The sequence below is a fragment of the Kitasatospora sp. NPDC058170 genome (genome assembly GCF_042883905.1).
Taxonomy (GTDB): domain Bacteria; phylum Actinomycetota; class Actinomycetes; order Streptomycetales; family Streptomycetaceae; genus Kitasatospora.
In genome coordinates this window covers 77,145-159,165 of sequence record NZ_JBHVUV010000010.1, presented here as the reverse complement: position 1 = coordinate 159,165, position 82,021 = coordinate 77,145, and the positions used below count along the sequence as shown (strand labels likewise).

Here is an 82,021-nt window from a genome sequence, read left to right as displayed (position 1 = left end):
CGCGAAACCACCCCACCCACCGGCTACGACCTCCCCACCAACCCCGTCTTCGGCCCCCTCACCCTCACCCCCCAAAACGCCACCACCGGCATCCAGGTCACGGCCCGTGACTGCCCCTCGCCGAAGCCCCCGGCCGGCGGTTCGATCCACCTGACCAAGAAGGACGCCAAGACCGGCAAGCCGCTGGCCGGCGCGACGTTCCAGCTCTGGCGGGAGACCAACGGTGTCCCCGGCCTGCAGACCTCCGGCCCGAACCCCGACACCCACACGGGCGCGGACTGCACCACCAAGGCCGAGGGCGGGTGCGCCTTCACCCACCTGCAGGGCGGCGAGTACTACCTGCGGGAGACCGTCGCACCCGCGGGCTACCAGCTCCCGCACGACCCGGTGACCGGCCCCTACACGCTGGACGCCGATGACTGCCTCACCGTGACCCTGACCAACAAGCCGGACCGCGACGACTGCTGGTAGACCGTCGCCGGATGAACAGCGGAGCTGCCGTGGATGAGGCCCGTCCCTCCCGGACGTCCTAGTGCCGCGCCACGGGAGCTCCGCTGTCGGCACACCCGGCCGGGCGGGAACCCCCGGACCCGGCCCGCGGAGGGCCGCCGGGTCAGGGGCGGACGACGGCGTCGAGCCAGTCGAAGACCCGGCCGAAGGCGAGCCGCTGCGCCCCGGCGTGGCAGTGCGCGCCGGAGCCCTCGGCCACGGTGAAGCGCAGCAGGGTCCGGGGACAGGTGAGGTGCTCGTAGAGCCGGAGGGCCTGCCCGGCGAAGAACAGGTCCTCCTCGGCGTCGCAGACCAGGGTCGGGGCGGTGATGCGTTCGGCGATGCCGCCGGCCAGCGAGTAGTCGAGGTACGCGGCGACGAACTGGCGGGGCGTCTGCACCCCCATCACGTAGGAGCCGTGGGTGACCGCCCAGCGGACGGTCGGATTGACCTTCATCAGGGCCTCGATGGCGGCGTCCACCTCCGGAGCCTCCTCGGCGCGCAGCCTCGCCTCGGCCTGATCCGGCGTCAGCGAGGGCAGCAGCGCCCGGCTGACCTCGCCCAGGTCGTAGACGCCGTCCACGGCGATGACGGCGGCCAGCCGGTGCTCGAAGGCGGCCGCCCGGGGCGCGAGCAGGCCGCCCATGCTGAGGCCGAGCAGGGCGACGCGCCCGGGGTCGACCTCGGGGTGTCCGGCGATCAGCCAGTCGAACACCGGCGTCACGACCTTCTCCCAGTCCGGGCGGAACGGCAGGCCGTCCCGGAAACGCGCCCACGGCTGCCCCGGTCCGTCGAAGGTGAGGACGTGGTAGCCGCGTTCGAGGGCGGCGGCGGCGCCGAAGAAGTGCATCTCCTCGGCCGAGCCGTCGAAGCCGTTGTGCATGATGACCGCCGGTGCCGGTGCGTCGCCGGGCGCGCGGTAGTAGTAGCCGTGCAGCAGGTGGCCCTCGAAGGGGATCGCCACCTGCTGGACGCGCGGTTCGAACAGCTCGGCCGCCGTCTGGAAGGCGCCCACCGCCTGCTCGTACGCCGTGGCGATGCGCGGGTCGCCGGGGTCGCCGTGCAGGAAGAACTCGGCGACTCGGAAGTAGTTGTTGGCGCGCAGGTAGGCGTCCCGCGCGGTGACCGGGTGACCGGCGGCCAGGGCGGTCGCGGCGGTCTCGGCGGTGTGGGCGGCGGTGGCGGACCACTCGTCGTACCAGCTGTCGTAGTCGCCCGCGGTGATGCGCTCGGCGGTGGCGAGCACCTCGCCGGCCTCGGCACCGCCGTAGGCGGCGTGGCCCAGGGCCCGCAGCGTCTCGAACCAGAACTGCGGGTCGTCCGCGAAGAACAGCGGCTTCATGGGGGTCTCCTCGGTGCGGGATCGTTCGCACGGGCAGGCCGGCGGGAGGAGGTCCGGGCACGCTCGGGGCGCGACCGGGGTCGTCGAACTCGCCGGAATCGTCGGGTGGGTGGCCCCGGGCGCGGCGCAGCGGCCGGTGCGCCCGGCGGTGCGTTCGAGGGCATCGAGCCAGGCCCGGGCCGAGCCTTCGAGAACGGCCCGCGTGGCCCTCCGGGTCGGCCTCGACCGGCAGGCCCGCCCGGGACTCCTCGGTGGTCACCTCGGTGCCGGTCGCGGTCGGCGTGCGTGTCCAGGCGTGCATGCCAAGGATTCCCTCCAAGTGCCCGCCCCACACCGCACGGTGCACGCCCGTCGGCGGACCGCGCGGCGCCGTCGGGCGGGGAGCTCCTACTCGGGCCCTAAGTCCATCGGCCGATGACCGGATGTGCCCGGAGGAGGTGGAATGGGCGGTGTGGATCACTCATCTCCGTCGGCCCCGGGGCCGGCCAGCAGCCTGAACGAGCGCCAGGTCGACGCCTATCTGGCCAGGATCGGCGCCGCGCGGCCCGGGCGGGCCGACCTCGCGGCACTCGCGGAGCTGCAGCGCGCGCACCTGCACACGGTGCCCTTCGAGAATCTGAGCATCCACCTGGGCGAGCCCGTGGTGCTGGAGCCGGGGGCGCTCTTCGAGAAGGTCGTCACCCGTCGCCGTGGCGGCTTCTGCTACGAACTCAACGGCTCGCTCGCCGAGTTGCTCCGCGCGCTGGGCTTCCGGGTGTCGCTGCTCGCCGCCCGGGTGTTCGACGGGGAGCGGGCCGGTCCGCCGTTCGACCACCTGGCGCTGCGGGTCGACCTGGACGAGCCGTGGCTGGTCGACGTCGGCTTCGGGCGGTTCAGCATCCGGCCGCTGCGCCTGGACACGCAGGAGAAGCAGTCCGACGGCGCCGGGGTGTTCACCCTCACCCCGCACGGCGACGAGCTCGACGTCGCCATGGACGGCCGGCCGGAGTACCGGCTCGGGCTGCGGCCGTACCCGCTGGCCGACTTCGTGCCGACCTGCTGGTGGCAGACCACCTCGCCGGACTCGCACTTCACCCGGTCGACGACCTGCTCACTGCCGACCGCCGACGGCGGGCGGGTCACGCTCAGCGGGACGAGGCTGATCCGGACGGCGGCCGACGGCGGGCGGGAGGAGCGCGTGCTGGGCGAGGCCGGTGCGCTGGAGGCCTACCGGTCGCTGTTCGGCATCGTGTTGGACCGGCTGCCGGTGGCGGCGGGCTGACGGCACGGCATCGGGTGGCCCGGGCCCGGGCGTACGTGCCCCGGCCCGGTCAGCCTGTGGTGCCGGCACCGGCACCGGCGCCGCCCTGTGCGGCGAGCCGGGCGGCGACGGCCTCCAGGAGCAGGTCGAGCGCGAACGGGTAGCCGCTGCTGCGCATGTCCACGATGAGCAGGCCGGCGGTGGCGGCGATGTTGGGGTGGGTGTCGGCCCCCAGCCGGCCGTAGCGGACCCGCCAGACCCCGGCGTCGGCGGCCAGGGCGGGGGCCGGCAGGGCGAGCGCGGCCGCGTCCTGGGCCGCGAAGGCCAGCGACTGGTCGACGAAGGCGTGGTAGATCCGTACCGCCTCCTCGTCCTGGAAGCCCGCGCCGCGCAGCACCCCGAGGATGGTCTCCACCGCCCGCACCTCGTTGTCCCGCCCGGTCGTCCGGAAGGCGGCGAGCATCGCGGCCTGGGGGTGCGCCTGGTAGGCGGCGTGGATGCGCATCCCGATGTCGCGCAGGTCGGCGCGCCAGTCCCCGGTGGAGCGCCAGCCCTGCTGGGCGCGGCCGACCAGCTCGTCGGCGATGGCCAGCAGCAGGTCGTCGGTGTTACGGAAGTACCGGTAGAGGGCGCTCGGGTCGGCGCCCAGGGCGGCGCCCAGGCGGCGGACCGTGAGCGCCGCCGCGCCGTGCTGGCCCATCAGCCGCAGCGCGGTCTCGACGATCACCTGCTCGGACAGGACCATGCCCTGCTTGGTCGGTTTCCTGCGCCGCCGCTGCGGTTCGGGGACCACGCGTTCCGTCATGACCCCGGAGCTTATGACAACACCATTGACGTGTGAAGGGGTCGACGATTTCATGGCCGCCACGGCCTCCACGGCCGCCACCCCTCATCCCCCCCACGATCAAGGCGGTGATCCGTTGGCATCGACGGTCAAGGACCCCGGCGACACCCCGAGAACAGACGCGTCCGGCTCCTCCGGCGCGATGCGCAGGTCACTCGGGGTCGGCGGCGGCATCGCCCTCGCCGCCTCCAGCACGGCGGCCACCAGCAGTATCGGCATCGGACTCGGCCTGATGGCGGGCGTCGTCGGCCTGCACCTGCCGGCGATCATGCTGCTGGCCTTCCTCCCGGTACTCGGCATCGCCGGCGCCTACGGGCGCCTCAACGCCGTCGAACCCGACGCCGGCAGCAGCTACACCTGGGTCGGCCGGGTGCTCAGCCCCTGGCTGGGCTTCCTCACCGGCTGGGTCAACACCGTCGGCACCGTGGTGTTCATGGCCTACACCACCACCGTCACCGGCTCGGCACTGATCCAGCTGGCCGACCAGGCCGGTCTGCGCACCCTGGCGGGCCTGCGGCTCGACGCGGACTCCACCCTCCAGTCCACCCTGCTCGGCCTGGGCGTCCTGGTCGCCGCCGCCCTGGTCGCCGTCCGCGGCCTCGACCTCGCGGCCCGGCTGCAGAAGTACCTGCTGGTCTTCGAGTACGCCGTCCTGCTCGGCTTCTGCGGCTACGGCCTGTTCGTCGGCCGGCAGCCGTTCTCGCTGGACTGGTTCAACCCGCTTGCCATCCCCTCGTTCGCGGCGCTGGCCCAGGGCATGGTGCTGGCGGTCTTCTGCTACTGGGGCTTCGAGTCGGTCTTCAGCGTCGGCGAGGAGGTCCGCAACCCGCGCGACGCCTCCCGTGGCGGGTTCATCGCCCTGACCGCGATGCTAATGCTGTTCCTGCTCGCCGGCACGGCCTTCCAACGGGTGCTCCCAATCGACGAGTTGGCGGACAACGGAGCACACGGGCTGACCTACTTCGGCGAGCGGATCGCCCACCAGCCGCTGGCCGCCCTGCCGCTGGTCGCGCTCACCTTCTCGGCCGCGGCCTCGCTGCAGGCCTCCGTCATCCCCACCGCCCGCGGGATGTACGCGATGGGCCGCGACGGCACGCTCGGCGCGGTCTGGACCAGGATCCACCCGCGGCACGCCACCCCCGCCATCGGGACCATGCTGATCACCGGCGCCGCCGTCGTGCTCGCCGTGCTCTCCCTGGTCATCCCGACCGTCAACGACCTGATCTCCGCCACCGTCAACGCCATCGGCATCGTGGTGGCGCTCTACTACGCGCTCGTCGCCGTCGCGGCCGCCGTGCGCTTCCGGCACCTGCTGCGCACCGCGCCGCTGGAGGGGCTGCGCGCGGTGGTCGGGCCGCTGCTCGGCGCCGCCGTCCTGCTGACCGTCGGCGGCTACCTCGCCTGGACCTGCTACGACTCCGCGGACCACTTCGAGCTCTCCGCCGACAACGGCTGGTTCCAGCTGGCCGTGCCCGCCCTGATGATCGGCACCGGGCTGGTCGCCGCCGCCTGGGCCCGCTGGTACCGCCGGTCCCCGTACTTCCTCCGCACCCCCGCCGCGGCCGAGGCCGCGACCGCCGTCGGAACCGGGTCGGCGGTCGGCGCCGGGACCGCCGTCGAGGCGGGGACCTTCGTCGAAGCCCGGATCGGCCCCGAACCCGGCGCCTCCGGCCCCCGCGGCGCCGCCTAGTGCCGCGTCAGGCAACCTTCGCCCCGTCGCGACGCCCGGCACGCACTCTCGCCGCACCGGCCGAAAGCCCAAGTACGTCCAGTACGAGGACTTCCGGCCGGCACGCCGATAGCGCGCACCGGACGCCGCTCCTTGACGGGCAAAAGTTGCCTGACGCGGCACTAGGCCGGCGGACCGCACCGCACCGCCACACTGATCACCGCCCCGGCCACCACCCCGGCCTCGAACCGGCCCCCGGTCTCGCACCGGCCCCCACCCGGCCCCGAACCGGCCACCGACACCCCAGGAGCACCACCGATGCCCAAGGCCGACCTGGTCTTCACCAACGGTCCCGTCCACACCGGAGACCCGGCCCGCACCCGCGCCACCAGCCTCGCCGTCACCGGCGAGCGGATCACCGCCGTCGGACACGACGAGGTCCGCGAGCTGATCGGCCCCGGCACCGAGGTCGTCGACCTGGCCGGCCGGCTGCTGATCCCCGGTTTCCAGGACGCGCACGTCCACGCGGTCTACGGCGGGACGGAGCTCGCCGAGTGCGACCTCAGCGAGACGGTCGGGGTGAGCGACTACCTTCGGCGCGTCGCCGAGTTCGCCGCCGCCCACCCCGACCGGTCCTGGATCACCGGCAGCGGCTGGTCGCTGGAGAGCTTCGACGGCGGGCTGCCGACCCGGCAGCTGCTCGACTCGGTGGTCGCCGACCGCCCGGTGTACCTGCTCAACCGCGACCACCACGGCGCCTGGGCGAACACCCGCGCCCTGGAGCTCGCCGGACTCACCGGGGAGACCCCCGACCCCGCGGACGGCCGGATCGAGCGCGAGCCGGACGGCACCCCGAGCGGGATGCTGCAGGAGGGCGCCACCGCACTGGTCTCCCGGCACGTCCCGCCGACCAGCGCCGCCGACCGGCTGGCCGGGCTGCTCCGGGCGCAGCGCCTCCTGCACTCGCTCGGCATCACCGGCTGGCAGGACGCCCTGCTCGGCGAGTTCAACGGCCAGCCGGACCCGTCCGACGCCTACCTCGCGGCCGCCCGGGCCGGCACGCTGACCGCCCGGGTCATCGGGGCACTCTGGTGGGACCGCGCCCGGGGGGCCGAGCAGATCCCCGAACTCATCGCCCGCAGGGAGGAGTTGAACGCGGGCAGGTTCCGGGCCGGCGCGGTGAAGATCATGCAGGACGGGATCGCCGAGAACTTCACGGCCGCGCTCTCCAGCCCCTACCTGGACGGCTGCGGCTGCGCCACCGCCAACAGCGGTCTCAGCTTCGTGGACCCGGACGCGCTGCGCGGCTTCGTCACCGAGCTGGACGCGCTCGACTTCCAGGTGCACTTCCACGCGCTCGGCGACCGCGCGGTGCGCGAGGCGCTGGACGCCGTCGAGGCCGCGCGCGCCGCGAACGGCCACCGCGGCACCCGGCACCACCTGGCCCACCTCCAGGTCGTCCACCCGGGCGATCTGCCGCGCTTCGCCCGGCTCGGCGCGATCGCCAACATCCAGCCGCTCTGGGCCGCCCACGAGCCGCAGATGGACGAGCTCACCATCCCCTTCCTCGGTCCGGAACGGGCCGCCTGGCAGTACCCGTTCGGCGACCTGCTGCGCGCCGGGGCCACCCTCGCGGCGGGCAGCGACTGGCCGGTCAGCAGCCCCGACCCGCTCGCCGGCATCCACGTGGCCGTCAACCGCATGGAGCCCGAGGCGACCGACGGCCGGGTGTTCCTGCCCGAGCAGCGGCTGGACCTGGCCACCGCCATCGCCGCCTACACGGCCGGCTCGGCCCATGTGAACGGCTTCGACGACGCGGGCAGCCTGCGGGCCGGCCACCTCGCCGACCTGGTGGTGCTCGACCGCGACGTCTTCGCCGCCCCGGCGGCGGAGATCGCGTCGGCCGGGGTCGAGCAGACCTACGTGGGCGGACGGCTGGTGTACTCCGCCGTCTGATGCCGGGGCACGGTGATCCGTACCGCTGCCTCCCCGGGCCACCAGGGCCCCGCCGCCGGTCACTCCGGCGGCGGGGCCCTGGCCCGTCCCGCGATCCGGCCCGTCCCGCGATTCGGTCGGCCCGCGATCCGGTCGGGCCCACGATTCGGTCGGCCCACGATCCGGTCGGGGCCTGCGGCCAAACGGTGGTCCTCCCGGCCGCCGGGTGTCCGGGCGGGCACGGGGTGGAATGCGTGGGCGCATGAACGCCACCGACACCGTGCCGACCAGCAGCGATATCGCGCTGACGGTCAACGACCGGCCGCACACCCTGACCGTGGACCACCGGGCCACCCTGTTGGACGTCCTGCGTGAACAGCTCGGCCTGACCGGGGCCAAGAAGGGCTGCGACCACGGTCAGTGCGGCGCCTGCACCGTGCTGGTGGAGGGGCGGCGGGTCAACAGCTGCCTGCTGCCGGCCGTCGCCCAGGACGGCGCCGCCGTCACCACCGTGGAGGGGCTGGCCGGGCCGGACGGGCCGCACCCGCTGCAGCGCGCGTTCGTCGAGCAGGACGCCTTCCAGTGCGGCTTCTGCACACCGGGCCAGCTCTGCTCGGCGGTCGGCCTGCTGGCGGAGCTCGCCGCCGCGGGCACCGGCACCGGCGCCCCAGGCGGTGCCCCGGGCCTCGACCCGACCGGTGAGGCAGCCCACGAGGCGACCGGCAGGACGGCCGACGAGGCGGCGATCCGCGAACTGCTCAGCGGCAACATCTGCCGCTGCGGGGCGTACGGCGGAATCGTCCGGGCCGTCCGCCAGGTGCAGGGCGGCCGGGCGGGGGCCGCCGGATGAGGCCGCTCGGCTACACCAGGGCCACCGACGTGGCGTCCGCCGTCGCACTCCTGGCCACCGCGCCGGACGCCCGGGCACTGGCCGGCGGGACCAACCTGGTCGACCTGATGAAGCTGGGCGTCGAGCGGCCGGCCCTGCTGGTGGACATCGCCCGCCTGCCGCTCGACCGGATCGAGGTCACACCCGCGGGCGGCCTGCGGATCGGCGCGACCGTCCGCAACAGCGACCTCGCCGCCCACCCGCTGGTCCGCGACCGCTATCCGGTGCTCTCCCAGGCGGTGCTCGCCGGAGCCAGCGGCCAGCTCCGCAACGTCGCCACCACCGGCGGCAACCTGCTCCAGCGCACCCGCTGCCTGTACTTCCAGGACGTCACCAAGCCGTGCAACAAGCGGCAGCCGGGCTCCGGCTGCCCCGCCCGCACCGGCGTCCACCGGGACCTGGCCGTACTGGGCACCTCCGAGCACTGCGTCGCCACGCACCCGTCCGACCTCGCGGTGGCACTCGTGGCACTGGACGCCGTCCTGCACCTGACCGGTCCGGACGGGGACCGCACGCTGCCGCTCACCTCCTTCCACCGGCTGCCCGGCGACACCCCCGACCTCGACACCGAGCTGGCTCCCGCCGAACTGATCACCGCCGTCGAGCTGCCCCCGCCGCCGACCGCCGTCCGGTCGGTCTACCGCAAGGTCCGCGAACGCGCCTCCTTCGCCTTCGCCACCGCCTCGCTCGCCGCCCTGCTGGAGGTGCGGGACGGCCGGGTCGAGACGGTCCGGCTCGCCTTCGGGGCGCTGGCCCCCAAACCGTGGCGGGCCCTGACCGCCGAGGCCGCGCTGCGCGGCGGACCGGCCGACGAGGAGGCGTTCGGCCTCGCGCTGGACGCCGAACTGGCCGCCGCCCGGCCACTGCGCGACAACGCGTTCAAGCTGCCGCTGGCCCGCCGGCTGGCGGTGCGCGAGCTGGTCCGGCTCACCGACGCCCAGGAGTCCCGATGAGCACCGACCCCGTGACCGCTACCGGTACCGCTGCCGGCACCGGCCCTGGCACCGGGCCGAGCAGTGATCGCACCACCGACCTCGCCGCCGGCCTCGCTGCCGACCTCGCCGCCGCCCCGGTGCGGCTGGAGGCCTGGGAGAAGGTCACCGGCGCCGCCCGCTACGCCGGTGACCACCTCCCCGAGGGGCTGGCCCACGCCTGGCCCGTGCCGGCCACCATCGCCCGCGGCGACATCACCGCCGTCCGCGTCGAGGCCGCCCTGGCGGTCCCCGGCGTCCTCGCGGTGCTCACCCACCGCAACGCCCCCGCACTCCGCGTCCCCGAAGGCGGCGACCCGACGCTGGCCGTACTGCAGTCCCCCCGGATCGCGCACCGCGGCCAGGTCGCCGCCCTGGTGGTGGCCCGGACACCGCAGGACGCCCGGGCCGGTGCCGAAGCGGTCGAGATCGCCTACGCCGCCGAGCCGCACGACGTCGTCCTGACCGACGACCACCCCGGCCTGTACACGCCCGAGCTGGCCAACGGCGGCCACCCGGCCGTCCGCGAGCGCGGCGACTTCGACACCGCGTACCGCCGGGCCGTCGTCCGGATCGACCGGACCTACCGGGTCGGCCCGCTGCACAACCACCCGATGGAACCGCACACCGCGACCGCGCAGTGGGCGGACGGGCGGCTGACCGTGCACGACTCCAGCCAGGGCACCACCACCGTCCAGGAGACCCTGGCCGCGCTCTTCGGCCTCGCCGTCGCCGACGTCCTGGTGGTCAGCGAGCACGTCGGCGGCGGCTTCGGCAGCAAGGGCACCGCCCGCCCGCACGTCGTCCTGGCCGCGATGGCCGCCCGCGAGACCGGCCTGCCCGTACGGCTCGCGCTCCCCCGGTCGCAGCTGCCGGCCCTCACCGGACACCGGGCGCCGACCGTGCACCGGGTCCGGCTCGGAGCCGCCGCCGGCGGCGAACTCGTCGCCCTGGCCCACGAGGTGACCACCCGTTCCTCGACCCTCCGGGAGTTCGTCGAGCAGGCCGCGGTGCCCGCCCGCGTCATGTACGCCTCGCCGCACAGCCGCACCACCCACCGGGTGGTGCGCCAGGACGTGCCGACCCCGTCCTGGATGCGGGCCCCCGGCGAGGCCCCGGGCATGTTCGCGCTGGAGTGCGCGATGGACGAACTCGCCGAGGCCTGCGGCATCGACCCGGTCGAGCTGCGGGTCCGCAACGAGCCGCCCGCCGAACCGGACAGCGGCCGCCCGTTCAGCAGCCGCCACCTGGTGGAGTGCCTGCGCGAGGGCGCCCGCCGCTTCGACTGGCGGCGCCACCGCGCCCGGGGCGCGGGCCGGGAGGGCCGCTGGCTGCTCGGCAGCGGGGTCGCCGCCTCGACCTACCCCGCCCTCGTCGGCCCGTCCACCGCCGAGGTGCTCGCCCGCCCCGACGGCACGTTCCTGCTACGCACCAACGCCACCGACATCGGCACCGGCGCCCGGACCGTGCTGGCGCAGGTCGCCGCCGAGGCGCTGGCCGTGCCGATCGAGCGGGTCGCCGTCGAGATCGGGCGCAGCGACCTGCCGCGGGCTCCCCTGGCGGGTGGCTCGGCCGGGACGGCCTCCTGGGGCTGGGCGGTGCACGAGGCCTGCACCGGGCTGCGGGCCGAGCTGGCCGCCCGGGGCGGCGCTGCGCTCCCTCCCGAGGGGCTGCGCCACCGGGCGGACACCGCCGAGGCCGTCCGGTCCGGGCGGGAGTTCGCCCGGCACGCGTTCGGCGCCCAGTTCGCCGAGGTGGCGGTGGACGCGGACACCGGGGAGGTGCGGGTCCGCCGGCTGCTCGGGGTGTTCGCGGCCGGCCGGATCCTCAACGCCCGCACCGCACGGTCGCAGCTCACCGGCGGGATGATCATGGGCCTCTCCATGGCACTGCTCGAACACAGCACCCTGGACCCGGAGTTCGGGGATCACGCGGAACGCGACCTCGCCTCCTATCACGTGGCCGTCCATGCGGACGTGCCCTCCGTGGAGGCGTACTGGATCGAGGAGCACGACACCCGGCTGAACCCCATGGGTGCCAAGGGGATCGGCGAGATCGGCATCGTCGGCACCGCCGCCGCCGTCGCCAACGCCGTCCACCACGCCACCGGCGTACGGGTGCGCGAGCTTCCGGTGCGCCCGGAGTCCCTGCTGGCGCAACTGCCCGTCCCGGGTGGACTTTGTCGCACCATCAACTCTTGACTGCCATGTACTTTGCGATGCAAAGTTAACCCGGGCGCCGGGGAGCGCCCGTCTTCTCGGCGCCGCTCCGGGCGCCGTTCGGGGCGGTGTCGGGGGCTCCGCCCCGGACACCGCTCCGGACGGCACCCCGGGCGCGGCAGGCAAGGGGTGGGTCATGGGAACGTCCGACACCAGCATCACGACAGGGCCCGGCGGCCAGGCCGGGCCGGCCCAACTGCTGGCCGCCGCGGAGGGGTTCCGCACGCGGGCCCGCACCCGGCTCGGAGGTTCGGGGGTGCCCCTGCTGGCCTTCGGCCTACTGGGGCTGGCGGCCGTGCCCTTCGCCCACCAGGCGTTCAACTTCGGGGCCAACGGACGCAGCATCGCGTCGTACCCGGCCTTCGCCTATGCCGAACTGACCGGCCTCTGCGTCCCGCACGCACCGAACGCCCCCTGCCTGGAGGGCGAGTTCGACGGGGCGACGCTGCGCTTCGTCGCCTGGGGGATCTGGTTCGCGGTGCTTCCGCTGGCCTGGCTCGTCCTCGCCCGCTGGTACCGGCTGCGCGGTGAGGAGCGGGGTATCGTGCCCCGCCGCACCGCCTGGATCGGTGCCGCCTTCGGCGCCGCCGCCGTGATCGTCGTGGCGCTGCTCGCCCTGCTCTACCTGCGGGACCAGCCGTTCGAGGTCACCCTGCTGGAGAACTCCTACGCCTCCCCGTGGTACGCGGTGGGCATCGGGCTGCTCGCGCTCGGCCTGGTCGAGCGCAGCCCGATCGTCATGGGCGCGGCGCTCGCCCACACCGCACTGCTCTCGGCCTACCTCGGGGCCTCCTGGGACAGCGGCTGGATTCCGTGGCTCCGGTCGGACGACACCGGGTGGACGGCCGGCCCGCAGCTGAAGGCGTTCCTGCTCGCCGCGGTCCTCCTGTCCGCCGGACTGGCCGAGCTGGCGGCCGCCCGCCGCCGGGCGGCGGCGCGCCCCGGCGCGTCGAGTACGGTCGGCGCATGAACGCAGTGGACGCGCCCGAGGACCGGGGCGGCGCAGAGGACGAGGACGGGAGCGAGGGGCGGCACCCGACCCAGGAGCTGGACGACACCGTCCACCAGCGGGTGCGGCTCGGGGTCCTGACCATCGCCCGGGAGGCCGACCGCGTCGAGTTCGGCTTCCTGAAGGGGCAGCTCGGCGTCACCGACGGCAACCTCTCCCGCCATCTGAAGGTGCTGGAGGACTCGGGCCTGATCACCGTCGCCAAGGGCTACGCCGGCCGCCGCCCGCGGACCTGGGTCACCCTCACCACACCGGGCGCCCAGGCTCTGGACCGGGAGCTGCGGGCACTGCGCGAGCTCGTCCAGCGACTGGACTCCTACCAGCCGTGGCCGGTCCCGCCCGAGGTGTGACGGTAGGTCGGGTGGCCGCCCCGGCTCGACCGGCGCCGGACGCCCGGGACCGCCCACCCACCCGACCGCCCGCCGGGGACGGCGCCCTCGGAGCTTCGTACACCCCCCGTTACTGGGCCGAACGCGGGGAATTCGCGGAGTAAATCCGATGGCCGTGGTCTGTTGATCGTTAAGTGGCTTTTGTCCGGGTTATTCCTGGTCGCGCACGTGTGTTGACGCGTGGTCGCGAGAGGAGGCGCCGGTGCGCCCGGTGAGGTCGTTGCTGGACGGTCGGGCCTCGATGGCCGTACGGGGTGTGCTCGCCCTGCTCTGCCTGGTGCCGCAGGGGGGTCTGGCACTCGCCGCGTCGCAGCACGCGCCGCAGGCGCTTCCGGCGCTGGTCGATCGGGACCGCGCCCAGGTCGCCTGCACGCCCACCGGGGCCAACACCAACTGCGTCCGCTTCACGTACAGCGGCGGCGACCAGGCCTTCACCGTGCCCGCCGGCGTCACCAGCGTCTACGCCCGGATCTTCGGCGCCGGCGGTGCGGGCGCGCCACAGGGCTACTACACCGGCCAGTACGGGGGCGGTGGCGGCGGCTACACCACCGGCACCCTCGCGGTGACGCCCGGTCAGAACCTGACCGTCACCGCCGGGCAGGGCGGCGTCCTCAACAGCACCACCGCGACCTACGGCGGTGGCGGCGCCGGTGGCCAGGGCAGGGACTTCCCCGCCGGCAGCGCGACCGGCGGCAGCGGCGGCGGGCTCAGCGCGGTGTGGAACGGCGCGTACGGCAGCAACCCGCTGCTGATCGCGGGCGGCGGTGGCGGGGTCTCGCCGGGCGCGGACTCGGGTACCCCGGCAGCCGGCGGCGGCGGCGGGACCAACGGCGGCCAGGACAACCAGCCCACCCAGTCCGGCCGGGGCGGCACCCAGACCGCCGGCGGCGCCGCAGCCACCCAGACCACCTGCGCGGCCGCGACGGCCGGCAGCCAGTACCTGGGCGGGCGGGGCGCCAACAGCAGCGGCTACGAAGGCGGTGGCGGCGGCGGTGGCGGCTACTTCGGCGGCGGTGGCGGCGCCTGCCAGCGCTCCGGCACCCTGGAGGCCAACGGCATGGGCGGCGGCGGCTCCGGCTGGACCAAGGGCGCCGGCGTGTCCACCGCCCAGACCGCCAACGGCACCAACAGCACCGGCAACGGCCAGGGCGGCGTCTCGGGCGGCCGCGGCGACGCGCAGTACGCGAGCGGCATCGGCGACGGCGGCGGCTACAGCAACGGCGGCAACGGCGAGGTCGTCCTGGAGTGGCAGACCAGGGTCGGCCTGTCCGTCACCAAGACCGCGGACAAGGCCAAGTACGTCCCCGGCCAACCGCTGACCTACACGATCACCGTCCGCAACGCCGGCCCCGCACCCGCCACCAACGCGGCGGTCCGCGACGCGCTGCCGTCCGCGCTCACCCGCTTCACCTGGAGCTGCACCGCCGCCTCGGCGAGCAGCGCCTGCGGCGCGGCGAGCGGTTCGGGCAGCCCGGACACCACCGCCACCATCGCGGCCGGCGACAGCGTCACGTACACCGTCACCGGCACCGTGCCGGCCTCCACCACCGGCACGCTCTCCAACACCGCCACCGTCACCCGCCCGTCCGCCAGCACGGACCCGAACTGCGGCCCGACCTGCTCCAGCACGGTCGACACACCCTCGCAGCCCACCACCGGACTGTCCGTCACCAAGACGCCGGACAAAAACCCGTACGTGCCCGGCCAGCCACTGACCTACACGATCGTGGTGAAGAACGACGGCCCCTCCGACGCGACCGGGGTCGGCGTCCAGGACACGCTTCCCGCCGCCATCCGGAACTTCACCTGGACCTGCAAGGCCGGGGCCGGCAGCAGCTGCGGCGCCACCGCGTCCGGCACCGGCAACATCACCACCACGGTCGACATCCCGGCCGGCAGCCAGGTCACCTACACGCTGACCGGCACGGTCCCCGCCGACGCCACCGGCTCACTGGACAACCGGGCCACCGTCACCCCGCCCGCCGGCGCGACCGACCCCGCCTGCACGCCGAACTGCACCAGCACCGCGAACCCGATCCCCCCGGGCGGGCAGGCGAGCCTGGCCGTCTCCAAGGCACTGCTGACGAACCCGGTGGTACCCGGACAGCAGATCCGGTGGCGGGTCACGGTCACCAACAACGGACCGTCGACCGCCCGCAACGTCGTCGTCAAGGACACCGTGCCCGCCGGCGTGACCGCCGCCTCGATGACGGCGGACACCGGTGGCGCCGCCTGCCCGATCGCCTCCGGCACCGCCACCTGCCCGGCCGTGGACATCCCGGTCGGCGGCTCGGCGTCGTGGACCCTGACGGGTACGCTCTCGCCCGACGCGACCACCACACCCGTCAACACCGCGACCGTCACCGGTGGTCCGGACCCGGCGACGCCGACCCATACGGCGGTGGCCTCGCCGACCGCGTCACCGTCGCCGCAGGCGAACCTGGCGGTGTCCAAGGCGCTGCTGACCAGCCCGGTGGTGCCCGGGCAGCAGGTCCAGTGGCGGGTCACGGTGACCAACAACGGACCCTCGCGGGCACGCGGCGTGGTCGTCAGGGACACCGTGCCCGCCGGGGTGAGCGCCGCCTCGATGAAGGCCGACGCCGACGGCGCCGCCTGCCCGATCGCCTCCGGTACCGCCACCTGCCCGGCCGTGGAGATCCCCGTCGGACAGTCACTGACCTGGACCCTCACCGGCACCCTGGACGCCAACGCGACCGCGACGCCGGTCAACACGGTGGTGGTGACCGGTGGTCCGGACCCGGCCACACCCACCCACACGGCGGTGGCCTCGCCGACCGCCTCCCCCTCGCCGCAGGCAAACCTGATCGTCTCGAAGTCACTGCTGACCAACCCGGTCGTTCCCGGGCAGCAGATCCAGTGGCGGGTCACGGTCACCAACAACGGACCCTCGCGGGCACGCGGCGTGGTCGTCAGGGACACCGTGCCCGCCGCGGTGAGCGCCGCCTCGATGAAGGCCGACGCCGACGGCGCCGCCTGCCCGATCGCCTCCGGTACCGCCACCTGCCCGGCCGTCGAGATCCCCGCCGGCGGCTCGGCGTCGTGGTCCCTGACCGGCACCCTCGACGCCAACGCCACCACCACCCCCACCAACTCGGCCGTGGTGACGGGCGGACCCGACCCGGCTACCCCGACCCACACCGCCATCGCGACCCCGACCACTTCGCCCTCCCCGACCACGAACCTGACCGTCTCCAAGGTCCTCCTCACCAACCCGGTCATCCCTGGACGGCAGATTCAGTGGCGGGTCACGGTCACCAACAACGGACCCTCCCGGGCACGCAACGTGGTCGTCACCGACACCGTGCCCACCGGTGTCCTCAACGCCACCATGGCCGCCGACGCCGACGGCACCCCCTGCCCGATCACCTCCGGCACCGCCACCTGCCCGGCCGCCGAGATCCCAGCGGGCGGCTCGGCGTCATGGACCCTGACCGGCACCCTCGACACCAACGCCACCACCACCCCCACCAACACGGCCATCGTGACCGGCGGCCCCGACCCGGCGACCCCGACCCACACGGCGGTGGCCTCGCCAACCACCTCCCCTTCCCCGACCGCGAACCTGACCGTGTCCAAGGCACTGCTCACCAACCCGGTCATCCCCGGGCAACAGATTCAGTGGCGGGTCACGGTCACCAACAACGGACCCTCGACCGCCCGCAACGTCGTCGTCACCGACACCGTCCCCAACGGAATCACGAACCCCGCAATGACCGCGGACACCAGCGGTGCCGCCTGCCCGATCAGCGGCGGCACAGCCACCTGCCCCGCCGTAGAGATCCCCGTCGGACAGTCCCTCACCTGGACCCTCACCGGAACCCTCGACCCCAACGCCACCACCACACCCACCAACACGGCCATCGTGACCGGCGGCCCCGACCCGGTCACGCCCACCCATACGGCGGTGGCCTCGCCGACCGCTTCGACCTCCCCGACCGCGAACCTGACCGTCTCCAAGACGCTGCTGACCAATCCGGTGGTGCCCGGGCAACAGATTCAGTGGCGGGTCGCGGTCACCAATAACGGACCGTCGACCGCCCGCAACGTAGTCGTGACCGACCAGATCCCGACCGGAGTCACGAACCCAACAATGACGGCCGACGCCGACGGCACCCCATGCCCGATCGCCTCCGGCGCGGCCACCTGCCCGGCCGTAGCGATCCCCGTCGGCCAGTCCCTCACCTGGACCCTCACCGGCACGCTCGACCCCAACGCCAGCACCACGCCCACCAACACGGTGATCGTGACCGGCGGCCCGGACCCGGCAACGCCCACCCACACCGCCATCGCATCGCCAACCGCCTCGACCTCCCCAGCAGCGAGCCTGACTGTCTCCAAGGTCCTCCTCACCAACCCGGTCGTCCCCGGACAGCAGATCCAATGGCGGGTCTCGGTGACCAACAACGGACCGTCGACCGCCCGCAACGTGGTCGTGACCGACCAGGTACCGGCCGGAGTAACCGGCGCCTCGATGAAGGCCGACGTCGACGGCGCCATCTGCCCGATCACCAACGGCACAGCCACCTGCCCGGCCGTCGAGATCCCCGTCGGCCAGTCACTGACATGGACTCTCACCGGCACTCTGGACGCCAACGCGACCACCACGCCCACCAACACGGCCGTCGTGACCGGCGGCCCCGACCCGGCCACACCCACCCACACCGCCATCGCATCGCCGACCACCACGCCTTCACCAACGGCGAGCCTGACGGTGTCCAAGACACTGCTCACCAACCCGGTCATCCCCGGCCAGCAAATCCAGTGGCAGGTCGCGGTCACCAACAACGGACCCTCACGAGCCAGGGACGTCGTCGTCACCGACCAGATCCCGACCGAGGTCACGAACGCCTCGATGAAGGCCGACGCGGACGGCACCACCTGCCCGATCAACAACGGCACAGCCACCTGCCCCGCCGTCGAGATCCCCGTCGGCGGCTCGGCATCGTGGACCCTGACCGGCACCCTCAACGCCAACGGGACCACCACACCCACCAACACGGCCGTCGTAACCGGCGGCCCTGACCCGGCCACCCCCACCCACACCGCCATCGCCTCACCGACCACCACGCCCTCGCCGCAAGCGAGCCTGACAGCGTCGAAGGTGCTGCTCACCAGCCCGGCCATCCCCGGCCAACAGATCCAATGGCAGATCGCCGTAACCAACAACGGACCGTCGACCGCCCGCAACGTGGTCATCACCGACCAGGTACCGGCCGGAGTAACCGGCGCCTCGATGAAGGCCGACGCGGACGGCACCACCTGCCCGATCAACAACGGCACAGCCACCTGCCCCGCCGTCGAGATCCCCGTCGGCCAGTCACTGACCTGGACGCTCACCGGCACTCTCGATGCCAACGCGACCACCACACCCGCCAACACGGCCGTCGTGACCGGCGGACCCGACCCGGCCACCCCCACCCACACCGCCATCGCCTCACCGACCACCACGCCTTCACCAACGGCGAGCCTGACCGTCTCCAAGGTCCTTCTCACCAACCCGGTCGTCCCCGGACAGCAGATCCAATGGCGGGTCGCCGTGACGAACAACGGGCCCAGCCTCGCGCGGAATGTCGTTGTGACAGACACCATCCCCACCGGCCTGCTGAACGCGAGCATGAGAGCGGACTCCGACGGCGTCTCCTGCCCTGTCAGCAATGGCACAGCCACCTGCCCAGCGGTGGAGATCCCCGTCGGGCAGTCGCCGACCTGGACACTTACCGGCACCCTCGACCCCAACGCCACCGCCACACCGACCAACACGGCCGTCGTGACCGGCGGCCCTGACCCAACGACGCCCACCCACACCGCCGTCGCCTCACCGACCACCACGCCCTTGCCGCAGGCGAGCCTGACAGCGTCGAAGGTGCTGCTCACCGACCCGGTGGTGCCCGGGCAGCAGATTCAGTGGCGGGTCTCGGTGACCAACAACGGACCGTCGACCGCCCGCAACGTGGTCGTGACCGACCAGATCCCGACCGGAGTAACCGGCGCCTCAATGAAGGCCGACGTCGACGGCGCCATCTGCCCGATCGCCTCCGGCACGGCCACCTGCCCGGCCGTCGAGATCCCCGTCGGCCAGTCGCTGACCTGGACGCTTACCGGCACTCTCGATGCCAATGCGACCGCCACACCCACCAACACGGCCGTCGTGACTGGCGGACCCGACCCGGCCACACCCACCCACACCGCCGTCGCGACCCCGACCACCACGCCCTCGCCGCAAGCGAGCCTGACCGTCTCCAAGGTCCTCCTCACCAACCCGGCCATCCCCGGCCAGCAGATCCAGTGGCAGGTCGCGGTCACCAACAACGGACCCTCGCGGGCCAGGGACGTGGTGGTGTCCGACCAGATCCCGACCGGGGTCACGAACGCCTCGATGAGGGCCGACGCGGACGGCACCACCTGCCCGATCAACAACGGCACAGCCACCTGCCCAGCGGTGGAGATCCCCGTCGGCCAGTCACTGACCTGGACGCTCACCGGCACTCTGGACGCCAACGCCACCGCCACGCCCACCAACACGGCCGTCGTGACCGGCGGACCCGACCCAACGACGCCCACCCACACCGCCATCGCGAGCCCGACCACCACGCCTTCACCAACGGCGAGCCTGACGGTGTCCAAGACACTGCTCACCAACCCGGTGGTGCCCGGGCAGCAGATCCAGTGGCGGGTCGCGGTCACCAACAACGGGCCGTCCCGGGCACGCAACGTGGTCGTCACCGACACCGTCCCCACCGGTGTCCTCAACGCCACCATGGCCGCCGACGCCGACGGCACCCCCTGCCCGATCGCCTCCGGCACGGCAACCTGCCCCGCGATCGAGCTGGCAGTCGGCCAGTCGGCGGCCTACACCCTCACCGGCACGCTGGCCTCCGACGCGACCGCGACGCCGGCCAACACCGCGACCGTCACCGGCGGACCCGACCCGGCAACACCCACCCACACCGCCGTCGCGACCCCGACCACCTCGCCCTCGCCGCAGGCGAGCCTGACGGTGTCGAAGATCCTGCTGACCGACCCGGTGGTACCGGGCGCCCCCATCCGGTGGCGGGTGACGGTCACCAACAACGGCCCGTCACGGGCCAGGGACGTGGTGGTGAGCGACCCGGTCCCGACCGGGGTCACGAACGCCACCATGGCGGCCGACGCCAACGGCACCCCCTGCCCGATCGCCTCCGGCACCGCCACCTGCCCCGCGATCGAACTGGCAGTCGGCGAGTCGGCGGCGTACACCTTGGTCGGCACGTTCAGCTCCGATGCGACCACCACGCCGACCAACACGGTGTTCGTGACCGGCGGCCCCGACCCGGCCACACCCACCCACACCGCCATCGCGACCCCGACCGCCACGCCGGACCCACGCGCCGATCTCGCGATCTCCAAGGTGCTGCTGACCAACCCGGTCGTCCCCGGGCAGCAGATCCAGTGGCGACTCACCGTCACGGACAACGGTCCGTCCCGTGCCCGCGACGTGGTCGTCACCGACACCGTCCCCGGCGGCGTCCTGAACGCCGTCATGACGGCCGACGCCGACGGCACCCCCTGCCCGATCGCCTCCGGCACCGCCACCTGCCCGGCGATCGAACTCCCGGCCGGCGGTTCGGCCTCCTACACCCTCACCGGCACCCTCGACGCCGGTGCCACCGGCGCTCCGGTGAACGTCGCCGCCGTGACCGGCGGCCCCGACCCGAATCCGACCGACAACACCGCGACCGCGAGCCCCTCGGATCCGGTCCAGCCGCAGGCGAACCTGACGGTGTCGAAGGTCCTGCTCACGGACCCGGTCGTGCCCGGCCGGCAGATCCAGTGGCAGGTCGCCGTCACCAACCGGGGGCCCTCGACCGCTCGCAACGTGGTGGTCAGCGACCGGATCCCCGCCCAGGTGGTGGGTGCCGCGATGACCGTGGATGCCACCGGCGCCTCCTGCCCGGTCGCGAACGGGACGGCGACGTGTCCGGCGGTGGAGATCGCGGTCGGAGTGACCGCGACCTTCACCCTGACCGGCACGCTCGCCCAGGACGCCACCGCGGTGCCCGCCAACACCGCCGTCGTCACCGGCGGACCCGACCCGGCCACCCCCACCCACACCGCCGTTGCCAGCCCCACCGGCACCGTGACCCCGCAGGCGAGCCTGACCGTCTCGAAGATCCTGGTGACCGATCCGGTGGTGCCGGGCCGGCCGGTCCAGTGGCGGGTGACGGTCACCAACCACGGCCCCTCCCGCGCCCGGAACGTGGTCGTCACCGACCGCATCCCGGCCGGGGTGTCGAGCCCGGCCATGGCCTCGGAGACCGACGGGACACCGTGCCCGATCAGCGGCGGCGTCGCGACCTGCCCGGCCGTCGAGCTGGAGGTCGGCCAGGCGCACGGCTACAGCGTCACCGGAGTCCTCGATCCCGACGCCACGGTGACGCCGACCAACCAGGCCACCGTCACCGGCGGGCCGGACCCGGCCACGCCCACCCACACCGCCGTTGCCTCGCCGACGTCCACGCTCTCGCCGCAGGCCGGCCTGACGGTGTCCAAGGTGCTACTGACGAACCCGGTGGTGCCGGGCCGGCAGATCCAGTGGCGGGTGGCGGTCACCAACCACGGCCCCTCCCGCGCGCGGGACGTCGTCGTCACCGACCGCATCCCGGCCGGTGTCGGCAACCCCGTGATGGCCGCCGACGCGGACGGCACCCGCTGCCCGGTCACCGACGGCGTCGCGACCTGCCCGGCCGTCGAGATCCCTGCCGGAGCCACGCTGAGCTGGACCGTCACCGGCACGCTCGACCCGGCGGCCACCGCCACCCCGGCCAACACCGCCGTCGTGACCGGCGGTCCGGATCCGGCCACTCCCACGCACACCGCGGTGGCCTCACCCTCCGGCTCACCGTCGGGAGAGGCGCGGCTGACGGTCTCCAAGGTGCTGCTGACCTCGCCGGTCGTGGCCGGCCTGCCGATCGCCTGGCGGGTCGCCGTGACCAACGAGGGACCCTCGCGCGCCCGGGACGTCGTGGTCACCGACCGCCTGCCCCAGCAGGTCGAGCACCCCGTGATGACCGCCGACGCCGACGGCACCCGCTGTCCGGACAACGACGGTGTCGCGACCTGCCCGGCCGTCGGGATCCCGGCCGGAACCACACTCACCTGGACCGTCACGGGGACCCTCTCCCCGGACGCCACCGAGGTGCCGGTCAACACCGCCGTCGTCACCGGCGGGCCGGATCCGGCCACACCCACGCACACCGCGGTGGCAACCCCGACCGAGCCGATCACCGTCCGGCACGACCTGCGGCTGGACAAGCGGGTCACCCCGACCAACCCCGGCCCGGGAGACACCGTCACCTACACCGTCACCGCCAGGAACCTGTCCGCCGGCACCCACCACGGCGCCGTCGTGGTGGACGACTTCACCGGCGTGCTGGGCGCGGCCTCCTACAACGACGACGCCCGGGCCAGCGCGGGCCAGGTCACCTACAGCCGGCCGAGCCTGACCTGGACGTTCGACCTCCGCCCCGGAGCCACCGGCACCCTCACCTACACCTTCACCGTCCAGGCCGACGCGGGCGGCAAGCACCTCGACAACCGGATCACCGCACTCGGCGACGGCAGCAACTGCTCTGCCCCGTCGACCCGTTCGGTGCGCGTCGGACAGGCCGCCGCATCCGCCGACGACGACGGCTGCACCACCAGCACCACCGTCAACCCGCCCAAGCCGTCACCCAGTCCTTCTCCCAAGCCCTCGCCTCACCCCTCGCCCCACCCCTCGCCCAAGCCGTCGCCCAGCCCCACCGGCGGCCCGTTGCCGCACACCGGATCGACGGCCCTGCCGCTGGCCGGTCTGACGGCCCTGCTGCTGCTCGCTTCGGGCGGCGTGCTGGTGGCGCTCCGCCGGGGCCGCCACTGACCGCCACCGGACCTGCTCCGGCGGCTCCGGATGCGCCCGCGGGTCGGGTTTCCCCCGACTCCGGGCGCGTCCGGCCGGTACGTGGGCGCGCGCTCCTGGCGCTGGTCGGGTGACCGGCAGGGCCGTCGAGGTCCGACTTCCGGTGCGCCCGGCCGCCGAAATGCCACCATCTGTCCGTAACCGGCACCATGAGGCCGATTTCACCCCTGAGAGGACCTCGCATGCCCCGTCGCACGCCCCGGCCGCCCGCCCTGCTCGCGGCCCTGGCCCTCGCCCTCGTACCGCTGACGGGCTGCGCCGGCCCGGGCGGCGACAGCGGGACTCCGGCGGCAGCCGCGCCCCCGCCGCCGGAGAAGGCCTTCGGCCCGAGCTGCTCCGCCCTGCCCGCCGACGGCCCCGGCAGCCTGGGCGCGATGGGCGGCGTCCCGGTGCTGTCCGCGATCGACCAGACCAAGGACCTGACCGCGATGTCCGCGCTGATCAAGACGGCGAAGGCCAAGGACCTCTTCGACTCGATGGACAACGTCACCGTCTTCACCCCGAACGACGCGGCCTTCGCCAAGCTGCCGGAGGAGCAGCGGAAGGCGCTCGGCACCCAGTCGGGCGCGAGCGACCTGTTGCGCCGGCTGATCGTGGTCCGCGACCTGCGCAAGGCCGACCTGGCGGACAAGTCGTACACCTCGCTGCAGGGCGCGGTGCTCAAGGCCACCGGCGGCGGTGACGACTACCGGATCGGCGGCGCGCAGGTGGTGTGCGGCAGCATCCGGACGGCGAACGCGCGGCTGGCGGTGCTGGACCAGGTGCCCGCGTCCGGCTGAGCGCGGCCTGCGGTGCGTGGTGGCGGCGGTGAGGGGTGGCGACCGGGCGCGGTCGGAGGCGGTGTCCGACGACCGCGCCCGGTCGGGCGGGCGGGCGCGTCGCGGTCGTGGCCTGGTCCCTCCGGGCGGGTCACGGGTTCCGGTACCGCGGTGGCGGTGGCTCGGGGTGCCGGGCGGCCCGTCAGGGCACCGGGTGGACGACGAGCCGGTTCTGCTCACCGTCGAAGGTGTCGGCGAGCGCCCGGGCTTCCGGGCGGTTCCCCGCGAAGAGGCCCCGCCCGTCGACGTGCACGACCAGGAGGTCGTGACTGTCGATCACTTCCGAGATGCCGCGGGACCCGATCGTGTCGGCCCACGCGTCCAGGTTCCGGCCGAACCACGTCGGCAGCCCGCACGGCCCGGTGACCGCATCCCAGAAGTCGTCGAGTGACCCGACCGGCCGGCCGCGGAGGTCGACGACCAACTCGCTGTTCGTCATCGCAGCAGACTAGCGAATTCAGGGCCGCGTCAACCGGGCGGGATTCAGTCGAGGCCGCGGCCTCGGCGCAGCCGGGTGGAGATCGTGTCGGGGTCGATGATCGGGGCCGGGTAGTCGGGGGGCGTGCGGTCCAGGCGCCAGGGGCGGTGGACGGTGCGGCCCGGGAGGTCGGCGACTTCGGGGACCCAGCGGCGGACGTAGGCGCCGTCCGGGTCGAGCCGGTCGGCCTGGGTGAGCGGGTTGAGCACCCGGTTCGGCCGGGTGTCGGTGCCGGTGCCGGCCACCCACTGCCAGTTCAGCTGGTTGTTGGCCAGGTCGCCGTCGACCAGCAGGTGCAGGAAGTGGCGGGCGCCGATCCGCCAGTCCTTGTACAGCGACTTGGCGAGGAAGGAGGCCGTCACCAGCCGGGCGCGGTTGTGCATCCAGCCCTCGTGGGCGAGTTGGCGCATGCCCGCGTCCACCAGCGGGAAGCCGGTGCGGCCCTGGCGCCAGGCCTCGCACTCCTCGTCGTCCGCCGGTCCGGCCGGCGGTTCGCCCTCGTCCGCGGCGGACCGCGGGGGCAGCGGTGGGGTGGGCGCCGCGGCCGGGGACCAGTGGTCGCCGCGCGGGCGGTAGTCGTGGTGCGCCGCCTCCGGGCGGGCGGCGAGCACCTGGTGGTGGAAGTCCCGCCAGGCCAGCTGTCGGACGAACGCCTCCGCGCCGCTGCCGCCGTGCCGCTCGGCGGAGGCGACCAGTTCGGCGGCGGAGAGGCAGCCGAAGTGCAGGTACGGGGAGAGGCGTGATGTGCCGTCCGCGGCGAGGTCGTCGTGGAGTTCGTCGTACTGGTCGAGGGCGTAGCCCTTCCAGAGCCGGCGGCCGATTCGCTCGCCTCCCCTGGGCAGTGCCGGGGAGTCGGGGACTGCGGTGGGGACGGGTTCGCCGGCGATGCCCTCGGGTGTGCGCAGCGCCCGGGGGGCGCGCTGGACGGTCCGGCGCGGGGCCTGCTGCCAGGCGCGGAAGTACGGGGTGAAGACGGCGTAGTGGTCCTTGCCGGCGGGGGTGACGGCGCCGGGCACCGCGACGGTGAGCGAGCCGTCGTGGACGTGCAGGCGGGCGCCGAGGAGTTCGCGCAGGGCCTGCTCGCGGCGGTGGGCGAAGGCGCTCACGCCGGCCGCGACGTGGACCGAGACGGCGTCGACCTCGGCGGCCAGCCGGGCGGTGGTGGCGGCGGCCGGGCCGGCGCGGAGGATCAGCCGGCCGCCGAGGGCGCGCAGTGCGGTGTCCAGGTCGGTGAGGCAGTCGGCGAGGAAGGCGGCCCGGTTGGGCGGGGCGAAGCCGGTGGCGGCGAGGTCCGGGTCGAGGACGAAGAGCGGTACGACCTGGTCGGCGGCGTCGGTGGCGGCCCTGAGCACGGGGTTGTCGTGCAGGCGCAGGTCCTGGGTGAGCAGGGCGATGGCAACGGTCATCAGTGGTGGTCCGGTGGTTGTGGGTGGCGGCTCTGGAGGGTCGGCAGTGGCGGTCGGTGGCCGGTGGAAGGGGTGAGCCTCCCATCCCGGGCCGCCGCGCGGGTGTGCGGCGCGCCGGGTCGGCGCGCGGGTGTGCGGCGCGCCGGGTCGGCGCGTGGCCGCCGGTGCGGTCCGGGGGTGTTCGGAGCTGTGGCCCGGGTGGATGGGTGTGGTGGAGGGCGCGGGGGGGCGGGTGCGCCGACACAAGGGGTGCGCTCCCGCCCCGTGCCCGCCTCGGTGCCTCCCACAGCGCCGGGCGGCGGACACCGACGTTTCGGAGGCCGAGGGCGCGCAGATGCCCGGCGCGACGCGGGTTCACCCGAATGGCCCTGCGGAGGCGGGGCGAGGGGGCGGGCGGCGCGCGGGGCCGGGCGGGGCCCGGTCCGGTGTCGTCAGCGCCGGGCGAGCCTGCGCTCGCCTCCGGAGCCCACGGCGTAGTCGAGGGCGTAGTGGGCGAACACCGCCGGTTCGTCCTCGGCGGGGAGGACGTCGTCGGTGCCGATCGACGGTGCCTGTTTGACCTGTCCCTTGGGGAAGGGCACCTTCACGTAGCCGGGCCCGACCACCGCGCCGTCGATCGGTACGAACACCAGGCGGTGCTGGAAGGGCAGGCCGACCGTGACGGTGGCGAAGAACGGCTCGTCGCTGGCGGTCTCCACGTAGACGGCCTCCAGCGCGCCGATCCGGTGGCCCTTCTCGTCGACCACGGACTGGCCCCGCCACTCCCTGATGTCAGCGGAAGCGATCACCGCGACCTCCCTGTGTCCGGCTGTCGTATCCATGAGTGCCGCGTCCACACGTGCCCCGTCCACACGTGCCGCGAGCATCTCCATCCTGCGACCGGCGGGCCCGGCCCGCGCGATGGGCCTCATTCACCGGATCGGGTGAAAGCGGAAAAATCGCGTGCGCACAGTGCGATCGAACGCCTACCTTGAGTCACCCGAACACGCATCCGGGCCGATAGGGAGGGCCGCCCATGTCATCACCCAGGTCAGCACCGCCGCACGGTGTCCACGCCGTACGCCTGGCACGCCGCGAGGACGCGGACGAGCTTGCGGGCGCCATGACGGTTCAGGCACGGGAGCCACTACGGCGCCCCTCGTGGGCGTGAACCGAACGCGAACCGCGGCCATCGGAGGCCACTGAAGGGGCGTCAACTATGAGGAACCCGCCATTCCACACATCAGGGGGTGAACTGACCACCCGTCCACAGGAACGCAGATGAGCACCTAGGCTGTCCACCAACAGATCATCGGATCATAGGTAGGCGGAGGCAGCGGTGGGCTACGACAGCATGTGGGAGCCCGGCGATGCCGGCGTCCCCGCCGACCTGCGCCCCGAGATTCCGCACCCGGCGCGGATGTACGACTACTACCTCGGAGGAAAGGACAACTTTCCGGCCGACCGGGCCGCGGCCGAGCGGGCGCTGGCGGCGAACCCGGAGTTTCGGTCGACCGCGCGCGCCAACCGGGCCTTCCTGCACCGGGCGGTACGGTTCGCGGCAGGCCTCGGTATCGACCAGTTCCTTGACATCGGCACCGGCATCCCCACAGCCGGCAATACCCACGAGATCGCGCAGGCCGTCAATCCGCACGCGCGGGTCGTCTACGTGGACAACGACCCGATCGTGCTGACCCACGCCCGCGCCCTGATGGCGGGGACCGGCTTCGGCCGCACCGCCGTCCTCCAGGCCGACCTGCGCGACCCGGCCGGCGTCCTCGACGCCGCCGAGGCCGAGAAGCTGCTCGACTTCGACCGCCCGGTGGCCCTGGTGCTCGCCGCCGTTCTGCACTTCCTGCCGGACGAGGACAAGCCGTACGAGGTGCTGAGCACACTGCTCGACGCGCTGGCGCCCGGCAGCCACCTAATCCTGTCGCACGGCACCGCCGACTTCATCCCCGCCGAGGTCCGCGACCGGGTCACGGGGGTGTACAACAGGGCCACCGCTCCGCTGGTGGGACGCAGCCGGGAGCAGGTGCAGGCGTTCCTGGACGGGCTGGAGGTCCTGGAGCCGGGCGTGGTGACCGTCCCGCTCTGGCGGCCGGAGGACGCGCCCGGGCCGGGCGCGGAGCGGGTCAGCATGTACGGCGCGGTGGCGCGCAAGGGCTGAGCGGGTCGGCGGCCGCGCGGTCGGCGGGTCGGCCTTCAGTAGGCGGGTCGGGGGGTGGCCTCCGGTCGGCGGGTCGATCTGCGGGTCGGTCTGCGGCTGGGTATCGGCGCCGGTGTCGCCCGGCTGCCTCGCCGGGCACCGCCCCCCTGCGGGGTCCTCGGTACGGGTGTGAGAGAGTCGGCGGCCCGAATGCGAGGAGGCCCCGATGTACGGGAGCGGGTCAGGAGCCGGAGCCGGTCCCACGGGCACCGGCGGCACCGGCGGTCGGGTCCTGGTGGTGGACGACGACGCGGCGATCCGGCGCACCCTGGAGCGCGGGCTGCGGCTGAGCGGCTTCAGCGTGACGCTCGCCGAGGACGGCGAGGCGGCGCTCGACCGACTGGTCCCGCCGGCCTCGGCCGCTCCCCCGCCGCCGCCCGACGTGCTGGTGCTCGACGTGTCGATGCCGGGTATCAGCGGCGCCGAGGTGTGCCGGACCCTGCGGGCGCGTGGCGACGACATCCCCGTCCTGATGCTCTCCGCCCTCGACGAACCCGCCGACCGGGTCGCCGGACTGCAGGCCGGGGCCGACGACTACCTGGTGAAGCCGTTCGCCCTGGAGGAGCTGGTGCTGCGGCTGCGCGCGCTGCTTCGGCGCCGTCCCCCGCAGTCGACGGACCGGGTGGTGGCCGGTCCGCTGGTGCTCGACGCGTCCACCCGCCAGGCGTATCTGGACGGCGGCGAACTCCACCTCACCCGGCGCGAGTTCGAGCTGCTCGCCCAGTTCGCCCGGAACACCGGAATCGTCCTCTCCCGCGAACTGCTGCTGGAGCGGGTCTGGGGATACGACTTCGAGGTGCGCAGCGACGCCGTCGACACCTTCGTCAGCTATCTGCGCCGAAAGCTGGAGGCCGACGGGCGGCCACGGCTGCTCCACACCGTCCGGGGCGTGGGCTTCATCCTGCGGCTGCCTCAGCCGCCGCCCGCGGCCTCACCCGTCGGCCCGACTGCGGCGTCACCGGCCGTCCCGCCCGCGACTCCGCCCTGGTCGGCCGAGGACGGGCAGCGTCCCCGGTGAAGCTCTCCACCCGGATCGCCGTCGGGGCCGCCGTCCTGGTGCCGCTGATGGTGGTGCTGGCCGGGCTGTTGCTGCTCCCGCTGGTCGGCCGGGATCTCCGCCACCAACAGGACACCCGGCTCAACGACCGGGCCGCCGCCGTGCTGCCCGGCGTCCGCGCGCTGGTGGCGGCCGACAGCCGGGGCCGTCCCAAGGCCGAGCAGAACCAGCAGCGCAAGGTGCTGGACTCCGCGCTCGACGCGGGCGTGCGGGTCGCCGCCCAGGACGGCTCCCTCCTGCTGACCGTCGGTCCGCAGCCCGCCGACGACCGGCTGTTCCCCGCCGGACCGGGCGGGCCGGTCACCGTCCGAGAGCAGGGCAGGGCGTGGCGGATCCTCACCGTCCGCGTCAACGGGAACGGGCCCGGAAACGGGAACGGGAACGGGGCGAACGCGGGCAGCGGCACGCTGTGGGTGGTCACCCCCGCCGGGGAGGCGGACGGCCAGGTCAAGGCGGTACGCCGGCGGGTCCTGCTGGTGGCGGCGATCGCCGCACCCGTCTCCGCGCTAATCGCCTTCGCCCTCGCCGAGCACGCCACCGCACCGCTGCGCAGGCTCGGCCGCCGTGCCGCCGAGCTCGACCCCGCCGAGGCCGACAGCGCGCCCTTCGCTCCGGGCCGCACCGGGACCGCCGAGGTGGACGAGCTCTCCGCCGCCCTCGCCCTGCTGCTCTCGCGCTACGACGAACAGGCCCGGCGCACCGCCCAGGCCCTGGACACCGCGCGCTCGTTCTCCTCCGCGGCCTCGCACGAGCTGCGCACCCCGCTGATGAGCCTGCGCACCAATCTGGACGTGCTGGCCGCCCACCCGGACCTCGCGCCCGCCGAACGGGCCGAGGTCGTGGCGGAGCTGCGGGAGGACCACACCCGGCTGCTCGACCTGCTGACCGCGCTCGGCACGCTGGCGCGCGGCGACCTGGTCGAGGTGGAGTCCTTCGGCCCGGTGGACCTCGCCGACCTGGTCGACTCGACGGTCGCCGAGGCGCGGCGGCGCCACCGGCAGGCGGTGATCGAGGCCGATGTGCCCGAGGAGCTACGGGTGTTCGGCTGGGAGCCGGGCCTGCGGATCATGCTGGCCAATCTGCTGGGCAACGCCGCCGTCCACGGCCGCGGCCGCGGCGCCCCGGACCAGGCCCGGATCACCGTACGGCTGACGACGGAGGGCGCGGCGGCCCTGCTCACCGTGGACGACGAGGGTCCGGGTATCGCGCCCGCCGAGCGGTCGGCGGTCTTCGGCCGCTTCCACCGCCGTCGTGACAGCCCGGGCTCCGGGCTCGGGCTCACCCTGGTCGCCCAGCAGGCCGCGCTACACCGCGGCGCCGTACGGATCGCGACCCCACCGAACGGCGTCGGCTGCCGGATCGAGGTCCGCCTGCCGCTGCCGCTGCCGGACGCGCCGACCGTCGAACTGCCGGCCCGGCGGGACTGGATCTCCGCCGGGCACTGAGGGGGCCGTGGCCCGCGACCCGCGGGCTGCGCCGCCACCGCGACGTCCTCGCAGCCGCAGCCTGACCGGCCGCCGCAGCGGAGACCGTCAGACCCTCGTACTGCCGGTGATCCGGTACAGCACGCTCGGACGCAGTGGCCCCTCGGGCACGGTGAGGTCGTCGAAGTCGTCGGCCGGGTCCCGCGTCATGCCGATTCGGCGCATCACCGCCTGTGAGCGGACGTTGGTGGCCGTTGTCACAGCAAGGATCTCGGGAAATTCAAGGGTGTCGAAGCCGTAGGCAAGGACTGCCAACGCGGCCTCGGTCGCGTAGCCCCGGCCCCAGGCCGAGCGGGCGAGCCGCCAGCCGATCTCCACGCCGGTGAACGGCATGTCGTCATCCACCTGGTCCAGGCCCGCGAAGCCGATGAACTCGCCCGTGGCCTGCACCTCGACCGCCCACCACCCGTAGCCCCGCTCCTCGAACTCGGCCTCGAACCGGGCCATGGATGCCTGGCTCTGTTCGCTGGTGAGGAGGTCTCCCAGGTGCTCCCGAACCTCGGGATCGGCATTCATCGCCGCCCACGGTTCAAGGTCGGAGTCACGCCACCGACGGAGGGTGAGGCGGTTGGTACGCAGTTCAGCCATGGTGCCCAGCCAACGTGAACTGCGGTCCGGACGCAAACCTTTTTCTCGGTGACACCACATGGCACCGCGGACACGGCAGGAACGTGCGACCGGCTCGGCCCCCTGCCGACCGAAGCGACCACCGTCCCGGCGCACCCGACCGGTCACCGCACGGGCCGCACATTTGCCCGATGATCATGATCGATGAGAGTGTGCGCCGTGACATCGAACCAGACAGGCCGGCTCATCGGCGCCGTATTCGGACTCGTCTTCGTCCTGGCGAACGCCGGCACCCTGCCCCCGGCCGCCGGCATCCCCCTGCGCGTGCTCGCGATCGCCTCGTTCCTCTGGCTGTTCATCGCGCTGCGCCGGAGCCGCACACCCCAGGCCGCTCCGGTCGGCGGCCCGGCGCCGAGGCTCTTCGGCCGGGGCTACCGCCTCGTGGTGGCCGCCGAGGTGACGGTCGGCCTGGCCGGCATCCTCGTCCTCAACGATCTCCTGCACGCCCCGCGTGCCACCGCCGCCTGGATCACCCTGGTGGTCGGCGTGCACTTCTTCGGCCTGGCGGTCGTCTGGCGGATGGCATCGCTGCGCCTGCTGGCTGCGGCCATGTCCGCCTGCGGCGCCGCCGGACTGGTCCTGGCCGCCTGCGGGTGCTCCGTCGCCTCCATCGCGGTGGTGGCGGGTATCGCTCCGGGCGCCCTGCTGCTCGGGTCCGTCTGGTGGAGCGTCCGCGCCGAGCCGGGGCGCCGCGGCGTCCCCGCCTGACCGGCGGCTTCGCGACGTCCCCGTCCCCGCTCCCACAGGGCCGGTCAGGGCCGGTCAGGGCCGGTCAGGGAGGGTCAGGGCCGGTCAGGGCCAGTCAGGGAGGGTCAGGGCAGGCCGTTGGGGAGAGTGCCGCAGTCCGTAGGACGCCCACAGGGAATCCACAAGAAGCCGCCCTACGCTCCCTGTCGACCAGGCCAGAGAAGGCCGGTGCAGGCCGCGCCCCGAAGCGCCTGCCCGGCCCACCGGAGAAGGGACGCACCATGTCCGTCAACCCGACCGTGAACCGCCGGGCCGCCGCCGCACTCGGCGCCATCGCCGTCGCCGGCTCGCTGTTCGCCGCCGTACCCGCGCAGGCCGCCGACGGCACCGGCTCCCCGTCCGCGGCACCCTCCGCGGCGCCGTCGGCCCGGCAGACCCCGAAGGGCGACGGCGCCAAGGGGATCTGCAAGCGGCTGCCCAAGACCGAGGAGCGGGTCGCCAAGGCTCTGGACCGGCTCAACGGCGATGCGACCGTGGTCGGTTCGATCGCCCGTCTCCAGCAGCGCGTCACCGACGCCAAGACCGCCGGGCACACCCCGATCGCGACCTATCTGAACGATCGGCTGACCGCCCGCAGGAGCCTGCTGACCACCCTCCAGACCCGTCAGAGCGACCTCAAGGCCGTCGCCACCTGGTGCGCCGCGAACAACCAGGGGTCCACCAAGTGACCCGCCGTCCGGCCCCGGCCCGCGCGGCCCTCGTGGCCCTCGCCCTGGTTGCGGCGGCCCTGCTCACCTCCTGCGGCCCGGGCTCCGGCCAGGCCGGCACCGGCGGCGCGCCCGACAGCGGACCGGGCCAGGTCCAGGACATGCAGCAGAAGCTGGACGCCGCCGAGAGCGCCGCCGCCCAGGCGGACGCCGACTCGGCGGCTGACGGCTGACGGCTGACGGGCGACGGGCGACGGGCGACGATTGACAGGTACGGCCGGCGGCCGGCCGTTCACGGCGGCTGCGGCTGACGGGGTCGGCCGGCCTCCCCGTCGGTTGCCCGGAGTCCGCGCACCCTCCCCGCAGCGGCTCCGACGTGCGCAAAGCCCTGCGGCGGGGCGCCCGGACGGTGGCGTGCCCCCGTGCGGACCGGGGGGTTGGCCCCATGGCCGGCGCGGCCGCGGCCGGGATAGCTTCGGCAGGCCGGACCCGACCACGGGCCCGCCACCAGCGACGTTCTCAGATGTGGGGTCATGAGATGCGCCAGCCGCGCCAGTACGTCCGGGCTCTTGCGCTCGTCGGGATCGCCGGGATCGCCGCCGGGGGGCTCAGCGCCTGCACGCCGGGGACGAACGCGCAGGACGACGCCGAGGTGTCCGAGAAGATCACCTCGGTGCGCCTGGACAGCAGTTCCGGCGGTGTCACGATCAACGGCCGGGAGGGCGCGGGGAAGATCTCCGTGCACCGCTCGATCGACTACCAGGACGACCGGCCCGGCACCACCACCCGGGTGGAGAACGGCGTGCTGGTGCTGGGCGGCTGCGGACAGCACTGCTCGGTCAACTACACCCTGGAGGTCCCGGCCGGGCTGCCGGTCGACGGCCAGACCTCCTCCGGCGCGGTCAGCCTCTCCCGGGTCGGCCCGGTCAAGGTCACCACCCACTCCGGCGGCATCACCCTGGACACCGTCGCCGGGCCGGTCGAGGTGCAGACCACCAACGGCGCCATCAGGGGCACCGGCCTGAACGGCGACCGCATCCAGGCGCAGACCAGCAACGGCCAGATCGACCTCACCCCCGCCAGGGCCCAGGACGTCCGGGCCAAGACCTCCAACGGCGCGATCTCGCTGACCGTCCCGGCCGGCAGCTACAAGGTCGCCGCGCAGACCGACAACGGCCGCAAGGAGATCGGCATCACCGACGACCCGTCCGGCCGCCACCACTTGGACCTGACCACCTCCAACGGCCGCATCACCGTCAAGAACGCCTGAGGACAAGCGCTTTCGGTATCGGTCAGCCCGCCGGCCGCCCGCTGTCGGCAGCGCGTCCGGGCCACTCGTACACGGCCAGGAGCGGCGGGTCGACGGGCCAGGGCGGGGCGGCCGCCGAGACCGCGAGGCGCAGGGCACCGAGCAGCGGCGGGCCGTCGGGCGGTGCGAGGCGCGCGGCCGGGAGGTCCGCGGCCACGGCCGCGTGCACCGCCTCGCGGAGCGGGGCGAGGTTGAACAGGCCGCCGGTCAGGGCGAGATCGGGGCGGTCCAGCCCCGCGGAGGCCGCTGCCGCGGCCGCGCTCGCCACGATCTCGGTGCCGGCCCGGCGGATGATCCCGGCCGCCACCGGGCAGCCGTCCGCGGCCGCCCCGGCGACGGCGGGGGCGAAGGCCGCCAGGAGAGCGGCACGGTCCGGGCGGGGCTGGAGGGCGGCGGGCAGGCCGGTGACCGGGCCGTAGTGCCGCTCGGCCAGGTCGAGCAGGGCGGTCGAGCCGCCCCTGCGGCCGTCGTGGGCACGCAGGGCGGCCTCCAGGCCGGCCCGGCCGAGCCAGCCGCCGCCACCGCAGTCGCCGAGCAACTGGCCCCAACCGTCCGCCCGTTGCCAACCCCGATCCGGGTGGTAGCCGATCGCGACCAGCCCCGTCCCGGCGGCGACGGTCACCCCCGGGCCGGTCCCGAGTGCGCCGACGTAGGCGGCGATCGCATCGCCGGCCAGCACCAGGCGGGCGGCGCCGGTGCGGCGGGCCAGCCGGTCCGGCAGCTTCTCCGCGAGGTCGCGGCCGAGCAGCGCCATGCCGGTGGCGCCGACGGCGACCGCGCCGATCCGCCCGCCCGACGGCAGCGCGGCGGCCAACGTACCGAGTGCGGGCAGCAGTCGGTCGAGCAGTGCGTCCGCGTCGTGTCCGCCGCCGGAGATCCTTGCCGGGGCGGCGAGTTCGACGGTGTGCAGATGTGCGAGGCCGGTCGGCCAGGCCTCGGGGGCGAGGGCCAGTCGGATGCCGCTGCCGCCGACGTCGATGCCGATCACCCAGGTGTCGTCAGGCATGCCGGGTCCGCCCGCCGCCCGTCGGGGCCTGCGCCCGGCCGTCCCGCCCGGCCCGGCCGTTCACGGCTTGCTGGGCGCGGTGCAGGGCCTGCGCGGCATGCTCCTCCAGCCGTTGGGCCAGACCGACGTACAGGCAGTCCACGACGGTGAGTTGGGCGGTCCGGCTGACGGTGGCACCGGTCCGCAGGTCGCTCTCCCGACCGGCGAAGGTGAGCACCAGGGCGGCGGCCGTGGCCAGCGGCGAGCCGGGGTCGCTGGTGAGGGCGACCGTGGTCGCGCCACGCCGGGCGGCCTCGGCGACGGGGTCGAGCACCTCGCCGGTGCGACCGGAGTAGGAGATACCGATCGCCACGTCCTCGCCGGTCAGGTGGGCCGCTCCCATCAGCGCCCGGTGCACGTCGGAGCGGGCCGCGCAGACCAGGCCGAGGTGCTGGAGCTTGTACTCCAGGTCGGCGGCGACGACGGCCCCGGCCCCGGCGGCGTAGACCTCGACCCGGCGGGCCCCGGCCAGTCGGGCGACCACCTCGTCCAGGGCTCCGAGGTCGAGCTGCGCGGCCGTGTCCTCGGCGGCCCGGGCGTTCAACCGCGCCACCTTGGCGACCACCGTGCGGGTGTCGTCCCCGGCCGCGATGTCGCCGTCGGCGCCGACCCGGACGGCGAACTCCTCACCGGCCGCGACCTGGGCGGCGGCGAGTGCGAGCCGCAGGTCGGGGTAGCCGCGCAGGCCGAGGGTACGGCAGAACCGGGTGATCGAGGTGTCCGACACCCCTGCTGCGGCGGCGAGTTGGCTGATGCTCAGGCCTGCGGCAGCGGCCGGGTCGGCGAGGATGCGTTCGGCGACCGCCCGTTCCACCGGCGACAGGGACGGCATCCGGCCCCTCAGTCCGACGATCAAGGCCTGGGCCGATGTCCCGTCCACAGCATCCCTCCCACGGGTGTTGCGCCGACCGGCGCTCGGGCGCGACGCCCCGACGGCGCCCGCGCGGTGCCTTCATGTTGCTCTTCCACATCGGAAGAGTTCTGTGCGAGAATCCTCGACATCCCGACGGGTGTCAACCTCGGGTGTGTCCGAAGTGTGCCATCACCGCCCCGGGAAGGAGGCCAGCGCCGTGCACCGCGCCGCCGTCCTCACCACCCGGGCCCACGTGGACTTCTGCCGCGTCACCACCGCCGCCTGTCCCGGCTCCGCGCCGCTTCGCTAGACGCCACCAGGCCCCCACGCCCCCACGCCGCGGCCCGCTCGCGCCTCGGGCCTCGGGCCTCGCGCCTTCGCACGCCGAGGACCGTACAGGGCGAGGGCCGAGGCCGGGCGAGGGCCGGCGCAGGACGACGCCCACTCCGCGCGGCCACGGCTGTTCCTGCGCACTCCATCCAGACCTGCACCCGCACCCGCACCCGCACCCGTTTCGAGGATCCCCTTGCCCGCCCCGGCCCCGCTCCGCCCGTCCGCTCCCCTGCGGGCCGCGTACGTCTTCGACCGCACGCTCGCCGCCGCCACGCCCGGTGAGCGCGCGCACCTCCTCGACCGGTTCGCCACCGCCGGCCTGACCACACTGATCACCAAGGCGGAGTCGGCCACCCCCGGGCTCGCCACCGCCTGCCGAACCGCCGGACTCCGGCTGGTCGGCAGTGTGGCCTGCCTGAGCGACCACAACGCGCCCGCCGAGCGGCGTCGGCCCGACCTGCGGCCGGTCTCCGGCGACGGGCGCCCGTGGGAGCAGCAGGAGTGGTACACCGGGCTGATCCCCACCGACCACGACCACCACGCCCAACTCGCCCGGCACTGCGCCGAACTGGCCGGCAGCGGACTGTTCGACGGCCTGGCGTTGGACTTCCTGCGCTGGCCGCTGCACTGGGAACTGGAACTGCGGCCCGGCGCGGCACCCCGCGACGCCTCCTACGACCCGGTCACCCTCGCGGACTTCACCCGGCGCACCGGCATCCCGCTGCCCGCCCGACCCGCCGCCGCCCGCGCCGAGCTGACGGTCCATCACCGCGAGCGCTGGCTCCGCTACCGTTGCGAGGTGATCAGCGGACTCGCGGCGGCGCTGACCGGGGCCATCCGACGGGCCGAACCCGGCCTGTGGACCGGACTGTTCGTCGTCCCCGAGGAGGATCCCGAACGGCGTGCCCGACTGTTCGGGCAGTCCGTCGCCGAGCTGGCGCCGCTGGTGGACGCCCTGCTGCCGATGTCCTACCACGCGATCCTGCTGCGCCCCCCGGCGTCCGTTGGCTCGACGGCCCGCGCGATCCGCACCGAGGCGGCCGGCTCACCCGGCACCGCCGTGGTGCCGATGGTGCAGACGACCAGTTCCCCCGCCCTGGCCCGGGGCGCCGACTGGGGGCCGCCGGTCACCGCCGACGGTTTCACCGCGGCCCTCGGTCACGCCCTCGCCGCGCCGGGCGACGGCGGCCTCTGCCTCTTCCCCGGGGAGGGACTGGACGATCCGAAGCTGCGCGCCCTCGGCGCCGCCCTGGCGTGACCGCACCCGCAGCAACACCTACGCCCCGCGCCCGCAACCGCTTCCGCACCCGCACTTGCGCCCAGTCGCTGATCGCTCCGCAGTCACACCGCCACACCGCCACCTGGCCATCCGCACCACACCCCGGGGAGGACCCGTGCACCACCTGCCGCCGACCGAGGGCCGCAATCCGCGCAGTGCCGACATCGACCGACTGGACTCGCTGGGCATCCTGCGCCTCGTCAACGCCGAGGACGCCACCGTGCCCGCCGTCGTCGCCGCCGCGCTGCCCGTGCTGGCCCGCGCCGTGGACGCCGCGGTGGACGCCCTGCGGGCCGGCGGCACCGTCCACTACGTCGGCGCCGGCTCCTCGGGCCGCTACGCCGTCCTGGACGCGGCCGAGCTCCCGCCGACGTACGGACTCGAACCGGGCCGCTTCCGCACTCACCTCGCCGGCGGCCCCGACGCGCTGACCCGCGCGGCCGAGGGTGCCGAGGACTGCGAGCAGGCCGGCCGGGAGGCGCTCGCCGACGTGGCGGCAGGGGACGTCGTGCTCGGGCTGGCGGCCAGCGGGCGCACCCCGTACGTGGCGGGCGCGCTGGCCGCGGCCCGCGCCGCCGGGGCCGTGACCGTCCTGGTCAGCGCCGATCCGCAGGCCCCGCTGGCGACGCTCGCCGATCTGCACGTCTGCGTGCCGACCGGGCCCGAGGTGGTGACCGGCTCGACCCGGATGAAGGCAGGCACCGCACAGAAGCTCGTCCTGCACGGCTTCTCGACCGCGGTGATGGTCCGGCTGGGCCGCACCTACTCCAATCTGATGTCCGATGTGGCCGCCGGGAACCGGAAGTTGGTCGCGCGCACGCTCACGCTGCTCGCCCAGGCCTCCGGCGCCGAGCCGGCCGCCTGCCGGGCCGCCCTCGACGCCGCGGGCGGTGAACTCAAGCCCGCGCTGGTGGTGCTGCTCTCCGGCGCCACCCCCGAGGCCGCCCGGGCCGCGCTTGCGGCGGCCGGCGGCACGGTGCGCGGCGCGCTGGCGGCGGTGCGGCCGAACGCCGACTCGGGCGCCGACACGGACGCGGGCTCGAAGACCGACACAGGCCCGGACGCCGAAGCGGGCCCGGACCGATGTCCCGGGGGCTCGACCGCCCACGCCTCCGACCGCCCGTCTGCCGACCCCCGCCGTCCCGACACCCGCCTCGGCCGCCCCGATGCCGACCCCGACGGCTCCCCCGCCCGCCCGTGACCCACCGGGCGCGCGGATGGAGCCGGTCCCAGAGAGGACCTCCGCCCATGTCCGCGCCGACACCCCTGCGCCGCCCACCTCTGCGCCGCCCACCACTTCGCGCCCTCGCGACGACGCTCCTCACCCTCGTCGCGCTGCTGCCCGTCCACGCCACGACCGCCTCCGCGGCCGCTGTTCCGGCCCCCGCAGCGACCCTGGCCCCGGCCCCGGCCCCGATCGCCGCGGTGAACCCCTCGCCCGCCGTCACCCCGACCCTGCGGGAGTGGACCGGCGGCACCGGATCGCTCACCCTGACGCCCGCCTCGCGGATCGTCCTCGACCCGGCCGCCGCCGCCCTCAGTACCAGCGGCGCCACCGGCGAACGGCTCTCCGACAGGCCACTCGCCGCCGTCGCCGACCGCCTCGCCACCGACCTTGCGGCCACCACGGGGCTCAACCTTCCCGTCGTCCGGACCAGTTCGCCCGCCGACGGCGACCTGGTGCTCGCACTGGCGGCCGATCCGGCACTCGGCACCGAGGGCTACCGACTCGACACCTCGGGCACCCGCCTGCTCCTCACCGCCCCGACCTCCACCGGCGCCTTCTACGGCACCCGGACGCTGCTGCAGCTGCTGCGCCTCGACCCCGGCCACTCCGCCGTCCCCCGCGGAACCGCCCGAGACTGGCCGCAACTCGCCTACCGGGCAGAACACTTCGACGTCAGCCGGCGCTACATGTCGCCCACCGACCTCAAGGACGAGATCCGCCGCGCCTCCTGGTCGAAGATCAATACCGTCCAGCTGATGTTCAACCAGGCCAACGCCTTCCGGCTGTACAGCCCCGCCTACGCCGCACTCGCCCCGACCGATCCGGCCTACCGGTACAGCCGGGAGGACATCGCGGACATCGAGGCCGTCGCCGCCGAGTACCACGTCGTACTCGTCCCGGAGATCCAGGGCCCCACCAAGGCCCAGCCGTACGCCGCCTTCGGCGGCACCGACCGCTCGCTCGCCGCCCAGTGCAACGACCCCTCCACACTGGACTTCACCGACGCCCGGGTGACCGCGTGGACCCAGGGCCTGCTCGGCGAGTTCCTGGACTGGTTCCACGGGCCGTACATCCACCTGGGCAACGACGAAGTCCCGGCCGCGCTCGCCGACTGCGCCTACGTCAAGGGGAGGCTCACGCCGGACGCACCCACCGTGGCCGACCTCCAGGAGCGGTTCATCGCCGCCGAACAGGCCACCGTCGAGGCGCACGGCAAGCGGGCGATGATCTGGGTGAACAGCACCGCGATCCGGCCGGCCACCGGCGTCCTCGTCATGAACTTCGGCTCCACCGCCGTCTCCTCGGCCATGCGCTCCTACGGCTACGACGTGGTCGACTCCGCCTACGGCACCGGCGCGTACTCCCGCTTCTACATCTCCCCCGCCGACTACGAGGGCAAGGTGGTGCCACGCGGCGACATCTACGCCTGGACCCCGTCGGCCGACCCGCACAACCTCGGCCAGGTGCTGGCCGCCTGGGGCGACGACCTGTTCTTCAGCGAAACCGGCTACTACCTCGACCAGTTCGACGGCCGCCGGGCCGAACTCGGCGAACGCACCTGGAACCCGGCCGCCACCACCCGCGGCTTCGCCGCCTTCACCCAGGGCCTCGCCGCGATCGGCGACGAGCCCACCGCCGCACCGCGCACCGACCCGCCGCCGACCACCGACGGCAACCCGGTGCACACCTGGACCTTCGACGGCGCCACCGCCCCGACCAGCGCCACCCACTACCCCGGCGGCTGGAAGCTCACGCTCCCCGACAGCACCGGCACGCTGCACGGCAACGGCTGGCTGTACCCGCCCACCTACCCCGCCGCCGGGCACGACGGCAACGGCCTCGGCTTCACCGCCGGCAGCGGCCAGACCCTCTCCCTGGGCGGCCGCCCGATCCGCACCGCCTGGACGCTGTCGCTCTGGATCAGGCGCACCGCCGACGCCACCGACACCGTGCTGCTCCGCGACCAGGACACCGCCATCAAGGTCGAACAGGCGGGCAGCGACCACAGGTTCGGCCTGAGCGAGTACGGCGGGGCGAACCACACCTTCGACTACCGCCTCCCACTCGGCCAGTGGACCCACCTCACCCTGGTCTCCCAGCCCGGTAGCGGAACCACCCTGTACGCCAACGGTGTTCCGGCCGCCGGCCTGCCGCAGACCATCCCGCTGCCACTCGGCGGCTTCGGTGGCAAGCGGCCCTTCGGGGGCGCGATCGACCAGGTCGCCGTCCACCGCCAGGCGCTCGCCCCGGCCGCTGTCGCCGCGCTGTACACCCGTGCCGCCGGGGGTGCCAACCTCGCCCTCGGGCGGCCCGCGTCGGCCTCCAGCACCTACCGGGCCGGCGTCGAGCCCGCCAACGCCGTCGACGGCTCCGCCGCGACGCGCTGGTCGAGCGACCGCACCGACCCCCAGTGGCTCCAGGTCGACCTCGGCGCTCCGACCGCCGTCGGCCGGGTCCGGGTCGAATGGGAGGCCGCCTACGGCAGGGCCTACCAGATCCAGGTCTCCGACGACGCCACCACCTGGACCACCGTCCGCGCCGTCGCGAACGGCGACGGCGGTGTGGACGACCTCACCGGGCTCGACGCCCACGGGCGCTACGTCCGCCTGCTCGGGACCGCGCGCGGCACCCAGTACGGCTACTCGGTCTGGGAGTTCCAGGTCTTCGCCTGAGCCCGACCCGGGCCCGGGCCCGGGCCCGGGCCCTACCCGGCACCTCCTTCCACCGCCAACGCCACGCCGTCACCACCACCGCGATCCAGCTCGCCACCCCGCCTCACCGACAACGGAGTTCAGAACCATGCCCCGCACCCGCCGGCTCGCCGCCGCCCTCGTCCTCGCCGCCTCCGCCCTCGCCCTGACCGCCTGCACCTCCACCGGCGGCGCGACCACCGATGCCGCCTCCGCACCGCAGGAGCCCCTGCCGACCGCCGTCCCGGCCGGCACCGAACTGCGGATCGGCGACCAGAACGCCCAGTTGGAGGTCCTGATGAAGGCCTCGGGCCAGGACCAGGGCGCGCCCTACACGTTCGGCTACAACGCCTTCCAGGGCGGCCCGGCGATCCTGGAGGCCTTCCGGGGCGGTTCGCTGGACCTCGGGATCGTCTCCGAGACTCCGGCCATCTTCGCCCAGGCCGCCCGGCAGGACGTCAAGGTGGTGGGCGTCGCCCAGACCAGCCGCAGCGCCGTCCACCTGGTCACCTCCCCCGGCAACCCGGCCCGGACGGTCGCCGAGCTGAAGGGCCGGAAAATCGCCTACACCGAGGGCACCACCTTCCAGCCCGCCGTCCTCAACGCCCTTCAGCGGGCGGGCCTCAAGCCCTCCGACGTCACCCTGGTCAACCTCCAGGTGCTCGACATCCCCGCCGCCCTGCAGAGCGGGCAGATCGACGCCGCCGCCCTCACCGAGCCCCTCGCCTCCAAGTACCTGCTGCCCAACGCCGAGCGGGGCGCCCACGAGATCACCGACGACAAGGACCTCACCAGCGGCCTGCTGCTGCTCATCACCCCCGGCAGGACCCTGCGGGACCCGGCGAAGGCCGCCGCTCTGCGCGACCTCGCCGGCCGTTGGACCAAGGCGCTGACCTGGCAGAACACCCACGAGGAGGAGTGGGTGGACCAGTACTACGTGAAGAAGCAGAACATCCCCGCCGCGACCGGTACCCAGATCTACCGCAACACCGGCACCGCCGCCTTCCCCTCCTACGACCGGGCCGCGGCCGACCACCAGGCGATCGCCGACCTGCTCTCCGCCGCCGGGGCGATCCCCGGGAAGCTGGACGTCTCAGGGGAGTTCGACCGGCGGTTCGAGGCCGCCCAGCGCCAGTCCGCAGCCGGCTGACCCGTCTACCCCCATTCTCCGGAGAACCCCTGATGGCCATTCCCCTGGGCGCCCGCCGCAGGCCGGTGGGCCGCCCGCGCCGCCGACCGCCCTTCCTCCGCGCCACCGGACCGCTCCTGCTGCTCGCCGCCTGGTGGCTGGCCTCGGCCGGCGGCGCGCTCGACCCGCAGACCCTCGCCCCGCCGCTCGACGTCGCCGCGACCTTCCGGGATCTCGTCGGCACCGGCGAGTTGCAGACCCACCTGCTGATCTCGCTGCAACGGGCCGCGCTCGGGCTCGGGTTCGGCGTCCTGACCGGGCTGCTGCTGGCCCTCGCCGCCGGGCTGAGCCGGATCGGGGACGCGCTCATCGACGGAACCGTGCAGCTGGTGCGCTCGCTGCCGATCCTCGCCCTCGTCCCGCTCGCCATCCTCTGGTTCGGCATCGACGAGGAGGTCAAGGTGATCCTGGTCGCGCTGGGCACGCTCGTCCCGGTCTATCTGAACACCCATGCCGCGCTTACGGGCCTGGACGCCAGGTATGCCGAGCTCGCCCAGACCCTTGATCTGACGCACGGTCAGTTTCTGTTCAGGATCGCGCTCCCCGGCGCCGCGCCCGGATTCTTCACCGGCCTGCGGATGTCCGTGACCATCTCCTGGCTGGTTTTGGTGGTCAGCGAGCAGATCAACGCCTCCAGCGGCATCGGGTATCTGATGACCCAGGCCCGTACCTTCGGACGGACCGATGTCATCGTGGTCGGCCTGGTCGTCTACGGCCTGCTGGGCCTGTTCTCCGACACCCTGGTCCGCCTGTTCGAAAGGAGGGCGCTGGTATGGCGCCGCACTCTGGCCTGACGCCCACCGGTCTGACGCCCGTCGACCTGACGCCTGTCGACCCGATCTCGGTCGACCTGGCTGCTGTCGATCCGACGCCTGTCGACGTGACGTCTTCCGAACCCGCTTCGGCCGAGCCGGTGCCCGCGGTCCGACTGCGCGGCCTCACCCGGTCGTTCGACGGGCGCGTCGTGCTCGACGGCATCGACCTCGATCTCGCCCCCGGCGAGTTCACCGCTCTGCTCGGGCACAGCGGCTCCGGCAAGTCCACCCTGCTGCGGGCGCTCGGCCGGCTCGACCACGGCTCCACCGGCTCCGGGACGGCCGAGGTCCCCGAGCGCTGCTCGGTGGTCTTCCAGGACGCCCGACTGCTGCCCTGGGCGCGGGTCCTGGACAACGTCGTGCTCGGACTCCGCGGGTCCGACGCCCGGGAGACCGGCCGGGCCGCCCTCGCCGAGGTCGGCCTGGCGGCCCGGGAACGGGACTGGCCCGCCACCCTCTCGGGCGGCGAGGCGCAGCGCGCGGCGCTCGCCCGGGCACTCGTGCGAGAGCCCGAACTGCTCCTGCTGGACGAACCGTTCGGCGCGCTGGACGCGCTCACCCGGATCCGGATGCACGGCCTGCTGCGGCAGCTGTGCGCGCGGCACCGACCGTGCGTGCTGCTGGTCACCCACGACATCGACGAGGCGCTCGCACTGGCCGACCGGGTCCTGGTGCTCACCGACGGCCGGATCTCGCACGATCTGCGCCCGGCGCGGCGTGCGCCCGGCGGGCGCGCCGACTCACATCCGGCCTCACACCCGGCCTCGCACGCCGCCCTGCGTGCGGAGTTGCTGACCGCGCTCGGGGTCGGGTCGGATCCGGCGGTGGAGGAGGACCGGACCGCCCGCGGGTCGGAGTAGCCACGGGGGGCCGGAGTCGGCGGACGGGACCGCGGAGTCGGGGCGGCCCGGTCAGCCGGCGGAGAGGAACCCGTCCACCAGGTCCACGAACCGCTCCGGCTCCTCCGCCCACGGCCGGTGCCCGGACCGGGCCATCACCTCCAGGCGGGCGGCCGGGTGGCAGGCGGCCACCGCTCGGGCCGGGGCGGTGCCGATCATGCCGTCCGCCGCCCCGGCCAGGACCAGGACGGGGGTGGCGGCGGCGCCCAGCCCGGCGATCCGGTCCGCGAGCGTCGCCGGCTCGGCCGAGCCCGCGTAGAAGGCCTCCCGCAACCACGGGAGGACGGTGGCGTGTTCGGGCCGGTACTCGGCGCGTCGCTGCTCGGTCCAGGTGTGCCAGAAGAAGGGCAGGATCCGGCGCTGGAGCGCCGCGAGCCCGGCGCCGCCGACGCCTCCCTCGGCGAGCAGCCGGTCGGCCTCGGCGGCGTCCCGGTACCAGGGCTCGCCGGAGCGCGCCGCCCGGAGGGCGGCCAGCTCGACCGGGTCGGGCTCGCGGCCGGCCCGGCCGACGGGTGCGACCAGCACCGCCCGCCGCACCCGGCCGGGCCTGGCCGCCAGGTACTCCTGGGCCGTCAGGCAGCCCGCCGAGTGTGCGAGCAGGTCGAACCGCTCCAGCCCGAGGTGGCGGCGCAGCGCCTCCAGATCCCGGGCCTGTTCGACGAAGGAGACGGTGGCGCGGTCCGCGGGCACCTCCGAGCGGCCGGCGGCCCGGGCGTCCACCAGTACCAGCCGACGGCGGTGCCCGAGCCCGCCGAGGTCTCCCAGGTACCGCACGTCCATCCCTGGGCCGCCGGGGAGGACCACCAACGGCTCGCCGTCCCCGGCGAGTTCGTACCAGATCCGGCTGTTGTCGTACGAGGGGAAGGTCGGCATACGGGAAACGATCACATGCGGGGACCGGCGCTGTCACCGGCATTCCGCATGGTGGTCCAGACCACCTGGGCGATCCGTCGAGCACCGGGAACCGACCATCCGGCGGCACCGGGCGGGCGGGACCGGACCTGCCGCGAGCAGGATGGTGGCAGACCGTCGACCGCGCCGGCCCGCCGGTGAGGCGGACCCGCCAGCCATGGGAGTGCGCCATGTCCGGAGAGACCGGAGAGACCGGAACGAGCACCGGAATCGATACGGGCACCGGGACCGGGGCCGGCGCCAAGACGGAGACGGACGCGGGGACCGGCGCGGACCGGGGCGGCGCCGCCGTTCTGACGATGGTCCCGCTCTCCCACCGGCCTACCGGGGTGGCGGTCACCCCGGACGGGCGCCGGGTCTACCTGACCGTGCGCGGCTTCCACCCGGACGACCTCGACTTCGGCGGCCTGACCGTCGTCGACACCGCGACCGGCACCGTGACGGCGACCCTCGATCTGGGCCTGAACCCCGGAGGGATCGCGATCTCCCCTGACGGCGGCCGGGTCTACGTGACCTCCATCGACCCGGTCCGTCGCGAAGGTGTGCTGAACGTGGTCGACACCGCCACCGACACCGTCGCCGCCAGGGTCGTCCCGGGCCTCCACGCCACCCCGCCGACGGATGTCGCCCTCTCCCCGGACGGGGCGCTCGCCTATGTGGTGACGATCCCCGAACCCGGCCGGTCCTCGGGCGCCCTCGATGTGGTCGACACCGCGACCAGGACGGTGACCGGCCGGATCACGGTGGCCCTCGACCCCTTCGGTATCACGGTCACTCCGGACGGGCGCCGCGCCTACGTCAGCGTCTCCGGCGACGACGGTGTGGAGGTCGACCTCTCCACCCTCACGGTCACCCGCCGCCCCGGGTTCCCGTTCTCCAGCGAGTTCAGGATGGCCGTCACCCCCGACGGCGCTCGGGCGTACGTCATCCGCACCGACAACCAGGACGTGTTCGTGGTGGACCTCGCCACCCTGCAGGTCACCGGCGCCGCCGCGACGGACGGCCTCACCACGGATGTGGTGATGGCGCCGGACGGGCGCAGGGTCTACGTCACCCAGCGGCAGGGCGAGAGCGTCGGGCTGAGGCTGATGGCGATCGACACCGTGACCGGCCAGGTCGCCGACTCCCCGGTCAGCTGGTCGGGCGACGCCAACGCCCTGGCGATCACCCCGGACGGCACCCGCGCGTACGTGGCCGACCAACACGCCAACAGGCTGGTCGTCGTCCCGCTCCCCCTGCCGCCGCTGCCGCCCGCACAGCCACAGCCACCGGCCCGACCGTCGTCGCAGCCATAGCGGCGGGCCGCGGAGCCGGGCGCCGGCCGGGGGTCCAGGGCCGACGGGTCACCCGGGCGGTGGCGACGACGGGCCGGGGGCGGTCGGGGGAAGTAGCGTGATGTGTCTGACCCGACCGCTATGGGCGGGTATCGCCAGAGATGATCCGTTCATCCCGCAGCCGGAGGTGGCCGATGGGGGTTCCAGCCGCTCGCATCGTGTTCGACGAGAGTGACCGCACGGCCGTCGCGGACGCGGTGACGGAGATGCTCACCACCGGTGCGCTGACCCTCGGCCCGTGGACGGAGCGCTTCGAGCAGGCCTTCGCCGCCGAGCACGGCGCCTCGCACGCGGTCGCCGTCGCCAGCGGCACGGCCGCCCTGGAGATCGTGCTGCGCACCGTCGACGTCCGGGACCGCGATGTGGTCGTCCCGGCCGTCACCTTCTACGCGACCGCGGCCGCCGTCCTGCACGCCGGCGGCCGGCCCGTTCTGGCGGACGTGGATCCGGCGACCCTCGCGCTCAGCCCGCGGACGCTGGAGGCGGCGCTCACGCCGGCCACCGCCGCCGTGGTGCTGGTGCACATCGGGGGGTTGATCACGCCCGACGTGGACGGGCTGCGCGCAGTCTGCGACCGCCGGGGCATCCCGCTGGTCGAGGATGCCGCCCATGCCCACGGGAGCGGCTACCAGGGCCGCACGGCCGGCTCGTTCGGGCTGGCCGGCGCGTTCTCGTTCTACCCGACCAAGGTCACCACCAGCGGCGAGGGCGGCATGATCCTCACCGAGTCGGCCGAGCTGCGCGACGAGGCCCGGATCTACCGCGACCAGGGCAAGGGCTCGTTCGCCACCAACCACCACGTCCGGTTCGGGGCGTCCTGGCGGATGAGCGAGCTGAACGCCGCCGTCGGCACCGTGCACCTGCGCCGGCTGAAGGAGTTCGTCGAGACCAGGCGCCGGGTCGCCCAGCGGTACGACGCCGCGCTCGCCGCCCTCGACGGCATCCGGCCCATCGTCGAACCGGCCGGCTGCCGCAGCAACTACTACAAGTACGTCGCGCTGCTGCCCCCCGGCGTCGACCGTGCCGTGTTCAAGCGCGCCGTGGCCGAGGAGTTCGGCGTCCGGCTCTCCGGTGAGGTCTACGACCTGCCGCTGCACCAGCAGCCGGTGTTCGGCCCGTACCGCGGGGCGCCGCTGCCGGTGGCCGAGGACGTCTGCGCCCGGCAGGTCTGCCTGCCGGTGCACTCCGATATGACCGAGGACGAGACCGACCAGGTGATCGAGGCGGTGTCGGCCGTCCACGGCCGACTCGCGGGCTGAGCCTGCCCGCCGGTCGGCTGCGGCGGTGGCTGCGGTGGCTGCGGTGGTCGGCGACTGCGGCGGCTCCCCGGCTTTGCAAACAGCACTTTGCAAAGCCGATGGGCCCGCGGCGGCAGCGGATCGCCTCGCGGGGCGCGCGGGGTTGCCGAGCTGGCGACTTTGCAAAGTGCTGTTTGCAAAGTCGCCGCAAGGGCCGCGGCACGGGCCGGGCCACTGACCGCCAAGCCACTGACCGACCGGTCGACCCGTCGACCGGCCGGACCCGCCGCGGGGCTCCGGACAGCAGCCCCCCGACCGGGGACAGCAGCCCCGACCGGACGGCAGCCCCCCGACCGGGAGCGGCAGCCCCGACCAGAGAGCAGCCCCGACCGGGGCTCCGGAGAAGGAGTGAGAACGTGCGCGTAGCCGTCACCGGGGGGTGCGGATTCATCGGCTCACACGTCGTGGACCGGCTGCTGGCCGCCGGACACGAGGTACTCGTGGTGGACACCACCGACAAGTACCTCAACACCGACGCCGAGCACGCCCGGATCGACATCCTCGACCTGCCCGCGCTGACCTCCGCCCTCGACGGCAGCGAGGTGGTCTTCCACCTCGCCGCGATGGCCGACGTCGAGCAGGTCGCCGCCGACCCGGTCCGGGCCGTGCGGCTGAACATCGACGGCACCGAGACCGTACTGGAGGCGGCCCGGCGCAGCGGCCTGAGCCGGACGGTGCTGGCCAGCACCGTCTGGGTGTACGGTGCCGCACTCGCCGAGGACCACATGGACGGCGAGGAGCAGGAGCTCGACGAACACGTGCCGATCGAGCTCGACCACAGCGGCCACCTCTACGTCGCCACCAAGCTCGCCGCCGAGATGCTGGTCCACAGCTACCGGGAGCTCTACGGGCGGCACTTCACGATCCTGCGCTACGGCATCCCGTACGGGCCGCGGATGCGCGACGAGCTGGTGGTCGCCCGCTTCGTCCAGGCGGCCCTCGACGGGCGGCCGATCACCATCGCGGGCGACGGCCGACAGAGCCGCAACTTCGTCTACGTGGAGGACCTGGCGGACGCCCACGTCCGGGCGCTGTCCCCCGCCGCCGAGGACCAGACCTTCGCGCTGGAGGGCTCGACCGCCGTCTCGGTCCGGGACATCGCCGACACCGTCGACCGGCTGCTCGGCCCGGTGACCATCGGGCACATCAAGGCCCGCACCGCCGACTACGCCGGGCGCCGCATCTCGCACGCCCAGGCGAAGCGGCTGCTCGGATGGTCTCCACACACCAACTTCGCGGACGGGGTGAGCCGGTACGCGGACTGGTACCGGGCCGCGTCCGGCCGCTCGTCCGGCGCCTCCTGAGCGGCCGGGTCGCGTCGTGCCGCACGCACTGCTGGTGTCCGGTTCGCTCGGTCAGGGGCACGACGTGATGGCCCGGGCCTGCGCGGACTCGCTGGAGGACCGGGGCTGGACGACCTCGACGGTGGACGCGATGGCCCTGCTCGGTCAGCGGGCGGGCGCGGCCGGGGAGGCCGTCTTCCGGCACCTGCTGGAACTGCCCGGGGTCTACGACGCCTTCCACTTCTCGGCGCTGCGGCCCGGTGCGCGGCTCGCGCTGCTCGCGGACGCGGCCGCGCGGCGGCGGCTCGGCCCGGCCCTGCGGGAGCTGGTGGCGACGCAGCGTCCGCAGTTGGTGGTGTCGGTGTTCGCCACCGCCACCTCGGCGGTGAACGGGCTGCGGGCCCGGGACTTCCGGCACCTCGTGCTCTGTACGGACGTGACCCCGCACCGGCTCTGGGTGCAGGACGGCACCGATCTGTTCCTGGTCACCTCCCAGGTCGCGGCGTGTGCGGTGCGGCGCTACCGGCCGGACGCGCCGATCGCCGTGCTGCCCGCGCCGCTGCGGGCTCCGTTCTACCGGCCGCCGGGGCGGGCGCAGGCCCGGGCGGAGCTGGGGGTGCCGGGGGGTGCGCGGTGTGTGCTGCTGATGTCCGGTTCCTGGGGGCTCGGCCCGCTCGCGCGGACGGCGGCCGCGCTGGCGGATGCCGGGCCGCACGTCCTGGCCGTCGCCGGGCGCAACCGGGAGTTGGAGCGCCGGCTGCGGCACGCGGCGGGGAGCCGGCCCCGGCTGCATCCCTTCGGATACACCGAGCGGATTCCGGCGCTGATGGCGGCGGCCGACCTGGTGGTGACGAGTTCCGGTGACACCTGCAGCGAGGCGCGCGCCCTGGGTCGGCGCCTGCTGCTGCTGGACGTCGTCCAGGGCCATGGCCGGGACAACCTGCAGCACGAACTGGAACTGGGCCACGCCGACGTCACCTCCGCGCGCCCGGCGGAGGTGGTCCGCAACGCCCTCGCCGCGCTGCACCGCCCGCCGCCCGGTCTGTCGGCGGGAGCGTCCCCGCAGGGATGGCGGACGGGGTTCGCGGCCGCGCTGGAGCGGGTCGGTCTGGGGGCGGCGGGCGGAGGCCCGGGGTAGCGGCGCCGGTTCGGCCACGTTCGCGGCTGTCCTTGCCGTGTGGCACGATCCGCACGTGACCAGCAGAGCCAGTGAACCGCAGCGGCTGAACGATCTCGCGCGGCTGCGCCGTGTCCGTGACCGGATCGACCGGGAGTACGAGCAGCCGTTGGACGTCGAGGCGCTGGCCCGCGGCGCGCACATGTCGGCGGGGCACCTCAGCCGCGAGTTCCGGGCCGCCTACGGCGAGTCGCCCTACGGGTACCTGATGACGCGGCGCATCGAGCGGGCGATGGCGTTGCTGCGCCGTGGCGACCTGAGCGTCACCGAGGTCTGTTTCGCGGTCGGTTGCTCGTCGTTGGGCACCTTCAGCACGCGTTTCACCGAGCTCGTCGGCATGCCGCCCAGCGTGTACCGGCAGCAGGCGGCGGGTGTGACGGAGGGGATGCCGTCGTGCGTGGTGAAGCAGGTGACCAGACCGATCAGGAATCGAGAAGCGCCCCCTTCGGGCCGCGGCTAGCGTGATCGGCATGGATATCACCATTCACACCACCTTCCTCCCGCACCACGACGCGGACGCCTCGCTGGCCTTCTACCGCGACATCCTCGGCTTCGAGGTCCGCAAGGACGTCGGGTACGGCGGGCTGCACTGGATCACGGTCGGGCCCGTCGACCAGCCGGGCACGTGCATCGTCCTGGAGCCGCCGGCCGCGGACCCCGGTATCACCGACGACGAGCGCCGTACGCTCACCGAGATGATGGCCAAGGGCACCTACGCCCGGCTCGTCCTGGCCACCGCCGACCTCGACGGCACCTTCGAGCAGTTGGTGGCCAAGGGCGCCGAGGTCGTCCAGGAGCCGACCGACCAGCCGTACGGGGTGCGTGACTGTGCCTTCCGTGACCCCGCGGGCAACCTGATCCGTATCAACGAGGTGCGCTGAGCCGTTCGGTGGGCGCGGCCGGCGGGTCGCCGCCCGCGGCGCTGCCGTGGCGTCGGGTGCGGTCGGCGGGCGGCCGGTCGGTCGGTCGGTCGGTCGGACGGGGCCGTATCGGCGGAGGGGGACCGGTCGGACGATCCGGCCGGGCGACACCGGCGGAGGCTGCCGCGAGGGCGGCCCCGCCCGACAGAGGGAGAGACGATGAGCAAGGCCACGAGGACGGGCTCGCAGTCGCCTGCGCCGCACGCCGCCGACAGCCACGAGATGATCCGTGTGCACGGCGCGCGGGTGAACAACCTCAAGGACGTCAGCGTCGAGATCCCGAAGCGCCGGCTGACGGTGTTCACGGGCGTCTCCGGCTCGGGCAAGAGCTCGCTGGTGTTCGACACGATCGCCGCGGAGTCTCAGCGGCTGATCAACGAGACCTACAGCGCCTTCGTGCAGGGTTTCATGCCGACGCTGGCGCGGCCCGAGGTCGACGTCCTCGACGGGTTGACCACCGTGATCACCGTCGACCAGCAGCGGCTCGGCGGCGATCCGCGCTCCACGGTCGGCACCGCCACCGACGCCAACGCGATGCTGCGCATCCTGTTCAGCCGGCTCGGCAAGCCGCACATCGGTCCGCCCAGCGCGTACGCGTTCAACGTCCCGTCGGTCCGGGCGAGCGGTGCGATCACCGTCGAGCGCGGCGCCAAGAAGGCGGTCAAGGCGACCTTCAACCGCACCGGCGGCATGTGTACGCGCTGCGAGGGCCGGGGCACGGTCTCCGACATCGACCTCACCCAGCTCTACGACGATTCCAAGTCGCTCGCCGAGGGCGCGTTCACGATCCCCGGGTGGAAGTCCGACAGTTTCTGGACGGTGCGGGTCTACGCCGAGTCGGGGTTCCTCGATCCGGACAAGCCGATCCGCAGGTTCACCAAGAAGGAGATGCACGACTTCCTCTACCGGGAGCCGACCAAGGTGAAGGTCGAGGGTGTGAACCTCACCTACGAAGGGCTGATCCCCAAGATCCAGAAGTCCTTCCTGTCCAAGGACAAGGAGGCGCTGCAGCCGCACATCCGCGCGTTCGTGGAGCGGGCGGTCACCTTCACCACCTGCCCCGAGTGCGAGGGGACCAGGCTCAGCGAGGGGGCCCGGGCCTCGAAGATCAAGCGGGTCAGCATCGCCGACGCCTGCGCGATGCAGATCACCGACCTGGCCGAGTGGGTGCGCGGCCTGGACGAGCCGTCGGTGGCGCCGCTGCTCGCCGCGCTGGAGCAGAGCCTCGACTCGTTCGTGGAGATCGGGTTGGGCTACCTGTCGCTGGACCGGCCGTCCGGGACGCTGTCGGGTGGCGAGGCCCAGCGCGTCAAGATGATCCGTCACCTCGGTTCCTCGCTCACCGACATCACCTACGTCTTCGACGAGCCGACGATCGGTCTGCACCCCCACGACATCCGGCGGATGAACGACCTGCTGCTGCGGTTGCGGGACAAAGGCAACACGGTGCTGGTCGTGGAGCACAAGCCGTTGACGATCGCGATCGCCGACCATGTCGTCGACCTCGGCCCGGCCGCCGGTACCGGGGGCGGCACCATCTGCTTCGAGGGGACCGTGGAGGGGCTGCGGGCCAGCGGCACCATCACCGGTCGCCATCTCGACGACCGGGCCGGGGTCAAGGCGGAGGTGCGCACGCCCACCGGCGCGCTGGAGATCCGCGGCGCGTCGGCGCACAACCTGCGCAAGGTCGATGTCGACATCCCGCTCGGGGTGCTGGTGGTCGTCACCGGCGTGGCCGGCTCCGGGAAGAGCTCGCTCGTGCACGGGTCGCTGGTCAACGGCTCGGCGGCGGCCGGGACGGGTGTGGTGTCGGTCGACCAGGGCGCGATCCGCGGCTCGCGGCGGAGCAATCCGGCGACGTACAGCGGTCTGCTGGATCCGATCCGCAAGGCGTTCGCGAAGGCGAACGGGGTGAAGCCTGCGCTGTTCAGCGCCAACTCCGAGGGGGCCTGCCCCACCTGCAACGGCGCCGGGGTCGTCTACACGGACCTGGGGATGATGGCCGGTGTCGCCACCACCTGTGAGGAGTGCGAGGGGAAGCGGTTCGAGGCGTCGGTGCTGGACTACCGCCTCGGTGGCCGTGACATCAGTGAGGTGCTCGCGATGTCGGTGACCGAGGCCGAGGAGTTCTTCGGCGCCGGTGAGGCGCGCACGCCGGCCGCGCACGCTGTCCTCGGGCGGCTGGCGGACGTCGGGCTCGGCTATCTGAGCCTTGGTCAGCCGTTGACCACGCTGTCCGGCGGTGAGCGTCAGCGGCTGAAGCTGGCCACCCACATGGCGGAGAAGGGCGGCGTCTACGTCCTCGACGAGCCGACCACCGGCCTGCACCTCGCCGATGTCGAGCAGTTGCTCGGTCTGCTCGACCGGTTGGTCGACTCCGGGAAGTCGGTGGTCGTCGTCGAGCACCACCAGGCGGTCATGGCGCATGCCGACTGGATCATCGACCTCGGCCCGGGGGCCGGCCACGACGGCGGCCGGGTCGTCTTCGAGGGCACGCCGGCCGACCTCGTCGCCGCCCGGTCGACCCTGACCGGCGAGCACCTCGCGGACTACGTCGGCGCCTGACCGCAGGAGTGCTTCCGGGTGTGTGGCACGTCGTGCCGGGGTGGCGTGTCATGCCGTTCCGGCACGGCGTGCCTGGCGCATGATGTCGCCGTGGCATGACGTGCCAGACACGTCACGCCGAAGAGGCATGGCGTGCCACTTTGGCACGCCATGCTCGCGCAGGGGGCCGAGGGTGAGGCCGCGGTCGTGGCAGTGGGCGGCGATGAGCGGGAGGGCGCCGAGGGTGGAGCGCCAGGAGTCGGGGGCCGAGGTGCAGTCGGAGTCGTGCAGGAGCAGCGTGCCGCCGGCGGTGAGGCCGGGGCGGGCGGTGGCGAGGACGGAAGCCGGGGAGGCGTCGGCGGTCCAGTCCCGGCCCCAGGCGGTCCACAGGACGGTGCGCAGGCCCAGGCGGTGGGCGGCGCGCACGAGGCCCGCGGTCAGGACGCCGTAGGGCGGCCGGTACCAGAGCGGGCGGGCGCCGCACAGGTCGGTGATCGCCTCGGCGGTGCGGCGCAGTTCGCGCAGATCGCGGGCGGGGGCCGGGTACCACTGCTCGCGGTGCCGCCACCCGTGGACGGCGACCTCGTGGCCGCGCACCACCAGCTCGTGGCCGAGGTCGGGGGAACGCTCCAGCATCTCGCCGAGCAGGAAGAAGGTGGCCCGTACGCCGAGCGCGTCCAGGGTGTCCAGCACGGCCGGGGTGCTGCGCGGGTCGGGCCCGTCGTCGAAGGTCAGGGCGACGTGGTGCGGGGCCGAGCCGTAGCCGGCGGTGCGCCGGGCGACCGTGCGGCGGACGAGGTCCAGGCGGACGGCGGCCGGTGCGAGGTGGAGCAGTTGGACTGCCGCCCCGGCCGTGGCGGCCCACCCGGTGGCCCGCGCTGCGCCGCGGAGTGCGGGAACGCGGGCCGGAGAACGGACCGGAGATCGGGTCCGGGAACGGGTCCGGGAACGGCAGGGGTGGCGGGCCGCCGGCAGCCGGTCCATCAGCCGAACCTGGATGCCATCCGCCGGAACACCCCCGGTGCGGCGCCGTGGATGCGGGCGGGGAAGCCGAGCCAGCGCGGGACGTAGGGCCGGTCGCAGGAGGTGGTGATGGTCGCGAGGACGGCGTCCGCGACCCGCTCGGCTGTGACCGGGCGCGGACGTTCGCGCTGGTAGGGGGTGCCCCGGCGGGCGAAGAACGGGGTGTCGACGGGGCCCGGCAGGACGATCCGCACACCGACGCCGGTGCCGCGCAGCTCGTACCAGAGGCTCTCGGCGAACATCGCCAGCCCGGCCTTGGTGGCGGCGTAGGCGGCCTCGTCGCACACGCCGACCTGGCCGGCCACCGAGCCGAGCAGCACGATCCGTCCGCGCCGGCGCTCCAGCATGCCGGGCAGGAGGAGCCGGACCAGGCGCAGCGGGGCGGCCAGGTTGACCTCCAGCATCCGCTCCAGGGCGTCGGAGGGCGTCTCGGCGAAGGGCCCGCGCCAGCCGAGGCCGGCGCTGGCGATCAGTGCGTCGACCCGGCCCGCGGTGGCGAGGGCGGCCTCGGCGAGGCGTTGCGCGCCGTCCGGTTTGGCGAGGTCCTCGGGCAGGGGGTGGCCGCCGGTGCGGGCGGCGACGGCGTCCAGGCGGCCGCGGTCGGTGCCGGAGAGCAGGAGCCGCCAGCCGGCTGCCGCGAGCCGGTCGGCGGTGGTCGCGCCGATGCCGGAGGAGGCTCCGGTGACGAGGGCGACCGGCGGTTGCGGGTGATCCGGCCGCCGGGAACGTCGAGGGGCTTCGTCCGCCATGGTCTCCTACCGCTCTCCGGGCGCCTTGCCGTCCGCCGGGTCGGGAACGGGCGGTCCGGGACGCTCTGCTTGGAGTCCCGGTCCGGAACGCCTGGTCGCAACCGTGCTGTTCGGATGGTTTCCTCCGGAATGTCACCATCCCATGGCTGTGGTGGCCGGGCTACCGGGGCCGGGCGGGCGCCTCGGTGGCCGCCGCCAGCGGTTGCCGGGCGTCCGGCGCCACCTCGGCCTCCACCTCGCCGAAGCGGGCGAGCACGAATGTCCCGCCGACGGCGACGGCGAAGCCGGTGAGCGCCGACCAGGCGTACCCGGGCCGGGCCGCGTCGCCCAGTGCGGCCACGCCGACCAGCGCCGGGCCGAAGGTCTCGGTGACCGTCCCGGCGGCCGTGGCGGCCGTGACCGTGCCGCGTTGCAGCGCCAGGGCGTACGCCAGGTAGCCGCCGAGGCCGCCGAGGGCGAGGGCGTACGCGGCGGGGTCGGTGAACACGTCGGCGGGCCCGGCGATGTCGAGGACCCGGACGGCCAGGCTGGTCACGCCGAAGCCGACTCCGGCGAGCAGGCCGAGGCCTGCGGCCGCGGCGTTGCCGGCCCGGCGGGCGAGCAGGAAGGTGAGCAGCAGCATCAGGACGGTGGTCGCGAGCAGCGCCCAGTGGAACACCGGACCGGCGTGTTCGCGGCCCTCGCGGCCGGAGCCCAGCGCGAGCAGGGTGAGGCCGATGACCACGGCGGCGATCCCGAGCAGGTCGCCGCGGCGCAGCCGGGCGCCGAGCAGCCACACCGCGGCGAGGGCGGTCACCGCGAGGCTGGCGTTGGTGACCGCCTGGACCAGGAAGAGCGGCAGGCTGCGCAGCGCGACGATGCTCAGTGCGAACCCGCCGATGTCCAGGGCGGTGCCGAGCAGGAACTGCCAGGACCGCAGGAGTGCGGCCAGCAGGCCGACCTGCACCCGGTCCGCTCGGGGTGCGGACCGGGCGCCGCGTGCCTGGAAGACCGATCCGAAGCCGAAGCAGGCGGTCGCGACCAGCGCGGTGGTGAGTCCGAGCAGCATGGCTCTCCCAGCCTCAGGGGCAGGATCCACCACCAGTCTCCGCCCGGCGGCGCGTGGGCGCAGCGGCGTGGCGATGCGGCGATACGGCGGTGCGTGGGCGCAGCGGCGTGGGCGCGGCGGCGTCGTCCGGTGTCGGTTCTCCTGCCTGTCCCGGGCGGCCGGGGCGGGGGTCAGGGTTTGAGGGCGGCGGCCGCGTAGACGGAGGACTCGATGTCGGTGACGGCGGTGTCGTCGGGGTGGTCCGGGCGCCAGCGGGGGGTGGGGACGAGGCCGGGGGCGATGATGTCCCAACCCGTGAAGAACCGGGTGAACTCGTGCCGGCTGCGGACCCGCAGGGCGGTGCCGGCCGCTTCGTAGATGCCGACCAGTCGGGCTATCTCGCCCGGCGCGAAGTCGGCGGTGGCGTGGGACATCACCAGGGCGCTGCCGGGGACGAGTGCGGACTTGAGGTGGTCGACCAGCTCGTAGGCGCCGCGGGCGTCGGGGACGAAGTGCAGCAGGGCGTTCAGCGAGAGGCCGACGGGGCGTTCGAGGTCGAGGGTGTCGCGCAGCCGGGGCGAGGCGAGCAGGGCGGCCGGATCGGTGGCGTCGGCCTCGACGTAGGCGGTGCGGCCCTCGGGGGTGCCGGTGAGCAGGGCCTGGGCGTGGGCGAGCACGATCGGGTCGTTGTCGGCGTAGACGACCCGGGCGCGCGGGTTGATCCGCTGGGCGATCTCGTGGAGGTTGGGCGAGGTGGGGATGCCGGTGCCGATGTCGAGGAACTGGTCGATGCCGGCGAGCGCGAGGGCCCGGGTGGAGCGTTGCATGAAGGCCCGGTTGGCGCGGGCGGCGGCGCGCACCCAGGGGACGACGGCGAGTGCCTGGCCGGCGGCTTCGCGGTCGGAGGCGAAGTTGGTGAAGCCGCCGAGGAAGTAGTCGTACATCCGCGCCGAGTGCGGCACGTTCAGGCGGAGGTCCACCCCGTCGTAGTCGTTCATGCTTCGTCCCCCGCGCCCCGTCCGCCCCGACCGCCCCTCGATTGCTGCCCACGGTACCGGTGAGCCAATCACCGTTCTTCTCCGGCCAGTTCTGAGGCCAGGCCGATGGCTGCATCCGACGAGATGACAATCTGTATTCGTAAGGATGCCTGGAGTGACAGGGCGGGGGGACTGAGGATGGGGGGCACACAGCTCCCGCCCACGCGGCCCGGCGCGCAGCCGGCGGTCGCAGAAAGCAGGCTCGATGACGATCGACAGGGACGCCCACTCCTACGGGCGCCGGGGAGGCCCGGCGCTGGAGGGCAGCGGCGAGCAGGCCGAGGCCGTCCGCATGGGATTGGCGTACACGGCGTTCTGCGAGACCCATGAGCCGGCCTGGCGCTCGCTCGCGCTGACCCGGATAGGCAACCGCGCGGACGTGGCAGCGGTCGTCGAGGCCGTCAAGGACGACCTCGCCCGCTCGTGGGCGCATGTGCTGCGCTTCGAGGAGCCCGCCGCCTACGCGTGGCGGCTGGCGAACCGCCAGGTCGCCGACCGGGTGGCCGGGGAGGAGCCGGTGGAGGTGGAGGCCGTCACCTTCGCCGCGGTGATCGGCGCCTTCAAGGACGTCGCCAAGGGCCTGCTGCGCAACGAGGCGGACGAGGTCAGGCTCTATGCGGCGATCCTCGAACTACCGGACCGGCAGCGGGACGTGGTGATCCTCCGCTATCTGCTGGGGCTGCATGTGAAGGTGATCGGCGCCTATCTGGACCGGCCGGTGGCGACGGTCCACTCCAACCTCCGGCACGCCCGGGAGCGGCTGGCCCGGCGGCTCGGGGTCCAGGACCTGCCGGACCACGGGGGCGCGCCGTGATCCCGGGGAATCCGCCCGAGACCGCGGCAGCTCCCGCGGCGGCTCCCGCGCAGTCGGAGGCGGGACCGGCCCGGGAGGAGCAGCCGCCGGGTGACGGGCCCGCGCCGCTGCGGGTGCCCCGGCCGGAGCGCGCGCACGCCCGGCGGATCGCGGCGCTGCGCCAGGCGCGACTCACGGCCGCCCCCGCGCATCTGCCCTCCGAGCACGAGCAGGCGGCGTTCGAGCTGGGCCTGGTGGTCGCCCTGGTACTGGGTGCGCCGGACGCCTCCCGGGGCCTGGACCTGCTGGTCAACGCGCGCCGGATCCAGCCCGAGGGCGCCGAGGTGTTCGGTGCGCTGCTGTACGCGACGGGGCGCGCGGACGGCGCCGAGTTCTGGTGGCGGTTCGCGGCCGGGTCCGGCAGTCGGACCGCCGCGTACTGCCTGCACCTGTACCACCTCAAGCTCGGCGAGACGGACGACGCCGACTACTGGCGGGCCTGGTCGGACCAGCTGGCCGCCACCGCGCGTCCGCCGGGTCTGCGTCCGCTGCGGCTGGGGCCGCCGCTGCTGCCGGACGACGTGCGCCGGGACATCCTCTCCCGCTGTCACCGGGGGCTGGCGCCGCAGCTGCCCCCGGGCCTGGTGGAGGTGATCGACCGGCTGCCGCTCCAGGACGGTGGGGGCGATGACAGCGGCGCGGACGGTGACCACGGCGTGAACGGCTGCAGCGGCAGCGGCGACAGGGCCGAGGATGGCAGCGGTGCGGGCGACCGGAGCTCCCCGGAGGACGAGGTGCCCTGCCCGTGGGACCTCACCTCGGACGCGACCTCCGGCTGTTCCTGGGACTCGGCGGGGTGAACCGCCCGGGGAGCGGGCCGCACCCCTCTTTCAGGTGAGCCCGCTCCGCTGCGGCGGTTCGGTCATTCGGTCGTCCGATCAGTCGGCCGAGCGGCCGTCGCCCTCGGCGGCCGGCGCCAGCGCGTCCCAGGGAAGCGCGTCCGCGGGCTGCGGGGTGCCGGCCGGGACACGGTGGACGAGGTAGTGGTGCGGGGCCATCGCGGTGTCGCGGCCGGGGAGTTCGGCGATCACGGCGCGGTGCGCGGCGGCCGGCGTCAGCTCCGGGTCCGCGGTGGCGAGTCGGGCGACCAGGCGCCCGTCGTCCACCGTCACCTGTGCGGCGACGGCCGGGCCGAGGGCGTCGCCGAGCAGTCCGCGGACGGCGGCCACGTCGATCCAGCAGTTGTCGATCCGGTGCCAGTCGCCGTCCCGGCCGACGGGCCGCAGCCCGGTCAGCGCGGGCAGCTCCGCGAGCGGCACCGGGCCGAGTGCGGCGGCCTTCAGCACGGCCAGGAGCCCGTGGGCGAACTGTTCGGCCTCCACCCGGTCGAGCACCTGCGGGCAGGCGACCAGCACGAACTCCAGCCGGCCGGCGACCCGCAGGATGTTGAACATGATCCGGGCCGGGATCCGCTGGTCGGGCAGCCAGAACAGCTCGGGGTCGCTCTGCGGGGCCGGGCGGGCCTCCGCGGCGGCCTCGGGGATGGTCAGGCTGAGGTCGTTCACCACCACCTGGCGGGCGAAGCGGGCGCCGCGCCGGTGGGCGACGTCCTCGATCAGCTGCCAGACCTTGCCGGCGTCGAGGGTGCTGTGCCAGTAGCCGGTGAAGGAGGCGGCCTTGGCCCGGCCGATCAGCTCGTCCAGGTCGGTGGCGTCCGTGTCCAGGGCGATCAGGGCGTCCTGGGCGAGGGTGCCGATGTGGTCGGCCATCACGGCGCGCTGGCGGTTGGCGGAGAGTGCGGCGAACACCAGGTCGGACCGGCCGGCGCGCTGCGCCACCAGGGCGGAGAAGGCGGCGAGCAGGACCACGGACGGGCTGCTGCCGGTGCGCAGGCAGGCGGCGGCGAGGTCGTCGGCGGCCGACCGGGAGCGCAGCAGGGCGACGCCGACGGCCTCGGCCGGTCCGGTGATCCGGGAGTCGGCGAAGACGGCCTGCGGTCCGGTGGTGAGCAGCCGCTCCCAGTGCTGCAGGGAGGCGGCGGCCTTGCGCCGGCCCTGAGTGGTCGCCTCCTGGGCGGCGACCTGCAGCGGGGTGCGGGCGGTGGAGGGCGGGAGCTCCTTGCCAGCGGCGAGGTCCGTCCAGTCCTGGATCAGCAGGGTGGCCGCGGCGCCGTCCGCCCCGGCGTGGCAGACGACCACGATCAGTCGCAGGACGAGGTCGGCCCGGGTGAGCAGGGTGAAGCGCAGCCGGATACCAGTGCCGAGGTCGAACGGGACGGCGACGTCGGCGCGCGCCAACTCGTCGGCGAATTGGTCGAGTTCGGCGCCCTCGCGGGAGCCTGCGTCGATGGCGGTGACGGTGAACTCACCCTCGCCGCGGACCTCCTGGCGGTCGGGGAAGCCGTCCGGTCCGGGCGGGAAGACGGTGCGCAGCGATTCGTGGCGCTCGGCGAGGGTGCGCAGGGCGGCGAGGGCCGCGGGGAGGGTGGTGCCGTCGGGCACGGGCCAGACGGATTCCTTGTTGATCTGCTCGGGGTCGTCGCTGCGGATGCAGCGGATCATGTTGTCCTGGCCGAGCGTGAGCGGCCCGGAGCCGCTGCTCGCTCCGCCGAACCGGACCGTGATCCGCCTGGAGTCTGTCACGTGGCACGCGTCCTTCGGGTCGCCGGGCGTGAGCGGGGCGTGGTGGGTGGGTTCCGGACGCTACCGGCGGCCCGGACAATTGATCTGCACCAGAAAGCTGGGGCGGAACGGGCGCCGTTCGACTGCCCGCTATCCTGATGAATCGTCAGTTACGTTAAGGATGAAGCCTGTTCGGAGATCAGGTGCGCGGACCAGTACCGTCGGCGGACCTCGAACGGGCGGTCGCCGACGGCGGCCACGGCGGCGTGGAAGGGCCCGGGCACGGGGACGTCGCGCACCTGGCACGGCCCCTCCCCCAGTCCGCCCACGGCGTCCAGGCGCAGTGGCGACGGGCCGGCCAGTGGCAGGCCGAAGCCCTGGACGAGGCGTCCGCCGTAGGCCTTGACGCAGGCTTCGCGGCGGCTCCAGAGCCGGGTGAAACGCGCGGCGCGGGCGCTCGGCGTGGCGGCCCGGGCGACGAACTCGGCTTCGGCGCGCGGGAAGTAGCGGTCGGCGATGCGGGCCGCGACCCGTTCGTCCCGGAGCTCCTCGACGTCGGCGCCGACCTGGCGCCCGTCGGCGATCGCCAGGACGGCAAGGGCTCCGGAGGCCGAGTAGCTGAGCTGGACCCGGCCGTCGTCGACGGCCGGTTCGGGCTTGCCGTGCGGGCCGTACCGCCAGGCGAGTTCGGCGGGGTGCAGGCCCAGCCGCTCGGCGGCGAGCAGCCTGACCACACCGTGGACCACGGTGAAACGGCGGCCGATCAGCGCGTCCTTGTCCGCGCGGGCGCGTTCGCCGGGGTCGAGCAGGGTCCGCAGGCGGTGGACCACCGGGTCGGGTTGGTCGGTCGGGATGACCCAGAGGTCCACCGGGTCCGGGGTCATGGCCCTGCCCGGAGGGTCAGCGTGCTCAACAGGCCCAGTCGGCGGTCGAGGCCGGCGACCAGGACCGGTCGCGACTGCGGCGGCTTCGACGACAGCGACTGCGACGACTGCGACCGCTCCGGCCGGTCGGACAGGTGCTCGGCGAGTTGCGTCCACACCCCGGTGAAGGGCTGCCCGGCGAGCGGCGCCCGTGCGCCGGTGACGTCCGGCAGGCCGGGGCCCACCAGGACGAGCGCCTCGGGGCCGAGCCCCCCGGCCTCGGCCGCGAGCTGCTTGGAGGCAGACTCCTGCTCCACAGACGATATTTGACGGACCGTCAGCTCGGCGTCCGGATCCTCCTCGCAGACCAGGACGACCACGCAGTGCCGTTCGGGCAGGGCGACCGGCTCGGCCGGCCGGTAGTGCAGCGCGGTCTGCTCGGCGAGCACCACCACCGCCCGCCGAAAGCCGTCGCCGCGCAGGTAGTCGGCGGCCAGCCGCAGTGCGGTGAAGGCAGCCGCCGATCCCTGGTCGCAGATGGCGAAGGCCAGCGGCGAGCCCGGGCAGAAGCGGCTCAGGTGGATCGAGGCGGGCGCCCCGGGCCGGACGTCGGGTGAGTCGAAGGCCAGGATCAGCAGGTCCACCGGCTCGCCGTCGGCCACCGCCTCGCGCAGCGGGCCCTCGGCCATCTCGCCGTAGGAGTGTCCGACGCCCTCGTCGAGCAGGTCCTCGCGCAGCGGCAGCCCGTGCGGGCGGACCAGGTCGGAGACGAACACCCGCAGGTCCGGGTCGAGGGAGGTCTCGGATCTGCCGTCGACGTACCGGGTCACGGCCCTGGCGATGCGCAGACCGGTGACGGGCACCCCGGTCAGTCCTCGGGGATGATGTGCGCGGCGACGAAGTCGGCGAGCCTGGTCACCGAGCGCAGGTCGTCCTCGCCGATCTGCTCGACGTCGACCTGGATGTCCAGGGACTCCTCGATCTCCAGGATCAGCTCGATGGTGCCGGCCGAGGTGAGTCCGAGGTCGTCGAAGAGGCAGGCGTTCTCGGGGATCTCGGGGATCTCGCGCTTCAGTACGCGCGGCAACAGCTCGCCGATGCTGCGGAGGATCCGGTCCCGGAGTTCGACATCAGTGGTCTGGACCGCGGGGTCTGACATGGGTGTCCCGTCCCGTCGTGCGAAGGAAGTGGCAGGGGTGCGGCAGGCGGTGGCGATCGCCCTCGGGGGCCGGATCGCCCTCGGGGTCGGCCGGTCCGACGATGCGTCAGTGTTCGACGGCCATGGCGGAGAAGGTCGCCCCGACGCCGGCGGCGGCGATCAGGTAGCGGTCGCCGCGCTGGAGCAGCCCCCGCGTGGTGGCGGTGTGAAGATTGATCAGGCTGTCTGCAGCGAAACTGTGCCCGACGGCGGGCACGTTGTCCAGCACCACCTTCTCCAGCGGGTAGCCGATCCGCTTGGAGATCATCCGCCAGGAGGCCTGGTTGACGTTGTGCGGAAGGATCGCGGCGATGTCCGAGAGGTCCAGACCTGCCTGGTCGAGGGCGGCCTCGATGGCTTCGATCATCACCGCCGGGTACTCCCGCTGGTAGCGGGCGAGCAGGTCCGGGTCCTCGGCCAGCCGGCCGTCGAACTCGGGCCGGTGGCGGACGGCGTAGGAGAGCACGCGGTTGCGCTCGCCGCCGGCGCTGACCAGACAGGCGGCCGCGCCCTCGGCGAAGATCCCGGTCTCGGGCACCACCTGGGCGTCCTTGGTGAAGGTCTTCTCCCCGGCCAGGACCAGGGCGAGCGCCTGCGGGTCCGGATCGGCGGCCAGCAGTCTGCCCGCCACGTCGATGGCCAGCAGGCCAACCGCGCAGGCGTGGTGGGTCACGGTGAACGCTCCGGCGTGGGCCAGCCCGTACCGGTCGAGCAGGTGGTGCAGGGGGTTGAACGGATAGGGCTCGGCCACCGGCATGCTGCGCGCGTGCACCACGAACCGTACATGGTGCTCGCGTCCGCGCAGCTCCGGCAGGGCCTCGACGGCGGAGCCGAGCAGGTCGAGCAGCGTCCCGTCCGGGTCCAGGCGCAGCTGGTCCAGGCCGTGGAAGCGGCGGAAGAGTCGAAGTTGACGTGGGGTCAGGCCGATGCGTTCGCCCACCGCCTCAATGGGCACGGTCTGGTGGGGAAGGTGAACGGCCACTGCCTCCAGTGCTGTCACCCGGGCTAGTATTCCGACGCCCGACGGGTCGCACAAGTGATCTCGGGCCGTTCTGCGACTCATCCGCCCCCGTGCCGTCGAGCAGGTGGAGCTCTCCTGATGACCGATCGTATACCTCCCAATCTCCCTGACGCGGTGTCTCCTGAACTGCTCGCGCTGCTGGTCAGAGCGGCCGAGGCGGCTCCCGAGTGGGCTGCGCTGGTGACCCCGCAGGCCCGTCTGGACGGTGACCTGCTGCTGGACGAAATCGAACTCGACCGCCTCGCGGAGCTGTTGCGCGAACGGTTCGGCCCGGCGGCCGATCTCGGTGCGCTGCGCGCCGGACTGGACCTGGCCGGCCTGGAGGCGCTGACCGTGGCGCGGGTCCAGCAGCTGCTGGCGGGGGTGCGGGGATGAGCCGCTTCCTGCTGGTGGTGCCGCCGCTGACCGGGCACGTCAATCCGACCGTGGGAATCGCGCGGGAGCTCCGGGCGCGCGGGCACGAGGTGGCCTGGACCGGGACGGAGACGGTGCTGCGCCCGCTGCTCGCCCCCGGTTCGCGGGTGCTGGGGACGGGCACCCGGGCGTTCCGGGCCCAGGGCGGGCACGGGCTGGCGGCCCTGCGCTCGCTCTGGGAGGGCTTCATCGTCCCGTACGCGCGGTTCACCGCGAAGCCGTTGGACGCGGCGGTGCGGGAGTACCGGCCGGACGTCCTGCTGGTGGACCAGCACACGCCGGCGGGCGCGCTGGTCGCGCACCGGCACGGGCTGCCGTGGGCGAGCCTGGCGCCGGGCGCGATGGAGCTGGGGCGGCCGTTCCGGGCGTTGCCGCAGGTGGAGGCCTGGATGACCGGGCTGCTGCAGGGGCTGTGGCGGCGGGCCGGGCTGCCCGAGGAGGAGTACACCGACCCGCGGTTCTCGCCGCGGCTGGTGCTGGCGCTGACCGGTGCGGCGCTCACCGGGGCGACGCCGTTCCCGGAGCACTACGCGCTGGTGGGACCGGTCCTGGCGGAGCGTCCGGCCGATCCGGCCTTCCCCTGGGAGCGGCTGGAGCCGGGGCGGCGGCGGGTGCTGGTCACCATGGGCACGCTGGCCGGCGAGCTCGGCGCGGACTTCCTCGCCAGGGCCGTCCGGGCGCTGGAGCTGTGCGGCCGCGACGTGCAGGCGGTGGTCGCGGCGCCGCCCGAGCTGCTGCCGCCCCTGGCGCCGGACGTGGTGGCCGCGGCGCGGGTGCCGGTGCTGGAGCTGATGGAGCGCGGCGCGTTGGACGCGGTGCTCTGCCACGGCGGGATGAACACCGTCGGCGAGTCCCTCGCGCACGGGATTCCGCTGGTCACGGCGCCGATCCGGCACGACCAGCCGTTCGTGGCGGCGCAGCTGGCGGCGGCCGGCGCCGGTCTGCGGGTGCCGTTCGCGCGGGTGACGCCGGATCGACTGGCATCCGCCTTGCGCACTGTCCTGGAGTCAGCCGCCCACCGGGAGGCCGCGGTTCGGACGGGGGCCGCGCTGCGGGCGGGCGGCGGGGCGGTCGCGGCCGCCGATCGCCTTGAGGCGCTGGTCACAGCCGGGGAACAACACCTGAATCCATTGGTCTAGGCCATTGTTTCCGGGGTGCCGGAGACCCTAGGGTGGCGACCGGCACCACTTTCCCCGGGTGCTCCGGTTTCCCGGGTGCTCCGGCAGCCCATCCCCGCACGGGAGTTCTGGCTTGATCGAGACCAAGGGACTTCGCAAGTCCTATCCGTCCAAAAAGCGCGGCCAGGCCGCCGTCGACGCCGTACGCGGCATCGACCTGGACGTGGCTGCAGGTGAGATCTTCGGCTTCCTCGGCCCCAACGGCGCCGGCAAGACGACCACCATGCGCATGCTCGCCACGCTCATCCGGCCCGACGGCGGCGACGCCCTGATCGCCGGCGCCGACCTGCGCTCCGACCCGGCCGAGGTGCGCCGCCGCATCGGCTACGTCGCCCAGGGCGGCGGCACCACCGACACCGTCACCGCCCGCGAGGAGCTCGTGCTCCAGGCGCGGATGCACGGCACGGGCAAGGCCGAGGCGCACCAACGCGCCGAGCAGGCCCTGAAGGCCTTCGAGCTCACCGAGTTCGGCGACCGCCCGTGCCGTACCTACTCCGGCGGCCAGCGCCGCCGGCTGGACCTCGCACTCGGCGTCATCCACTCGCCCCGCGTGCTGTTCCTGGACGAGCCCACGGTGGGCCTCGACCCGGCCAGCCGGGGCCACGTGTGGGCGGAGATCCGCCGCCTGCGCACCGAGGGGATGACGGTGGTGGTGACCACCCACTACCTGGAGGAGGCCGACGCCCTCTGCGACCGGGTGGCGATCGTCGACCACGGCGAGATCGTCGCCGAGGGCACTCCCGAGACCCTGAAGCGGGAGATCTCCGGCGACGTCGTCCTGGTCGGCCTCGCGGCCGGGGAGTCCGAGCGCGCGGCCAAGGCCCTGCGGGAGCAGTCCTACCTCCACCGGCTGGAGGTACAGGGCGAGGACGGTCTGCGGCTGTACCTGGACGACGGGGCGGCCGCGATCCCGCGGCTGCTGCGCGCACTGGACACGGCGGGCGTGGTGCCCGGCACCGTCCAGCTCCAACGGCCCAGCCTGGACGACGTGTTCCTTGCTCGCACGGGCCGCTCGATAGAGCAGTCCTGACACCTCCGATCCCGAATCCCGAAGGGCCCTGATGAAGCTCGCCCGCGACACCTGGCTGGTCTTCCAGCGGCAGCTGCTGCTCATGTGGCGGACGCCGATCTGGATCGCCGTCGGGGTGATCCAGCCGGTCTTCTATCTGCTGTTGTTCGCGCCGATGCTCAAGAATTTGCTGGCGCCGATGGGCGCGACCACCTACGCCGAGACCTACCAGATCTACGTGCCCGGCCTGTTGGCGGTGCTGTGCATCTTCGGCGGCCTGTACACCGGCTTCACCCTGCTCGGCGAGCTGAAGGCCGGCATCATCGAGCGGTCCCGGGTGACGCCGGTGAGCCGGCTGGCCCTGCTGATCGGCAGGGCGCTGCGCGAGACCGTGGCGCTGCTGGTGCAGGCCGTCATCATCACGCTGATCGCGCTGCCCTTCGGGCTGCGGGTGGGCTTGGTGGACCTCCTACTGGCCTATCTGCTGCTCGGCCTGCTGGCCCTGATGACGTCGGCGATCTCCTACGGCATCGCGCTGGTACTGCCGGCCGACGAGGCGATGGCCCCGGTGGTGAACACCCTCGCGCAGCCGATCGGACTGCTCTCCGGGGTGCTGCTGCCGCTGGCGCTCGCGCCGATGTGGCTGCAGTCGCTGGCCAAGTGGAACCCCTTCTACTGGGCCGTGGAGGGCATGCGGGCGCTGTTCTCGGGCCACGCCGGGGACAGCGCGGTGTGGCAGGGGCTGCTGGTCGTGGGCGTGATGACCGTCGTCTCGGTGTCCTGGTCGGCCCGGTTGTTCTCCACCCGGGTCCGCTAGTGCCGCGTCAGGCAACTTTTGCCCGTCAAGGAGCGGCGTCCGGTGCGTGCTATCGGCGTGCCGGCCGGAAGTCCTCGTACTGGACGTACTTGGGCTTTCGGCCGGTGCGGCGAGAGTGCGTGCCGGGCGTCGCGACGGGGCGAAGGTTGCCTGACGCGGCACTAGGTCCTGGTCCGGGCCTGGCCGGTCCTAATCCGTCCTGCCCTGTCCTTCCTCGTCCTGCCCCTGCCTCGTCCTGCCCTGTCCTGGAGCCCTGCACATCGGGGACTTCCGGGCAGGGCTCGCGGCCTTCTCGGGCGGGCCGGTCCGGCCCGATCGGGCACCTTGTCAACTCTTGCTTCCAGCATGAGAGTTGCTTGCCGGTCCGACTGCCAGGACCTATCGTCGTCGACGGTGCACCGTCCAGGCCTGTCGAGAGGAACCGTCATGAGTCCGCGCTTCGGGAACGAGGCCGCCACCGGCCGCAACGACGACGCACCCGCCCGACGCCGCCGTGCCCGGCTGGCGCTGGCGGGCGGGGCGGTCGCCGCGCTGCCGGTGGTCGGCCTCCTCGCCGCCGGGTCGGCCTCCGCCGAGCCCGTCGCGGCCAAGCCGCCGGCGAAGGTGGTCGCAGCGAAGCCGCCGGCCAAGGTCGTGGCGGCCAAGCCGCCGGCGAAGGTCGTGGCGGCCAAGCCGCCGATGAAGGTGGCCGCACCGGCGCCCGAGCGGGTCACCGACAAGCCCCCGGTGAAGGCCGTGGCCGCCAAGCCCCCCATGAAGATCGTCGCGGCCAAGCCGCCGATGAAGGTGGCCGCACCGGCGCCCGAGCGGGTCACCGACAAGCCCCCGGCCAAGGTCGCCGCCGCCAAGCCTCCCGTCAAGGCGGTCGCGGCGAAGCCCCCGGTGAAGGCCGCGGCTGCCAAGCCGCCGATGAAGGCCGCCGCCGCGGACCCGCGGCCGGGCGCCTCCCGCTGAGTCCTGCGGCGCCCGGGGACCGGCGGTATCCGGGTACTGGCACCCGGCGTCCGCCACCCTCGAAGCCGCACAGCCACCCGCGGACGCCCGTATGACGAATGGCGGCCGGTCCCCGTTCGGGACCGGCCGCCATCGGCCGTTCGGTGCCGCGGTGGCGGCGCTGCCGGGCGGGCCCGGCGAGTCGGGCTACGCGCCCCGCGCACCCGCGGGCTCGGCGGCCACGGCCGCGGCGCTCTCCGCCCGCACGAACGCGGCGAGCCGCTCGACGCCGTCCCTGATCTGCGGCCCGCTCAACGCGCTCACCGACAGCCGCAGCCGGTGCTCCCCGCCGCCGCCCGGATAGAACGGCGCCATCGGCGTCCACAGCACCCCGTGCTCGCCGGCGCAGCGCTCCATGGCCGCCTCGTCCGCCGTGAACGGCACCGTCAGCACGGCGAAGAAGCCGCCCTCCGGCCGGTTCCAGGACAGCCCCAGGCGTCGGCGCTCGGCGGCCGGGAAGTGCCGCTCCAACTCCCCCAGCAGGGCTTCCATGTTGGCCGCGTAGTAGGCCGTCGCGGGGGCGTTGGCGGCCCGCAGCCGGCAGTCGCTGCGCAGCAGCATGCCACCGATGACGGCCTGGCTGAGCGCGGGCGTGTTGACGGTCGTCATGCTCTTGAGCTTCGCCAGCTCGTCCGCCAGCAGGGTGCGCCGGCCGCCGGGGCCGGCCACCTCCTGGTCCGCGACGACGTAGCCGAGCCGGGCGCCGGGGAAGCAGGTCTTGGCGAAGGAGCCCAGGTAGACGACCTGGCGGCGGCGGTCGAGCGCCTTGAGCGTCGGCCGCTCGCCGGGGTCGCGGGCGAAGAAGCCGTACGGGTTGTCCTCGATGACCAGCAGGCCCTCCTCGGCGGCGGTGTCCAGCAGCCGGGAGCGGGCGTCCACCGGCATGCTGGTGCCGGAGGGGTTGGCGAAGTCGGGGACGACGTAGAGCGCCCGCGGGCGGCGGCCCCGGGCCCGGACGGCGCGGGCGGCGGCGCGGACGGCCTGCGGGTCGGGCCCGCCGTCGGGGCCCTCGGGGACGGGGACGGTGGTGAGGTCCAGCAGGCGGGCGGCGCCGGTGACGCCGACGTAGCAGGGCGAGCTGACCAGCAGGACGTCGTCCGGGGTGGCGCACAGGGCGCGCAGTGCGAGCAGCATGCCCTCCTGCGCGCCGACGGTGAGCACCAGGGCCTCGGGGGCCACGTCGAGGCCCTCGTCGTTCGCCAGGGTGCGGGCGACCAGGTCCGCGATGATGCCCTTGGTCGGCCCGTACTGGAACAGGGTGGTGCGCGCGGCGTCGCGGTCGAGGCCGCGTTCGGCGAGGTGGGCGAGGTAGGCGTCCAGGTGGTGGTGGACGTCCTCGGGCTCGAAGAAGCCCTCGTAGGGGCGGCCGGGGGCGAAGGAGAGGGCGCCGGGGTAGCGGGTGGTGACCTCGTTGAGGAAGGTCATGGCGTCGAGCAGCGGGTCGGCGAGGGAGGCGTGCAGGTCGCCGAGCCGCAGCGGCTCCCCCGGCCCCGGCCGGTCCGCTGCCGCGGGCGGGGTCATTGTCACGGGCGGTGCCGCTGCCGCGGGCGGGGTCGCTGTCACGGACGGGGTCGCCGGGCTCATCGGAGGGCCTCGCGCAGCCGCTGTGCGGCGTACTGCTGCGCCTCGGCGCCGGCGTCCAGCACGCCGGCCATGGCGAAGAAGCCGTGCGGCATGCCCGCGTAGCGGCGGGCCTCGACGGGCACGCCGGCGGCGCGCAGGGCCTCGGCGTACTGCTCGCCCTCGTCGCGCAGCGGGTCGTACTCGGCGGTGATCACGGTGGCGGGCGGCAGGCCGGCCAGGTCGGCGGCGCGCAGCGGGGAGGCGTGCGGGTGGTCGCCGTCGGCGGGGTCGGCCAGGTAGTGGCCCCAGTACCAGGCGACCGAGCGGCGGTTGAACAGTGCCGGGTCGTCGTGCTCGCGCAGTGAGGGGGTGTCGGCGCGGTAATCGGTGTTGGGGTAGACGAGCAGTTGGTGGCGTAGGGCCGGTCCGCCCTCGTCTCGGGCGAGCAGGGTGAGGGCGGCGGTGAGGTTGCCGCCCGCGCTGTCGCCGCCGACGGCGAGGCGTGCGGGGTCGATGCCGAGGGTGTCGGCGTGTTCGGCCAGCCAGCGGGCGGCGGCCCGGCAGTCGTGGACGGCGGCGGGGAAGGGGTGCTCGGGGGCGAGGCGGTAGCCGACGGAGGCGGTGACGCAGCCGACGGCGTTGGTCAGGCGGCGGCAGATGGCGTCGCTGGTGTCGGGTGAGCCGAGGGTCCAGCCGCCGCCGAACAGGTAGAGCAGCGCGGGGAGTCGGCCGGCCGTGTCGGCGGGGCGGTAGAGCCGCAGGGCGAGTTCGCCGCCGGGGCCGGGGATGCGGTGCTCCTCGACCGCGCCGACCGGCTCGGGGTTGCCGGCGGCGGCCCGGATGTCGGCGAGGTCGGCGGCGCGGGCCTCGGCGGGGGTGAGGGTGTAGAGCGGGGGTGTGCCCGCGCGGGCGCGCTGCGCGCGCAGCGCCTCCGCCTGGGGGTGCAGTGGCATGGTGGTCCCATCGGTGCGGGGTGTCGGCGGTGGGCGCCGGACGGTCAGCGGTCGGCCTCGACGTAGATGGTCTCGTCGGTGCGGAAGGCCGTGTCGAGGTCGGCGACGTCGGCGCGCATCCCCTGCCGGTAGGCGCAGTGGCGGATCTGTCCGGGCTCGAAGCCGGCCAGGGTGAGGACGTGGCGCAGCTCGTCCAGGTCGTAGATCCACTGGTGGCCGAAGTGGCGGAAGATCTGGTTGATGAGGAAGGCCGGGCGCTGCGGCATCGGCGGGCCGAAGCCGAGGGTGGAGAGCCGGCGGCGGTGCTTGGCGAGGAAGCCGTCGTCGGTGGCGTAGCCGACCAGGTAGCGGGCCAGGTCGGGGGTGGTGATCCGCAGGACGCCGCCGGGGCGCAGCACGCGTCGGGCCTCGCGCAGCCAGCCGACGGCCACGGGCATCGTGACGTGTTCGATCAGGTGCTCGGCGTAGACCCAGTCGACGCTGGCGTCGGCGAACGGCAGCGGCTGGGAGATGTCCAGCCGGGTGAACCAGCGGTCGCCGTCGACGCGGTAGAGGGTGCCGGGCTCGGTGGTGGCGTCGGGGCTGCTCAGGGCGGCGAGGTCGGTGCCGAGGCCTTCCGGGTGGGCTGTCCGGAATGCGGCGAACTCGATTCCGGTGAGGCCGAGTTCGCGGAAGCCCTGGTGGTCGCGCGGGAGGCCGGCGGGGGTGGGTTCGAGTGTCCGGCAGGTGGCGGCCCGCTCGCTGAAGCCGTCGAGATGGGCGGCGAGGCCGTCCGGGTCGTCCCAGTCCCAGCCGGGGAAGGCGTTCGTCATGTCGCTGGTCTTTCTGGTGGGTTGCGGTGTCGGGGGCCTGGCGGGCTTGCGGGGCGGGGAGGCCGGGCGGTGTGCGGTGCCGGTGCCGGGCGGGGTCAGGTCCGGGCGGTGCCGGTGGTAGGCCAGGGCGCGAGGGCGCCGCGGTCCAGGTCGGCGAGTCGGGGGCGGCCCAACAGGGCCATGGTGTGCTCCAGTTCGTCGCGGAGCAGGCCGAGGACGCGGGCCACGCCGGCCTCGCCCTCGGTGGCCAGGCCCCACAGGGCGGGGCGGCCCACCAGGACGGCCCGGGCGCCGAGGGCGAGGGCGATCGCGATGTCCGTGCCGGTGCGCACGCCGCCGTCGAGCAGGACCGGGAAGTGCGCGGGGAGGGCGTCGACCACCTCGGGGAGGGCGGCCAGGCTGGGCAGGGCGCCGTCGAGTTGGCGTCCGCCGTGGTTGGAGACCACGACGGCGTCGACGCCGTGGTCGGCGGCCCGGCGGGCGTCCTCGGCGGTCAGGATGCCCTTGAGGACCAGCGGCAGGCTGCTGCGCTCGCGCAGCCAGGCGAGGTCGGCCCAGGTCACCGTGGGGTCGAACTGCTCCGCGGCGTGGTCGGCGATCCCGGAGGAGCCGGTGGTGGCGCGGTGGCTGGCGGCCATCAGCCGCTGGTCGAGGTTGACGGCGCGGATGTCCGGCGGGATGGCGAAGCCGTTGCGCAGGTCGCGCATCCGGCGCCCGATCCGGGGCGCGTCCACGGTGAGCATCAGGGCGGTGAACCCGGCGGCCTCGGCCCGTTCGACCAGGGCGGCCAGGGCGTCGCGGCGGCGCAGCCAGTAGAGCTGGAGCCAGAGCGGGCCGGTGGCGGCGGCGGCGATGTCCTCCAGGGTGCGGCTGGCGAAGATGCCGGCGACCAGCAGCGCGCCCGCTCGTCCGGCCGCGCGGGCGGTCGCGGTCTCGCCCTCCGGGTCGACCAGCCGGTGGTAGGCCATCGGGGCGATGCCCACCGGCAGTTGGAGCTCGGAGCCGAGCAGGGTCAGTGCGGGTGAGCAGGTCGAGACGTCGACGAGCGCGCGGGGTCGCAGGGCGTAGTGGCCGAACTGCTTTCCGTTCGCCGCCAGGGTTCGTTCCGCGCCACTTCCGCCTTCAATGAAGTCCCAGATTTCTGGGCGAAGTCGGTCGTGCGCCGCGCGCTCGATCCCGGCCAGCGTGAGTGGTCCCACGGGCATCCTCGTTCCCGGACGGCCGCGCTCGGACCAGTCCCGGATCTGCAGCGTAGGAGGTCCGGACCACATTGGTATAGACCTTGATTTGACCAATCGTCTGTGCAATCGTCTGGCAACGGAATTGACCGTATTGGTTCTGAACAGCGTCCATGTCAAATCTCCTCACTGCGTGGAGCGGCGTTGACCGCCATTTCCCTCTCATCACCTCTGCCTTCCTCGGTCCCGCACGCCGATGCCCCCGAACACTGGGTGGACCGGTTGCTGCTGGCAGGCCCCGGAGGCGAGGAATGCCTACGCTTCGGCACTCCCGTCGATCGCGACACCCTGCGCCGGCTGGTCGGCGAGCAGGCCCGGCGGCTCGCCCTCGCGGGCCTGGAGCCGGGCGGGACGGTGGCGTTGCGGCTGCCGCCCTCGCTCGGCTTCGTCGTCGCCCTGCTGGCGTCCTGGCAGAGCGGCGCCCAGGTCGCCCTGTTGGACCACCGGCTGACGGACCATGAGGTCGACGCGGCCGTCGAACGGCTGGCCCCGCAACTGTTGGTAGGGTCGGCCCACCGGTCGGCACCGGCGCTGCGCGGCTTCCACGAGGTGGACCCGGTGGCCGTCCGGCTGCCGGCGGGCCGCCCGGCCCGCACCGGCCACGCGCTGGTCCAGCTCAGCTCCGGTTCCACCGGTCCGGCCAAGGTCATCGCCCGCACGGCCGGTGACCTGGTCCGCGAACTCGGCTGCTACCGGCGGCTGGAGGACTTCCCCGGCGAGGGCGAGCGGGTGGTGCTGCTCTCCTCGGTGGTGCACGTCCTCGGCCTGGTCGGCGGGCTGCTCAACAGCCTGCACGCCCGGGCGCCGCTGACCGTGCCGGAACGGATGACGGCGGCGGGCATCCTCGCCGCGGTCGGCGCCGACACCCGGCCGACCACGGTGATCGGGGTGCCCTTCCACGCCGAGCTGCTGGCCGGCGCGGCGGCGCCCCCGCCGCTGCCCGGACTGCGCCGGATGATCGTCGCAGGCGAGCTGGTCCGCCCCGGACTGCCCGCCGCCTTCACCGCCAGGTACGGCGTCCCGCTCGGCACCATGTACGGGATGACCGAGCTCGGGGTCATCGCGACCGATCTCAGCGGTCGGCTGCACCCCCGGGCCGAGCCCGTCCACGGCATCGAACTCCGCCTGGTGGAAGGCGAGTTGCAGATCGGCACGGCCGCCTCCCCCTACCCGGGGCTGGACGATCCGACCCGCTGGGCCGACGGCTGGCTGCACACCCGGGACGCCGCCGAGCTCGCCCCCGCCACCGGGTGCGTGACCGTCCTGGGCCGCCGGGACTCCCAGGTCTCGATCGGCGGACTGAAGGTCGACCTCACCGAGGTGGAGCAGACCCTGGCCGCACTGCCCGGGGTCCGCGAGGCCGTCGTGGTGTTCGACCGGGGCACCGTCGAGGCCTACCTCTCCACCGAGGAGGGCGCCGAGCCCGCACTCGTCGAGGAGGGACTGGCCCGGCAGCTGGCCGCCTACAAGCGGCCGCGCACCCTGGCCTTCCTCCCCGCGCTCCCCCGCACCGCCACCGGCAAGCTGCTGCGTGATCCGGTCGCCCTGCGCGCGGCCGCCCGCTGAATTCCCCACCGCACCCGAACCGATTTCCCGATCGGGCAAAACGCACTTCCCTCCGGGGAAGCAGCGGCTTTCCCGATGTATCCGAACGGCCTTCCCGATAGGGCCGTACCGCCTTGCCCGGCGGACCCGAACCGCCTTCCCGGCCGGGGCCGCCCGATTTCCCCGCCGTACCCGACTCCTCCCCGACCCCGCGCGCACCACAGGCGCGCAAGCACAAGGAGCACACCATGCAGGACCGCATCCGCGAGTTCGTCCTCGCCGCCCTGACCGAGATGCAGTACGACGTCTCGGAGGTCACCGGAGACACCGACCTCGGCCCGGCCGGGCTCGACCTGGAGTCGCTCGCGCTGGCCGACCTGTCCGTCCAGGTCGAGGACGAGTACGGGATCAAGTTCGACCTGGACGAGATGGAGAGCACCGCGCTGATGACGCTCGACCAGTTCACCGCCGATGTCGCCAAGCGGATCGCCGCCGTCCCGAGCACCTCGGGCAGCCCCGCGTGACGGACACCCGCCTCCCCGGCCGGGCCGAGGTCCTGCAGATGCTGGCGGCGTTCGGGCAGCGCGCCGCCGAGACCGTCCCGGAGACCGTCGGGTCGCTGGAGCTCACCTGGCTGATCGCCGAGTTCGAGCAGCGCTACGGGGTCGAACTGGACCTCGACGACGAGCAGTTCGAGGCCGTCCGGACGGTGGACGACGCCACCGCGGTGCTGTCCGCGGCCGTGCTGGCCGCCGCGGGGGCCGACCGCACCGCCGGGGCCGCGCAGCCATGACCGGCAACGCCCCGCCCGCCGTCCGGCCCGTGGTCACCGGCGTCGGCGTGCTCAGCGCGGCCGGCTCCGGGCTCGGCGCGCTCGCCGAGGCGACCGCCCACGGCAAGGCCGCCTTCAGCACCGTCACCCGGTTCGACGTCTCCGCGCGCCGGACCACCCGGGCCGCGCTGCTGCCCGAACCGGTGGCGCTGGCCGACGCCGTCCTCGCCGCCGTGGACCAGGCCTGCCGCCAGGCCGGCCTGCCCGCCGCGGGCGGCGCCGGCGCGCCCGACGGGGGTGCCGTGCCCGTCCTGCTCGCCCTGCACAGCGACCTGCGGACCAGGGACGTCAGCGCCGCCGTCGCGGCCGGGGCGGCCCGGGCCTGGGGGGTCGCCGGGGTGACCCGCGTCTACACCGGGGCCTGCGTCGCGGCCGGCACCGCCGTGGCCGACGCCGCCGCGCTGGTCGCCACCGGCCGCCACCCCCGGGTCCTGGTCGCGGCCGGACACCTGGTGGAGCCGGGCGTGTTCGCCGCCTTCGACGCCGGACGGGCGCTGGCCCGCGACGGCGAGCTGCGCCCGTTCAGCGCCGGCCGCAGCGGCACCCTGCTCGGCGACGCGGCCGCCGCCGTGGTCGTCGAGGCCGAACCGGCCGCCGAGCGGCGCGGCGCGCCCGTCCTCGCCCGGCTGGCCGGCTGGGGCCGGACCGGGGACGCCCACCACGTCTGCCGCCCCGAACCGGACGGCGACGGCGCGGCCCGCGCCGTCGAGGCCGCGCTCGCCCGGGCCGGCGTCACCCCGGCGGAGATCGGCTACGTCAACGCCAACGGGACCGGCTCGCCGCTGGCCGACCGGGCCGAGGCGAGCGCCCTGCGCCGGGTGTTCGGCCCGCACGCCGAGCGGCTGCCGGTGAGCTCCAGCAAGTCCGTCCACGGCCACGCCCTGGAGGCCTCCGCACTGCTCGAACTCGCCGTCACCATCGCGGCGTTGCGCGACGGCCGGCTCCCGGTGAACGCCGGCTGGCTCGGCCCGGACCCGGACGTCGCGGTGGACCTGGTGCTCGACGGCCCGCGCGCCGCCCGGCCGCACTACGCGCTGACGCTCAACTCCGCGTTCGGCGGCGCCAACACCGCACTCCTGGTGGCCGCCCGATGACCGGACTGCGCATCCTCGCCCGGGCCGGCTGGCCCGACCCGGACCACCACGAGCCCCTCCCCCCGATCCCCGGCTTCACCGCCTCCTCGTTCAACCCCCTGGTGGCCGAGACCGCCGAGCGCTGTCTGCGCGCCCACCACGGCGCCGCACCGGCACCCGGCCGCACGGCCCTGCTGCTGGCCAGCGCCGGTGGTGACCGGGCCACTGCCCGGGCCATCGACGAGGCCGCCGCCGCCGACCGGAGGGTCCCGCCCCTGCTGTTCTTCCAGTCCAACCCGAACGCCGTCCTCGGCCACATCGCCGCACGCTGGGGCCTGACCGGACCGGTCGTGGCGATCAGCCCGACCGCGACCCGCCCGGGCCAAGTACCGCAGGACGCGCTCGACCTGGCGGAGCTGCTCCTCGCGGACGGCGACGCCGACCAGGTCCTGGTCATCGCCGCCGAGCAGGCCGACGCCGGCCAGGGCACCGACCGGGCGGTCGCCCTCCTGGTCACCACCGCCTGACGGGTCACCACCCCCTGACGGATCACCACCGCCCGACCGGGCCGGTCCCGACCGCACCCGACACCCCGTACCCGCACCGACACCACCACCGAGCGAGCGGCCCCACACGCCGCGCCCGCCGCAGCACGCCCCGCACCATCGGAGGGATCCACCACCGTGAGCATCCGCAGTATCCGCACCCTTCTGGCGGACGACCCGGACGTCGGCGCCGGCAACGTCCTGACCAGCCGGCTGGCCCTCGGCCTCGGCCTGGACGAGCCGCTGCTGACCTTCGACACCGCGGTGGACGACCACGCCGCCTGGCAGCCCTTCACCCTGCGCGAGCTGGACCGCGCCGTCCGGGCCCGGGCCGCCGCGCTGCACGCCCTCGGGGTGACCCGCCGCGACCCGGTGGTGGTCTACACGACCGATGCCGCCGACCACGTGCTGGCCTTCCTCGCGCTCGCCCGGCTCGGTGCGATCCCCGCCCTGCTCAACCCCAACGTGGACGGCGAGCGGGCCGCCCGCTACATCCACCGCCTCGGCGCCGTCGGCATCCTCGCCGACGCCCCGCACCTGGCCGCGCTGGCCGGCCACGACGCCGGCGCCCCCGCCCTGCCCGAGATCTCCACCCTCGGCGCGGGCGACCCCGACGCCGCCCCGGCGCCCTACCGGCACTGGTCCGGGGACCCGGTCGCGATCACCCACTCCTCCGGCACCACCGGCATGCCCAAGGCCGTGGTCCACTCGCACGCGAGCCTGTACGCGGCGATCCGCCACCGCCTGCGGATGCCCCGCCCGCAGGGCCAGGCGCGGATGCTCAGCGCGCTGCCCGCCCCGCACGCCGCCACCCTGATCGCGGTCAACCTGGCGCTCAGCTCCCACACCGAACTCGCCCTGCTCTCCCGGCAGTCGGGCGCGGGCGTGCTGGACGCGATCGACAGCTGGCAGCCCAGCGGCGTCATCGGCTTCGCCGCGACCTGGGCCGAGCTCGCCCACCACGACCTGAGCGCGCGCCGGACGGACTCCGTCGCCCTCTGGTGGAACACCGGCGACTGCGCCCACGAGGTGCACATCCGCCGGCTGATCGCCGCCGGCAGCCGGGAGACCGTCACCCGCGAGGGCCGGGTCCGGGCGCCCGGCTCGCTGTTCGTGGACGGCCTCGGCTCCACCGAGATGGGCCACTCGCACTTCTTCATCACGCACGGCCCCGGCACCGAGCGCTACGGCCGCTGCGTCGGCCGCCCGCACGCCTTCGTCGACTGCGAGGTGGTCGGCCCGGACGGCGAGCCGCTCGGCCCCGGCGAGGTCGGCGAACTCGCCACCACCTCCCCCACCCTGGCGCTCGGCTACTGGAACGACTCGGCCACCACCTTCCGCACCCGGATCCGCGGGAAGTTCCTCACCGGCGACCTGATGTACCGGGACGAGGAGGGCTACTACTACCACGTCGACCGGGCCGTCGACTCCGTCGAACTCGGCGGCGGCAAGCGGCTGTTCACCGCGATGTCGGAGGAGCGCGTGCTGGCCCGCTGCCCGGACGTGGCGGACTGCACCGTCGTCGCCGTCCGCGACGGCGAGGAGGTCGTCACCGACGTCCTGCTCATCCTGGCCGCCGACGCCGACCCGCGGACGGACCGCACCAAGGAGGTGACGGCGGCCCTGGACGAGCACAGCGCGGCGACCGTCCGCAAGGTCCTGGTGGTCTCCGGCGAGGACATCCCGCTCGGCCCGACCGGCAAGGTCCGCAAGGTGCTGCTGCGCCAGCGCTACCTCGACTCGGTGGCGGGCCGGTGAGCGCCGCACGTCCGGCCGCCACCGTCACCGGCATTGGCCTGGTCACGCCCCTCGGCCGCAAGCCCGCCGAGGTCTTCGAGGCGCTCACCACCGGCCGCAGCGGCATCACCGCCGTACCGGAGGGCCACGCCGCGCACGGCTGGCTCACCGCCGCCGGCATCGCCCCCGCGGTGGACGGCCGCGAGGTGCTGCCGCCCACCGAGACCCGCTGCGTGGACCGCTTCGTCCTGCTCGCCCTCGCCGCCGCCGACGACGCGCTCGCCGACGCCGGACTGGTGGTCGGCCGGGACGTCGACGCCCACCGCACCGCCGTCGTCCTGGCCACCGGCGGAGGCGGCCTGGAGACCTTCGAGCAGCAGTCCCACCGGCGCCTGGAGCGCGGCCGGCCCGGGGTCAGCCCGTACCTGCTGCCCGGCATGCTCTCCAACATGGCCACCGCCCGGGTCGCCATCAAGCACGGGATCCGGGGCTACAGTTCGGCGATCGTGACGGCCTGCGCGGCCGGCGCCCAGGCCGTCGCCGAGGGGCTGCGGCTGATCCGCGCCGGGGACGCCGACGTGGTGGTGTGCGGCGGCAGCGAGTCCTCGCTGCACCCGACGATCGCCGCCGCCTTCACCAACGCCCGTGCGCTCTCGCACGGTTGGGAGGACCCGCAGCAGGCCAGCCGGCCGTTCGACGCCCGCCGCACCGGCTTCGTGCTCGGCGAGGGCAGCGCCGTCCTGGTACTGGAGCGCGCCGAGCACGCCGACGCCCGCGGCGCCGCCGGGTACGCCGACCTGACCGGCTGGGGCGCCTCCACCGACGCCCACCACCCGACCATGCCGCGCCCGGACGGCGAGGGCGCCGCCGACGCGATGCGCTCCGCGCTGGCCAACGCGGGCCTGGCACCCGCCGACATCGGCTACGTCAACGCGCACGGCACCGGCACCAAGCTCGGCGACATCGCCGAGACGGCGGCGCTGCGGTCCGTCTTCGGCGAGCAGGGGCCCGCGGTCAGCTCCACCAAGGGCGCGACCGGCCATCTGCTGGGCGCCGCAGGGGCGTTGGAGGCCGCCGTCACGGCGCTCGCGGTGGCCCGCGGGACGCTGCCGCCGACCGTGAACCTCGTCGACCCCGACCCGGCCTGCGCGCTCGACCACGTCCGGGGCGCCGCCCGCGCCGCCGCGCCGGGCGCCGCCCTGAGCAACGCCTTCGCGTTCGGCGGCCACAACCTCAGCCTGATCTTCGGCCCGGCGTCCACCCGTGCCGCCAAGTAGCGCTCCGCCACCCGCCCTTGCCTCACGCCCGGGGAGAACCGATGTCAGTCCAGTCCATCACCCATGTCGAGTACCACTGCGCCGACGCCGAGCTGACCGCCGCCGGTCTCTGCTCGGACTACGGCTTCCTGCATGACGACCAGGCCCCGCCCCAGCCCGGGATACGCAGCGTCCGGCTGCACCAGGGCACGATCCGCATCCATGTCGCCTCGGCCGAGGACCCCGCCCACCCGGTGGCCCGCTTCGTGGCGCGGCACGGCGACGGCGTGGCCGTGATCGCACTCGGCTGCACCGACCCGCAGGCCTCGCTGGAGCGCGCCGAACGGCACGGCGCGCGGGTCCTCGACCGGGCCGGCGGCCTGGTCGCCGGCTTCGGCGACGTGGCCCTGCGGTTCGTCCCCGACGCCCCGGCGCAGGCCGCGCCCGGCGGCCTGCTGGACGCCCTCGACCACGCCGCGATCTGCGTGCCCGCCGGCGAACTCGCCCCCGCCGTCAAGTTCTGCGAGGCGGCGCTCGGCTTCCACCGGATCTTCGGCGAGTACATCGAGGTCGGCGCGCAGGCCATGGACTCCAGCGTGGTGCAGAGCGCCTCCGGCGAGGTCACCTTCACCCTGATCGAGCCCGACACCAGCCGCCAGCCCGGCCAGATCGACACCTTCCTCGACTCCAACCAGGGCGCCGGCGTCCAGCACCTGGCCTTCCGCACCCGGGACATCGCCGCCGCCGTCCGGACGGCCCGCGCGCGCGGAGTGGAGTTCCTGAGCACCCCCGGCGCCTACTACGACGCCCTGGCCGAGCGCCTCGGCGCGACCGCCATCCCGGTCGACACCCTGCGCGAGCTGGACGTGCTGGTGGACCAGGACCACGGCGGACAGCTGTTCCAGATCTTCGTCCGCTCGACCCACCCCCGGCGGACGTACTTCCTGGAGCTGATCGAGCGCCAGGGCGCGGGCACCTTCGGCACCGCCAACATCAAGGCCCTGTACGAGGCCGTCGAGCGGCAGAGCTCCACCGCGTCCGTCTGACCCACCCCCCGAGGAGACCGCCCCGCCATGACGACCGCACCCGAGTTCCACCTCACCGACGCCGAACGCTCCCTGCTGCCCACCCCCGAGGAGGTGGCCGGCTACCTGGAGCACGGCTGGTACCTCTCCCGCCGGCTCTTCAGCGACGAGGAACTGGACACCCTCCAGGACGCCACCGAGAAGTACTACGAGGGCCACCGCGACCGCACCCTCGCCGTGCGGCCGCCCAACCTCGCCTCCTGGGAGCCCTCGCACGGCCCGGTCCAGCGGCACAACGACTACGTCCACTACGAGAGCGACGCCATCGGCGCGATCCTGCGCAAGCCGCTGCTGGGCGCCGTCGCCGCGCTGCTCGCCGAGGCCGAGGAGATCCGGGTCTTCCAGGCCACGCTGATCTTCAAGCCGCCGGTGCCCGAGGAGCCCACCAACCAGGTGCCCTGGCACTTCGACAAGCACTACTGGCAGACATCCAGCTCCAACCGGATGCTCACCGCCTTCCTCCCCTTCCACGACTGCGGCGAGGAGAACGGCACCATCACCATGATCGACGGCAGCCACCGCTGGCGGGAGCTGGACTCGGGCGAGGACTCCACCCGGCACTTCGCCCAGCGCAACCGCTCCGAGCTGGAGGGGATCCTCGCCGAGAACGCCCGCTTCAACGGGCAGGAGGTGCGCAAGGTCCCGATGCTGATCCCGCGCGGGCACGTCAGCTTCCACCACTGCCGCACCTACCACGGCAGCGGCGCCAACCTCTCGGACGCCCCGCGCCGGGCCGTCTCCCTGCACCTGCAGGACGGCGGCAACGAGTACCGCCACCACACCCGGGCGGACGGCGGGACGGTCGTCTACAACCACGACGTGGTGGTCCGGCGCACCGCCGACGACCGGCCCGACTACGCCGACCCGGACATCTGCCCGGCGGTGTGGCGGGGAGCGCTGTGACGACCGACCACCTTGTCACCGACGGGAGTTCGGCGACGACCGGCGGCACCGAGGCGGTCGGCGGCCCCGGTGCGACCGCCGGCTCCGGAGCGGTCGGCGGCCCGGATGCGACCGGCCGCGGGGGGGGGGGGGGGGGCCCCGGGGGGGCCCCCCCCCCCCCCCCCCCCGGGGCCGCCCCCCAGCGCCCGCGGGGCCGCCGGGTGGGGGGGGTGGGGCGCGCGCGGG

69 protein-coding genes are annotated in these 82,021 nt (G+C 74.2%); 47 read left to right on the top strand and 22 right to left on the bottom strand.

Translation table 11 applies throughout. The features are described from left to right. Window positions 1-471 (top strand): collagen binding domain-containing protein (locus ACFVVX_RS13725; protein WP_387944900.1); only part of this gene is annotated, 471 nt, incomplete at its 5' end. A 142-nt stretch (window positions 472-613) separates the two neighbouring features. Here ACFVVX_RS13725 and ACFVVX_RS13720 read toward each other — a convergent pair. Further along, window positions 614-1,831 carry an alpha/beta fold hydrolase gene (locus ACFVVX_RS13720; RefSeq protein WP_387944898.1) on the bottom strand — a complete coding sequence of 406 codons (1,218 nt, stop codon included), beginning with the start codon at window positions 1,829-1,831 and terminating at the stop codon, window positions 614-616. 442 nt (window positions 1,832-2,273) lie between these two features. Between ACFVVX_RS13720 and ACFVVX_RS13715 the strand changes: the two genes are divergently transcribed. Next, window positions 2,274-3,092, top strand: coding sequence for an arylamine N-acetyltransferase (locus ACFVVX_RS13715; protein ID WP_387944896.1), 819 nt, complete (start codon window positions 2,274-2,276; stop codon window positions 3,090-3,092). A 49-nt stretch (window positions 3,093-3,141) separates the two neighbouring features. On the opposite strand, the gene ACFVVX_RS13710 is transcribed toward ACFVVX_RS13715, so the two are convergent. Beyond that, entirely contained in the window at window positions 3,142-3,876 is a 735-nt protein-coding gene (locus ACFVVX_RS13710; protein WP_387944894.1) for a TetR/AcrR family transcriptional regulator, read from the bottom strand. Between the two features lie 115 nt (window positions 3,877-3,991). Between ACFVVX_RS13710 and ACFVVX_RS13705 the strand changes: the two genes are divergently transcribed. The 9 genes from ACFVVX_RS13705 (at window position 3,992) to ACFVVX_RS13665 (ending at window position 23,730) form a co-directional block, all read left to right on the top strand. Continuing rightward, a complete protein-coding gene (locus ACFVVX_RS13705; protein WP_387944892.1) occupies window positions 3,992-5,605 on the top strand; it encodes an APC family permease in 1,614 nt (537 codons plus the stop codon). A 297-nt stretch (window positions 5,606-5,902) separates the two neighbouring features. Beyond that, the gene (locus tag ACFVVX_RS13700) at window positions 5,903-7,540 is read left to right on the top strand and encodes an amidohydrolase (RefSeq protein WP_387944890.1); all 1,638 of its coding nucleotides are present in this window, start codon (window positions 5,903-5,905) and stop codon (window positions 7,538-7,540) included. 241 nt (window positions 7,541-7,781) lie between these two features. Further along, window positions 7,782-8,369 carry a (2Fe-2S)-binding protein gene (locus ACFVVX_RS13695; protein ID WP_387944888.1) on the top strand — a complete coding sequence of 196 codons (588 nt, stop codon included), beginning with the start codon at window positions 7,782-7,784 and terminating at the stop codon, window positions 8,367-8,369. Further along, window positions 8,366-9,361 carry an FAD binding domain-containing protein gene (locus ACFVVX_RS13690; RefSeq protein WP_387944886.1) on the top strand — a complete coding sequence of 332 codons (996 nt, stop codon included), beginning with the start codon at window positions 8,366-8,368 and terminating at the stop codon, window positions 9,359-9,361. The genes ACFVVX_RS13695 and ACFVVX_RS13690 overlap by 4 nt, the downstream gene beginning before the upstream one ends. Further along, window positions 9,358-11,580, top strand: a complete 2,223-nt coding sequence (locus ACFVVX_RS13685; protein ID WP_387944884.1) for a xanthine dehydrogenase family protein molybdopterin-binding subunit — start codon at window positions 9,358-9,360, stop codon at window positions 11,578-11,580. The genes ACFVVX_RS13690 and ACFVVX_RS13685 overlap by 4 nt, the downstream gene beginning before the upstream one ends. Before the next feature lie 154 nt (window positions 11,581-11,734). Next, window positions 11,735-12,568: a hypothetical protein gene (locus ACFVVX_RS13680; protein ID WP_387944882.1), complete on the top strand. Its 834-nt coding sequence runs from the start codon at window positions 11,735-11,737 to the stop codon at window positions 12,566-12,568. Beyond that, window positions 12,565-12,957 carry a winged helix-turn-helix domain-containing protein gene (locus ACFVVX_RS13675; RefSeq protein WP_387944880.1) on the top strand — a complete coding sequence of 131 codons (393 nt, stop codon included), beginning with the start codon at window positions 12,565-12,567 and terminating at the stop codon, window positions 12,955-12,957. The genes ACFVVX_RS13680 and ACFVVX_RS13675 overlap by 4 nt, the downstream gene beginning before the upstream one ends. Before the next feature lie 241 nt (window positions 12,958-13,198). Then, complete coding sequence (locus ACFVVX_RS13670) at window positions 13,199-22,912, top strand: hypothetical protein (RefSeq protein WP_387944878.1); 9,714 nt, start codon at window positions 13,199-13,201, stop codon at window positions 22,910-22,912. 221 nt (window positions 22,913-23,133) lie between these two features. Further along, window positions 23,134-23,730 (top strand): fasciclin domain-containing protein, encoded by a 597-nt coding sequence (locus ACFVVX_RS13665; RefSeq protein WP_387944876.1) that lies wholly within the window; start codon window positions 23,134-23,136, stop codon window positions 23,728-23,730. A gap of 181 nt (window positions 23,731-23,911) precedes the next feature. Here the strand turns inward: ACFVVX_RS13665 and ACFVVX_RS13660 are convergent, their stop codons facing one another. The 3 genes from ACFVVX_RS13660 to ACFVVX_RS13650 all read right to left on the bottom strand — a co-directional run bounded on the left by ACFVVX_RS13660 (window position 23,912) and on the right by ACFVVX_RS13650 (window position 26,441). Next, window positions 23,912-24,208 carry a barstar family protein gene (locus ACFVVX_RS13660; protein ID WP_387944874.1) on the bottom strand — a complete coding sequence of 99 codons (297 nt, stop codon included), beginning with the start codon at window positions 24,206-24,208 and terminating at the stop codon, window positions 23,912-23,914. Window positions 24,209-24,252: 44 nt separating this feature from the next. Next, window positions 24,253-25,653, bottom strand: a complete 1,401-nt coding sequence (locus tag ACFVVX_RS13655; RefSeq protein ID WP_387944872.1) for a cryptochrome/photolyase family protein — start codon at window positions 25,651-25,653, stop codon at window positions 24,253-24,255. Between the two features lie 431 nt (window positions 25,654-26,084). Beyond that, window positions 26,085-26,441 carry a PRC-barrel domain-containing protein gene (locus tag ACFVVX_RS13650; protein ID WP_387944870.1) on the bottom strand — a complete coding sequence of 119 codons (357 nt, stop codon included), beginning with the start codon at window positions 26,439-26,441 and terminating at the stop codon, window positions 26,085-26,087. A 530-nt stretch (window positions 26,442-26,971) separates the two neighbouring features. Between ACFVVX_RS13650 and ACFVVX_RS13645 the strand changes: the two genes are divergently transcribed. The 3 genes from ACFVVX_RS13645 (at window position 26,972) to ACFVVX_RS13635 (ending at window position 30,343) form a co-directional block, all read left to right on the top strand. Continuing rightward, complete coding sequence (locus tag ACFVVX_RS13645; RefSeq protein WP_387944868.1) at window positions 26,972-27,802, top strand: SAM-dependent methyltransferase; 831 nt, start codon at window positions 26,972-26,974, stop codon at window positions 27,800-27,802. 205 nt (window positions 27,803-28,007) lie between these two features. Continuing rightward, window positions 28,008-28,859: a response regulator gene (locus ACFVVX_RS13640; RefSeq protein WP_387944866.1), complete on the top strand. Its 852-nt coding sequence runs from the start codon at window positions 28,008-28,010 to the stop codon at window positions 28,857-28,859. After that, window positions 28,856-30,343: a sensor histidine kinase gene (locus tag ACFVVX_RS13635; protein ID WP_387944864.1), complete on the top strand. Its 1,488-nt coding sequence runs from the start codon at window positions 28,856-28,858 to the stop codon at window positions 30,341-30,343. The genes ACFVVX_RS13640 and ACFVVX_RS13635 overlap by 4 nt, the downstream gene beginning before the upstream one ends. Before the next feature lie 87 nt (window positions 30,344-30,430). On the opposite strand, the gene ACFVVX_RS13630 is transcribed toward ACFVVX_RS13635, so the two are convergent. Next, window positions 30,431-30,970: a GNAT family N-acetyltransferase gene (locus ACFVVX_RS13630; protein WP_387944862.1), complete on the bottom strand. Its 540-nt coding sequence runs from the start codon at window positions 30,968-30,970 to the stop codon at window positions 30,431-30,433. Window positions 30,971-31,168: 198 nt separating this feature from the next. Between ACFVVX_RS13630 and ACFVVX_RS13625 the strand changes: the two genes are divergently transcribed. The 4 genes from ACFVVX_RS13625 (at window position 31,169) to ACFVVX_RS13610 (ending at window position 33,673) form a co-directional block, all read left to right on the top strand. Continuing rightward, window positions 31,169-31,717: a hypothetical protein gene (locus tag ACFVVX_RS13625; protein ID WP_387944860.1), complete on the top strand. Its 549-nt coding sequence runs from the start codon at window positions 31,169-31,171 to the stop codon at window positions 31,715-31,717. 260 nt (window positions 31,718-31,977) lie between these two features. Then, window positions 31,978-32,424 (top strand): hypothetical protein, encoded by a 447-nt coding sequence (locus ACFVVX_RS13620; RefSeq protein ID WP_387944858.1) that lies wholly within the window; start codon window positions 31,978-31,980, stop codon window positions 32,422-32,424. After that, the gene (locus tag ACFVVX_RS13615; protein WP_387944856.1) at window positions 32,421-32,636 is read left to right on the top strand and encodes a hypothetical protein; all 216 of its coding nucleotides are present in this window, start codon (window positions 32,421-32,423) and stop codon (window positions 32,634-32,636) included. Before ACFVVX_RS13620 ends, ACFVVX_RS13615 begins: the two co-directional genes overlap by 4 nt. 305 nt (window positions 32,637-32,941) lie before the next feature. Then, a complete protein-coding gene (locus ACFVVX_RS13610; protein ID WP_387944854.1) occupies window positions 32,942-33,673 on the top strand; it encodes a DUF4097 domain-containing protein in 732 nt (243 codons plus the stop codon). Window positions 33,674-33,695: 22 nt separating this feature from the next. Here ACFVVX_RS13610 and ACFVVX_RS13605 read toward each other — a convergent pair whose 3' ends face one another. After that, window positions 33,696-34,718, bottom strand: coding sequence for a BadF/BadG/BcrA/BcrD ATPase family protein (locus ACFVVX_RS13605; RefSeq protein WP_387944852.1), 1,023 nt, complete (start codon window positions 34,716-34,718; stop codon window positions 33,696-33,698). Continuing rightward, window positions 34,711-35,589 (bottom strand): MurR/RpiR family transcriptional regulator, encoded by an 879-nt coding sequence (locus tag ACFVVX_RS13600; RefSeq protein ID WP_387944850.1) that lies wholly within the window; start codon window positions 35,587-35,589, stop codon window positions 34,711-34,713. The genes ACFVVX_RS13605 and ACFVVX_RS13600 overlap by 8 nt, the downstream gene beginning before the upstream one ends. A gap of 547 nt (window positions 35,590-36,136) precedes the next feature. On the opposite strand from ACFVVX_RS13600, the gene ACFVVX_RS13595 reads away from it, so the two are divergent. The 6 genes from ACFVVX_RS13595 (at window position 36,137) to ACFVVX_RS13570 (ending at window position 44,004) form a co-directional block, all read left to right on the top strand. After that, the gene (locus tag ACFVVX_RS13595) at window positions 36,137-37,201 is read left to right on the top strand and encodes a hypothetical protein (protein WP_387944848.1); all 1,065 of its coding nucleotides are present in this window, start codon (window positions 36,137-36,139) and stop codon (window positions 37,199-37,201) included. Window positions 37,202-37,337: 136 nt separating this feature from the next. Then, on the top strand, window positions 37,338-38,423 hold the full coding sequence (locus ACFVVX_RS13590; protein ID WP_387944846.1) for an N-acetylmuramic acid 6-phosphate etherase: 1,086 nt from the start codon (window positions 37,338-37,340) through the stop codon (window positions 38,421-38,423). A 47-nt stretch (window positions 38,424-38,470) separates the two neighbouring features. Then, window positions 38,471-41,122 (top strand): discoidin domain-containing protein, encoded by a 2,652-nt coding sequence (locus tag ACFVVX_RS13585; protein WP_387944844.1) that lies wholly within the window; start codon window positions 38,471-38,473, stop codon window positions 41,120-41,122. A gap of 127 nt (window positions 41,123-41,249) precedes the next feature. After that, window positions 41,250-42,290 (top strand): ABC transporter substrate-binding protein, encoded by a 1,041-nt coding sequence (locus tag ACFVVX_RS13580; RefSeq protein ID WP_387944842.1) that lies wholly within the window; start codon window positions 41,250-41,252, stop codon window positions 42,288-42,290. Window positions 42,291-42,322: 32 nt separating this feature from the next. Further along, complete coding sequence (locus tag ACFVVX_RS13575; protein ID WP_387944840.1) at window positions 42,323-43,123, top strand: ABC transporter permease; 801 nt, start codon at window positions 42,323-42,325, stop codon at window positions 43,121-43,123. After that, a complete protein-coding gene (locus ACFVVX_RS13570) occupies window positions 43,102-44,004 on the top strand; it encodes an ABC transporter ATP-binding protein (protein WP_387944838.1) in 903 nt (300 codons plus the stop codon). The genes ACFVVX_RS13575 and ACFVVX_RS13570 overlap by 22 nt, the downstream gene beginning before the upstream one ends. A 51-nt stretch (window positions 44,005-44,055) precedes the next feature. Here ACFVVX_RS13570 and ACFVVX_RS13565 read toward each other — a convergent pair whose 3' ends face one another. Continuing rightward, window positions 44,056-44,916 (bottom strand): alpha/beta fold hydrolase, encoded by an 861-nt coding sequence (locus ACFVVX_RS13565; protein ID WP_387944836.1) that lies wholly within the window; start codon window positions 44,914-44,916, stop codon window positions 44,056-44,058. A 209-nt stretch (window positions 44,917-45,125) separates the two neighbouring features. On the opposite strand from ACFVVX_RS13565, the gene ACFVVX_RS13560 reads away from it, so the two are divergent. The 7 genes from ACFVVX_RS13560 to ACFVVX_RS13530 all read left to right on the top strand — a co-directional run bounded on the left by ACFVVX_RS13560 (window position 45,126) and on the right by ACFVVX_RS13530 (window position 53,532). Beyond that, window positions 45,126-46,250: a hypothetical protein gene (locus tag ACFVVX_RS13560; RefSeq protein WP_387944834.1), complete on the top strand. Its 1,125-nt coding sequence runs from the start codon at window positions 45,126-45,128 to the stop codon at window positions 46,248-46,250. A 197-nt stretch (window positions 46,251-46,447) separates the two neighbouring features. After that, the gene (locus ACFVVX_RS13555) at window positions 46,448-47,548 is read left to right on the top strand and encodes a DegT/DnrJ/EryC1/StrS family aminotransferase (RefSeq protein ID WP_387944832.1); all 1,101 of its coding nucleotides are present in this window, start codon (window positions 46,448-46,450) and stop codon (window positions 47,546-47,548) included. Between the two features lie 395 nt (window positions 47,549-47,943). Beyond that, the gene (locus tag ACFVVX_RS13550) at window positions 47,944-48,891 is read left to right on the top strand and encodes an NAD-dependent epimerase/dehydratase family protein (protein WP_387944830.1); all 948 of its coding nucleotides are present in this window, start codon (window positions 47,944-47,946) and stop codon (window positions 48,889-48,891) included. A 16-nt stretch (window positions 48,892-48,907) separates the two neighbouring features. Continuing rightward, a complete protein-coding gene (locus ACFVVX_RS13545; protein ID WP_387944828.1) occupies window positions 48,908-50,008 on the top strand; it encodes a hypothetical protein in 1,101 nt (366 codons plus the stop codon). Between the two features lie 55 nt (window positions 50,009-50,063). Continuing rightward, window positions 50,064-50,507 carry a helix-turn-helix transcriptional regulator gene (locus ACFVVX_RS13540; protein WP_387944826.1) on the top strand — a complete coding sequence of 148 codons (444 nt, stop codon included), beginning with the start codon at window positions 50,064-50,066 and terminating at the stop codon, window positions 50,505-50,507. Between the two features lie 10 nt (window positions 50,508-50,517). After that, entirely contained in the window at window positions 50,518-50,928 is a 411-nt protein-coding gene (locus tag ACFVVX_RS13535; protein WP_387944824.1) for a VOC family protein, read from the top strand. A gap of 198 nt (window positions 50,929-51,126) precedes the next feature. Next, a complete protein-coding gene (locus ACFVVX_RS13530) occupies window positions 51,127-53,532 on the top strand; it encodes an ATP-binding cassette domain-containing protein (RefSeq protein ID WP_387944822.1) in 2,406 nt (801 codons plus the stop codon). 48 nt (window positions 53,533-53,580) lie between these two features. Here the strand turns inward: ACFVVX_RS13530 and ACFVVX_RS13525 are convergent, their stop codons facing one another. The 4 genes from ACFVVX_RS13525 to ACFVVX_RS13510 all read right to left on the bottom strand — a co-directional run bounded on the left by ACFVVX_RS13525 (window position 53,581) and on the right by ACFVVX_RS13510 (window position 57,308). Further along, on the bottom strand, window positions 53,581-54,495 hold the full coding sequence (locus tag ACFVVX_RS13525; protein ID WP_387944820.1) for a polysaccharide deacetylase family protein: 915 nt from the start codon (window positions 54,493-54,495) through the stop codon (window positions 53,581-53,583). After that, entirely contained in the window at window positions 54,495-55,283 is a 789-nt protein-coding gene (locus ACFVVX_RS13520; RefSeq protein WP_387944818.1) for an SDR family NAD(P)-dependent oxidoreductase, read from the bottom strand. Before ACFVVX_RS13520 ends, ACFVVX_RS13525 begins: the two co-directional genes overlap by 1 nt. Before the next feature lie 160 nt (window positions 55,284-55,443). Beyond that, window positions 55,444-56,331 (bottom strand): hypothetical protein, encoded by an 888-nt coding sequence (locus tag ACFVVX_RS13515; protein WP_387944816.1) that lies wholly within the window; start codon window positions 56,329-56,331, stop codon window positions 55,444-55,446. 170 nt (window positions 56,332-56,501) lie between these two features. After that, entirely contained in the window at window positions 56,502-57,308 is an 807-nt protein-coding gene (locus tag ACFVVX_RS13510) for an SAM-dependent methyltransferase (protein ID WP_387944814.1), read from the bottom strand. Between the two features lie 244 nt (window positions 57,309-57,552). Here ACFVVX_RS13510 and ACFVVX_RS13505 point away from each other — a divergent pair, with 244 nt between their 5' ends. Together ACFVVX_RS13505 and ACFVVX_RS13500 are read left to right on the top strand one after the other, a co-directional pair. Continuing rightward, on the top strand, window positions 57,553-58,161 hold the full coding sequence (locus tag ACFVVX_RS13505) for an RNA polymerase sigma factor (RefSeq protein ID WP_387944812.1): 609 nt from the start codon (window positions 57,553-57,555) through the stop codon (window positions 58,159-58,161). Beyond that, the gene (locus tag ACFVVX_RS13500; protein WP_387944810.1) at window positions 58,158-59,000 is read left to right on the top strand and encodes a glycoprotein; all 843 of its coding nucleotides are present in this window, start codon (window positions 58,158-58,160) and stop codon (window positions 58,998-59,000) included. The genes ACFVVX_RS13505 and ACFVVX_RS13500 overlap by 4 nt, the downstream gene beginning before the upstream one ends. Before the next feature lie 78 nt (window positions 59,001-59,078). Here ACFVVX_RS13500 and ACFVVX_RS13495 read toward each other — a convergent pair whose 3' ends face one another. From ACFVVX_RS13495 to ACFVVX_RS13475, 5 genes are all read right to left on the bottom strand, one after another. Next, window positions 59,079-60,782, bottom strand: a complete 1,704-nt coding sequence (locus ACFVVX_RS13495) for a condensation domain-containing protein (protein WP_387944808.1) — start codon at window positions 60,780-60,782, stop codon at window positions 59,079-59,081. A gap of 149 nt (window positions 60,783-60,931) precedes the next feature. Next, complete coding sequence (locus tag ACFVVX_RS13490) at window positions 60,932-61,645, bottom strand: 4'-phosphopantetheinyl transferase family protein (protein ID WP_387944806.1); 714 nt, start codon at window positions 61,643-61,645, stop codon at window positions 60,932-60,934. Next, window positions 61,642-62,487, bottom strand: a complete 846-nt coding sequence (locus ACFVVX_RS13485) for a hypothetical protein (protein ID WP_387944804.1) — start codon at window positions 62,485-62,487, stop codon at window positions 61,642-61,644. Before ACFVVX_RS13485 ends, ACFVVX_RS13490 begins: the two co-directional genes overlap by 4 nt. A gap of 5 nt (window positions 62,488-62,492) precedes the next feature. Then, window positions 62,493-62,783, bottom strand: a complete 291-nt coding sequence (locus ACFVVX_RS13480) for an acyl carrier protein (protein ID WP_387944802.1) — start codon at window positions 62,781-62,783, stop codon at window positions 62,493-62,495. A 106-nt stretch (window positions 62,784-62,889) separates the two neighbouring features. Beyond that, entirely contained in the window at window positions 62,890-63,822 is a 933-nt protein-coding gene (locus ACFVVX_RS13475; protein WP_387944800.1) for a 3-oxoacyl-[acyl-carrier-protein] synthase III C-terminal domain-containing protein, read from the bottom strand. A 99-nt stretch (window positions 63,823-63,921) separates the two neighbouring features. On the opposite strand from ACFVVX_RS13475, the gene ACFVVX_RS13470 reads away from it, so the two are divergent. The 5 genes from ACFVVX_RS13470 to ACFVVX_RS13450 all read left to right on the top strand — a co-directional run bounded on the left by ACFVVX_RS13470 (window position 63,922) and on the right by ACFVVX_RS13450 (window position 68,215). Beyond that, window positions 63,922-64,218, top strand: a complete 297-nt coding sequence (locus tag ACFVVX_RS13470; protein ID WP_387944798.1) for a hypothetical protein — start codon at window positions 63,922-63,924, stop codon at window positions 64,216-64,218. After that, entirely contained in the window at window positions 64,215-65,396 is a 1,182-nt protein-coding gene (locus ACFVVX_RS13465; RefSeq protein ID WP_387944796.1) for a glycosyltransferase, read from the top strand. The genes ACFVVX_RS13470 and ACFVVX_RS13465 overlap by 4 nt, the downstream gene beginning before the upstream one ends. 112 nt (window positions 65,397-65,508) lie before the next feature. After that, window positions 65,509-66,465, top strand: a complete 957-nt coding sequence (locus ACFVVX_RS13460; protein ID WP_387944794.1) for an ATP-binding cassette domain-containing protein — start codon at window positions 65,509-65,511, stop codon at window positions 66,463-66,465. A gap of 31 nt (window positions 66,466-66,496) precedes the next feature. Then, complete coding sequence (locus ACFVVX_RS13455; RefSeq protein ID WP_387944792.1) at window positions 66,497-67,261, top strand: ABC transporter permease; 765 nt, start codon at window positions 66,497-66,499, stop codon at window positions 67,259-67,261. A gap of 426 nt (window positions 67,262-67,687) precedes the next feature. Next, window positions 67,688-68,215 (top strand): hypothetical protein, encoded by a 528-nt coding sequence (locus tag ACFVVX_RS13450; RefSeq protein WP_387944790.1) that lies wholly within the window; start codon window positions 67,688-67,690, stop codon window positions 68,213-68,215. A gap of 186 nt (window positions 68,216-68,401) precedes the next feature. Here ACFVVX_RS13450 and ACFVVX_RS13445 read toward each other — a convergent pair whose 3' ends face one another. The 4 genes from ACFVVX_RS13445 to ACFVVX_RS13430 all read right to left on the bottom strand — a co-directional run bounded on the left by ACFVVX_RS13445 (window position 68,402) and on the right by ACFVVX_RS13430 (window position 72,787). After that, window positions 68,402-69,775: a PLP-dependent aminotransferase family protein gene (locus ACFVVX_RS13445; protein ID WP_387944788.1), complete on the bottom strand. Its 1,374-nt coding sequence runs from the start codon at window positions 69,773-69,775 to the stop codon at window positions 68,402-68,404. Between the two features lie 59 nt (window positions 69,776-69,834). Beyond that, complete coding sequence (locus ACFVVX_RS13440) at window positions 69,835-70,770, bottom strand: alpha/beta hydrolase (protein ID WP_387944786.1); 936 nt, start codon at window positions 70,768-70,770, stop codon at window positions 69,835-69,837. Window positions 70,771-70,814: 44 nt separating this feature from the next. Continuing rightward, a complete protein-coding gene (locus ACFVVX_RS13435; RefSeq protein ID WP_387944784.1) occupies window positions 70,815-71,582 on the bottom strand; it encodes a class I SAM-dependent methyltransferase in 768 nt (255 codons plus the stop codon). A gap of 95 nt (window positions 71,583-71,677) precedes the next feature. After that, window positions 71,678-72,787: an alpha-hydroxy acid oxidase gene (locus tag ACFVVX_RS13430; protein ID WP_387944782.1), complete on the bottom strand. Its 1,110-nt coding sequence runs from the start codon at window positions 72,785-72,787 to the stop codon at window positions 71,678-71,680. 246 nt (window positions 72,788-73,033) lie between these two features. Between ACFVVX_RS13430 and ACFVVX_RS13425 the strand changes: the two genes are divergently transcribed. The 9 genes from ACFVVX_RS13425 (at window position 73,034) to ACFVVX_RS13385 (ending at window position 81,796) form a co-directional block, all read left to right on the top strand. Beyond that, the gene (locus ACFVVX_RS13425) at window positions 73,034-74,386 is read left to right on the top strand and encodes an AMP-binding protein (protein WP_387944780.1); all 1,353 of its coding nucleotides are present in this window, start codon (window positions 73,034-73,036) and stop codon (window positions 74,384-74,386) included. A 227-nt stretch (window positions 74,387-74,613) separates the two neighbouring features. Beyond that, the gene (locus tag ACFVVX_RS13420; protein ID WP_387944778.1) at window positions 74,614-74,889 is read left to right on the top strand and encodes an acyl carrier protein; all 276 of its coding nucleotides are present in this window, start codon (window positions 74,614-74,616) and stop codon (window positions 74,887-74,889) included. Continuing rightward, on the top strand, window positions 74,886-75,158 hold the full coding sequence (locus ACFVVX_RS13415; RefSeq protein ID WP_387944776.1) for an acyl carrier protein: 273 nt from the start codon (window positions 74,886-74,888) through the stop codon (window positions 75,156-75,158). The genes ACFVVX_RS13420 and ACFVVX_RS13415 overlap by 4 nt, the downstream gene beginning before the upstream one ends. Next, entirely contained in the window at window positions 75,155-76,291 is a 1,137-nt protein-coding gene (locus ACFVVX_RS13410; protein ID WP_387944774.1) for a beta-ketoacyl synthase N-terminal-like domain-containing protein, read from the top strand. Before ACFVVX_RS13415 ends, ACFVVX_RS13410 begins: the two co-directional genes overlap by 4 nt. Continuing rightward, window positions 76,288-76,797, top strand: coding sequence for a hypothetical protein (locus ACFVVX_RS13405; RefSeq protein WP_387944772.1), 510 nt, complete (start codon window positions 76,288-76,290; stop codon window positions 76,795-76,797). The genes ACFVVX_RS13410 and ACFVVX_RS13405 overlap by 4 nt, the downstream gene beginning before the upstream one ends. Before the next feature lie 156 nt (window positions 76,798-76,953). Next, entirely contained in the window at window positions 76,954-78,573 is a 1,620-nt protein-coding gene (locus tag ACFVVX_RS13400) for a class I adenylate-forming enzyme family protein (protein WP_387944770.1), read from the top strand. After that, a complete protein-coding gene (locus tag ACFVVX_RS13395) occupies window positions 78,570-79,829 on the top strand; it encodes a beta-ketoacyl-[acyl-carrier-protein] synthase family protein (protein WP_387944768.1) in 1,260 nt (419 codons plus the stop codon). Before ACFVVX_RS13400 ends, ACFVVX_RS13395 begins: the two co-directional genes overlap by 4 nt. Window positions 79,830-79,870: 41 nt before the next feature. Then, window positions 79,871-80,854 carry a 4-hydroxyphenylpyruvate dioxygenase gene (hppD, locus tag ACFVVX_RS13390; protein ID WP_387944766.1) on the top strand — a complete coding sequence of 328 codons (984 nt, stop codon included), beginning with the start codon at window positions 79,871-79,873 and terminating at the stop codon, window positions 80,852-80,854. A 27-nt stretch (window positions 80,855-80,881) separates the two neighbouring features. Further along, window positions 80,882-81,796 (top strand): phytanoyl-CoA dioxygenase family protein, encoded by a 915-nt coding sequence (locus tag ACFVVX_RS13385; RefSeq protein ID WP_387944764.1) that lies wholly within the window; start codon window positions 80,882-80,884, stop codon window positions 81,794-81,796. Window positions 81,797-82,021 lie beyond the last annotated feature (225 nt).

What these genes read in the sequence shown, in the direction of transcription:
- ACFVVX_RS13640 (WP_387944866.1), top strand. Translation starts at nt 28,008, where the DNA reads ATGTACGGGAGCGGGTCAGGAGCCGGAGCCGGTCCCACGGGCACCGGC.
- ACFVVX_RS13445 (WP_387944788.1), bottom strand. Translation starts at nt 69,775, where the DNA reads ATGACCCCGCCCGCGGCAGCGGACCGGCCGGGGCCGGGGGAGCCGCTG.
- ACFVVX_RS13505 (WP_387944812.1), top strand. Translation starts at nt 57,553, where the DNA reads ATGACGATCGACAGGGACGCCCACTCCTACGGGCGCCGGGGAGGCCCG.
- ACFVVX_RS13690 (WP_387944886.1), top strand. Translation starts at nt 8,366, where the DNA reads ATGAGGCCGCTCGGCTACACCAGGGCCACCGACGTGGCGTCCGCCGTC.
- ACFVVX_RS13610 (WP_387944854.1), top strand. Translation starts at nt 32,942, where the DNA reads ATGCGCCAGCCGCGCCAGTACGTCCGGGCTCTTGCGCTCGTCGGGATC.
- ACFVVX_RS13580 (WP_387944842.1), top strand. Translation starts at nt 41,250, where the DNA reads ATGCCCCGCACCCGCCGGCTCGCCGCCGCCCTCGTCCTCGCCGCCTCC.
- ACFVVX_RS13570 (WP_387944838.1), top strand. Translation starts at nt 43,102, where the DNA reads ATGGCGCCGCACTCTGGCCTGACGCCCACCGGTCTGACGCCCGTCGAC.
- ACFVVX_RS13525 (WP_387944820.1), bottom strand. Translation starts at nt 54,495, where the DNA reads ATGGACCGGCTGCCGGCGGCCCGCCACCCCTGCCGTTCCCGGACCCGT.
- ACFVVX_RS13685 (WP_387944884.1), top strand. Translation starts at nt 9,358, where the DNA reads ATGAGCACCGACCCCGTGACCGCTACCGGTACCGCTGCCGGCACCGGC.
- ACFVVX_RS13410 (WP_387944774.1), top strand. Translation starts at nt 75,155, where the DNA reads ATGACCGGCAACGCCCCGCCCGCCGTCCGGCCCGTGGTCACCGGCGTC.
- ACFVVX_RS13560 (WP_387944834.1), top strand. Translation starts at nt 45,126, where the DNA reads ATGTCCGGAGAGACCGGAGAGACCGGAACGAGCACCGGAATCGATACG.
- ACFVVX_RS13430 (WP_387944782.1), bottom strand. Translation starts at nt 72,787, where the DNA reads ATGCCCGTGGGACCACTCACGCTGGCCGGGATCGAGCGCGCGGCGCAC.
- ACFVVX_RS13720 (WP_387944898.1), bottom strand. Translation starts at nt 1,831, where the DNA reads ATGAAGCCGCTGTTCTTCGCGGACGACCCGCAGTTCTGGTTCGAGACG.
- ACFVVX_RS13565 (WP_387944836.1), bottom strand. Translation starts at nt 44,916, where the DNA reads ATGCCGACCTTCCCCTCGTACGACAACAGCCGGATCTGGTACGAACTC.
- ACFVVX_RS13450 (WP_387944790.1), top strand. Translation starts at nt 67,688, where the DNA reads ATGAGTCCGCGCTTCGGGAACGAGGCCGCCACCGGCCGCAACGACGAC.
- ACFVVX_RS13420 (WP_387944778.1), top strand. Translation starts at nt 74,614, where the DNA reads ATGCAGGACCGCATCCGCGAGTTCGTCCTCGCCGCCCTGACCGAGATG.
- ACFVVX_RS13700 (WP_387944890.1), top strand. Translation starts at nt 5,903, where the DNA reads ATGCCCAAGGCCGACCTGGTCTTCACCAACGGTCCCGTCCACACCGGA.
- ACFVVX_RS13575 (WP_387944840.1), top strand. Translation starts at nt 42,323, where the DNA reads ATGGCCATTCCCCTGGGCGCCCGCCGCAGGCCGGTGGGCCGCCCGCGC.
- ACFVVX_RS13480 (WP_387944802.1), bottom strand. Translation starts at nt 62,783, where the DNA reads ATGTCAGACCCCGCGGTCCAGACCACTGATGTCGAACTCCGGGACCGG.
- ACFVVX_RS13605 (WP_387944852.1), bottom strand. Translation starts at nt 34,718, where the DNA reads ATGCCTGACGACACCTGGGTGATCGGCATCGACGTCGGCGGCAGCGGC.
- ACFVVX_RS13655 (WP_387944872.1), bottom strand. Translation starts at nt 25,653, where the DNA reads ATGACCGTTGCCATCGCCCTGCTCACCCAGGACCTGCGCCTGCACGAC.
- ACFVVX_RS13405 (WP_387944772.1), top strand. Translation starts at nt 76,288, where the DNA reads ATGACCGGACTGCGCATCCTCGCCCGGGCCGGCTGGCCCGACCCGGAC.
- hppD (WP_387944766.1), top strand. Translation starts at nt 79,871, where the DNA reads ATGTCAGTCCAGTCCATCACCCATGTCGAGTACCACTGCGCCGACGCC.
- ACFVVX_RS13385 (WP_387944764.1), top strand. Translation starts at nt 80,882, where the DNA reads ATGACGACCGCACCCGAGTTCCACCTCACCGACGCCGAACGCTCCCTG.
- ACFVVX_RS13470 (WP_387944798.1), top strand. Translation starts at nt 63,922, where the DNA reads ATGACCGATCGTATACCTCCCAATCTCCCTGACGCGGTGTCTCCTGAA.
- ACFVVX_RS13435 (WP_387944784.1), bottom strand. Translation starts at nt 71,582, where the DNA reads ATGACGAACGCCTTCCCCGGCTGGGACTGGGACGACCCGGACGGCCTC.
- ACFVVX_RS13600 (WP_387944850.1), bottom strand. Translation starts at nt 35,589, where the DNA reads ATGCCGTCCCTGTCGCCGGTGGAACGGGCGGTCGCCGAACGCATCCTC.
- ACFVVX_RS13490 (WP_387944806.1), bottom strand. Translation starts at nt 61,645, where the DNA reads ATGACCCCGGACCCGGTGGACCTCTGGGTCATCCCGACCGACCAACCC.
- ACFVVX_RS13665 (WP_387944876.1), top strand. Translation starts at nt 23,134, where the DNA reads ATGCCCCGTCGCACGCCCCGGCCGCCCGCCCTGCTCGCGGCCCTGGCC.
- ACFVVX_RS13710 (WP_387944894.1), bottom strand. Translation starts at nt 3,876, where the DNA reads ATGACGGAACGCGTGGTCCCCGAACCGCAGCGGCGGCGCAGGAAACCG.
- ACFVVX_RS13675 (WP_387944880.1), top strand. Translation starts at nt 12,565, where the DNA reads ATGAACGCAGTGGACGCGCCCGAGGACCGGGGCGGCGCAGAGGACGAG.
- ACFVVX_RS13515 (WP_387944816.1), bottom strand. Translation starts at nt 56,331, where the DNA reads ATGCTGCTCGGACTCACCACCGCGCTGGTCGCGACCGCCTGCTTCGGC.
- ACFVVX_RS13715 (WP_387944896.1), top strand. Translation starts at nt 2,274, where the DNA reads ATGGGCGGTGTGGATCACTCATCTCCGTCGGCCCCGGGGCCGGCCAGC.
- ACFVVX_RS13585 (WP_387944844.1), top strand. Translation starts at nt 38,471, where the DNA reads ATGTCCGCGCCGACACCCCTGCGCCGCCCACCTCTGCGCCGCCCACCA.
- ACFVVX_RS13510 (WP_387944814.1), bottom strand. Translation starts at nt 57,308, where the DNA reads ATGAACGACTACGACGGGGTGGACCTCCGCCTGAACGTGCCGCACTCG.
- ACFVVX_RS13630 (WP_387944862.1), bottom strand. Translation starts at nt 30,970, where the DNA reads ATGGCTGAACTGCGTACCAACCGCCTCACCCTCCGTCGGTGGCGTGAC.
- ACFVVX_RS13535 (WP_387944824.1), top strand. Translation starts at nt 50,518, where the DNA reads ATGGATATCACCATTCACACCACCTTCCTCCCGCACCACGACGCGGAC.
- ACFVVX_RS13530 (WP_387944822.1), top strand. Translation starts at nt 51,127, where the DNA reads ATGAGCAAGGCCACGAGGACGGGCTCGCAGTCGCCTGCGCCGCACGCC.
- ACFVVX_RS13695 (WP_387944888.1), top strand. Translation starts at nt 7,782, where the DNA reads ATGAACGCCACCGACACCGTGCCGACCAGCAGCGATATCGCGCTGACG.
- ACFVVX_RS13680 (WP_387944882.1), top strand. Translation starts at nt 11,735, where the DNA reads ATGGGAACGTCCGACACCAGCATCACGACAGGGCCCGGCGGCCAGGCC.
- ACFVVX_RS13455 (WP_387944792.1), top strand. Translation starts at nt 66,497, where the DNA reads ATGAAGCTCGCCCGCGACACCTGGCTGGTCTTCCAGCGGCAGCTGCTG.
- ACFVVX_RS13660 (WP_387944874.1), bottom strand. Translation starts at nt 24,208, where the DNA reads ATGACGAACAGCGAGTTGGTCGTCGACCTCCGCGGCCGGCCGGTCGGG.
- ACFVVX_RS13440 (WP_387944786.1), bottom strand. Translation starts at nt 70,770, where the DNA reads ATGCCACTGCACCCCCAGGCGGAGGCGCTGCGCGCGCAGCGCGCCCGC.
- ACFVVX_RS13465 (WP_387944796.1), top strand. Translation starts at nt 64,215, where the DNA reads ATGAGCCGCTTCCTGCTGGTGGTGCCGCCGCTGACCGGGCACGTCAAT.
- ACFVVX_RS13620 (WP_387944858.1), top strand. Translation starts at nt 31,978, where the DNA reads ATGTCCGTCAACCCGACCGTGAACCGCCGGGCCGCCGCCGCACTCGGC.
- ACFVVX_RS13520 (WP_387944818.1), bottom strand. Translation starts at nt 55,283, where the DNA reads ATGGCGGACGAAGCCCCTCGACGTTCCCGGCGGCCGGATCACCCGCAA.